Source organism: Paenarthrobacter sp. YJN-5 (assembly GCF_015040095.1).
In the GTDB taxonomy this organism is placed as follows: domain Bacteria; phylum Actinomycetota; class Actinomycetes; order Actinomycetales; family Micrococcaceae; genus Arthrobacter; species Arthrobacter ureafaciens.
In genome coordinates this window covers 4,060,126-4,172,061 of the sequence record NZ_CP053544.1, presented here as the reverse complement: position 1 = coordinate 4,172,061, position 111,936 = coordinate 4,060,126, and the positions used below count along the sequence as shown (strand labels likewise).

General features: G+C 63.2%; 108 protein-coding genes, 3 tRNA genes, 2 pseudogenes and 1 riboswitch (1 of these 114 only partly in view). Of the genes and pseudogenes, 51 read left to right on the top strand and 62 right to left on the bottom strand.

All coding sequences use genetic code 11. The features are described 5' to 3' along the window. Positions 1–424 precede the first annotated feature (424 nt). The gene (locus HMI59_RS19305; protein WP_193592229.1) at positions 425–1,423 is read left to right on the top strand and encodes a LacI family DNA-binding transcriptional regulator; all 999 of its coding nucleotides are present in this window, start codon (positions 425–427) and stop codon (positions 1,421–1,423) included. 31 nt (positions 1,424–1,454) lie between these two features. Here HMI59_RS19305 and HMI59_RS19300 read toward each other — a convergent pair whose 3' ends face one another. Beyond that, entirely contained in the window at positions 1,455–1,625 is a 171-nt protein-coding gene (locus HMI59_RS19300; protein ID WP_193592228.1) for a hypothetical protein, read from the bottom strand. 93 nt (positions 1,626–1,718) lie between these two features. Here HMI59_RS19300 and HMI59_RS19295 point away from each other — a divergent pair, with 93 nt between their 5' ends. The 4 genes from HMI59_RS19295 (at position 1,719) to HMI59_RS19280 (ending at position 5,386) form a co-directional block, all read left to right on the top strand. Beyond that, on the top strand, positions 1,719–2,540 hold the full coding sequence (locus HMI59_RS19295) for a hypothetical protein (protein ID WP_166186876.1): 822 nt from the start codon (positions 1,719–1,721) through the stop codon (positions 2,538–2,540). Continuing rightward, entirely contained in the window at positions 2,524–3,273 is a 750-nt protein-coding gene (locus tag HMI59_RS19290) for a LamB/YcsF family protein (RefSeq protein ID WP_193592227.1), read from the top strand. Before HMI59_RS19295 ends, HMI59_RS19290 begins: the two co-directional genes overlap by 17 nt. A 30-nt stretch (positions 3,274–3,303) precedes the next feature. After that, entirely contained in the window at positions 3,304–4,095 is a 792-nt protein-coding gene (locus tag HMI59_RS19285; RefSeq protein ID WP_193592226.1) for a biotin-dependent carboxyltransferase family protein, read from the top strand. Positions 4,096–4,294: 199 nt separating this feature from the next. Beyond that, positions 4,295–5,386, top strand: coding sequence for a Fic family protein (locus HMI59_RS19280; protein ID WP_227471454.1), 1,092 nt, complete (start codon positions 4,295–4,297; stop codon positions 5,384–5,386). A 22-nt stretch (positions 5,387–5,408) separates the two neighbouring features. Here HMI59_RS19280 and HMI59_RS19275 read toward each other — a convergent pair whose 3' ends face one another. Beyond that, the gene (locus HMI59_RS19275; protein ID WP_193592224.1) at positions 5,409–6,764 is read right to left on the bottom strand and encodes a DUF445 domain-containing protein; all 1,356 of its coding nucleotides are present in this window, start codon (positions 6,762–6,764) and stop codon (positions 5,409–5,411) included. Between the two features lie 49 nt (positions 6,765–6,813). On the opposite strand from HMI59_RS19275, the gene HMI59_RS19270 reads away from it, so the two are divergent. From HMI59_RS19270 to HMI59_RS19255, 4 genes are all read left to right on the top strand, one after another. Then, positions 6,814–7,704 (top strand): glycerophosphodiester phosphodiesterase family protein, encoded by an 891-nt coding sequence (locus HMI59_RS19270; RefSeq protein ID WP_021471161.1) that lies wholly within the window; start codon positions 6,814–6,816, stop codon positions 7,702–7,704. 105 nt (positions 7,705–7,809) lie between these two features. Further along, a complete protein-coding gene (locus tag HMI59_RS19265) occupies positions 7,810–8,193 on the top strand; it encodes a hypothetical protein (RefSeq protein ID WP_370583591.1) in 384 nt (127 codons plus the stop codon). After that, entirely contained in the window at positions 8,190–8,951 is a 762-nt protein-coding gene (locus HMI59_RS19260) for an AzlC family ABC transporter permease (protein ID WP_166186883.1), read from the top strand. Before HMI59_RS19265 ends, HMI59_RS19260 begins: the two co-directional genes overlap by 4 nt. Continuing rightward, positions 8,948–9,259, top strand: coding sequence for an AzlD domain-containing protein (locus tag HMI59_RS19255; protein WP_021471158.1), 312 nt, complete (start codon positions 8,948–8,950; stop codon positions 9,257–9,259). Before HMI59_RS19260 ends, HMI59_RS19255 begins: the two co-directional genes overlap by 4 nt. Before the next feature lie 38 nt (positions 9,260–9,297). On the opposite strand, the gene HMI59_RS19250 is transcribed toward HMI59_RS19255, so the two are convergent. Beyond that, positions 9,298–9,927, bottom strand: a complete 630-nt coding sequence (locus HMI59_RS19250) for a TetR/AcrR family transcriptional regulator (RefSeq protein WP_166186884.1) — start codon at positions 9,925–9,927, stop codon at positions 9,298–9,300. Between the two features lie 92 nt (positions 9,928–10,019). Here HMI59_RS19250 and HMI59_RS19245 point away from each other — a divergent pair, with 92 nt between their 5' ends. Next, positions 10,020–10,352: a thiamine-binding protein gene (locus tag HMI59_RS19245; protein ID WP_062094791.1), complete on the top strand. Its 333-nt coding sequence runs from the start codon at positions 10,020–10,022 to the stop codon at positions 10,350–10,352. A gap of 39 nt (positions 10,353–10,391) precedes the next feature. Next, positions 10,392–11,063 carry an O-methyltransferase gene (locus tag HMI59_RS19240; protein WP_193592222.1) on the top strand — a complete coding sequence of 224 codons (672 nt, stop codon included), beginning with the start codon at positions 10,392–10,394 and terminating at the stop codon, positions 11,061–11,063. Between the two features lie 4 nt (positions 11,064–11,067). Here the strand turns inward: HMI59_RS19240 and HMI59_RS19235 are convergent, their stop codons facing one another. Continuing rightward, positions 11,068–11,241, bottom strand: coding sequence for a hypothetical protein (locus HMI59_RS19235; RefSeq protein ID WP_193592221.1), 174 nt, complete (start codon positions 11,239–11,241; stop codon positions 11,068–11,070). A gap of 205 nt (positions 11,242–11,446) precedes the next feature. On the opposite strand from HMI59_RS19235, the gene HMI59_RS19230 reads away from it, so the two are divergent. After that, complete coding sequence (locus HMI59_RS19230) at positions 11,447–12,316, top strand: spermidine synthase (protein WP_193593831.1); 870 nt, start codon at positions 11,447–11,449, stop codon at positions 12,314–12,316. A gap of 49 nt (positions 12,317–12,365) precedes the next feature. Here the strand turns inward: HMI59_RS19230 and HMI59_RS19225 are convergent, their stop codons facing one another. Continuing rightward, positions 12,366–13,283, bottom strand: coding sequence for a LysR family transcriptional regulator (locus tag HMI59_RS19225; protein ID WP_193592220.1), 918 nt, complete (start codon positions 13,281–13,283; stop codon positions 12,366–12,368). Positions 13,284–13,428: 145 nt separating this feature from the next. Here HMI59_RS19225 and HMI59_RS19220 point away from each other — a divergent pair, with 145 nt between their 5' ends. Next, entirely contained in the window at positions 13,429–14,811 is a 1,383-nt protein-coding gene (locus HMI59_RS19220; RefSeq protein WP_193592219.1) for an MFS transporter, read from the top strand. A 4-nt stretch (positions 14,812–14,815) separates the two neighbouring features. Then, positions 14,816–15,565 carry a 3-hydroxybutyrate dehydrogenase gene (locus HMI59_RS19215; protein ID WP_166186889.1) on the top strand — a complete coding sequence of 250 codons (750 nt, stop codon included), beginning with the start codon at positions 14,816–14,818 and terminating at the stop codon, positions 15,563–15,565. A 102-nt stretch (positions 15,566–15,667) separates the two neighbouring features. Here HMI59_RS19215 and HMI59_RS19210 read toward each other — a convergent pair whose 3' ends face one another. After that, positions 15,668–17,107, bottom strand: a complete 1,440-nt coding sequence (locus HMI59_RS19210) for an amino acid permease (protein WP_193592218.1) — start codon at positions 17,105–17,107, stop codon at positions 15,668–15,670. A 265-nt stretch (positions 17,108–17,372) separates the two neighbouring features. On the opposite strand from HMI59_RS19210, the gene HMI59_RS19205 reads away from it, so the two are divergent. Beyond that, positions 17,373–18,173: an IclR family transcriptional regulator gene (locus tag HMI59_RS19205; protein ID WP_062094797.1), complete on the top strand. Its 801-nt coding sequence runs from the start codon at positions 17,373–17,375 to the stop codon at positions 18,171–18,173. A gap of 10 nt (positions 18,174–18,183) precedes the next feature. On the opposite strand, the gene HMI59_RS19200 is transcribed toward HMI59_RS19205, so the two are convergent. Continuing rightward, positions 18,184–18,615 carry an SRPBCC domain-containing protein gene (locus tag HMI59_RS19200; protein WP_166186891.1) on the bottom strand — a complete coding sequence of 144 codons (432 nt, stop codon included), beginning with the start codon at positions 18,613–18,615 and terminating at the stop codon, positions 18,184–18,186. 229 nt (positions 18,616–18,844) lie between these two features. Here HMI59_RS19200 and HMI59_RS19195 point away from each other — a divergent pair, with 229 nt between their 5' ends. The 3 genes from HMI59_RS19195 to HMI59_RS19185 all read left to right on the top strand — a co-directional run bounded on the left by HMI59_RS19195 (position 18,845) and on the right by HMI59_RS19185 (position 22,600). Further along, complete coding sequence (locus HMI59_RS19195) at positions 18,845–20,566, top strand: urocanate hydratase (RefSeq protein WP_193592217.1); 1,722 nt, start codon at positions 18,845–18,847, stop codon at positions 20,564–20,566. A gap of 4 nt (positions 20,567–20,570) precedes the next feature. Then, positions 20,571–22,163, top strand: coding sequence for a histidine ammonia-lyase (gene hutH / locus HMI59_RS19190; protein WP_193592216.1), 1,593 nt, complete (start codon positions 20,571–20,573; stop codon positions 22,161–22,163). Between the two features lie 188 nt (positions 22,164–22,351). Beyond that, complete coding sequence (locus HMI59_RS19185; protein ID WP_021471144.1) at positions 22,352–22,600, top strand: hypothetical protein; 249 nt, start codon at positions 22,352–22,354, stop codon at positions 22,598–22,600. A 68-nt stretch (positions 22,601–22,668) separates the two neighbouring features. Here the strand turns inward: HMI59_RS19185 and HMI59_RS19180 are convergent, their stop codons facing one another. The 7 genes from HMI59_RS19180 to HMI59_RS19150 form a co-directional block, all read right to left on the bottom strand. Next, a complete protein-coding gene (locus HMI59_RS19180; protein ID WP_166184854.1) occupies positions 22,669–23,739 on the bottom strand; it encodes an IS110 family transposase in 1,071 nt (356 codons plus the stop codon). Positions 23,740–24,195: 456 nt separating this feature from the next. After that, on the bottom strand, positions 24,196–24,417 hold the full coding sequence (locus HMI59_RS19175) for a hypothetical protein (protein ID WP_021471143.1): 222 nt from the start codon (positions 24,415–24,417) through the stop codon (positions 24,196–24,198). Between the two features lie 103 nt (positions 24,418–24,520). Beyond that, positions 24,521–29,443, bottom strand: a complete 4,923-nt coding sequence (locus HMI59_RS19170) for an NAD-glutamate dehydrogenase (protein WP_193592215.1) — start codon at positions 29,441–29,443, stop codon at positions 24,521–24,523. 184 nt (positions 29,444–29,627) lie between these two features. Continuing rightward, entirely contained in the window at positions 29,628–29,906 is a 279-nt protein-coding gene (locus tag HMI59_RS19165; RefSeq protein WP_193592214.1) for a putative quinol monooxygenase, read from the bottom strand. A 99-nt stretch (positions 29,907–30,005) separates the two neighbouring features. Then, complete coding sequence (locus tag HMI59_RS19160) at positions 30,006–30,515, bottom strand: hypothetical protein (protein WP_193592213.1); 510 nt, start codon at positions 30,513–30,515, stop codon at positions 30,006–30,008. 65 nt (positions 30,516–30,580) lie between these two features. Next, entirely contained in the window at positions 30,581–31,528 is a 948-nt protein-coding gene (gene hutG, locus HMI59_RS19155) for a formimidoylglutamase (protein ID WP_193592212.1), read from the bottom strand. Between the two features lie 75 nt (positions 31,529–31,603). Beyond that, entirely contained in the window at positions 31,604–33,046 is a 1,443-nt protein-coding gene (locus tag HMI59_RS19150) for an NCS2 family permease (protein ID WP_021471139.1), read from the bottom strand. A 113-nt stretch (positions 33,047–33,159) separates the two neighbouring features. On the opposite strand from HMI59_RS19150, the gene HMI59_RS19145 reads away from it, so the two are divergent. Beyond that, positions 33,160–33,798 (top strand): copper resistance CopC family protein, encoded by a 639-nt coding sequence (locus tag HMI59_RS19145; protein ID WP_193592211.1) that lies wholly within the window; start codon positions 33,160–33,162, stop codon positions 33,796–33,798. A gap of 179 nt (positions 33,799–33,977) precedes the next feature. Then, positions 33,978–34,140, top strand: a riboswitch (cyclic di-AMP (ydaO/yuaA leader). 3 nt (positions 34,141–34,143) lie between these two features. Then, the gene (locus HMI59_RS19140; RefSeq protein ID WP_166186900.1) at positions 34,144–34,932 is read left to right on the top strand and encodes an NlpC/P60 family protein; all 789 of its coding nucleotides are present in this window, start codon (positions 34,144–34,146) and stop codon (positions 34,930–34,932) included. 149 nt (positions 34,933–35,081) lie between these two features. Here the strand turns inward: HMI59_RS19140 and HMI59_RS19135 are convergent, their stop codons facing one another. Next, the gene (locus HMI59_RS19135) at positions 35,082–35,690 is read right to left on the bottom strand and encodes an FAD-dependent monooxygenase (RefSeq protein ID WP_021471136.1); all 609 of its coding nucleotides are present in this window, start codon (positions 35,688–35,690) and stop codon (positions 35,082–35,084) included. A 424-nt stretch (positions 35,691–36,114) separates the two neighbouring features. Between HMI59_RS19135 and HMI59_RS19130 the strand changes: the two genes are divergently transcribed. Both HMI59_RS19130 and HMI59_RS19125 read left to right on the top strand, forming a co-directional pair. After that, positions 36,115–37,152 (top strand): universal stress protein, encoded by a 1,038-nt coding sequence (locus tag HMI59_RS19130; protein WP_062094812.1) that lies wholly within the window; start codon positions 36,115–36,117, stop codon positions 37,150–37,152. Between the two features lie 21 nt (positions 37,153–37,173). Next, positions 37,174–40,023, top strand: coding sequence for a PEP/pyruvate-binding domain-containing protein (locus tag HMI59_RS19125; RefSeq protein WP_193592210.1), 2,850 nt, complete (start codon positions 37,174–37,176; stop codon positions 40,021–40,023). A 39-nt stretch (positions 40,024–40,062) separates the two neighbouring features. Here HMI59_RS19125 and HMI59_RS19120 read toward each other — a convergent pair whose 3' ends face one another. Both HMI59_RS19120 and HMI59_RS19115 read right to left on the bottom strand, forming a co-directional pair. Next, entirely contained in the window at positions 40,063–40,983 is a 921-nt protein-coding gene (locus tag HMI59_RS19120) for a cation diffusion facilitator family transporter (RefSeq protein ID WP_021471133.1), read from the bottom strand. Positions 40,984–40,993: 10 nt separating this feature from the next. After that, complete coding sequence (locus tag HMI59_RS19115; protein ID WP_166186903.1) at positions 40,994–41,443, bottom strand: metallopeptidase family protein; 450 nt, start codon at positions 41,441–41,443, stop codon at positions 40,994–40,996. A 127-nt stretch (positions 41,444–41,570) separates the two neighbouring features. Between HMI59_RS19115 and HMI59_RS19110 the strand changes: the two genes are divergently transcribed. After that, on the top strand, positions 41,571–42,641 hold the full coding sequence (locus HMI59_RS19110; protein WP_227471453.1) for a LacI family DNA-binding transcriptional regulator: 1,071 nt from the start codon (positions 41,571–41,573) through the stop codon (positions 42,639–42,641). After that, positions 42,638–43,561, top strand: coding sequence for a carbohydrate kinase (locus tag HMI59_RS19105; protein WP_193592209.1), 924 nt, complete (start codon positions 42,638–42,640; stop codon positions 43,559–43,561). The genes HMI59_RS19110 and HMI59_RS19105 overlap by 4 nt, the downstream gene beginning before the upstream one ends. Positions 43,562–43,575: 14 nt before the next feature. Here the strand turns inward: HMI59_RS19105 and HMI59_RS19100 are convergent, their stop codons facing one another. Then, positions 43,576–44,577: a DMT family transporter gene (locus HMI59_RS19100; protein ID WP_193592208.1), complete on the bottom strand. Its 1,002-nt coding sequence runs from the start codon at positions 44,575–44,577 to the stop codon at positions 43,576–43,578. Between the two features lie 233 nt (positions 44,578–44,810). On the opposite strand from HMI59_RS19100, the gene HMI59_RS19095 reads away from it, so the two are divergent. The 3 genes from HMI59_RS19095 (at position 44,811) to HMI59_RS19085 (ending at position 45,165) form a co-directional block, all read left to right on the top strand. Then, positions 44,811–44,883 (top strand) — tRNA-Glu (locus tag HMI59_RS19095). Positions 44,884–44,967: 84 nt separating this feature from the next. Further along, a tRNA-Asp gene (locus tag HMI59_RS19090) sits at positions 44,968–45,041 on the top strand. A 48-nt stretch (positions 45,042–45,089) separates the two neighbouring features. Beyond that, positions 45,090–45,165 (top strand) — tRNA-Phe (locus HMI59_RS19085). 189 nt (positions 45,166–45,354) lie between these two features. Here HMI59_RS19085 and HMI59_RS19080 read toward each other — a convergent pair. The 5 genes and pseudogenes from HMI59_RS19080 to HMI59_RS19060 all read right to left on the bottom strand — a co-directional run bounded on the left by HMI59_RS19080 (position 45,355) and on the right by HMI59_RS19060 (position 50,434). Then, a complete protein-coding gene (locus HMI59_RS19080; protein ID WP_193592207.1) occupies positions 45,355–46,515 on the bottom strand; it encodes an acyl-CoA dehydrogenase family protein in 1,161 nt (386 codons plus the stop codon). Further along, positions 46,512–47,705 (bottom strand): CaiB/BaiF CoA-transferase family protein, encoded by a 1,194-nt coding sequence (locus HMI59_RS19075; protein WP_227471452.1) that lies wholly within the window; start codon positions 47,703–47,705, stop codon positions 46,512–46,514. Before HMI59_RS19075 ends, HMI59_RS19080 begins: the two co-directional genes overlap by 4 nt. An 86-nt stretch (positions 47,706–47,791) precedes the next feature. Then, positions 47,792–48,520, bottom strand: coding sequence for a GntR family transcriptional regulator (locus HMI59_RS19070; protein WP_193592205.1), 729 nt, complete (start codon positions 48,518–48,520; stop codon positions 47,792–47,794). Positions 48,521–48,557: 37 nt separating this feature from the next. Beyond that, complete coding sequence (locus HMI59_RS19065; protein ID WP_193592204.1) at positions 48,558–49,502, bottom strand: carbohydrate ABC transporter permease; 945 nt, start codon at positions 49,500–49,502, stop codon at positions 48,558–48,560. Further along, a pseudogene (locus tag HMI59_RS19060) lies at positions 49,499–50,434 on the bottom strand (carbohydrate ABC transporter permease). Before HMI59_RS19060 ends, HMI59_RS19065 begins: the two are co-directional and overlap by 4 nt. A 454-nt stretch (positions 50,435–50,888) precedes the next feature. On the opposite strand from HMI59_RS19060, the gene HMI59_RS19055 reads away from it, so the two are divergent. Further along, complete coding sequence (locus HMI59_RS19055; RefSeq protein ID WP_166186915.1) at positions 50,889–51,602, top strand: MgtC/SapB family protein; 714 nt, start codon at positions 50,889–50,891, stop codon at positions 51,600–51,602. Positions 51,603–51,635: 33 nt separating this feature from the next. Then, positions 51,636–52,448 (top strand): glycerophosphodiester phosphodiesterase family protein, encoded by an 813-nt coding sequence (locus tag HMI59_RS19050; protein ID WP_166186910.1) that lies wholly within the window; start codon positions 51,636–51,638, stop codon positions 52,446–52,448. Between the two features lie 15 nt (positions 52,449–52,463). Here HMI59_RS19050 and HMI59_RS19045 read toward each other — a convergent pair whose 3' ends face one another. From HMI59_RS19045 to HMI59_RS25775, 3 genes are all read right to left on the bottom strand, one after another. Beyond that, complete coding sequence (locus HMI59_RS19045; protein WP_021471120.1) at positions 52,464–52,763, bottom strand: DUF4193 domain-containing protein; 300 nt, start codon at positions 52,761–52,763, stop codon at positions 52,464–52,466. Between the two features lie 221 nt (positions 52,764–52,984). Beyond that, positions 52,985–53,926, bottom strand: a complete 942-nt coding sequence (locus tag HMI59_RS19040) for a hypothetical protein (protein ID WP_227471451.1) — start codon at positions 53,924–53,926, stop codon at positions 52,985–52,987. Positions 53,927–53,936: 10 nt separating this feature from the next. After that, positions 53,937–54,617: a DUF6318 family protein gene (locus HMI59_RS25775; protein WP_227471450.1), complete on the bottom strand. Its 681-nt coding sequence runs from the start codon at positions 54,615–54,617 to the stop codon at positions 53,937–53,939. A gap of 176 nt (positions 54,618–54,793) precedes the next feature. Between HMI59_RS25775 and HMI59_RS19030 the strand changes: the two genes are divergently transcribed. From HMI59_RS19030 to HMI59_RS19000, 7 genes are all read left to right on the top strand, one after another. Beyond that, entirely contained in the window at positions 54,794–55,315 is a 522-nt protein-coding gene (locus HMI59_RS19030; protein WP_193592203.1) for a hypothetical protein, read from the top strand. A 143-nt stretch (positions 55,316–55,458) separates the two neighbouring features. Then, a complete protein-coding gene (locus tag HMI59_RS19025) occupies positions 55,459–55,884 on the top strand; it encodes an Asp23/Gls24 family envelope stress response protein (protein ID WP_052474348.1) in 426 nt (141 codons plus the stop codon). Beyond that, positions 55,881–56,072 (top strand): DUF2273 domain-containing protein, encoded by a 192-nt coding sequence (locus HMI59_RS19020; protein ID WP_021471114.1) that lies wholly within the window; start codon positions 55,881–55,883, stop codon positions 56,070–56,072. Before HMI59_RS19025 ends, HMI59_RS19020 begins: the two co-directional genes overlap by 4 nt. Next, a complete protein-coding gene (locus HMI59_RS19015) occupies positions 56,069–56,449 on the top strand; it encodes a hypothetical protein (protein WP_062094833.1) in 381 nt (126 codons plus the stop codon). The genes HMI59_RS19020 and HMI59_RS19015 overlap by 4 nt, the downstream gene beginning before the upstream one ends. Then, positions 56,446–57,093, top strand: a complete 648-nt coding sequence (locus HMI59_RS19010; RefSeq protein WP_193592202.1) for a DUF6286 domain-containing protein — start codon at positions 56,446–56,448, stop codon at positions 57,091–57,093. Before HMI59_RS19015 ends, HMI59_RS19010 begins: the two co-directional genes overlap by 4 nt. Then, positions 57,090–57,704 carry a hypothetical protein gene (locus HMI59_RS19005; RefSeq protein WP_166187813.1) on the top strand — a complete coding sequence of 205 codons (615 nt, stop codon included), beginning with the start codon at positions 57,090–57,092 and terminating at the stop codon, positions 57,702–57,704. The genes HMI59_RS19010 and HMI59_RS19005 overlap by 4 nt, the downstream gene beginning before the upstream one ends. A 94-nt stretch (positions 57,705–57,798) precedes the next feature. Next, positions 57,799–58,506, top strand: coding sequence for a DNA alkylation repair protein (locus HMI59_RS19000; RefSeq protein WP_193592201.1), 708 nt, complete (start codon positions 57,799–57,801; stop codon positions 58,504–58,506). Positions 58,507–58,533: 27 nt separating this feature from the next. Here the strand turns inward: HMI59_RS19000 and HMI59_RS18995 are convergent, their stop codons facing one another. Beyond that, on the bottom strand, positions 58,534–58,938 hold the full coding sequence (locus HMI59_RS18995) for a helix-turn-helix transcriptional regulator (RefSeq protein WP_031216108.1): 405 nt from the start codon (positions 58,936–58,938) through the stop codon (positions 58,534–58,536). A 256-nt stretch (positions 58,939–59,194) separates the two neighbouring features. Here HMI59_RS18995 and HMI59_RS18990 point away from each other — a divergent pair, with 256 nt between their 5' ends. The 5 genes from HMI59_RS18990 to HMI59_RS18970 all read left to right on the top strand — a co-directional run bounded on the left by HMI59_RS18990 (position 59,195) and on the right by HMI59_RS18970 (position 63,955). Beyond that, positions 59,195–60,490, top strand: coding sequence for an ABC transporter substrate-binding protein (locus tag HMI59_RS18990; protein ID WP_166187817.1), 1,296 nt, complete (start codon positions 59,195–59,197; stop codon positions 60,488–60,490). A gap of 84 nt (positions 60,491–60,574) precedes the next feature. Next, the gene (locus HMI59_RS18985; protein WP_370583529.1) at positions 60,575–61,594 is read left to right on the top strand and encodes a carbohydrate ABC transporter permease; all 1,020 of its coding nucleotides are present in this window, start codon (positions 60,575–60,577) and stop codon (positions 61,592–61,594) included. A 1-nt stretch (position 61,595) separates the two neighbouring features. Further along, entirely contained in the window at positions 61,596–62,480 is an 885-nt protein-coding gene (locus HMI59_RS18980; RefSeq protein WP_021471106.1) for a carbohydrate ABC transporter permease, read from the top strand. Then, entirely contained in the window at positions 62,477–62,752 is a 276-nt protein-coding gene (locus HMI59_RS18975) for a hypothetical protein (protein WP_205680089.1), read from the top strand. The genes HMI59_RS18980 and HMI59_RS18975 overlap by 4 nt, the downstream gene beginning before the upstream one ends. Positions 62,753–62,902: 150 nt before the next feature. Then, complete coding sequence (locus HMI59_RS18970) at positions 62,903–63,955, top strand: LacI family DNA-binding transcriptional regulator (protein WP_166187819.1); 1,053 nt, start codon at positions 62,903–62,905, stop codon at positions 63,953–63,955. A gap of 12 nt (positions 63,956–63,967) precedes the next feature. On the opposite strand, the gene HMI59_RS18965 is transcribed toward HMI59_RS18970, so the two are convergent. The 5 genes from HMI59_RS18965 to HMI59_RS18945 form a co-directional block, all read right to left on the bottom strand. Continuing rightward, positions 63,968–64,864 carry a hypothetical protein gene (locus HMI59_RS18965; RefSeq protein ID WP_193592200.1) on the bottom strand — a complete coding sequence of 299 codons (897 nt, stop codon included), beginning with the start codon at positions 64,862–64,864 and terminating at the stop codon, positions 63,968–63,970. Positions 64,865–64,896: 32 nt separating this feature from the next. After that, positions 64,897–65,703, bottom strand: a complete 807-nt coding sequence (locus tag HMI59_RS18960; RefSeq protein ID WP_031216106.1) for an exodeoxyribonuclease III — start codon at positions 65,701–65,703, stop codon at positions 64,897–64,899. An 82-nt stretch (positions 65,704–65,785) separates the two neighbouring features. Further along, the gene (locus HMI59_RS18955) at positions 65,786–66,352 is read right to left on the bottom strand and encodes an HdeD family acid-resistance protein (RefSeq protein WP_193592199.1); all 567 of its coding nucleotides are present in this window, start codon (positions 66,350–66,352) and stop codon (positions 65,786–65,788) included. Positions 66,353–66,406: 54 nt separating this feature from the next. After that, entirely contained in the window at positions 66,407–67,033 is a 627-nt protein-coding gene (locus HMI59_RS18950) for a response regulator transcription factor (RefSeq protein WP_069696073.1), read from the bottom strand. Continuing rightward, positions 67,030–68,343 (bottom strand): sensor histidine kinase, encoded by a 1,314-nt coding sequence (locus HMI59_RS18945; RefSeq protein ID WP_193592198.1) that lies wholly within the window; start codon positions 68,341–68,343, stop codon positions 67,030–67,032. The genes HMI59_RS18950 and HMI59_RS18945 overlap by 4 nt, the downstream gene beginning before the upstream one ends. A 186-nt stretch (positions 68,344–68,529) precedes the next feature. Here HMI59_RS18945 and HMI59_RS18940 point away from each other — a divergent pair, with 186 nt between their 5' ends. Continuing rightward, a complete protein-coding gene (locus tag HMI59_RS18940; RefSeq protein WP_193592197.1) occupies positions 68,530–69,126 on the top strand; it encodes a heme-binding protein in 597 nt (198 codons plus the stop codon). Between the two features lie 9 nt (positions 69,127–69,135). After that, on the top strand, positions 69,136–69,882 hold the full coding sequence (locus tag HMI59_RS18935; RefSeq protein ID WP_193592196.1) for an ankyrin repeat domain-containing protein: 747 nt from the start codon (positions 69,136–69,138) through the stop codon (positions 69,880–69,882). A 42-nt stretch (positions 69,883–69,924) separates the two neighbouring features. Here HMI59_RS18935 and HMI59_RS18930 read toward each other — a convergent pair whose 3' ends face one another. From HMI59_RS18930 to HMI59_RS18915, 4 genes are all read right to left on the bottom strand, one after another. Then, positions 69,925–71,163 (bottom strand): IS110 family transposase, encoded by a 1,239-nt coding sequence (locus HMI59_RS18930; RefSeq protein ID WP_166185223.1) that lies wholly within the window; start codon positions 71,161–71,163, stop codon positions 69,925–69,927. A gap of 345 nt (positions 71,164–71,508) precedes the next feature. After that, complete coding sequence (locus HMI59_RS18925; protein WP_193592195.1) at positions 71,509–72,738, bottom strand: acetyl-CoA acetyltransferase; 1,230 nt, start codon at positions 72,736–72,738, stop codon at positions 71,509–71,511. Beyond that, complete coding sequence (locus HMI59_RS18920; RefSeq protein WP_062094843.1) at positions 72,735–73,433, bottom strand: CoA transferase subunit B; 699 nt, start codon at positions 73,431–73,433, stop codon at positions 72,735–72,737. Before HMI59_RS18920 ends, HMI59_RS18925 begins: the two co-directional genes overlap by 4 nt. A gap of 32 nt (positions 73,434–73,465) precedes the next feature. Beyond that, positions 73,466–74,194: a CoA transferase subunit A gene (locus HMI59_RS18915; RefSeq protein ID WP_166187830.1), complete on the bottom strand. Its 729-nt coding sequence runs from the start codon at positions 74,192–74,194 to the stop codon at positions 73,466–73,468. A 215-nt stretch (positions 74,195–74,409) separates the two neighbouring features. On the opposite strand from HMI59_RS18915, the gene HMI59_RS18910 reads away from it, so the two are divergent. Continuing rightward, complete coding sequence (locus tag HMI59_RS18910; protein WP_193593827.1) at positions 74,410–75,162, top strand: IclR family transcriptional regulator; 753 nt, start codon at positions 74,410–74,412, stop codon at positions 75,160–75,162. A 93-nt stretch (positions 75,163–75,255) separates the two neighbouring features. Here HMI59_RS18910 and HMI59_RS18905 read toward each other — a convergent pair. Further along, positions 75,256–75,408 (bottom strand): annotated as a pseudogene (locus HMI59_RS18905) (GNAT family N-acetyltransferase); the annotation flags it as partial. Positions 75,409–75,714: 306 nt separating this feature from the next. Between HMI59_RS18905 and HMI59_RS18900 the strand changes: the two are divergent. Then, complete coding sequence (locus HMI59_RS18900) at positions 75,715–76,401, top strand: fasciclin domain-containing protein (RefSeq protein ID WP_062094849.1); 687 nt, start codon at positions 75,715–75,717, stop codon at positions 76,399–76,401. Between the two features lie 97 nt (positions 76,402–76,498). Here HMI59_RS18900 and HMI59_RS18895 read toward each other — a convergent pair whose 3' ends face one another. From HMI59_RS18895 to purU, 12 genes are all read right to left on the bottom strand, one after another. Continuing rightward, complete coding sequence (locus HMI59_RS18895) at positions 76,499–76,726, bottom strand: hypothetical protein (protein WP_193593853.1); 228 nt, start codon at positions 76,724–76,726, stop codon at positions 76,499–76,501. Between the two features lie 39 nt (positions 76,727–76,765). Then, positions 76,766–78,787 (bottom strand): BCCT family transporter, encoded by a 2,022-nt coding sequence (locus HMI59_RS18890; RefSeq protein ID WP_227471449.1) that lies wholly within the window; start codon positions 78,785–78,787, stop codon positions 76,766–76,768. A gap of 259 nt (positions 78,788–79,046) precedes the next feature. After that, complete coding sequence (locus tag HMI59_RS18885) at positions 79,047–79,853, bottom strand: IclR family transcriptional regulator (RefSeq protein WP_193592194.1); 807 nt, start codon at positions 79,851–79,853, stop codon at positions 79,047–79,049. 74 nt (positions 79,854–79,927) lie between these two features. After that, positions 79,928–80,809, bottom strand: a complete 882-nt coding sequence (gene fdhD / locus HMI59_RS18880) for a formate dehydrogenase accessory sulfurtransferase FdhD (RefSeq protein WP_193592193.1) — start codon at positions 80,807–80,809, stop codon at positions 79,928–79,930. Next, positions 80,797–82,146: a molybdopterin molybdotransferase MoeA gene (locus HMI59_RS18875; RefSeq protein ID WP_193592192.1), complete on the bottom strand. Its 1,350-nt coding sequence runs from the start codon at positions 82,144–82,146 to the stop codon at positions 80,797–80,799. Before HMI59_RS18875 ends, fdhD begins: the two co-directional genes overlap by 13 nt. A 169-nt stretch (positions 82,147–82,315) precedes the next feature. After that, on the bottom strand, positions 82,316–83,533 hold the full coding sequence (gene fdhA, locus HMI59_RS18870) for a formaldehyde dehydrogenase, glutathione-independent (protein ID WP_193592191.1): 1,218 nt from the start codon (positions 83,531–83,533) through the stop codon (positions 82,316–82,318). 138 nt (positions 83,534–83,671) lie between these two features. Then, the gene (locus HMI59_RS18865) at positions 83,672–83,767 is read right to left on the bottom strand and encodes a heme-binding protein (protein ID WP_201434129.1); all 96 of its coding nucleotides are present in this window, start codon (positions 83,765–83,767) and stop codon (positions 83,672–83,674) included. A gap of 165 nt (positions 83,768–83,932) precedes the next feature. Next, positions 83,933–86,254, bottom strand: a complete 2,322-nt coding sequence (locus HMI59_RS18860) for an FdhF/YdeP family oxidoreductase (protein WP_166186686.1) — start codon at positions 86,252–86,254, stop codon at positions 83,933–83,935. Positions 86,255–86,282: 28 nt separating this feature from the next. Then, positions 86,283–87,185, bottom strand: a complete 903-nt coding sequence (locus HMI59_RS18855; RefSeq protein WP_193592190.1) for a bifunctional 5,10-methylenetetrahydrofolate dehydrogenase/5,10-methenyltetrahydrofolate cyclohydrolase — start codon at positions 87,183–87,185, stop codon at positions 86,283–86,285. Next, entirely contained in the window at positions 87,182–87,808 is a 627-nt protein-coding gene (locus HMI59_RS18850) for a cyclodeaminase/cyclohydrolase family protein (protein ID WP_193592189.1), read from the bottom strand. Before HMI59_RS18850 ends, HMI59_RS18855 begins: the two co-directional genes overlap by 4 nt. A 108-nt stretch (positions 87,809–87,916) precedes the next feature. Next, positions 87,917–90,409, bottom strand: coding sequence for an FAD-dependent oxidoreductase (locus tag HMI59_RS18845; RefSeq protein WP_193592188.1), 2,493 nt, complete (start codon positions 90,407–90,409; stop codon positions 87,917–87,919). Between the two features lie 41 nt (positions 90,410–90,450). After that, positions 90,451–91,368 carry a formyltetrahydrofolate deformylase gene (gene purU, locus HMI59_RS18840; protein WP_069696062.1) on the bottom strand — a complete coding sequence of 306 codons (918 nt, stop codon included), beginning with the start codon at positions 91,366–91,368 and terminating at the stop codon, positions 90,451–90,453. A 133-nt stretch (positions 91,369–91,501) separates the two neighbouring features. Here purU and HMI59_RS18835 point away from each other — a divergent pair, with 133 nt between their 5' ends. Further along, positions 91,502–92,182, top strand: coding sequence for a GntR family transcriptional regulator (locus HMI59_RS18835; protein ID WP_166186690.1), 681 nt, complete (start codon positions 91,502–91,504; stop codon positions 92,180–92,182). Positions 92,183–92,360: 178 nt separating this feature from the next. Beyond that, positions 92,361–93,275, top strand: coding sequence for a pyridoxal 5'-phosphate synthase lyase subunit PdxS (gene pdxS, locus HMI59_RS18830; RefSeq protein ID WP_193592187.1), 915 nt, complete (start codon positions 92,361–92,363; stop codon positions 93,273–93,275). A gap of 90 nt (positions 93,276–93,365) precedes the next feature. Here pdxS and HMI59_RS18825 read toward each other — a convergent pair whose 3' ends face one another. The 5 genes from HMI59_RS18825 to HMI59_RS18805 form a co-directional block, all read right to left on the bottom strand. Next, positions 93,366–93,590, bottom strand: a complete 225-nt coding sequence (locus tag HMI59_RS18825) for a hypothetical protein (RefSeq protein WP_193592186.1) — start codon at positions 93,588–93,590, stop codon at positions 93,366–93,368. A 51-nt stretch (positions 93,591–93,641) separates the two neighbouring features. Beyond that, positions 93,642–94,463, bottom strand: coding sequence for a pyridoxal 5'-phosphate synthase lyase subunit PdxS (locus tag HMI59_RS18820; protein ID WP_227471448.1), 822 nt, complete (start codon positions 94,461–94,463; stop codon positions 93,642–93,644). A gap of 157 nt (positions 94,464–94,620) precedes the next feature. After that, complete coding sequence (locus HMI59_RS18815; RefSeq protein WP_193592185.1) at positions 94,621–96,096, bottom strand: amino acid permease; 1,476 nt, start codon at positions 96,094–96,096, stop codon at positions 94,621–94,623. Between the two features lie 94 nt (positions 96,097–96,190). Next, a complete protein-coding gene (locus HMI59_RS18810; protein ID WP_193592184.1) occupies positions 96,191–97,672 on the bottom strand; it encodes an aldehyde dehydrogenase family protein in 1,482 nt (493 codons plus the stop codon). Beyond that, positions 97,669–98,577, bottom strand: a complete 909-nt coding sequence (locus tag HMI59_RS18805) for an NAD(P)-dependent oxidoreductase (protein WP_193592183.1) — start codon at positions 98,575–98,577, stop codon at positions 97,669–97,671. The genes HMI59_RS18810 and HMI59_RS18805 overlap by 4 nt, the downstream gene beginning before the upstream one ends. Before the next feature lie 190 nt (positions 98,578–98,767). On the opposite strand from HMI59_RS18805, the gene HMI59_RS18800 reads away from it, so the two are divergent. Next, positions 98,768–100,021, top strand: a complete 1,254-nt coding sequence (locus HMI59_RS18800; RefSeq protein WP_193592182.1) for a CdaR family transcriptional regulator — start codon at positions 98,768–98,770, stop codon at positions 100,019–100,021. Positions 100,022–100,079: 58 nt separating this feature from the next. On the opposite strand, the gene HMI59_RS18795 is transcribed toward HMI59_RS18800, so the two are convergent. The 8 genes from HMI59_RS18795 to HMI59_RS18760 all read right to left on the bottom strand — a co-directional run bounded on the left by HMI59_RS18795 (position 100,080) and on the right by HMI59_RS18760 (position 108,199). Beyond that, positions 100,080–101,360, bottom strand: coding sequence for a selenocysteine synthase (locus HMI59_RS18795; protein WP_193592181.1), 1,281 nt, complete (start codon positions 101,358–101,360; stop codon positions 100,080–100,082). Positions 101,361–101,375: 15 nt separating this feature from the next. Further along, positions 101,376–102,098, bottom strand: a complete 723-nt coding sequence (locus tag HMI59_RS18790; RefSeq protein WP_166186061.1) for an ABC transporter ATP-binding protein — start codon at positions 102,096–102,098, stop codon at positions 101,376–101,378. Between the two features lies 1 nt (position 102,099). Then, on the bottom strand, positions 102,100–102,822 hold the full coding sequence (locus HMI59_RS18785; RefSeq protein ID WP_193592180.1) for an ABC transporter ATP-binding protein: 723 nt from the start codon (positions 102,820–102,822) through the stop codon (positions 102,100–102,102). Next, entirely contained in the window at positions 102,819–103,877 is a 1,059-nt protein-coding gene (locus tag HMI59_RS18780; RefSeq protein ID WP_193592179.1) for a branched-chain amino acid ABC transporter permease, read from the bottom strand. The genes HMI59_RS18785 and HMI59_RS18780 overlap by 4 nt, the downstream gene beginning before the upstream one ends. Positions 103,878–103,881: 4 nt before the next feature. Continuing rightward, the gene (locus HMI59_RS18775) at positions 103,882–104,775 is read right to left on the bottom strand and encodes a branched-chain amino acid ABC transporter permease (RefSeq protein ID WP_166186059.1); all 894 of its coding nucleotides are present in this window, start codon (positions 104,773–104,775) and stop codon (positions 103,882–103,884) included. A gap of 162 nt (positions 104,776–104,937) precedes the next feature. After that, the gene (locus HMI59_RS18770; RefSeq protein WP_193592178.1) at positions 104,938–105,903 is read right to left on the bottom strand and encodes an NAD(P)-dependent oxidoreductase; all 966 of its coding nucleotides are present in this window, start codon (positions 105,901–105,903) and stop codon (positions 104,938–104,940) included. After that, complete coding sequence (locus tag HMI59_RS18765; protein ID WP_166186057.1) at positions 105,900–107,060, bottom strand: branched-chain amino acid ABC transporter substrate-binding protein; 1,161 nt, start codon at positions 107,058–107,060, stop codon at positions 105,900–105,902. The genes HMI59_RS18770 and HMI59_RS18765 overlap by 4 nt, the downstream gene beginning before the upstream one ends. A 242-nt stretch (positions 107,061–107,302) precedes the next feature. Then, positions 107,303–108,199: a LysR family transcriptional regulator gene (locus HMI59_RS18760; RefSeq protein WP_193592177.1), complete on the bottom strand. Its 897-nt coding sequence runs from the start codon at positions 108,197–108,199 to the stop codon at positions 107,303–107,305. A gap of 288 nt (positions 108,200–108,487) precedes the next feature. Between HMI59_RS18760 and HMI59_RS18755 the strand changes: the two genes are divergently transcribed. The 3 genes in view from HMI59_RS18755 to HMI59_RS18745 are tightly spaced (each overlapping or abutting the next) and all read left to right on the top strand, a layout consistent with a single transcriptional unit that may run on beyond the window. After that, positions 108,488–109,534, top strand: coding sequence for a homoserine dehydrogenase (locus HMI59_RS18755; protein WP_193592176.1), 1,047 nt, complete (start codon positions 108,488–108,490; stop codon positions 109,532–109,534). Beyond that, positions 109,527–110,939: an aldehyde dehydrogenase family protein gene (locus tag HMI59_RS18750; RefSeq protein WP_227471447.1), complete on the top strand. Its 1,413-nt coding sequence runs from the start codon at positions 109,527–109,529 to the stop codon at positions 110,937–110,939. The genes HMI59_RS18755 and HMI59_RS18750 overlap by 8 nt, the downstream gene beginning before the upstream one ends. After that, on the top strand, positions 110,936–111,936 hold the 5' portion of the coding sequence (locus HMI59_RS18745; RefSeq protein ID WP_193592175.1) for an aspartate ammonia-lyase. Its footprint extends 379 nt past the window's final position; only the first 1,001 of its 1,380 coding nucleotides appear in the window; the start codon lies at positions 110,936–110,938; its stop codon lies off the right edge, out of view. Before HMI59_RS18750 ends, HMI59_RS18745 begins: the two co-directional genes overlap by 4 nt.

The following is a 111,936-nucleotide window of genomic DNA, read 5'->3' as shown; positions in this document are numbered from 1 at the left end:
AAGGCGACCCCTGGTCGTCTTGCCTTCGTTTTGCCCTGCGACCGGCCCGCCGCTCCCTCCTTCTAGTCCCGGCCGGGAAATACAGAATCCTGCCCCTCACGTGCCGTCCGGAGGCAGCGCCAAAATATTGCTCAGAACCCAGCGTCACGATCCCGCGGAGGTGCACACATAACCAGTGCCCTAGTCGTTGAACCGCGTGCTGCGCCGTCGCCCTTTTCGGCCCACGCCGCGCGATCAACGCTGAGTTAGCAGTGAGGGATGTGGCGGGTTCTGGGGCCCGCCCGGGGCGCCGTCACTGCGTATAACCGGGCTAGTGCGGTCGGTCGTCTGAGTCGCGGCCGGCCGCACGTCTATCCTCGAACGCAGACCTGCGGGTTGAGTCATAGATCGTTCTATAGACTGGCTCTCCGAGCAGAGGAGGGCCATGACCGGCAAGCGGCCAACGTTGATGGACGTCGCGGAAGCGGCGGGTGTCTCCCGCGCCCTCGTATCCATCGTCATGCGGGACGCCCCCGGCGCATCCGAAGCCACGCGACGCAAAGTCCAGGAAGCAGCCCGGCTGCTGGGCTACCGCCCGGATAGCCGCGCCCGCCTCCTGCGGAGCAGCCGTACCAGGCTCCTGGGGGTGACGTTTTCAACCTCGCACGCCTTCCACGCCGAAATCGTGGACGCGGCGTACGCGGCAGCGGCACAGCGGGGCTACGAGCTTGCCCTGAGTGCCGTCACCCGCGACCGGACGGAAACCCACGCAGTTGAGGCGCTTGTGGACTTGGGCTGCGAAGCCTTGATCCTGATCTCGCCCACCCTGGATGAACAGGAACTTGCCGGGTTTGCCGCGCGGCTTCCCGTGGTCAGCCTCCTCCGTGACGACGTAGGGGAGTCCCTCGACTCAGTCAGCAGTGACGACCGCGAGGGAATCCGCATCGCCCTGGGGCACCTCACCTCGCTGGGCCACACGCGAATCGCCCACGTCGACGGCGGCAGCATGGTGAGCGGTCCGCAGCGCCGGGAGGCCTACCTTGCCGAAATGGCCGGGCTGGGCCTGGAACCAAGGGTGATTCCGGGCGGTCCCACCGAAGAGGACGGAATACGGGCCGGACGCGAGCTGCAGGACAATCTGCCCACCGCCGTAGTCACCTTCAATGACCGCTGCGCACTGGGGGTCCTGGAAAGCCTCCGCGCATCCGGACTCCGCGTTCCGCAGGATGTTTCCGTGCTGGGCTATGACGACAGCCAGTTCGCCCGTTTGAGCTACATCCGGTTGTCCTCGATCAGCCAGGACGCGCCGCTCCTGGCGAGCGCCGCCGTCGACCGTGCCATCCAGCGCTTGGAAAGCACGACGCCGGCCGCCCACCTTGTCCGGATCCCTCACCTGGTGGTTCGCGGCACCACCGGGCCGGTGCCAGGCGGCGGGACCCGCTAGCGCCGTTGCCCCTGGTTGCGGGGCAGGTGGGCTAAGCCTCCGACGGCGGTGTCTCGCCGTCGTCTCCTGCCTCGCCGCCTTCAGCGGGGTCCTGGGTGTGTGCGCCTTCGTCCTCGGGCTTCCAGCCGTCGGGCTGTCCTTCGGCCGGTGCGTCGGTGTGGTGGCGGGGCTGCTGTTCTTCGGGCGTATCGGTCGGGTTCACGGCGGTGCTCCTTCGATCGGACCAAATCAGGCTCAAAAATTTATAAGTGTCCTTAGTATACGCCCGGGGTGGTGGGTGGCTTAGGCTGTGAAGATGCCAAAGCGATCCAATCCGGCGGTGCGAATCGCCCAGAAAACTGCCCACAATGCGGTGTTCGACGCCGAAGGCAACACCAAGCCCGGCGTGCACAACGTGCTGCTGAAAGCCGTCGAAGTGCAACGGCCCCTGGTCCTGGCCAACCTGCGGCGGATGCAGCGCCGGCACCCGAACGCCACGCCGGCGCAGCTTGCCGCGAAGCTGGAGCGCGACTACCTGACCGCCGTCTCCGGTGGGGGAGCAGGCGTAGGTGCCATCGCCGTCGTACCGGGCCTGGGAACCGCGGCGTCGCTGGGTCTTTCGGCGCTCGCGACCGTTGGATTCCTGGAGACCACGGCGCTGTACGCGTCCTCGCTGGCTGAGCTGCACGGTATTCGGCTGACCGATCCGGAACGCGCGCGGACCATGGTCATGGCCATCATGCTGGGCGAAGAAGGCACGTCGCTGCTGGGCGCGTTGAGCGGCCAGTCCCTCGGCCGGAGCAAGGGTGTGACCAATGCCTGGGGCACCACGCTGACCAAGAAGATTCCCGGCAGCGGGTTCGGCGTGATCCGGGACGCCATCCAGCGCGCGTTCCTCAAGAACCTCATCAAGCGGCAAGGCACGGCCTTCCTGGGCAGGGCCCTTCCGTTCGGCGTCGGCGCGGTGGTGGGCGGTGCCGGCAACCTCATGATGGGACGGGCAGTAGTCGCAACGGCCAAGGAAGCTTTCGGTGCCTTGCCGGACACCATCCCCGGAGAACTGCTGGCCAACCCCGAGGCGCGCGTCCTGGAGGACGTTCCTGTCATGGAAGGAGGCGCTCGTGGACCTCAACGCTGACGTTGGACAGTCATTCGGCTCGTGGTCGATGGGCGATGATGCTTCCATACTCCGGCTCGTCAGCAGCGCCAATGTGGCCTGCGGCTTCCACGCCGGAGATCCACTCACCATGCTGGACAGTTGCCGCGCGGCCTTCGACCTTGATGTCCGGGTCGGAGCGCATGTTGGCTACCCGGACCTGGCCGGGTTCGGCAGTCGTGCGCTGGACATGAGCTTCGACGAACTGTTCGGCGACGTGCTCTACCAGTTGGGTGCCCTGGACGGAGTGGCCCATGCCGTGGGCGCTTCCGTTGACTATGTCAGGCCGCACGGCGCCCTCTATGACCGGCTGGTCCGGGACGCAGAGCAAGCCGAGGCCGTGGTTGCCGCCGTTCATGCCTACGACCCCGGATTGCCGGTCCTGGGGCTGCCTGGCTCGGCGTGGCTGACCCTGGCGGAAGAAGCCGGACACCCCGTGTTCCGCGAAGCGTTCGTTGACCGTGCCTACAACCCGGACGGAACTTTGCTGCCCCGTTCGCAGGAGGGCGCCGTCCTGCAGAACTCCGACGATGCAGTGGCGCAGGCCGTCCGGCTGGCCACCCGCGGGGAAGTCGTCGCCCACGACGGCACCGTTGTGGCGGTCGAGGCTGATTCGCTGTGGATTCACGGCGATACGCCCGAAGCCTTGGAGATGGCCGCGGCAGTCCGCAAAGGCCTGGAACGGGCAGGTGTGGAGATCCAAGCGTTCGCCTAAACTGTGGTTCCCGGTTCAAAGGAGGCCCGAGTGAGCGCGATTGTGATGGACGCCGGTACGCAGGGTTTGGTGGTGTCCCCGGACCGGGCGCTGGACCGGGCCTCGTTGCAGCTGGCCAACGCATTGTTGGGCAATGCCGCCGAGGCGCCGGGACTTGAAATCCTTGTGGGGGGCCTGCGCCTGCGGTTCGTTACCGGCTCGGCCATCGCAGTTTCGGGTGCTGAGGGCATGGTCAGGCTCAACGGCTCGGAACTGCCCCAAAACAAGGCCCTGAGGGTGGCTCCAGGCGCGGTGGTGGAGTTCGGCAGGGCCCACTTCGGGATCCGATACTACCTCGCGATCCAAGGCGGCATCGTGCCGCAGCCCGACGTGCTCCGTACCGGGCGGACGTTGGCTTTCGGCCGGCCGCACGGCCAAGGTTTTCTCACCGTGGGACTGCCCGCGCGGCGGGCCCTGGACTCTGAACGCCCCGTAGTTGCCAGGGTTGCTCCCGGCCCGGATGCGCAGGATTACGACGCCGGAACCTGGCTTCGTCTGACAAAGGAACCGTGGATACTCTCGCCGGAGTCGGACCGGGTTGGGGCTCGGCTGGCCGGCCGGCCACTTTCCAGCGCCACGCCCGGCGACCATCAACCCGGCCCGCCCCGCTCCCGGCAGTTGGTGACAGGCTCGGTCCTCCTGCCGCCGTCGGGCTTTCCCGTGATCGCCCTCGCCGACCACCCGGCCATGAGCGCATCCCCGGTCATAGCCACGGTGCGTGACGAGGACCTCGACGCCCTCGGCCAAGCGCGGCCGGGGCAGATGGTGCATCTGCTGGGCTGAGAAAGCGGCGCCCGGATTTTCTCGTGAACGCGATAACGCTCGACTGTTATGACGATATTTTCTCATCGAGACCGGATATGAGAAAATACTGGGACAAGATTCGCAGAGGAGTCCTATGAACGCCTGGCCGCCCATCACTTTCGAAGAGTGCCCATGGTCAGCGGAGCCTGCCGCGGGAGTATCGCGTAGACAGCGGCTCATGGCACGCGGCCCTTACGAGGCCGCGATTCCGGCGAAGATCGCCGACGTCGATCCGCAGATCGATTCAAGGACTCAATCCCTGGTTGAGGCGGCTACTGTGGAGATGGTCCGCTTCGATGCGGAGCTCGGCCGTGATTCGGCGCCGTTTGCCGCGCTGTTGTTGCGCAGTGAGTCTGCCTCCAGCTCGGAAATCGAGAACCTTACAGCCGGCGCCCGAAAAGTCCTGTTGGCTCAGTTGGGTGACCGGTCCAGTGTCAACGCATCCCTCATTGCTTCCAACGTGAGCGCCATGCAGGCCGCCATTGGCCTGTCTGAGGATCTCAGCGTCGAAAACATCGGGACCATGCACCATGCATTGTTGGTATCTACCGACCAGGGCATAGCGGGGGAGTACCGGGACAGGCAAGTGTGGATCCGCGGGAACTCGCCTCATTCGGCCGAGTTTGTGCCGCCGCATCATGGGCGGGTCATGGACGCGATGAAGGATCTGGTGGCGTTCATGCGCCGCGACGATATCCCGGCCTTGACGCAGGCGGCACTGGCGCATGCCCAGTTCGAGACGATCCATCCGTTTGCCGACGGCAACGGGCGGACCGGCAGGGCAATCGTCAGCGCCTTGCTCCGGGCGAAGAACGTCACCGAACGCGTTACCATTCCCGTCTCATCCGGGCTTCTGACCAATACCCGTTTGTACTTCGAGGCCTTGGGCGCATACCGCGAAGGCAACGTCGCGCCGATCGTGGAACTGTTCGCGGAGTCAGCCATCCTCGCTGTGGATCATGGCCGGCTCCTGGCCGCAGACATTGAATCAGCCCTGCGGGACTACAGGGAGAGACTGGGGGCCACGCAGGAATCAGTGCGGAAGATCCTTGAACTCCTGCCCCGCGAGCCCGCAATCACTGCTGAGATGGCGGCCGACTCCACCGGGGTCTCAACGGCCACTGCGTACCGTGCGGTGCAGCGCCTTGAAGAGGTAGGCATCCTTAGCCCGGCCGGAAAAATTCGCGGCGTCAGGGTGTGGGTGGCCGCTGACATCATCGCAGCATTGGATGACTTCGCTGCCAGTGCCGGTCGTCGCTCGCGCCACTAGGAGGCTGGCCGAACCGCAGACGCTAGCCGAACAGCAGGTGCGCCACCGTGAAGATCAGCAAACCGGCCAAAGCTCCCACCACGGTGCCGTTGATCCGGATGTACTGAAGGTCCTTGCCTACCTGGAGCTCGATCTTCTGCGAGGTTTCCTCGGCATCCCACCGGGCCACGGTGTCCGAGATGACCCCGGCGATGTCCGAGCGGTACGTGTTCACCAGGTATCCGGCGGCGTCACCGATCCACGCGTTCACCTTGCCCGCCAGTTCGTCGTCATTGACCAGTCGCGAACCGAAGTCGCGGACGGCGCCCTTGAAGCGCTGGCTGAGTTCACTGTTCGGATCGTCGACGGCGGTGAGCAAGGCGGTCTTCACGGTTCCCCAGGTGCGGGAGGCAAGTTCGCGGACCTCGGGATCGCCGAGGATCTGTGCCTTGATGGCCTCGGCACGTTCGATCATGGCCGGATCATGCTGCAGGTCCTGTGCCAGGTCGGTGAGGTAGGAGTCGATGGACTGGCGGACCTGGTGGTTGGGGTCGTTCTGCACGGCGCGGACGAACTTCAACAGCTCCACATAGACCTTGTCTCCCACCATGCCGTCCACGAACGTGGGCACCCAGACCGGCGAGCGGTCCGAGACCAGCCGGTTCACCGTGTTGTGGTTGGCGTCCACCCAGTCGGCGGCACGGTCCACCAGGAGGTCCACCAGTTTGTGGTGGTGTCCGTCCGCGAAGATCCGTTCAGCCATCCGGCCCACGGGTGGTCCCCACGGCGGCGTCAGCAGGTGCTTGCGTACCAGTCCTTCGATGACGGCTTGGACGTCGTCGTCGTTGAGGACGGTGAAGGCGCCGCGGATCATGGCGCCGCCTTCCTTGGCCACGCGCTCCGCGCCGCCCGGGGCGGAAAGCCATGCTCCGGCCTTGCGGGCGATGTCGATGCTGACCAACTTGTCCTGCACAACCTCCTGGGAGAGGAAGTTGCTCTCCACGAAGTCGCTGAGGGATTCGCCGATCTGGTCCTTGCGCCGGGGAATGATGGCCGTGTGCGGAATCTTCAGCCCCATCGGATACCTGAACAAGGCCGTCACCGCGAACCAGTCAGCCAGTGCTCCCACCATGCCGCCCTCGGCCGCTGCGCGCACATACTCAAGCCACGGGTACTGCTTCTGCAGGGCAAAAGCGAACAGGAAGATCACGGCCATGACGATCAGCAGGGACAGCGCCAGCCGCTTCATCCGGCGCAGCGCGGCAGCTTTTTCCAGGTCGCCGGCGGAAAGCCCGACGACGGCGGATCGCGCCTTGCTTCGCCGGGCACCTTGCGCTTGGGTTGGCTGTGGCTGGTTGGTGACGTCTTCGGCGGGGATTTGTTCAGAGTTCACCTGCATTAGCCCAGACTAGCCCGGTGCGTGCAGCACTGTAGGTTACGGTGTCTGCATGAGCAGCGAATCCTTCGCCCCTGCGCGCCCCAAGGTCTATGCACATCGAGGGGCCAGCGCTACTTACGCCGAGCACACCAGGGCTGCGTATTTGAAAGCGATCGCGGACGGCGCCGACGGGGTTGAGTGCGATGTCCACCTCACCCGGGACCAGCATGTGGTGCTGCTCCACGACGCCACCCTGGACCGCACGTCCACAGGAACCGGACCGGTCTCGGAGCGGACACTGGAAGAGCTCCGTTCCCTTGACTTCTCCTCGTGGAAAGGTGCAAGGATCCCGGATGCTTACGGTGGCATAGCCGAGCAATTCCTGACGTTGCCCGAGCTGCTGGACATCCTCAGGGAAGCGGGACGCGAAATCGGCCTGGCCATTGAGCTGAAACACCCCAGTCCCTACCAACTCAAGCTTGAGGACCGCGTACTGGAACTTCTCGCCGGGGAGGGCTGGACAGCGGACGATTCCCGGCTGGACAACATCCACATCTCCTTCATGAGCTTTGATACGGACTCCATACAGCGCTTGTTGGAAACGGTCCCGCCGGAGCATGTGTGCCAACTGGTGGACAACTTCACGGTTCAAGAGATCCGTGAAGGGCTGGGATTGGGCCCGATCACCGCCGGAGCCGTGGCCAATGTCATGCGTGCCACCCAAGAGGAAGCTGAACGCGTCCTGAATGAGGGCGAGGTAGGCATAGCCGGTCCGGGAATCGACTACGTTCGCGAACATGCGCTCAACGTCCAGCGTTGGTTGGAAGCCGGCCGCATCTTCCGGGTATGGACCGTGGATTCGGAAAACGACGTAGCCCTGTGCCAAGGGCTCGGCATCCACGAGATCACCACCAACAACCCGGCCCGGGTCCTTGCCCAGCTCAGCGTCCCCAGTACGTAGCCGCAGCAGAGAAATTTTTGGCGGGCGTGCCAAGCGTTGTGATTGAGTGGTCTCATGTCGCATCGAAGGTTACCCAAGGCAATACATACGCTCTCGGCCATGGGTATGAGCGGTCTCCTGCTGGCCAGTGCCATGAAGCATTTCCGGGACCCTGCCTTCTATGCTCCCGTGGTTCCCGACTACCTTTGCCGCGAGGATGAGCCTGCAGCCGGACCGCGTGGGCCCTTGGCTGTTATGTCCCGCGAGGAATGGATCGCTTCCTCCGGCCTGCTCGAAGCAGCCGCCGCCGTCGGACTCCTGATCCCTGCCACCCGCAAAGTGGCCGCCGACGCCACCACAGCCATGTTGGTCGCATTCCTTGCCGGGCATATTGACGCGCTGCGCAGGGCCTACGGTCCGCGCGGGACGCAGAAGCAGCGACGGGTGCATACTCTGCGTCTGCCACCGCAAGTGCCGCTGATCGTGTGGTCCTGGAGCCTGCGGAAGTGAAGCTGAGGGACTCACCCGCCTTCAAGATCGCGGTCTCGCTGAGTATTGCCACGGGGCTGTACGGCATATCCTTCGGGGCTTTGTCCGTGGCTTCGGGGTTTGATTTCTGGCAAACCATGGCACTGAGTCTGTTGCTGTTCAGTGGCGGTTCGCAGTTTGCCTTCATTGGGGTGGTGGCCGGCGGCGGCTCAGGAGTCGCAGCGATGACGGCGAGTGCGCTGCTCGGCCTGCGTAACGGAATCTATGGCATGCAGATGAACGCGATGCTGCGCCCGGGCGGGTGGAAACGTTACGCCGCGGCCCATCTCACCATTGACGAGTCGACCGCGACGGCGTCGGGACAGTCGGATGCAGGCGAACAACGCCGAGGGTTCTGGACTGCCGGAATCGGAATATTCATTCTTTGGAATATCTTCACGGCCATAGGAGCCTTGGCCGGTGACGCCATGGGGGACCCCAAGCAGTGGGGCCTTGATGGTGCCGCGGTGGCTGCTTTCCTTGCCCTGCTGTGGCCGCGGCTGAAAGGCCGGGAACCGTGGGCCATCGCCGCCGCCTGCGCCTTGGCTACCGTCCTGGCCGTTCCCTTCGTTCCTTCGGGTGTGCCCATCCTCGTAGCAGCGGTGGTGGCGGGCGTTATTGGCTGGTTCAGCCATGCCCGGCTCGATGAAGGGTTGGAGCCGGACATCGACCCGTACGCCGCGGAGCACGGACACCGCGTTGGTGAGCATGGCGCCCACCATGAAGGAGGTACCAAATGAACCTCTGGGTGTGGATACTCATCGCTTGCGGACTGGCGTACCTGACCAAGCTGGTGGGCTACTTCGTTCCCGCCAAGCTGCTGCAAAGCCCGCGAATCATGCACATCGCCGGCACTATGACCATCGGCCTGCTGGCATCCCTCACCGTGGTCAATGCGGTGGCTTCCGGGCAGGGCCTGGTGCTCGATGCCCGCATCGGCGCCCTGGTGGCTGCCGCCGTCGCCCTCTGGCTCCGCGCGCCGTTCCTGGTGGTGGTGATTTCCGGTGCGGGGGCTGCTGCCCTGCTGCGGCTTCTCGGTTGGGGTTGACCCGAGGGCGGGATGATGGCCGGGCCGGATTCGTGCGGTTAGCCCCGCCCGCTGAACGAGAAGCCCGGAATGTCCGATTGCTCCGGAAGCGGCCTGGGCAGGCGTTCGGTCCGGATGGCGTCTTCCGCCAAAGCCACGGGGCGCTTCCATGCCTCGGAGCCGGGTTCCATGGTGTCCACGGCGCCGATGAGCATCGCCACCAGCCGGACCATGTCCTCAATGGTGATGTCGCGGCGAAGGGAGCCCTGGCCCTGGCCGCGCTCCAGCAGGGTGGCCATGGCTTCGATGAGCCCTTGCGTAATGCCGAGCAGGAGCCCGCGGCGGCCGGCGACGGCGCTGAGCAGGTTCGCGTCGTCGCTGGCAACCCGCATCAGCGCATCGATCAAGTTGAAAAGGCCTTCGGCGGCGTCCATGCCGTCCAAGCCGGCTTGGGCTACGGGGTCGACGTGCTGGCGCAGCTCCCTGGAAAGGGCGGACAACACCAGTTGTTCCTTGTCGGAGAAATTGCGGAACAGCGTGGCCGGACCAACCCCCGCGGTGGCGGCAATGGTCTGCAGGGGAACGTCGGGACCTTGTTCGCGGAAACATTGACGCGCCGCAGTGATGATCTTGTCCACATTGCGTGCCGCGTCAGCCCTGAGGGGCTTGCGTTCTGAGGGCTGTTCCATGCTGCCCAGACTAGCAACGCGGCACTGATCCCCAGTGGTTACGCGGGAGTAGGCCGTTAATATGACAAACCGGCACATGAAACACTGGTTTTATGTTGCTTGCATTCTCAGTCGCGCCTTCGGGCCAGCCCGCATCCGCCCCCGCCGGTGAGCCCTCGGCAGACGCATCGGTCCACGACGCCGTCGCGGCCGCCGTCAAGATCGTCCGTGAATCCGGATTGCCCAACCATACCGATTCCATGTTCACCACCATCGAGGGTGAGTGGGACGAGGTCTTCGACGTGGTCAAACGCGCCACGGAGGCAGTGGGCCGCTTCGGCAGCCGGGTCTCCCTGGTCATCAAGGCGGACATCCGCCCCGGCTACGAGGGTGAACTGACCGGCAAGGTGGAGCGCTTGGAGCAGGCTATTTCCAACGCGGAGTAGCACCTTCCGTCCCTGTGCCCCGGGTGCCAGACTGGGGCAATGATTGAACACGTAACCGAGCCCGGATGGGGTGACGTGGAGCGGTACTTGACCGACGTCGTCGTACATCCCGGTCCGTCTCATCAGCGCGCCCTGAAGTCTGCGACGGAAGCCGGCATGCCGCCCATCGAGGTTGCGCCGAATGCCGGAAAGCTGCTCAAGATGCTGGTGCAGCTCTCCGGTGCGCGGCGAGTTCTTGAGATCGGTACGCTGGCCGGCTTCAGCAGCATGTGGATGGCACAGGGACTTCCCGACGACGGCCAGTTGGTGACGTGCGAATACCTCCAGAAGCACGCTGACGTTGCGCGGGCGAACCTCGATGCCGCGGGACTCGGCCACAAGGTGGATATTCGGGTAGGGCGGGCCCTCGATACGCTTCCGACGCTGGTATCGGAGGAATCGTTCGACTTCGTGTTCATTGACGCGGACAAGGAGAACGATTCCAACTACCTCGATTGGGCCATCCGCCTTGGCCATCCTGGCACGGTGGTTGTGATCGACAACGTCATTTGGGATGGCGCCATCCTTGATCCGCAGCGCGACGTTGAGAACGCGCCGGGGATCGTGGCGGTACTGGAGATGCTCGGCCAGGATCCCCGGCTTGACGCTACCGCCATCCAAACGGTGGGTACCAAGGGCTGGGACGGCTTTGCCATGGCAAGGATCCTTTGAGGGTTTATGCGTCAGCGCGCGGAATGTGCGCGGACGATTCGCCCGGTTCGACGTCGACCGGCGCATCCTCCAGGAGGCTTGGCGGTTTGGGCACTCGGGCTATCAGCAAGCCCACTACCGTCAACCACGCGACGACCACGGAGAACACTTCTGCCCACATCGTCGCTTCCACTTCCATGAAGTGATCTTATGACCGATCCCGCCTAAATGGTAAGCAGCCTTAGTAATCGTTGCGGCGTTCAGCTGTCGGGTGATGTCAGCTACTAGTCTTGAAGCATGACTGAGGCGGTGCGGAACTAGTGGCCAGGGGAAATAAATCCGGCAGATTCGGAAAGGAGCCGAAGTCGGCCCGCTTCGGGCGTTCGACGGCGGCAGTCATCGAAGTGCCTGAGGGCACCCGGCCTGACGGTCCGGTAGCCGGCGTCTACTACATCGATACCGGGGACTGTGAACTGCTGCCGGATCCTGACAATTCAAACGGCTGGCTCCTGAAGATCAACGGGGTGCTGAGTTCGCACATAGACCTCGCTGATCCCTTGTTCCTGGACTTCGAGTACATGCGCTGGATTGCGGCGCTGGTGGAGTCCCGCTGGCCCCGTGCGTCCAGGCCCAAGTTGCGTGCCCTGCACTTGGGCGGCGGAGCGTGCTCCATGGCCCGGTACTTCAACGCGGCCTACCCTGAAGCCCGGCAAGTGGTGGTGGAGCTCGACGGAAAACTGGCTGAGTATGTGCGGGGTTGGTTCGATCTCCCCAAGGCGCCGCTCCTGCGGATCCGCGTGGGCGAAGCCCGGCAGGTGACCGAGTCGCTCACCCCTGACACGCGGGACCTGATCATCCGCGATGTGTTCGCCGGGGCCTTCACGCCCCGGGCCCTCACCACGCGGGAATTCAACGCCCACGCTGACGCGGTGCTGGCGCCTGACGGGCTGTATGTGGTGAACTCCGGAGATGCGCCGGACCTCAAGAACGCCCGGGCCGACGCAGCCACGATTGCGGATACCTTCGAGCACACGCTGATCATCGCCGACCCGCCCATGCTCAAGGGCCGGCGCTACGGCAACATGATCATGGCAGGCAGCCACGTCCCTTTCGGCGACGATCCCACACTGGCCCGCAAGCTCTTGGGCGGTGCAGTCCCCGCGCATATTTGGAACGACGCCCAAGTCCGTGCCTTCGCGGCCGGGACCCCCGTCCGGCACGACCCCACCCCCGTTCGGCACGACCCCACCCCCGAGCCCGACCCCACCCCCTGACTCCCCGCGAGATGGCAAATAATGGCAATGTTTCCTCGAATTATTGCCACTAACTGTCATCTCGGCGCTGGGGGGAACGGCCCAGCAGCTCTTCGTGCCGGTTCTCCGTCTCCTCCCGCAAAGCATGCACGACGGCGGCCACCGCGGGGCGGCGCATGGACTCCGGCCGCAGGACCATCCAGTAGGGGAGGAGCTCGGCAAAATCTGCGGGAAGCAATCGCACCAGGTCGGGGTGCCGGTCGGCCATGAAGCACGGCAGGAAGCCGATCCCTGCCCCTGCCCGGGTGGCTTCCACGTGGACGAACACGTTGGTGGAACTCAGGCCGTCACGCATTGCCGGGACCAGCCTGCGGGGAGCGTCGAGGTCATCCACTTGCAGCATTGAGTCCACGAAGTACACCAGCTGGTGCTGCGTCAGCTCTTCGACGCTGGCGGGTGTTCCATGGCTGGCCAGGTACGCCCGCGACGCGTACATCCCCAAGCGGTAATCGCCAAGCCTGGTCGCTTCCGCCCGGTGCACCTGCGGCGTTCCCACCACCACCTCGATGTCCAGGCCGGATCGCTGCTGCAGTGCCCGCCGGGTCACCGTAACGATCTCCACGCTCAACCCGGGGTGCTCCTCGCGCAGCCGCGCCACTGCAGGTGCCGCGATATAGGCGCTGAAGCCATCGGTTGCGGTCATGCGTACGACGCCGGCAATGGGGTCGGGCGCGCGGTCGTCGGGTCCCAGCGCACTGACGGCGGATTCGATCCGCTCGGCCACCTGAACGGCTTCGGCGCCGAGCTCCGTGACCTCCCAACCGCCGGCAGCCCGGGCAAGGACACGGCCACCGAGCGCCTTTTCCAGCGCCGCTATCCTGCGCGAGACCGTGGTGTGGTTCAGTCCCAAGGCCTGTGCCGCCGTCGTGAACTTTCCCGAACGCGAGACGGCCAGGAGGATGAGCAGATCATCCGGATTTGGATTCATATCTGCAATTTTGCACATAGCAAGTGCCTCTTTGGTCATTGAGGCGCGCCGAATGTGCAGCAATACTCAGTGGAGCATTTCGTGTTGTGGATCACAGCGCGAACCAAGATAGGGCACTGTCAAAGAGGACACTGAGGAGATGGATATGAGCGTAGAGCAACGCTCCACATCAACAGCCGGGAACAACGGCAAAGGATCCGGGCTGAAGAAGATCGTGGCCGCGTCCATGGTGGGCACGGTGGTGGAATGGTACGAGTTCTTCCTGTACGCCACAGCGGCCACCCTGGTTTTCGGCAAGTACTTCTTCCCCAGCACCGGCAACGAGCTTGACGGCATCATCCAGGCCTTCATCACCTACGCCGTGGGCTTCGTGGCCCGGCCCCTGGGCGGGATTATCTTTGGGCAGATCGGCGACAAACTCGGCCGCAAGCCCACGCTGCAGCTGACAATCGTGATCGTCGGCGTCTCCACGTTCCTCATGGGCTGCCTCCCCGGCTTCATGGACATCGGCTACTGGGCCCCCGCCATGCTGGTGGCGCTGCGCTTCATCCAGGGCTTCGCGCTGGGCGGCGAATGGGGTGGCGCCGTACTGCTCGTCGCTGAACACAGCCCCAACAACTCACGCGCCTTCTGGTCCTCATGGCCGCAAGCCGCAGTTCCCGTGGGCAACCTCCTGGCAACGATGGTCCTCTTCATCATGTCCACCACCCTTAGCAGCGAGGCGTTCCTGGGCTGGGGCTGGCGCGTAGCGTTCTGGCTCTCCGCCGTGATCGTGTTCGTTGGCTACTACATCCGCACCCACGTCAGCGAGGCACCCATCTTCCTCGAAGCCAAGGCGCAGGTGGAGGAGTCCAAGGCCATCAGCTACGGCGTCGGTGAAGTCATCCGCAAGTACCCGAAGGGCATCCTGCAGGCCATGGGACTGCGTTTTGCCGAGAACATCATGTACTACCTCGTAGTGAGCTTCGCGATCGTCTACCTCAAGAGCGTGCACAAGTACGACACTTCATCGCTCCTGCTGGCCCTGCTGATCGCCCACGTCATCCACTTCCTGGTCATCCCGCAGGTCGGGCGGCTGGTGGACTCGTGGGGACGCAAGCCCGTGTACCTCGTGGGTGCCATCACCGGAGCAGTATGGCCGTTCTTCGCCTTCCCCATGTTCGACACCAAGAACGCCGTGATCATCGTGCTCGCCGTGACAATCGGGCTCTGCCTGCACGCCTTCATGTACGCGGGGCAGCCGGCCATCATGTCCGAACTCTTCCCCACCCGCATGCGGTACTCCGGTGTTTCCCTCGGTTCGCAGGTGACGTCCATCTTCGCCGGCTCGCTGGCACCGTTGCTGGCAACCCAGTGGCTCAAGGACACCGGCTCCTGGCTGCCCACCGCCATCTACCTGGTGGTCGCCTGCGCCATCACCGCCGTCGCCGTCGTGTCCTTGAAGGAAACCAAGGGCATCGCACTTCAGGACGTGGATGCAGCGGACGCTGAGCGCCACGGACTGGCCACCGCTACTTCGAAGGGCTGATCTGATGGATAACACCTTGAATGGCCGCAAGGCCCTGGTGACCGGAGGCGCGAGCGGAATCGGGGCAGCCTGTGCGCGGGCACTCGCCGCCCGCGGGGCCAAAGTAGTAGTGGCCGACGTCGACGCCGCCGGGGCAGGGAAACTCGCCGACGAGCTGGGCGGCACCGCGTGGGAAATCGACTTGCTCGACACCGACGCGCTCGCCGCGCTCAGCATCGACTGCGACATCCTGGTCAACAACGCCGGGATCCAGAAGGTTGCGCCCATCGAGGAGTTCGACCCCGCAGAGTTCCGGCGAATTGTGGCCTTGATGCTGGAAGCGCCGTTCCTGCTGATCCGCGCAGCCCTGCCGCACATGTATGCCAACGGTTTCGGGCGGATCATCAACATCTCCTCGGTCCACGGGCTGCGGGCCTCGGCGTACAAGAGCGCCTACGTTTCGGCCAAGCACGGGCTCGAAGGGCTCAGCAAGGTCACTGCCCTGGAAGGCGGGGAGCGCGGGGTGACGTCCAACTGCATCAACCCCGGCTACGTCCGCACGCCCCTCGTGGAGCGGCAGATTGCCGACCAGGCGCGGCTCCACGGCATCCCCGAAGCCGAGGTGCTCGCCAAGGTGATGCTCACGGAGTCTGCAGTGAAGCGGTTGGTGGAGCCTTCCGAGGTGGCGTCCCTGGCGGCTTGGCTGGCCTCCGACGACGCCGGAATGGTCACCGGCGCGAGCTACACCATGGACGGCGGCTGGTCAGCGAGGTAACCCCCGCACCCCCGCCCTTCACTCCCCGCGAGGTGACAGTTAATGCCAATGTTCGCGTCGAACATTGGCATTAACTGTCACGTCGGCGCGGGGAAGATGGGTTCAGGCCGTCTCGTCGACCAACTCGGCCCGGCGGAGGCCACCACCGCGGACCCACAGCTTGTAGGCCACGAACAAAAGGCCCAGCCAGGTGGCGCCCACATAGAGGGCAACGCGGGTGTCCTCGAAGACACCAAGGATCACGATCACCATGGCCATGAAGGCGATGGTCAGGATCGAGGCGACCGGCCACAACGGGGAACCGAATTCCGACGCCGGCAAGCCCTTCCGCTTGATCTCACGCTTCATGGCCACGTGTGATGCCAGGATCATGACCCACACCCACACCGTGGCGAACGTGGCGATGGAAGCGATCACCACGAACACGTCCTCGGGAATCATGGCGTTCAGGACGACGCCCACCAGCAGGATGCCACCCATCATCACCACGGTCATCCAAGGAACGCCATGCCGGGAAATCTTGCCGAAGCTCTTGGGCGCGTGGCCCTGCTGGGCCAGGCCGAAGAGGATGCGTCCGGCTCCGAAGATGTCGCTGTTGATGGCGGACAATGCTGCCGTGATCACCACGGCGTTGAGGATATGGGGTGCGGCCGGAATGCCAAGTCCGTCGAAGATCTGGACGAAGGGGCTGCCGCTGCTGCCGATCTCGTTCCACGGGAAGATGCTCATCAGCACTCCGAGGGTGAGGACGTAGAAGAGCAGCACGCGGACGGGAACGGTGTTCACTGCCTTCGGGATGACCTTCTTGGGGTCGGCGGCCTCGCCCGCGGTAATGCCGATCGTTTCGATCCCGCCGAAGGCAAACATCACGACGGCGAACGCGGCCAGGAGGCCCTCGAAACCGTTCGGGAACAAACCGCCGTGCTCCACCAGGTTCCCCAACCCCGGTGCCACGCCTCCGCCGTCGTTCCCTGACTGGAAGCCGAAGGCGATGATGGCTGCGCCGCCAACAATCATGGCGATAATCGCCACAACCTTGATGAGCGAGAACCAGAACTCGAGCTCGCCGAAGACCTTCACGCTCAACAGGTTCAGGGCACCGAGGAAGAGAATGATCGCCAGGATCCAGATCCATCTATCCACCTGCGGGAACCAGAAGCCCATATAGATGCTGAAGGCCGTGACGTCGGCGATGGCAACGATGGCCATCTCGAAGACGTATGTCCATCCCGTCACGAAGCCTGCGAACGGTCCGAGGTACCGGCTGGCGTACTGGCCAAAGGAACCGGAGACCGGGTGCCGGACGGCCATTTCGCCCAGGGCCCGCATCACCATGAACACCGCGGCACCGCCGATGATGTAGGCGAGGAGGACGGCGGGTCCGGCTTTTTGGATGGCCGAGGCCGAACCGTAGAAGAGCCCGGTGCCGATGGCTGATCCGAGTGCCATGAAGCGGATATGGCGGACGTTGAGGCCACGGCTGAGTGCCGAACCTGCAGCTTGGAGGGCAGGGGTCTCCACAGCCAGCTTGGTTTGTTGCATGGTAAAACCTTCTCGTCTTTGGGAGGGGATCGCTATCCAGCAGATCACTTTTAGCCCGCTTGTGATCGGATTCACGGCGGTTTGCTGTCTTCGATCGCAGACACCTGGGTAAATGCGCACATAGTCTGGTATCCCGGACGCGTCCCGGTCCCCAATGCTGGCCACGATGCCCGGAAGGGGAGCATCCTTAAGTACGGGATACCGGACAAGCAGGAACTTTCACCTCCTGAAGGAACCCCCAAGAACACCCGAGCAATGAGGCAACATGACATCCACGCCACTGGCAACCGGAAAATCCAAGGTCCCGGCCGCAGAGAACACCTTGCGCATCCTCAAGCTGCTGGCTTCCCGCCGCGGACCCATGGCGGCGTCGAACATAGCCACCGCGCTCGGCCTGCCGCGTTCCAGCGTGTACCACCTTTTGGGTGTCATGGAGGCCAACGGCTTTGTGCTGCACCTCCACGAAGAACAGCGCTACGGGCTGGGGATCAGCGCCTTCGAGCTCAGCTCGGCCTACTCCCGGCAAGAGCCCTTGTCCCGGCTCGGACGGCCCATGTTGGCCTCCCTTGTTGACGCCATCGGCGAGAGTGCCCACCTTGCCGTCCTCCACGGCCGCGACGTGCTGTACATCGTTGAGGAACGCGCCAAGAACCGCCCCAGCCTGGTGACCGACGTCGGGGTCCGGTTGCCCAGCCACCTCACCGCCAGCGGGCGGGCCATCCTGGCTGCGCTGCCGAAATCGCAGGTTCGTGCCCTGTACCCGAACGCTGCCGCCTTCACTTCGCGGCACGAAGTGGAATTTCCCATCATGAAGTACTCGGCCCTGTCGTCGCATTTGGACCAGGTCAGGCAGCGGGGATATGCCACCGAAAACGGCGAAGTGACACCGGGTTTCGGGTCCATCGCGGCTGCTGTTACGGACCATTTGGGATGGCCGACGGCGGCAGTCGCCGTGACGTTCCTGGAAGACAAAGTGCCGGCGGAGCAATGGCCCGTACTCGCTGCCCGCATCCGTAAGGCGGCCGACGAGTTGTCCGTCCGCATCCACGGCCGTCCGGCCGGTTGAGCTGAGCTAGCTAGCTCCGTGTTTCGCGTTCCACGATCTCCCGGAACGCTTCCAGCTCGCCGCGGAAGCTCCCGCGGTACGAGCCCAGGGAAAACAGCCGACCAAAGATTCCCGCGATGAATCCCCGGGTCACGAACTCCTGGTTCAGCCGTGTGCCCGCACCTTCAGGCACGAATGTCACATCAGATTCACCCTTCAGGATCGCGTTTCCGAAGCGCGTCCGGAGGTGTTTGGGGCGCTCGACGGCAAGGACTTCGGTGGGGCTTGCCATCCGCCCGAACCACACGGTGTACCGGCTGCCGGGCTGATCAACCGGACCAACACGGTCTGTCACGCGGGTAACCCCTCCGATCCACTCCTTGAAGCGGTCCGCATCCGTCCAGGTGGCAAAGACCTGCTCCGGCGGCGCTGCGATGAAGGTCGAAACCTTGTAAGTTCCCATGCGTTCAGCATGCTCTTCTTCACCCCTGAATTCGAGATCCCCCGCACAACCCAACTGGCTCGCATTAGGGGTTGTTCTGAGCCCTCAAAACAACCACTAATGCGAGCTAGTTGGGTCTGTAATACCGGACAGCACCCATCCAAAAGCCGTTCCACGAGCGGAACGGAGGGGCTCTACTGGATACAGAAGATCTTTCAATCACAAAGTTCCACCGAGAGAAGGAGCCACCATGGCACCCGCCGATTTCACAACAGGAGCCCGCCCGGTCAAAGCCGCCCGCGGCACGGAGCTCACCGCCAAGTCCTGGCAGACCGAAGCACCGCTGCGCATGCTGATGAACAACCTCGACCCCGAGGTCGCCGAGCGTCCTGACGATCTGGTGGTTTACGGCGGCACCGGCCGGGCCGTCCGTTCCTGGGATGCCTTCGACGCCATCACCCGGACCCTGGAAACCATGGAGAAGGACGAGACCCTTCTGGTCCAGTCCGGCAAGCCGGTGGGCGTGTTCCGCACCAACGAATGGGCGCCGCGCGTGCTGCTGGCCAACTCCAACCTGGTGGGTGACTGGGCAACGTGGCCTGAGTTCCGCCGCCTCGAGGCCGAGGGCCTGACCATGTACGGGCAGATGACTGCCGGTTCATGGATCTACATCGGCACCCAGGGCATCCTGCAGGGCACGTACGAGACCTTTGCCGCCGTCGGACGCAAGCTCGCTGAAGAGGGCCGCGTGGCGGCCGGGGCCGAGTCCGAGGGGCCGCTGGCCGGGACGCTGACCCTGACCGGTGGTTGTGGTGGCATGGGCGGCGCCCAGCCGCTCGCCGTCACGCTGAACGACGGCGCGTGCCTGATCATCGACGTCGACGAGACCCGCCTGCGCCGCCGCGCCGGCAAGCGCTACCTCGACGAGGTGGAAACCGACCTGGACACCGCCATCGCCAAGGTGCTCAAGGCCAAGGAAGAACGCCGCGGCTGGTCCGTGGGCTATGTGGGCAACGCCGCCGAGGTGTTCCCGGAACTGCTCCGCCGCCACAAGGCAGGCGAACTGACGATCGACATCGTCACTGACCAGACCTCCGCCCACGATCCGCTGTCCTACCTGCCCGAGGGCATCACGGTGGAAGAGTGGCACACCGAGGCTGCAGCCGACCCGGAGGGCTTTACCAAGAAAGCCCAGGCCTCCATGGCCCGCCACGTACAGGCGATGGTGGAATTCCAGGACGCCGGGGCCGAGGTCTTCGACTACGGCAACTCCATCCGCGACGAAGCCCGCAAGGGTGGCTACAGCCGGGCGTTCGAGTTCCCCGGCTTCGTCCCGGCCTACATCCGGCCGCTGTTCTGCGAGGGCCTTGGCCCGTTCCGCTGGGTGGCGCTCTCCGGGGACCCGGAAGACATCCGCGTCACTGACGAGGCCATCAAGGAACTGTTCCCCGAGAACAAGCACCTGCACAAGTGGATCGACGCCGCCGCCGAGCGCGTGGAGTTCGAAGGCCTCCCGGCCCGCATCTGCTGGCTCGGCTACGGCGAGCGCCATAAGGCCGGCCTGCTCTTCAACAGGCTCGTGGCCGAAGGCAAGGTCAAGGCCCCGATCGTGATCGGCCGCGACCACCTGGACTCCGGCTCCGTCGCGTCTCCGTACCGTGAGACCGAGGCCATGAAGGACGGCTCGGACGCGATCGCCGACTGGCCGCTCCTGAACGCCCTCACCGCGGCGTCTTCGGGCGCCACCTGGGTATCCATCCACCACGGCGGCGGCGTGGGAATCGGTCGCTCCATCCACACCGGCCAGGTCTCCGTGGCCGACGGCACCGAACTTGCTGCGGCAAAGCTGACCGCACTCCTGACCAACGACCCCGGCATGGGCGTCATCCGCCACGCCGACGCAGGCTACGAACGCGCCATCGAGGTAGCCAAGGAACGCGGCGTCCGCATCCCCATGAATGAAGGTAAGTAATCCCATGACAACTATCGCGAACGAACAACTCACCGTCACCCTTGGCTCCAGCGGCGTGACCCCGGAAGACGTCGTCGCCGTCGCGCGCCACGGTGCCAAGGTGACCCTTTCCCCGGAAGCCCTGGACACGGTTAACAAAGTCCGTGCGCACATCGACGGGCTTGCCACCAGCGACGTGCCCGCCTACGGCATCTCCACGGGCTTCGGTGCTCTTGCCAACCGCCACATCCCCAACGACCTCCGCACCCAGTTGCAGAAGTCGCTGATCCGCAGCCACGCTGCCGGCATGGGGCCCGCGGTGGAGCGGGAAGTCATCCGCGGCATCATGTTCCTCCGCGCCAAGACCCTCGCTTCCGGGCGCACGGGCGTCCGTCCCGTGGTCCTGCAGACCATGGTGGATGTCCTCAATGCAGGCATCACGCCGGTGGTCCGCGAGTTCGGTTCGTTGGGCTGCTCCGGCGACCTCGCACCGCTGTCCCACTGTGCGCTGGTTCTCATGGGTGAGGGCGAAGCAACAGGGCCCGACGGCGAACTGTACGGCGCCGAGGGTAAGGCACCTGTTGCTGAGCTGCTCTCGCAGCACGGCATCGAGCCGGTCACGCTCGCCGAGAAGGAGGGCCTGGCCCTCGTCAACGGCACCGAGGGCATGCTGGGAATGCTGCTCATGGCCATCGCCGACCTCCGTGTCCTCCTGGCGACCGCCGATGTCACTGCGGCCCTCAGCGTGGAGGCACTCCTGGGCACTGACCAGGTGTTCCTGCCCGAGCTGCACGCAGCCCTGCGTCCCCACCCGGGCCAGGCTGCCAGCGCGGACAACATGCTCCGGGTGCTGTCCAACTCACCGATCGTGGCTTCCCACCGGATCAACGACACCAAGGTCCAGGACGCCTACTCGCTCCGTTGCGCACCTCAGGTTGCCGGCGCAGTCCGCGACACCGTGGACCATGCCGCCTTGGTGGCTTCGCGTGAGCTTGCCGCAGCGATCGACAACCCGGTGGTCCTTCCCGACGGTCGCGTGACGTCCAACGGCAACTTCCACGGCGCGCCCGTGGCCTACGTCCTGGACTTCCTTGCCATCGCCGTTGCTGACCTCAGTTCCATTGCCGAGCGACGCACGGACCGCATGCTGGATCCGGCCCGTTCCCACGGCCTCCCGGCATTCCTTGCCGCGGATCCGGGCGTGGATTCGGGCCTGATGATTGCCCAGTACACGCAGGCCGGCCTTGTTTCCGACAACAAGCGGCTCGCTGTTCCGGCGTCGGTGGACTCCATCCCGAGCTCCGCCATGCAGGAGGACCACGTCTCCATGGGCTGGCACGCGGCCCGGAAGCTGCGCAAGGCCGTGGAGAACCTCCGGCGGGTGCTCGCCGTCGAACTGGTCACCAGCGCTCGCGCCCTGGACATCCGGACGCAGCTCTCCGACGGCGAACTCACCCCGGGTCCGGCGGGTACCGCCGTGATCGGAGCGCTTCGCGAAGTGGTGCAGGGGCCGGGTACGGACCGGTTCCTGTCGCCCGAACTGGAAGCGGCTGACCGCCTGGTTGGCTCCGGTGCGGTCCGCGCGGCCGCCGAATCCGCCGTCGGGGTTTTGGCCTGACGTCGAATAAAACGCTCATTTGAGCGGCAAATTTGTCACGCCCCGGAAATTGTTCGCAACGCAACGTCCGGGGCGTGGCAAATGTAGTAATACTTATGGTGTACGTCACGTCCGGCGACAACGGTGTCCCGGGCTTGACGGTCAAGTGAATAACTAACAGAGAACATCCACAAAGGGGTAGAAGTTCAATGAAGGCACGGGGAGCAGTACTTTCCAGAAGAAGCGCACACGCGGCAACGGTTGCCGACTGGAGGCAGCTGAAGGTCGGGGAGCGGGTGGAAGTCATCAAGTACGCCCACGTGATCGCAGCCGGTCTGGTGGAAGAGGTCTCCCTGAGCGGCAACGTGTTGTGGCTCGAGCATTCGGGACCCGGCGTCACCGAAGAGGGCAAGGAACTCTTCATGAAGTCCGACGGCGTGATCCTCCGCCGCGCCTAGAGCAGCCGCCTTCACCCAAGCACCCAAGCACCCAACTGGGTCGCATTACTGCGACTCTTCTATGGTTGTCAACGGAACGATGGCATGGGGCTGTTGGCGTTGAGTGTGCGGTAGATCCGTCGGGCGAGGTAGCGTTTGACGCACCGGCGGATCTCCTTTTTGGTACGGCCTTCTGCTTCACGTTTTGCTGTGTAGTTGATGGTTTCCGGATCGAACGCCATCCTGCTCAGGGCAGCCATGTGGAGGGCTTTGTTCAGGGTCCGGTCGCCTCCGCGGTTGAGCCTGTGGCGGACGGTATTTCCGGATGAAGCGGGAATGGGGTTGGCCCCGGCCAGGGAGGCGAATGCAGCCTCGGAACGTACCCGGCCGCGATGGGACCATGCGGTGAGACAAATGGCTGCGGTGACTGGTCCGAAGCCGGGTTCTTGTAGCAGGGGCGCGGCTTCGCTGATCTCGACGAGTTCGGTGATCCGGTTGCCGTTGGTTTTGATGTCCGCGTCAAGGTCGTTGATGCGCTTGGCGAGCCTGACGGCTTCGGAGCGGGCCACCGACAGGGCAAGGGGTTCTTCACGGGCACGCCATCTGGAGATCTCCAGGATCTGGGTCCCGGTCAAGGGCTTACGGGCATCGGCACCCAAATCGTTGACCCGCAGCAGCGCGGTCAACGCGTTCACGGTCCTGGTCCGGTCGGTGGTCATTGACTGACGTGCACTGACCAGGACCCGCAGGGCTGCGCGGACCCCTTCGTTCAACCGTGGCCGGCGCAGCTTGTCCTCTTCCAGGGAAAGGACTGTTGAAGCGATCCGGTGCGCGTCCAACGGATCGGACTTACCGATCCCGCGACGTGTCTTGGCATCCATGCGGGCGGCTTCGGCGACCTGGTAGCCGGCAGCTGCGACAGCCCCGGCCAGCACCGCACCATAAGAAGCCGCGCCCTCGATCACCCACAAAGTGGCCGGATCGGCCCCGGTCAAGCGCGCTACCCAGGCAATGGCACGGTCGATCCCGGCCCCGGTGGCCGGGAAATCCCGGGTGTCGATCCGTTCGCCGCTTGGCGCGGCAAGGATGGAATACACATGTTTCCTGGCGTGGGTGTCGACGCCGACGACAAACGGGTGGGAATACGCAACGATAGTCATAGCGGTTCTGGCACTTTCCTCATTTCGCGGACATGGTCAGGGCCGTTACGGGCCGGTACCAGTCCGGGTAGAGGTCACTTCGGAACAGCACTGTGACGAGTCACGCCCCCGCGCCGGGGGCGGACAATCTTCTGATCAAGTCACCGAGGTGGGCCGGGCAGGTACCGGCCGCCCACCCCGCAGACGGACAAGTCGCACTAAAGGCACACCCAAGACAGGGGGCCAAGCGTTTTGTGAGTCACGACCGCGGGGTGGAACGACCTGCACCCACTCTGCCAGCCAATCCCAGACCAGCCACCCCAATCCTCACAGCGTTTTGAACGCTCAAAACGCGCACAATTGCGACCTGGATGGGTGCCGCTTAACCGACAAAACCGGGGCCTGTCCCTTCCGCGGGTAGTAGTGCGGAAGGGGCAGGCCCCGGTTGTGTTTCGCTGCGAGCTGCTGAAGAGCGGCTCAGGCAGCGAGGACTTCGTGGGTCTGACCGAAGGGAACGGATTCGTCCAGGGCCACGGTGTAGGTGCCGGGCTCGTGCCGGGTCACCAGGATGCCGCAGTTGGCGTCTGCAGCGGCGCTCTCAATGAGGGCATCCACGGCACGGTCAAGTCCGTCGTGGATTTCGTCTGCCTTCGAAAAGGACAGGCGAATCTCGCGTTCTACTGTCGTAGCAGTGGTCATTTGGGGGCCTCCTCTTACTTGTCGCATGCGAGGGCGACCCGACAATCATAAAACCTTCAAGCCAATTATTTGTAAGATGACTGGCAACCCTGTGATCCGTGTCTCATCTCCGGACCATTGCCCGGAGCAGTTTCACGGCCACCGACAGGGCTGCGATATCCATGGGTCCGGGCTTGATCGCCTCTTGGATGGTCTCCTGGATCCGCGTCAGTTGTTCGATGTTTCCGCGCTCCCAGTCCATGATCCGCTCCACGGGGTCATGGGCAGCAGCCGGGGAACGGGGTGTGTGGCGGACAACCGCCCGGGTCATGTCCGCCAGCACGAGGTACATGTCGTCCCGCAGGGCAGCACGCGCAAGGGATTCCCAGTGGGTGTCGCGGGGGAGCCGGGTGATGTGTTGCAGCAGACGGATGGCCGAGATCCGCTCGAACACGGCAAAGTACACCTCGGCAACGGCCTCTGCGGGTTCCTGAAGCTCTTCGGCAATCGCCGCGATGTCCAGCAGCCCGTAGCTGACCAGCAACTCGGAGGCACGGAGACCCAGTTGATGAGGCAGCCCCACGGCGTCCGAGTGGGCAAGAAGGTCCAGCGAAAAGCTTAAGTTGAATCCATGCAGGAAGCGCGTGAAATTTGACCGCATCAATGCCATCGGGCTTTCCAAGCGTGCAAACGCATCGGCGACGGGCTTGTCGCGGAAGTCGTGGGTGACGTACCAACGCACTGAACGGTCCAACAGGCGTCGCATGTCCAAGGCAACCGCCGCTCCATGCTCAGTGGGGATGTTCGCTGGAATCGCCGCTATTGCCTCTGTTACCGCATCAAAATCCCAGATCCGGCGCATGACGACGAATCCACGGGCCACTGCCGCAGCGGACACAGTGGTTTCCTCCATGGCCCTGAAGGCGAAGGAGATCCCGCCCATGTTGATCATGTCGTTGGCTACCACCGTGGCCACGATTTCCCGGCGGAGGGGATGGGTGGCAAGGTGCTCGCCGAACCTTTCGGAGAGCTGCTTGGGGAAGTAGGAATGGAGGGTTTGCGAGAACCAGGGATCATCTGCCAGTCCACCGTCGGTCAGTTCCCGGGCGAGCTCGATCTTGGCGTAGGCCGCCAGCACGGCCAGTTCCGGGGTGGTCAGGCCCTTGCCGGTGAGGACCCGGGCCCGCAGCTCTTCGTTGGACGGCAGGGATTCCAGTTTCCGGTCCATGTCCGTCACCGTTTCCAGCCAGTCCATGGTCCGTTCGAAGCTGGGGCTCCACTCCAAGGCCAGCTGTTTGTCGTTGACCAGGAGGGTGTTCTGGTGGTCGTTGGTTTTCAGGACGAGCCGCCCTACTTCGGTTTGGAGGTCCTGCAGGAACGCCGTGCGATCGGCCGCGGGCATCCTTCCGGCGGAGATCATGCGGTCCAGGAAGATCTTGATGTTCACCTCGTGGTCCGAGCATTCAACCCCGGCGGAATTGTCGATTGCATCCGTGTTCACCAGGATCCCGGCAAGGGCCGCTTCGATCCTGCCGCGCTGGGTCACGCCAAGGTTCCCGCCCTCGGCGATGATGTGCGTGCGGAGCTGCGTGGCGTCCACGCGGATAGCGTCGTTGGACTTGTCTCCCACGTCCGCGTTGGTTTCCGTGGAAGCCTTCACGTAGGTTCCGATCCCGCCGTTGTACAGGAGGTCCACGGGTGCCGTTAGTACGGCGCGCAGAAGCTCCGGCGGGGTCATCGCCGTCGTGTTCTCCTGCAGGCCCAAGGCCACGCGCACCTGTTCGCTGATCCGGATGGACTTTTCCGAGCGGGCGAACACGCCACCGCCGGGGCTCAGTTTGCTGGCATCGTAGTCCGCCCAGGACGAGCGGGGCAGTGTGAAGAGCCTCTCCCGTTCCGCGTAGGAAGCAAGTGGGTCAGGGTTGGGGTCCAGGAAGATGTGCCGGTGGTCGAACGCGGCCACCAGCTTGATGTGGTTGGACAGGAGCATGCCGTTGCCGAAGACGTCGCCGCTCATGTCCCCGATCCCCACCACGGTGAAGTCTTCTGCGCGGGAGTCGATCATCAGTTCACTGAAATGGTGGCGTACCGATTCCCAGGCGCCCCGGGCGGTGATGCCCATCTGTTTGTGGTCGTAGCCCACGGATCCGCCGGACGCGAAGGCATCACCCAGCCAGAAGCCGTACTCCGCTGCTATGGCGTTGGCGAGGTCGGAGAAGGCGGCCGTCCCCTTGTCGGCGGCAACCACGAGGTAGTAGTCGTCGCCGTCGTGCCTTACTACACGGGGCGGCGGCACGACGCGGCCGGCCGGTCCGCCGTCGGGATCCGGCACCAGGTTGTCCGTCACGTCCAGCAGGCCACGGATGAAAGTGCGGTAGCTTTCCTGGCCCTCGGCGAGCCACGCTGCCCGGTCTTCTGCCGGGTCCGGGAGCCGTTTGGGGAAGAACCCGCCCTTGGCGCCGGTAGGGACGATCACCGCATTCTTCACGGTCTGTGCCTTCACCAGTCCCAGGACTTCCGTACGGAAATCCTCCCGCCGGTCCGACCAGCGCAAACCTCCCCGCGCGATCGCTCCAAAGCGCAAGTGAACGCCCTCGACCCGTGGCGAGTACACCCAGATCTCAAACTTCGGCCGCGGTGCCGGCGCAGCAGGGATACCAGCGGGGCTGACCTTGAAACTGAGGCAGGGCCTGTCCAGGTAGAAGTTGGTCCGCAGGGTGGCCTCCACCAGGCTGGCCAGCGAACGTAACAGCCTGTCCGCATCAAGGACGGGGACGGCGTCGATGGCTTCGGCGAGCCTGGCCCGCGCTGCGTGGACGGCCTGTGTCCGGTGGCTCAGTTCACTGCTGCCCTCTTCAAACACATCCCGGTCTCCCGTGTGCGCACCCGGGTCCGGTTCGAACAGGTCAGCCGCGATCAGGTCCGGGTTGAATTTTGCTTCGAACAGCTCCAACAGCGCGCGGGTTGCCGCAGGGTTGGTCCGGAGGGTCTCCGCCATGAAGCTGTACGAATTGGCACTGCCCAATTGCCGCAAATACTTGGCATAGGCCCGCAGCACGGCAACATGCCGCCAACCCAGGCCCTCCCGAATGACCAACGCATCAAAGGCGTCCGACTCCGAGTCCCCGCGCATCGCCGCCTGGAACGCCACGGCGAGCAAATGACCTGTTGTGAGGGGATCCACGCCCCGCGGGTATTTCAAGCCCAGGTCGTAGAGGAAGAACTGCCGGCCATCGGCCCGCTGGACATCGAACGGGCGCTGGTCCAGCACTTGGAGACCCAGATTGTGGAACAACGGGAGGATCTGGGTGAGGCTCTTGGGCCGGGTCAGGTAAAGGCGCACGCGGGCGTCCTCAGCCAGGACTGCGGTGCCCGGACGGGTGTACACGGACAAGATGGGGTCCTGTTCGTCCTCGCCGGGAAGGAAACTTTCAAACCGCGCGATGTCCGCTACCGCGTCCTCCACTTCATAGTCCGCTTTGTAGCTGGCTGGAAAAGCAGCGGCCCACAGCCCGGAAAGCCGGCCGGCCTCCTCCCGCGGGTAGGCGGCCTGAAGCGCCTCGTCCAGACCTTGGGCCCAGGAACGCGTGGCGGCAATGATGCGCTGCTCCAGCGTGGCGGAATCGACGACGGCGGATGGCGTCTCGTGCGGGCCGGCGCCGGGTGGGGGTGTGCCGGCGTCTGCTTCGTGCGGGCCGGATCCTCCCTGCGCCCCCGGGAGCAGGATCCGGAAGAAGACCCTGGCCATTGCGGATTCGCCCAAGCGCAACTCGAACTCGATGTCATCCGAGCCGAACGCTTCACGCAGTTCCCTTTCGATGTTCAGGCGAACGGCTGTGTTGTAACGACGGCGCGGTAGGAACACCAAAGCAGTCATGAACCGGCCGAACGAATCGGGACGAAGGAACAGCCGGGTGCTGTGCAGCTCCTGCAAGCGGAGGATCTCCCGGGCGTGCAGGGCCAATTGCGATGCCTCTATGTGGAACAGCTCGTTCCGTGGGTAGGCGTCCATCACGGCCAGGAGTTCCTTGCCGTGATGCGATGGGGCCGGGTAGCCCAAAGTCCGCAACGCCTCGGACACGGTGTCCCGGATGACAGGGATGTCCAGCACCGGGTGGGCCGATGAGCTGGGAGAGAACAAACCCACAAAAGTGTGTTCCCGGGCGGCGGGCGTCCTTACCGTTACTTCGTCGAGGTAGGCATGGCGGAGGACCGTGGAACGTTTGGTGGACTTGGTGAGCGTCAGGAGTGGGCCCTGCACCGTGGTGGGACTGTTGGGGTCTCCGGGCTCGCGCAGAATCCCCAGACCGCCGCTCTGCCCGATTGATCCGCCGGAGCCGGCGGCGCGGGAGGTCGATCCGCCGGAGCCGCCGGACCGGTAGCCCAGGAAGACGAAGTTTCCCGCGTCCAACCACCGCAGCAGCTGCTGTGCTTCACGGGAATCCTTCGCTGCATCTTCGCCCGAGCCAGTGCCTGCTTCCAGTTCCGCGAGTGTCCGCTCCAAACCTGCGTGCATGGCGTCGGCATCTTCCGCGGCGGCCTGCACATCCTTCAACACGGCATGTATCCGGGCAATCAGGAGTTCGGTGCCGTCCTCGTCCGCCAAACGCGGGATGTCCAGCGCCAGCCACGCTTCGGTGCGGTCGCCGTCGTCGTGCGTTGCCGGGGAGGGCGCCACCCCGGTGGGCAATCCCGTGCGGTGCGGACCGCTGCGGATTCGGGTGAGCCGGTGCGTTGCAGGGTCCCGTTCGACGCGGAACACCGGATGGACCAGGAGCCGGATGGACGAGGTGTCCCGGGCGATCTCGGCCGTGACGGAGGGGAGAAGGTACGGCAGGTCATCCGCGACGATCGCCACCACGCTGGAATCGGTCTCGTGGAGGATGCCTACCAGGGCCTGCCCGGGCTCGCGGCGCTCGGCCAGTGTCCGATGGTAGCGGGCCCGCTCGAGGAGTGTCTCCGGAGTGTAATTGCGGACGTCGTCGTCCGATACGTGTTCGTAGTAGTCGGTCAGGAACCCATCGGCCGGCTCATTCCCGGGTGCCATGCTTTCATGATCGCCGCGGGATGGCAGTTAATGCCAGTGGCTAGAGGGGGTTTCTCTTGGACGTCGCAACAGGTCCGTCGTGGAACCCTCCTGCGGGCTCGAAGAGGAGCCATGTACGCGGAGCACTGGCTTACGGGCGCCACGGACCAAGACCGTATGCCGTACCAGTGATGCAGCGGACGGGCTATACGCCTTCGACCTCGTAGCGTCGCTCAATGTTTGCAGTTGCCCTGCCCCATTCGCTTTCAGCGACTCTTTGCTGGTGGGCACGAAACGATGCGGCGTCCTGGAACTTTTCATCGACCTGCCAGATCAGCGGGTTTTGGGTGGGGTTCACTTCGAAGGAAAGACATCCTGGCTCAGCGCGCGTCAGCTGGGTGTGCAGGGGTAGGTGCTGGACCACCACAGCGACTTGTTCCTGGTCCCTGCAAACCAGCTGGCCGGTGAGGATGACATTGCTCATGACTCATCCTTGCATCTGCGAACACAGCGTCGGGCATCAACGTGTTGGAGGATTCATCGCCGGGTCCTGCGAAAGAGGCCATGGCAGGCTTTCGCCGGACTACGTGACATTCGCCGCGCGCTGCCCCGTATGGAAGGTGCGCGGATGCACGGTCCTCCCACCCAGCTTCGCCACGCCTGCGCCAATCAGCAACGTGAGAATGGCCGCGGCGGCGTGGGTGTAGAGCATCAGGTCCGCCCCGTGGACGGCGCCACCACCAGACACTGCGGCAGGGAGATCCGCGGGGATCTGCCCCGTGCCGTGCAGGTGGTCCAGGGAACCGAGGCCGGGGAAGGAGCCACCAAGGGCATCGAAGCCGAAGAACAGCACTTGCTGCGCCGCCCCGGAAATGAGCAGCAGCAAGATGGGGCCGTGGATCCAGTGCGTGATCAGTTGGGCCGCTAAGGCAGACAAAGCCACGAATCCCAGCAGGATGGGGATGGCCGGGGCGCTTCCACCGGAAACAACGTGGGCGCCCAGGCCCAGGGCAACGGCCACCGGTCCGGCCACCCAGGTCCACTTATTCCGGACAGTGCCCTTACGCGGAACATCCACAGGAGTCGTGCTCATCGCCATCCTTCCCTCCACAAGGCTATGGGGATGATGTGCCCAGCAAAAGGGTTAGCCAAACACAGTTAGGCCAGCAGCGTGTTCACCAACCGAGCAGCCACCTTCGCGGTACGCCCATCAATGTCGAATTCAGGATTCAGTTCCGCCACATCAAGATGCACAAGCTTCCCGCTGGCGGCCACTTGTTTGCAGACGGCACTGATCACCGGGAGCGGCACTCCGTACGCGGCCGGAGCGCTGACGCCGGGCGCCACCGCTGCGGGCATCACGTCAAGGTCGATCGTCAAGTAAAGGACCTCGATGCCCGCCAGGAAATCCGCCACGAACGTCTCCACGGCCTCCGGCGCGCATGCCTCGTCCAACAAGTACTTCACGCCCAGCCGCTCCGCTGTGTCGAACAGGGTCCGCGTGTTGTTGGGTTCGGAAATACCGACGACGGCGTACTGCAGTTCGCGGCCAGCGGCGGCTTCCTCCTGGGCCATTTGGAGGAACGGCGTTCCCGAGCTCGGGACGGGCTCGTCGCGCAGGTCAAAGTGGGCGTCAAGGTTCAGTACACCCAGCCGTTTGCCGCGCAGGACTTCGGAGCCGGCCACCCCCAGGTAGCTGGCGAACGCGGTTTCGTGGCCCCCGCCAAGCACAACGGTGAGGTTGCCGGCGTCGAGCAGTCCGGAGATGGCACGTCCGGCGCGTGCCTGGCCGTCCTCCAGCTGGTCGCCCTCCACCACCACGTCACCGGCGTCGAACACCTCCCGGTCCAGGTGGAACGCCAGCGGACCAAGCGCCGCACGGATCGCGGCCGGAGCCGCGGCAGCACCTACCCGCCCCTTGTTGCGGCGAACCCCTGCGTCGCTGCAGAAGCCCAGTACGACGGCGGAGCGCACGCCGGCAGCGGCGGTCCCGGCAGCGTGGGGAGCCACAGCCTGCCACCACCGACGGTGCTCAGGGCCGTCGCCGTCGAAGCGGCCGGTCCATGCGGTGGGGGTGACGTCTACGGCGAGGGCGCTGGTTTCCATGGATTAAGCACACCGGACCCGGACTGCCAATGCCAGCAGTTCCGGGCCCGGAGTGTCTGAAATACCGGAATGGGGCTACTTCACCCCGAGCAGTTCCTCCACGGTGCCGATGCCGAAGAACAGCAGGAATGCCGCAGCCACAGCCCACATCAAGGGGTGTACCTCGCGGGCGCGGCCCTGGAACGTGCGGATCAGGACGTAGGAGATGAAGCCTGCGCCGAGGCCGTTGGCGATCGAGTAGGTGAACGGCATGAGGGCGATGGTCAGGAACGCCGGGATGCCGACGCCCCAGTCCTGCCAGTCGATCTTGCCCACCTGCGAAACCATCATGAAGCCCACCACAACAAGGGCGGGCGCAACGGCTTCGAAGGGAACCAGGTTGATCAACGGCGTAAAGAACATGGCCACCAGGAACAGGACACCGGTGACGATCGAGGCCAGGCCGGTCCGGGCGCCTTCGCCAATGCCGGCGCCGGATTCGACGAAGATCTGGTTGGAGGACACCGAAGCTCCGCCACCCACAATCGCGCCGAGCGCATCAACCTGGAGAACGCGGTCCACATTGGGGATGTTGCCGTGCTCATCCACGGTTCCGGCCTCATTGGCCAGGCCCACCATGGTGCCCATGGCGTCGAAGAAGATGCTGAGCAGGATCACGAAGGCCAGCAGGGCGGCACCGATGAAGCCAAGGTGTTCGAAGGCGCCAAAGGGGTTGGCCTTGCCGATCAGGGAGAGGTCCGGAGCGCCCCACTCGGACACCTTGGGGGCCACGAGCGACCAGCCGCGGGGGTTGATGGTGGTGCCGTCGTTGCTCGGTCCGATATGCAGGGTGAATTCAAGGATCGCAGCCAGCGCGGTGGAGACGATGATGCCGATCAGGATGGCACCGCGTACCTTGCGCACCACCAGCGCGATGGTGAGGACCAGGCCGACCGCGAACACCAGCGTCGGCCAGCCCAGGAGTTTGCCGTCCACGCCCAGGCCCAGCGGAACGGTGGTTCCGGCGGCGTCGGGAATGCGGCGCACGAAGCCGGCGTTGACCAGTCCGATCAGCGCAATGAAGAGGCCGATGCCCACCACGATCGCCGTCTTGAGCGCCTCGGGGACGGCCTTGAAGACGGCGGTCCGGAACCCGGTGAGGACGAGGATCAGCATGGTCAGGCCGGAGAGGACCACCAGGCCCATCATGTCCGGCCATGTCAGGCCCGGGTGCGAGGCAACGGTGACGGCCACGAACGCGTTGACGCCCAGGCCTGTGGCTACGGCAAAGGGATGCTTGGCCCAAGCACCCATGAGGATGGTCAGGATGCCTGCCACGAAGGCCGTGGTGGCGGCGACGGCCGTGAAGCCCAGCGATGCCCCGCTCGAGTCAGCCCCCGACAGGATGAGGGGGTTCAGGACCACGATGTAGCTCATGGCAAAGAAGGTCGCGAAGCCGCCACGGATTTCCCGCGAATACGTGGATCCACGTTCGGAGATCTTGAAGTAGCGGTCGATTGCAGAACCCTGTTTAAGCATGGATGTCTCCGGGGATCGTGTGAGTGTGCTCTCAAATCCTATGCCCGCCCGTGCGGGAGGGCCTGACGATTCGCCTAGTCTGTAAGGAAGCCAACATTAGGAGAAACCGCCCCATGCGCACCATCCGCCCGCTCCTGGCCGCCGTCGTGGCTGCCCTCGCCTTCGCCTCGGCGCTGCTTTTCGGCGCCGCCCCGGCATCGGCGCACGACGCCGCAGAATCCACGAGTCCGGCCAGCGGAGCCACGGTTGCGGAAGTTCCGGCATCGGTCTCCGTCACGTTCAATAACCGGCCGCTGGCTATTGGTTCGGGCATGTCGGTGACCGCGGGCGGGGAGAACTGGGCGGACGGCGCCGTGCAGATCATCGACAACCAGGCGGTCCAAAAACTGCGTCCCGGCGCTCCGGCGGGCCAGTACACGGTGGTTTGGCGCGTCGTCAGCTCCGATTCGCACCCCATCGAGGGCACCTTTACATTCACGGCAACAGCAGGAAGCACGACGTCGGAGGGCGCCACCGCGGTAGCCTCGCCGTCCGCGTCGGGCCAGGCAGGTTCGGGCACTGTTCCGAGTGCGGGAACCGCGGCCCCCGGAACCCCCGTCAGCGAACCGGCTCCGGACGCCTCCCAGCCGTTCCCGTGGAGCATCGTGGCGTTTGCTGCATTAGCTGTTGCGCTCGTTATTTTCCTGGCCGTTACAGCCCGTCGGAAATTGGCTGCTTCCAATGATGCCGAGGGCGATAAATCCGCGGAATGACGGGGTTTTCTACATACCTGCGAAAATCTCGAAACGGTTACTGCGACACGCTTGACGCCCACTTCTCGTTACTTAAATGTGACTTTGCCGTGATCATCGCGTACGGTAGTACCTGTGCCCGATCCGCATTCGGCGCACTTCCGGCCTGATTGCCTAGCTCTGCCGCAGGTCGGAATCCGTTCGCAGACATACCTACGGCAGAGACGGGGAACCCATTTTAGGCCGCCAATGAGCGCGCCTTGGGGTGAAGCCACGAAGCTTCCGCTGAACAGCGGTGGATAGTGGCCGGGTGACTCCCATCCGAATCCGACAGCTAACCTCGCAGGCATCGGGAGAGGCTTTTTCATGTCTTCACGCATTCTTCGCGGCCGTCGTAAGGCGGACAGCGTACGCCCCAATCCGTTCATCTCCATCTCCAAGGCAGTTGCCAGCAACGCTTCAGGCGCCGGCCGCCAGGCAGCCGTCATCGCTGCAGCTTCGGGTCTTGTCCTGACCGGTTCCATTGCTGCACACGCTGCCGAAACTCCGGCACAGGCTCCGGTCCAGCGGGACTCCAGCCCCGCCACGGTTGCTGAAACCGTTGCCGAAACCCCCAACAAGGTTGTCACTGCCGCAGCAACGGCCACCGTCAACTTCGAGCGTCCCGCTGTTGCTTCCGTAGCAGCACCGGTCATCGAGAAGCCGGCTCCGGTTGTTGAGGCTCCCAAGAAGGCCGCAGCCAAGGCTGCTGCAGCTCCTGCCGCTACCGCCACGGTTGCTGCTTCCGCACCTGCCGCTGCTGCTCCGGCAGCACCTGCCCCGGCACCCGCTGTTGGCGGCGTCAACGCAGCCATGGTTGCCTCGGCTTACGCCCAGATCGGTGTCATGCAGGACTGCACCGCCATGGTCGAAAAGGCCCTCGGCTCCGCAGGTATCCCGGTGGGCGACCTTGCCCCCATGCAGTTCATGAACTACGGCAAGGTAGTCAGCGATCCCCAGCCCGGTGACATGATCGTCCAGTCCGGCCACGTTGCCATCTACATCGGCAATGGCCAGGCCATCTCCGGTGGCATTAACGGTAACCAGACCGGCATCCACCCGATCAGCTGGCTGACCGCAACCGGCCCGCTCACGTACGTCCGCGCCGGCGCATAAGTTTCACGCTTCACAAAAAGGCCGGCACCCCGGAGGATTCGTCCTCCCGGGGTGCCGGTTTTTTGGTTTTAAGCTTTTTGGTTTAAGGGACCCTGCTTCAAGGGCCCTGTTTCAGGGCTGCCTTGGTGCCGCTGTCGGGCTTGCCGGGCTTAGGCGATCGCGAGGCCGGGCGCTGCTGGAAGTGCCACCTTCGAAGAGATGGCCTGCCCCACCGCCTTGGCCTGGCGGAGGACTTCCTTGGGGGTTGGCGTGATGAGTTCTCCCACTCCCACCAGATGCATGCCCACCGCGCGCATGGCGGCCACGAGGTTCTGACCAACGGCAATGCCAAGCTCGGCCAGCATTTTGCGCAACTGGCTCTGTGCGCAACGCGTCACCACGACGTGGTCGGCAAGGAGAATGCCGTGGGCTGTGTGGACGGCCCACTGCCGAGGGGATGCGAGGGGAGTTTCTGCGGCCGTGAGCAGGTCCAGCCGGACCGCCTTGGTGGTGTTGCGTACATCCAGGTGGTGGCTGGCCGCGTAGTTCCGCAGGTGGCGGAGGATCTGGTTCCGTTCCAGCATGGAAGCGGGATCGGCTACCTCGCACCGTTGCAGCATGCCGGTATGCACGGAAGGACCCGTCTGTGCCAGTGGGCCGAAGCCGTCCACCACGATCGAACCCACGCCGTAGCGGCTGAGTTCGCTGGCCACGGCGAGGCCTGAGAGTCCGGCTCCGATCACCACGGTGGTGGTTCGCTCCGTGGCGGAATCAGGCATGAGTGACACTGCGTGGTTCCTCCTTGACGTACGTGCCCAAAGGCAGGATTGGACGCTTCCGGTTCCCCCAAACGGTCGCAAATAAATGGCCGGTATGTGTTCTGGAACACTCTCACCGGCCATTCGGTGACTCGAACACTACAGAACTTTTGGGGCGTTGGGTAGCCTTCCTGACAGCGTGTTATTACTTCTTCCCGGGGCGTCCCGGGAGGGCCTTGAAACCGAGCCCGGACCGTTATGCAGATAGCGGAAAAGCCGCCTTGATTCGCTATAAGCAAACGAGAATAGTTGGCATTGGACGAGGAAGTCCCGTGGCTTCCACGATCACGGACATTAGCGCACAACGTGAGGTGTAACACCCCTACGTTGAACCTCTGGCAGAATGGCCGGAACATCAAGCAGCAGGTGGAGAGGCGGGCCCCAAATGGACCAGCACGGTAGTCACGTTGAACATCCCCGCGGCGGTGACGCGGAAGCAGTAGCACCGGGCGGCATCGTGGTTGGAGTGGACGGCTCCGAACACGGACAATGCGCTTTGGTGTGGGCAGCGCGTGAAGCCGAACGCCGGCAACTTCCCTTGCACATCGTGACCGCTTATTCAGTGCCGATCTTCGCCGCTTCAGGGTTGGACGGCGGATACGCAACGGTGGACGACTCGATGATCCGGGAAGGCGCCGAAGCGATCGCCAAACAGGCCATGGAGAAGGTTTCCGGCTACAACATCGACGTTGACGCCTCAGTGGAGAACGGGGATGCCGCCGGTGTCCTGCTGGATCTCTCCGCGGAAGCCGCCCTCCTGGTTTCGGGCAGCCGCGGACGCGGTGGATTCGTCGGCCGTCTGCTGGGCTCCGTCAGCAGCGCGCTGCCGGCCCACGCGAAGTGCCCCACAGTGACGGTGCCGTTGTACTGCGCCGACCGCCTGGGCCAGAGCACCGAGGACAAGCACATCAAGGCCGAACACGCGAAGGCCGGTCCCCGCACGGTGGAGAACATCGTTGTAGTTGGCGTTGACGGCTCCGAACAGGCGCGAGTGGCGGTCCTGGAGGCTGCTGAACAGGCAGAACGCATGGGCGCGAAGCTGCGGGTAGTCTGCGCTGTGCCTCAGTACAGCGGCTCACTGGCCTGGGTGCCGGCCCCCTTGGACAGGGATGCCCTGTTCGCGGATATCAAGGTTCAACTGGATGCCGGTGTTGCCTGGCTCCGCAGCCATTTCCCGCATCTCACGGTGGAAACACAGCTGACAGACGGCTCTCCCGTGGACGTCCTGGTGGAGGCCAGCAGGGGAGTGGAACTGGTGGTCCTGGGCACCCGTGGACGCGGCGGGTTCGCCGGAATGCTCCTCGGTTCAACCTCGGACGGCGTGCTGCACCACGCCAAGGGGCCGGTCATGGTGGTCCCGGACCGCGAGGACTCCAGGCTTGCGGACAGGCCCAAGTTCGGCCCCATGCTGGGCAACGACTAGGACCTGACGCTTCACGGCGGCATGGACGGTGAAGCGGCGGAAGGGCCGCAGCAGGGCGGGCAAACCGGGAAGGCTTCAACAGCCGGGTATGGTTTCATCCTTACGTTGGACCGGATTCGTTCAGGCATGCTGGCGGAGGTTGGCGGCAAGGCCGCCAACCTGGGTGAAATGTCCACCGCCGGTTTGCCGGTGCCCCCCGGATTTTGCCTGACGACGGCGGCCTACTGCCGGGCGCTTGACGGCGCAGCGTTGGGTGAGGTGCTGGCTGCCCTGGACGGGACCGACGTCGTTGATTACTCCCTTGATGCCCTCGCGGCCCGTGCCCGCTCGGTAGTGCTGGCTGCCGGTGTTCCTCCTGAGGTGGCCGAAGAAGTCCGCACGGCGTACAACAGGCTGGGCCCGGATGTCCCGGTTGCTGTCCGGTCCTCGGCCACGGCGGAAGACCTGCCTTTTGCGAGCTTTGCCGGCCAGCAGGACACTTTCCTGAATGTGGTTGGCGTGGATGCCGTGCTGGACGCAGTGAGCCGGTGCTGGGCTTCCCTGTGGACTGACCGGGCGGTGAGCTACAGGACTGCACACGGGATCCGGCATTCGACGGTGGCGCTCGCCGTTGTAGTGCAGCAGATGATCGACGCCGCCACCGCCGGCGTCATGTTCACGGCCAATCCGCTGACCGGGCGTCGGCAGGAGGCGGTCATCGACGCGAGTCCCGGCTTGGGCGAAGCAGTGGTCTCCGGCGCGGTGAATCCTGACCAGTACGTGGTGGATATCCGGAGCCGGCACATCCTGACGCGCACCATCGGTGACCGGAGAGTGGAGATCCGGCCCCTGCCCGATGGCGGGACAGAACGGATTGAACACTCCGGACAGCGTGGAAAGACCGGGCTTGATGCTGCGGCGATCGGGACTGACGGCGAAGTTTCGCGGGTGGAACCGTGCCTCACGGACCACCAGATCCGGGCGCTCGCGGCCCTGGGTGACCGGGTGGAGCAACACTACGCAGCTCCCCAGGACACCGAGTGGGCCATGGACCGGGACGGGAAGCTGTGGTTGACGCAGGCGCGGCCCATCACCACCCTGTACCCGCGACCAACGAGGACACCGTCTTCCGGGGGCGAGCATGCGTTCTTGAACTTCAGCCTGGCCCAGGGCCTCACCCGGCCCCTGACGCCCATGGGGCTGGCGGGAATCAGGCTGATCGCTTCTTGCGTCGCCCGCAGGGCCGGCTTTGACGTGCCGGACCCGCGCACGGGCCCTTCGCCGTACTACGAGGCTGGCCAGCGGATCTTCTTCGACATCACTTCAGTGCTTCGGAGCAGGGTGGGCAGGGCCCTTGCGCCCAGGATTTTCGACATCATGGAGGCCCGGTCCGCCGTTTTGATCCGGCGCCTCAGCGAAGACCCCCGGTTCGCCATGACCAACAGGACTCCTTTCAAGCTGATCCGTCATGTGGCTCCCGTTGCAGCGAGATACCGGGTGCCGGAGACGGTCCTTCGGGGTCTGTTCAGGCCCGCAGCGGCCATGAGGCACCTGGATAAGGTCAGCCAAGACTTGAAGGACGCCTTTGATCTTCCCGTCTCCGCCACGAGCCATCAGAGGTTGCAGCATGTGGAGCGAATCCTCGGAGAGCGGATATTTGCCACAGTTCCCCAGGTCCTGCCCCTTCCGGCACTTGGCTTTGCCCTGCTGGCACTGGTCCGAAAATTGCTGGGTCCCGAGGTTTCCTACGACGAACTTCAAACAGTTATTCGTGGCCTGCCCCATAACGTCACCACCGAGATGGACCTTGCGCTCTGGGAGCTGGCGAGCAAGATCGGACAGGACCCGGAGGCAGTAGAGTTCTTCGTTTCCCGTGGCGCCGCAGAACTGGCGGAGGCCTACAAGGCAGGTGGGCTTCCGGCACGTCCGCAGGCCGGTCTTGAGAGGTTCCTTGCCGAATACGGGGACCGGGCCGTCGCGGAGATAGACATCGGGATGCCGCGCTGGTCGGAGGAACCCACCCACATTCTTGGAGTTCTTGGGAACTACTTGCGGCTTGGGCAGGGCGGCGGTGCTCCCGGGGCCGGAGGTTCTCCACGGCAGCCGGAACCCACGCCGCAACCCGACCCGGCCCGGCAGTTTGAAAATGCCGCCACCGACGCCGAAGACCAGGTTGCACGCCTGGTGGCCCGTGGCAGGACCAAGAGCGCCCTCCACGCCGCGGTGATCCGTTTCGCCCTCGATCGCACGCGCCGCTACGCGGGCCTGCGGGAATTGCCCAAATACAACCTGGTCCTTGGTCTGGCCGAGGTGCGGAGGCACATGGTGCGGATCGGCCGGGAACTGGCAGAAGCAGGGCGTTTGGACGCGGCCGATGACGTCTTCTTCCTGGACTTCGAGGACGTGGAACTCGCCTTGGGCGGAACCAGCTTCCAGCCGGTGGTGGCGGAACGTCGCCAGGATTACGACCGTGAGCTGCAGCGCCGCCACATCCCGCGGATGCTGCTCTCGGACGGAACAGAACCCGAAGCCGTGGTCGATCCCGGAGTCAAAGAGTCAGCGGCCAACGCATCCGCGGGAGTACTCACCGGCAGTGCGGCGTCGACCGGGACAGTGACGGGGCTGGCGAGGGTGGTCATGGACCCGGTAGGAGCCCACCTGGAGCCCGGCGAAATCCTGGTGGCGCCTTCAACCGATCCGGGCTGGACGCCGCTCTTCCTGACGGCAGGAGGACTGGTCATGGAAATGGGCGGTCCCAATTCGCACGGGGCCGTGGTTGCGCGCGAGTACGGGATTCCCGCCGTCGTGGGCGTCCCCGATGCCACCGTGCGGATCGCAACCGGCCAGCGCATCACGGTAGACGGCGCCTCCGGAACGGTAACGCCCGCCTGAACAGGCACTTCAAAGCCCGGCACGGCACAACGACTGCAGCTACGCGTGCTGGTGGGATTCGTGCTCCGAGTGGCTCACCGGTTCAAGCTGGAAGGTGCAGTGCTCGGTGTCGAAATGACTCCCCAGGCAGGACCCCAGTTGGTCAAGGATGCTGTCCGCGCCGGCGGCGTTGAGAAGCTCGTCTTCCACCACCACGTGGGCCGAGAACACCGGCACCCCCGAGGTAATGGTCCAAATATGGATGTCGTGGGCCTCCACCACTCCGTCCACGGCCAGGATGTGCTCGCGGATCATGTTGACGTCCACTCCCTTGGGGGTGGCTTCAAGCAGCACGTCCACCACGTCGCGGAGGAGGTGCCAGGCGCGGGGGATGATCATGACCGCGATCAGCATGGAGGCGATGGGGTCCGCAGCGCTGAAGCCCGTGGTCATGATGACGACGGCGGCCACAATGACGGCGATCGAGCCGAGGAGGTCGCCCAGGACTTCCAGGTAGGCGCCGCGTACGTTGAGGCTTTCCTTCTGCGCGCCTTGGAGGATCAGCAGTGAGACGAGGTTGGCTGCGGCACCCAGGATTGCGGCCCACAGCATGATGTCGGTGTGGATCTCCGGGGTTTCGCCGAACCTGCGGATGGCCTCGATCATGATCACCACTGCGATGACAATCAGGACCAGGGCATTGGCCAGGGCGGCAAGCACCTCGGCCCGTTGGTAGCCGTAGGTGCGTTGATCGCTGGCGGGGCGCGTCGCGATCCAGGCCGCCATGAGCGCGATGAACACGCCGGCGGCATCGGAGAGCATGTGTCCGGCGTCGGCCAGCAGCGCAAGGGAACCGGAGATAATGGCGCCGACCACCTGGATACCCACCACGCCCAGGGTGATGGCCAGGACGGCTATGAGCCTCTTGCGATGCCTGCCGGTTGCAGTGAGTCCGTGCGAGTGGTTGTGGTCGTGCCCCATGCTTCTAAGGCTAGCCCCAGCCGAGTTCGTGCAGGCGGTCGTCGTCGATGCCGAAGTGGTGGGCGATCTCGTGTACCACCGTGATGGCCACTTCCTCGATGACTTCGTCGCGGGTGGTGCAGATGTCCAGGATGGGCTGGCGGAAGATGGTGATGCGGTCCGGGAGCGAACCCGCCTCCCACCACGAATCGCGTTCCGTCAGCGGGACGCCCTCGTAAAGGCCCAGCAGTATTGTGTCCGGGTCTTCGCCGGGGCGCGGAACGTAGGTGTCCTCAATGAAGACGGCCACGTTGTCCATGGCGCTGGCTGCCTTGGGCGGGATCATGTGAAGGGCATCTTCGACGGCGGCCTCGAACTCCTCCGGCGTCATCCGGAAGGGGGCGGCCCGGCCCCGCAACGGGGACGAAGGAAGGTCGCCGTCAGGGATGATAGGCAGGCCTGGAGGGAGATTTGCGGGCATGTTCCGACTGTAACGCCCGCGTGCGGCATTGACGCGGGCTGTGATGAGAGTTACTGTTTTCGAGGCCCGGTTATGCGTATAACTGAACCCCTGAATCAAGCCGGAGCCGCACGACAGACAGGCTTCCATGACCCGGCCCGGCACCAGCGGCAAGTCCGGCCCCACGATGCACCACGTGGCGGCCGCTGCGGGCGTTTCCCAAGCCACGGTATCGCTGGTCCTCAACGACGTGGGGGGAGCCAGGGTCTCGGAGGAAACCCGGCGGCGCGTCCATCAGGCCGCCAAGGAGCTGGGGTACCGCACCAACGCCCACGCGAAGGTTCTCCGCGAAGGCGTCGCTGAAATGATCGGTTTCGTGGGGGACCACGTGGCCACCGCACCTTTTGCCGGGAAGATCATCGAAGGCGCACAGGCCCGGGCATGGGAGGCCGGGATGTTGCTGCTCACGGTGAACACGGGCGGGGACCGCGGGCTGGAGGCGGCGTCCCTCGAAGCCATGCTCTCGCACAAAGTGGCCGGGGTGGTCTACGCCTCGATGTATCACCGGAAGGTGGATGTTCCGGACGTCCTGGGTGAGCTGCCCGCCGTCGTGCTTAACGCGCAGGACCGCAACGGCGCCTTCGCGAGCATCGCGCCGTCGGAGGTGCTCGGCGGGTACACCGCCACCCGGACCCTGATCCGGGCAGGCCACCGCAGGATCGGTTTCATCAACATCGGCGCGGTGGAGGACGGACTGCCTGCCGTCGTCGGGCGGCTTGAAGGCTACCGGAAGGCGCTCGCAGAGGCGGGTATTGCGTACGACGGCGGACTGCACCTCGCGGGGGACGGCGACGAAGCCGGCGGTTACCGGAGGACGCTTGAGCTGATGGCCGGGGAACGCCCGCCCACAGCGATTTTCTGCGGCAATGACCGCACGGCGTGGGGCGCCTACCAGGCGCTGGCGTCGAAAGGGCTGGCCGTTCCGGATGACGTGTCCGTGGTCGGCTTCGACAACCAGGAGTCACTCGCACCCCATCTGCGGCCCGGCCTGACTACCTTGGAACTGCCCTTCATTGACATGGGAAGGCGTGCCGTGGAGTTGATCCTTGCCGGTACGCCAACCCCGGGCCACACTGAATTGTTCGAATGTCCCCTTGTTGAACGTCATTCCGTGGCCGCACCTCCACACCTCCCCAACCAACGAACAGGAACCGCATGACCGCCACTCCCTCCCTCGCACCCGAGCCCCTCGACGTCGTCGTGGTGGGTGAGGCGCTGATCGACATCGTGCAGTCTCCGGATGGGCAGATCGAGTATCCGGGCGGTTCACCTGCCAATGTGGCCTACGGCCTGGGGCGCCTGGACATCAAAGCCGGCCTGTTGACGGCGATCGGGCGCGACGAGCGCGGTGACGCCATCACCGAACACCTCCAGAGCGCGGGGGTGGTTCTGCTTCCCGGTTCCAGGTCGTTGGGGAAGACGGCTACGGCTACGGCACAGATCGGCGACGACGGGTCCGCTGAGTACACCTTCGACATTGACTGGTCCTTGCCTCCCGTGGTACTCCCTTACGCGCCCAGGATCCTGCACACCGGTTCCATCGCCACGTTCCTGCAGCCGGGAGCGAGCGTCGTGCGCGGCATGCTTGAACAGGCGCAGGGCGGATGCATGGTCACCTACGACCCCAACATCCGCCGCGACCTCCTGGGCAGCCACCACGAGGCCCTCTCCCTCTTTGAAGAACTGGTGCCGTTGACCGACGTCGTCAAGATGAGTGAGGACGATGCCCGCTGGCTGTATCCGGGCAAGGACCTGGCGGAAACGGCCCGCCACCTGCTGTCCCTGGGGACCGTGCTGGCCGTGGTGACGCAGGGGGCGAACGGCTCGCTCATGGCCACGCGGGAGACCCAGCTGAATGTCCCGGCCATCCCGTCCACGGTGGCCGACACGATCGGAGCGGGGGATTCATACATGTCCGCGCTGATCCTGGGACTGCTCCTTCGGGGAAGCGATGGCCTGGCTCCGACAGTGCTGGAGAGGATCGGCACCACCGCTTCCATGGCGGCATCCATCACTGTGGGCCGCTCCGGGGCGAACCCGCCCACGCACCGGGAGCTGCTGGCCGGCATGGCCCGCTGACTTTTCGCTGAAACCTAACCTTTGGCTGCGCGCGTCCTCGACTTGGACGCGCGCAGTACTGTTGTGCGCTCCGCCTTGGGGGTCCTGCGGGTCAGCGCTACGCCGAGCAGGCACACCACGCCGCCCAGCAAACCCCAGATCGTGGGCACTTCCTGCAGGACCGCCCAGGAAATCAGGATGGTGGTTCCCGGGACGAGGTACGTCGTGGCGGCCATCTTTCCGGCAGGAATCAGGGACAGCGCGTAAGCCCACGTGGTGAAGGCAATCGCCGTCGGGAAAACGCCGAGGTAGACCAGGCCCAATGTGGCTGCCATCGGCGCCGACTGGATTTCGCTGATGAGCTGGCCCGTCCAGGGCAGGCAGCACACGGCGCCAACCATGATGCCGAACCAGGTGGCCTGCCCGGCGGTAAACGTTCGCAGGACGGGTTTCTGCAGGATGGCGCTGACAGACGCGAGCACAGCGGCCAGCAGGCACAACAATACGCCGGCCACGTCCGCCGTCGACCGTTGCCCGGAGCCCAGCGCGATCATCGCAACGCCGCCAAAGGCCACCGCGCTGCCGATCAGCAACCAGCGCGGAAAGCCTTCCTTCAGGATGAAGCCGGCCATGACCGCTACCAGGATCGGTGAGACGTTGATCAGCATGGCGCTGGTGCCGGCGTCGAGCATGTGCTCGGCGGCGTTCAAGGCCACGTTGTAGCCGGCGAACCACATCACCCCGTAGGCCGCGATCGGCAGCCACTGGCGGCCTTTCGGCCACACCTTCAGCGTCGGCAGCACCACCGGTCCAAGCACGACGGCGGCAACGGTCAAGCGTCCCAACGTCAAGGAGCCGGGGGAGAAGCTGGGGCCGACCGCCCGGATGCCGACGAAAGCCGAAGCCCACAGGACTACGGTGACCACGACGGCGGCTATGCCGGCTTTGCTGATGGTTGCCGTGGCGACCGGCGCGGGGATGCTGCGCTCCTGGTCGCCGGAGGGCTGGCCGGATCCGGCCGGGGTGGGGGTTGTCATAGGGCAAATCTAGCGCGGCATCCGTCCGTGGGGCTGGCGGATTTCGGACGCGTCAGGGCAAAAAACTGCCAATGTCCCGCGCGCTGTTTTTAGACGTGTCCGAGGTCACGCTCCTCTCGATTTTGGATTATCGCCATCCATGCTCTAAGGTTTTAGAGTCCAGTTCGGACGAGCGAGAGCGGAAAAGAACGCATAAAGCGTTGTCTTCTGCTGTGAGTTCGAATTGAGTTCAGGCCCCCATCGTCTAGCGGCCTAGGACACCGCCCTTTCACGGCGGCGGCACGGGTTCGAATCCCGTTGGGGGTACGCAAGGCAAGTGGTAAATCGGACTGAAAAAGTCTGGTAAGCTGGAAGCCTTGAAAAAAACGCGGTAGAGATACTGCAAAGCAAGGCCCTGTAGCGCAGTTGGTTAGCGCGCCGCCCTGTCACGGCGGAGGTCGCGGGTTCAAGTCCCGTCAGGGTCGCTCTGAGCGCCGGAAGCAATTCCGGTTCTCAAGGTGACATGTCACCTAGGCTCTGTAGCTCAGTTGGTAGAGCGTTCGACTGAAAATCGAAAGGTCACCGGATCGACGCCGGTCGGAGCCACCAGCTAAACCCCGCATTTCCAGTCGTCAGGACTTTGGAAATAGCGGGGTTTTTGCGTTGGGGAATTTCTTTGCCGTATTGGCCCTATGTCTTATGGTCTATGGCAGCGGCGGCCCCGGCCCTTTGTTCCGGTGGCCGGGCGCCGCCGTCGAGCATTTCCCTGTCAGTTGTCCGCCGGCAACCCGCAGCCTGTCAGCGGAAGGCGGGAATGCCGGTCAGCTTGTTGCCGAGAATGAGCGTATGGACTTCGTCGGTGCCCTCGTAGGTGCGGACCGACTCCAGGTTGTTCGCGTGCCGGAGCGGTGAGTAGTCCAGAGTGATGCCGTTGCCGCCCAGGATGGTTCGGGCCTCGCGGGCGATCTTGATGGCTTCGCGGCAATTGTTGAGCTTGCCCACGGAGATCTGGTCGATCTGCAGGGTTCCGGCGTCCTTCTTCCGGCCAAGGTGCAGCGCGAGCAGGAAGCCCTTGTTGATTTCCAGCGCCATGTCCACCAGCTTCTGCTGCGTGAGCTGGTAGCCCGCCAGGGGCTTGTCGAACTGCAAGCGCTCCTGTGAATAGGCCAGGGCGGCCTCGAAAGAATCACGGGCTGCGCCCATGGCACCCCAAATGATCCCGTAGCGTGCTTCGTTGAGGCAGCTGAAAGGACCCCTCAAGCCCACCACGTTCGGCAGCACCGCGGACTCGGGCAGGCGCACGTCCACCAGATCGATGTCGCATTGGATGGACGCGCGCATGGACAGCTTCGGCTCGATCGGCGTCGCGGTAAAGCCCGGGGTGGACGTGGGAACCACGAACCCCCTGATGCCTTCTTCGGTCTGGGCCCAGATAACAGCAACCTGGGCTACCGATGCCAGACCGATCCAGCGCTTGGAGCCGTTAAGGACCCAGTCGTTTCCGTCGCGACGCGCAAAGGTCTTCATGCCGCTGGGGTCGGAACCGGCGGTGGGCTCGGTCAGTCCGAAGCAGCCGATCGCTTCGCCCTTGGCCATGGCAGGCAGCCACTCCTGCTTCTGCTCTTCGGAACCGTGCTTGTAGATGGCACTCATGGCCAGCGAGCCCTGCACTGAGACGAAGGTCCGTAGGCCGGAGTCGCCGGCCTCGAGTTCGGCGCCTGCCAATCCGTAATCGACCGCGGAGCCCCCGGCGCAGCCGTAGCCCTGCAAATGCATTCCCAACAGACCCAGCCGACCCAGCTCCGGAACTATCTCCAGCGGGAAAGTGGCCGATTCGTACCATTGCGCAATGTTCGGCCTGATGTCCGCGTCCACGAAGGCGCGCACTCTGTCCCGCAGCTTCCGTTCTTCCGGGGTGAGCAGGGAATCGAAGTCAATCAGATCGCTGATGCTGTTCATGCGGAACCTCTCGTGTTCGGGGAAATGGAAGCGAAGGTGCTGCCTTGGTGTTCACCAAGGGTGGGCGGTGCCTGCCGGTACGTGGCGGGGGAAGCGGACAAGCGGATGGGATTGGCCAGTTGGACTGATGAGCGGCCGGTGATGGGGTCCGTGAAGTGAACGGAAGGTCCAAGGCCCAGGGAGTGGCCGAGCGCCAAAGCTTCGCCGATGTCATTGACTTTGCCGGCCGGTACCCCGGCTTCAAGAAGTTTGGCCTCCCAATGGGCGGCGGAATCAGTTTCCAGTGCCTGTTCGAGGATCCTCTTTAAGGGGACGCGTGATGCCACCCGAAGTTCATTGGTGCGGAAGCGGGGGTCCTCGGTCAGGATGTTCAACCCAAGGGCTTCAGTCAACGCACCGAACTGCCTGTTGTTGCCGACCGCGATGGCAAGCAGGCCGTCTCTGGTCCGGAAAGTTTCATAGGGGGCGATGCTTGGGTGTGCGTTGCCCATGCGGGCCGGGGAGTGCCCAGTAGCAAGCGTTGCTGTTCCCTGGTTGACCAAAGCGGCAAGAAGCGATGAGAGCAGATTGACGTGGACTTCCTGACCGTGGCCGGTGGTGTCACGAACGCGCAGTGCCATGAGGATGCCCGCCAAGGCGTTTTGGCCGGTGAGTACGTCAACCAGTGCGACGCCGGCTTTGGTCGGTTCCGTCTCGGGCGACCCGGTGATGCTCATCAGGCCGCCGAGCGCTTGGACGAGGAGGTCGTACCCGGGGAGTGCGGATCCGGCGCCCGTTCCAAACCCGGAGATGGAGCAGTACACCAGTTCGGGCCGCCCGGCGGACAAGGTCTGGTAGTCCAGCCCAAACTTGGCCATGACGCCCGGCCGGAAGTTCTCCACCACTACGTCGCATTCCGCAGTCAGTTCGCGGGCGTCAGCCAAGCCGGCGTCCGTATTAAGATCCACGACCACCGATCGCTTGTTCCGGTTGACACTGGCAAAGTACGTTCCCCGTCCGTGGTGGTCCACGGGCGGTACCCATGCCCGGGTGTCGTCACCGGCTGGGCTTTCGATCTTGATGACCTCGGCGCCAAAGTCTGCCAGCATCATGGTGCACAGGGGACCTGCCAAAACGCGGGAGAAATCGGCGATCCGGATTCCGGCCAGCGGTTGGCTCAGGGGGGACTCGGAGGAGCTGGGGGATGCCACTTTGCATCCTTTTGTTGTATGTTGCATGCTACTGAGGTTGCCTGCAACTGTAGGACACTTCCCGGAGGCTGTAAATACCCGTGGAGTCAGCGGGAGAATCTGGTGAGCTGCTCGAGCTGGGAGAGGTACTCGTCCGCTGACAGGCCAGGTGTCCGGGCACAGACCCCGCTGATCAGCAAGTGAGCGGTCCGGGTGACGTGGTCCCGTACGGCTCCGGCTGCTGCCCGGGGATCCCTGCGCTCCAACGCGGCCAGGATGTCCTTGCGGTCGTTGGCCAGGTCCTGGCTGCTTCGGGCCGACGGGATAGTGACCAGCCCATGGGCCAGCACCATATTGCGTAGTTCGCCGTCCAAGGCCAACAGGCGGGGGTTGCCCGCGAGTTCCATCAGGAACAGGTGAAAGTCCTTGTCAGCCTGCAAAGTTCCCGGCCCGTCCTCGCGGGCGGCAGCGTCAAGGATACGGCCGTGCAGGGTTCGGAAGTTGGCCAAATCTTCGTCAGTGGCCACCTCCGCCGCGCGGGCTGCCGCAGGCGGCTCGAGGATGATGCGGATTTGGAAGATCTGCACGATCTCATCCAAGGACATCTGAAGCACCCGCGCACCGCGGTTCTTCTCTATGCGGACGATTCCCTCTTTTTCGAGCAATTGAAGCGCTTCCCGGACCGGCGTTCGGGAGACTCCGAGCTTCTCCGCCAATCCGATTGCCGAGAAGTGTTCTTCCGGGCCCATCTCGCCGGAAGTGATGGCTGCACGCAGCATGTTGGTGACCTGAACCGTCAGGGATTGGCCATGGTCGATCTGTTGCATGCTACTCATGCAGGCATTCTACGGTCTGGTTTCTGCGGTGCAGAGATTACGACGTCGGCACCCGGCCGGGTGCCGACGTCGCCGTCGTCAGGACTTCAGCTTCGGTTTCACGTCCTTGTTGTAGATCGATTCCAAAGATGTTTTGAGTTCCGACATGGTGGTTTTCACGTCGGCCTTCTCGTTCATGATTTTGGTTGACCGAGCCGGCCATGAGCATGCCCCAGTTCTGGGTGCTTCCTTCGCTGTTGACGAGCTGCGTCAGTCCCACTGGCAGTGTCATCATGTCCGGGTGGTCAGTGACGATCAGCGGCCAGATGTACTCATTCCACTCGGCCACGATCGTGACCAGCGCGACCGTGGCGATGCTGGGCATCGAGACTGGAACCACGATCTTCCAGAGCTTGCGCCAATGCCCGGCCCCGTCGATTTCCGCAGACTCCAGAATGGCCGGTGGGAGTGTAAGGAAGTGCTGGCGCAGCAGGAATGTGCCAAAGGCTGTGCCCAGGGAGGGAACAATGATTCCCCAGTAAGTATTCAGTCCGCCCATGCCGGCGATCAGGACGTAGTTGGGTAGCACGGCCACCTGCGGCGGAACCATGAGGGCGACGAGGATCAGGAGGAAGATCACCCTCTTGAAGGGGAAGCGGATGAACACCAGCGCGTAGGCGGTGAAGATGGCCAGTACACACTTCACCGTTGAGCCGATTGCCGTCACGATCACGCTGTTGAGGAAGAACCTCGGAAAGGGAACGGTGGACGTGGCCTCCGCATAGTTCTGGAAGCTTGGCTCCTTCGGGAGGAGAGCCAGTTCGGTGGTGACAATTTCTCCCGGTGCCTTCAACGACGAAAGCATCATCCACAGGAGAGGAACGAATACCACAAGGGTGGCGAGGGCGAGTGGTACGTAACCAGTGGCAATCGTCCGGCCAAGGTTCCGCCAGGACAAAGGCTTTGCATCGGCTGGAAGGGGCTGAACGGGAGTAGTGCTCATGAGTAGTGAACCTTTCGTTCCACGAACCGGAGTTGCACGGCCGTCATGACCAGCAGACCTGCGAACAGGAGCACTGAAATGGCCGCAGAGTAGCCTGCCCGGTTATATGACCCGAAGGCTTGGAGATAGGAATCGAAGATGAGCGTGCTGGTGCCATTGCCCGATGGCGTCATGATCCGGATGATGTCGAACGCCTGAAGCGAGCTCAGCAGGGATGTAATCAGCAGGAAGAACGTAGTGGGAGAAAGCAGGGGCACCACGATCGTCCAGAACCGGCGCAGGCTCGAGGCCCCATCCAGGGCGGCCGCTTCCATCAGCTGGGGCGGGATGGACTGCAACCCGGCCAGGTAAACGACGGCGCAGTAGCCCAGGTTTTTCCAGACGTAAACGATGATGACCATCGTCAGCGCCAGCTTGGGGTCGTTGACCCACTGAGGACTCGACTGCCCCACGGAGCGGAGGAGCCAGGACAATGCTCCGTAGGTCGGATCGAAAATGAAGAGCCAAACCAATCCGACCCCGACGCCCGAAAGGACATAGGGGGCAAAGACAACTGCCCGGGCGAAGGTCCTGCCCTTCAGCTTTTAATTCAAGACGAGCACCACCACCAGGCCGAGCGCCATGGCGCCACCTACCGTCGAGGCGGTGAATACTGCCGTGGTTCCCAGGACGTTTGCGGCATCAGCCGATGAGAAGAACTCGACGTAGTTCGCAAACCCCACGTTTGTGGCGGTTGCTGCTCCCAGCGTCCAGTCCAGGGTGGAGTAATAGAAATTCGTGAGCAGGGGTCTGTACGTGAAGAGGAGGATCAGGGCTACGTTGGGTGCGGCGAACAGGATGAAGAACCATGCGTCCCGGCGTGTGCGTCTGTTCCACCGGCTGTTCCGCTTGAGGCCGGGCGGTTCTCCCCGTCCACCGGACGGGCTTCGCATGCCGGGGTTGATTGGCTCCCGGGCAGTCTCCGGACGATTGGTGCCTACAGCGCTCACCACAGACCTCTGACTTCTTAGTCATGTTGTCTGGGGGCAACGCTCATCGTGGCTGATCGGGTCTTTGGGCGGTTGACCTGACAATCTGCCTTACTTCTGCTGCAAACCTACCGGCAAGACTGTCCCAATGCAATAGCCCTGAAGTGCCGCTTGCGCGACTTGTGCTAACGTCCTTACAAATATCCTGCACTGCCCGATCGGGCAGCCCGAGCGAGAGTTCCAGACCTCCGCTCAGAATGGACCGGCCATGCCGGAAAGCTTGAGGACTTTGTTCATGGTCTTCGGTGTCCCCGCCCCAGGGATCCCGAGCTGACCATGGGCTGTTGGGGAGTCCCAAGCGCAGAACTGGAACTGGAGCAACGGCTTGATCTTTGATGGGGATACGCAATGGTGGCAGATGTGTGTGGCGCTCGCGGTGGCGTTGGTTCTATCCACGGCCATCGGGTTTGAACGCCAAAGCAAAAATAAATCGGCCGGAATGCGGACCCACGCAATGGTCGGCCTGGGTGCTGCCCTCTTCATGGTGGTCAGCAAATATGGTTTTAGCGATGTCTTGATGGCTGACCTTGTCAGGCTGGATCCGTCGAGGTTGGCGGCCCAGGTCGTTTCGGGCATCGGTTTCATCGGGGCCGGGCTCGTGTTCGTCCGGAGGAACCAAGTACGAGGTCTCACCACCGCGGCCTCGATTTGGATTACTGCCGCCGTGGGGACGTCGGCCGGCGCCGGATTGGCGCTTCCCGCGGTCTTCGTAACGGCCGCCCATTTCCTCATCGTTTATGCCTACCCGGTTCTATCGGCCAAGTTGCGCTCCGGACTCCCGCAGCAGTGGGTCCTCCGAGTGACTTACGACGACGGCGTTGGGGCTTTGCGGGACGTCCTCACCACGTGCACGGAGGAAGGGTTCCGCGTCCAGGGTTTTGCGACTATCAGGGCCTCCGACGAAACGAAACGCGTGGTGGAAAGACTAATGAAGCATGAGGACGCCTCGACCACCGGGTCCATTGAGATCGAACTGGAGATCGAAGGCGCCATGGCCGCGTCGAATGTCGTCAGCAGACTTTCGCAACTCGCAGCGGTCACCGAGGTGTCCATCGTCGATGACGCCGAGTAGCTGCAACCTTCAACCCACACAAGGAATCACTTCATGATAGAAATCCAGGGCCACAGGGGTGTCCTTGCAACGCAACACGGGAACACCTTGGCCAGCTTCGTCGAGGCGCTGACGCTTGGCGTCGACGCCATCGAAGTGGACATCTGGCTTACATCTGATCGCCAACTGGCACTCCGTCACGACGCCGTCGTCAATGGACGCGATATTCGTGATGGCCGGCTTCGGGAGGCTGTCGTGGAAGTGCTGCCCGATGCCGTGCATCGCATCGGCATTGAGGCAAGGACTCCCACGTTGGAAGAGCTCTTGGCCCTGATGCGTTTCGCAGGCGCGGACGACGTTGTCCTGGACATAGAGGTCAAAACCGATCGAGCGAAGGGGCGGGAATACAGCCATTCGATCGTGTGGTGGCTGGCCAGCATCCTGAGGGTCCACGAGTCCGGGCAGGCGCTTCGTGTGCGCAGCTTCGATCCCCTCGTCATCAAGGCCATGGGGGAGGAGATTCCCAGTGTTCCCAGGGTGGCGCTGTGCCGCGAGGCTGTGGGTCCGGACCCGGGCCTGTACCCGTCGGACACCTGCGCGCTGATCGAAGCTGCGCTTGCCGCTGGAGCAGAGGCGGTGGCCCCCGAGGTCAACCTCCTGGACGAAAAGCTCGTGGCTCGGGCGCACGCTGCGGGGCTGAAGGTGTACCCGTGGACTTTGGTCACGGAGGAGCAGATTGCCAACGCAGTCAGTCTGGGTGTGGACGGAGTATGCGTCAACGATGTTGCCTTGGCCCGGGCCACCTTCGCGGGCCTGGGGCAGGAGGTCCCTGTTCCCAGGCCCATAAGCCTGCCCATTCTGCGGTGATGTGAAGTCCGGTGGTTAGCCTTCACATTCCGTGCAGTAATACTGTCCGCCCTTTTCGCGTGCGATCTGCGACCGGTGGTGAACCAGGAAGCAGGAGGAACACGTGAATTCGTCCTCCTGAGGCGGAACGACGGCGACTACCAGCTCCTCGGCGATAAACTCACCTGCTGGTGTGCTTGAGTCCGGCTCATCGCTTTCTTCCACCTCAAGGACGGCAGTCATTGCTGTGGGGGCGCTTGCTGTCTGCAAGGCTTCCAGCGACTGTTCCTGGGCTTCTTTGACCTCCGGGCGAAGGTCGTCGTAATCCGTTGCCATGGCTGCGCTCCTTCACGAAGTATGGGTGAGCCGATGCGGCCCCGGTGTCCCATTGTAAGCATGCTTATGAATTGTGCAACCTCATTTGTCTCCTGGCTGTGCCGTTGCGACCTTCTTTGATGCCCGGGGGCGTGTTTTTCCGTCGAGTTGGGTGGGGTTTGCCGTCGATGTGGGTGGTGGCGGTGCGGCTGTTTTGTTTCTGGTGTCCGGGGTTGGTGGTTCTAGTTGGTGCCGGGGCAGCCCCAGGAGTGGGGGTTTTGTTCGCAGGTGTCGGCGACGAGTGCTGTTTCTGTTTTCCAGACGTGGATGGTTTGGGGTGTGGTGGTTAGGTTGAGGGTTCCGTTGATGGGTAGGGGTGGGCCGTTGTTGACGGTGTAGGTGCCGGTGTAGGTGGTGGTGAGTGTTGTGGGGTAGTTGCCGGTGGTGGTGTAGGTGTGGCTGGTTTGGGTGGTGGTGGTGAGTATTTCGGTGTCGGGGACGGGGTGGCCGGTGGCGGGTGTGGGGCCGAGGGTTTGGCCGTCGCCGTAGGTGTAGGTGTAGGTGGTGGGGGTGGCTGTGAGGTGGACGTTTTGTCCGAGGATGGTCAGGTTGAACGTTTGGGGTGTGGTGGTGGCGTAGAAGTTGGTGGGTGCCCCGGTGAGGGTGTTGGGGAAGGGCTGGGTTGTGAGGGTTCCGGGGTTGAGGGGTAGTTGGCGGAAGTCGGTGAGGATGCGGGCTGCGATGTCGTCGAGGATGTTGTGGGGTTCGGGGCCGTAGAGGCAGGTGGGGCCGGTGACGGGGATCCAGTCGGTCCAGCCGGGGTTGGTGATGGCTTTGGGGGCTTCTTTCCAGATCACGGGTGTGCCGGTGGCGCCGTTGGGTGATGGTGGGCAGGCGAGGGTGAGGCATCCGGGGTCCACGGTGTCTGGCCCGTCGGCGCGGCAGTGGGTATCGGCCATGTACTGGTTTGGGTCCTCGGATGCAGCAGCGGCTCCGTTTCCGCTGGACAACTGCGACGCCAACTGGCCGGTTTCAGGGTCAATAGTGAAATGGGCAGCTACCTCCACCCCACCGTTTCCACTGTTGTTGGAAGCCCAGATGTCATCTGCTTTTGCATGCGCACCTGATAACAGCAGGGAGCAGACCGCAAAGGCGGCGATGGCAGCAATCTGCTGCATAGCCATGCAGGACGATTTATGAAAGGAGGCCAAGGTCCACCGCGATCCATGCACCGTTGACGTGATTGGCAATCAGCACAAACGCGTCATTGCTCTTTTCGTCTGACTCTCTGCCTTTGGTTCCGTCTGCGTTGTAGTAGTCAATCGACTCTTGGATCACCTGCACCTTGGACCACTGGGTCCCACCCGACTCTTGCCATTGGACCTCGACGGAGGGAATGCTGATCCTGCCACCTACGAGCCAGCGGTTACGAACGTATCCGTCCTCGCCGGATTCCTTAAGCCGCATGCATAGCCTGCAGTCAGGTGTGAAGAGCGGAAGCCAGCCGGACATGTCGCCTGTTTCGTCCACGTACGAGAGTTGCGCGTACCAGTACTTAATAAACGCCTCCAGCCCCTCCCTCGAGTTCTCCTTCGCCAGCTCAGGCATGACGGGCACGGGTACGTTCTCGGCCTTGCCCTTCGCATCAGCTGGCTTGTAAACACCTGCGGAAGGAGCGCCAGCTGACCCGGACTCAGACGCTCCGGGCGCAGGCGCACCGGCCGCCGTAGCGCTGGAGGTGGGTTCCGCCGTCGTCGTGCTTGGCGGGGAGGGTGTGCCGCCTTGGCAGCCCGTCAGCAACAGTGCCGCGGCCAGGCCAAGGCCGGCGCCGCGAAGGCGGGCAGGGGTGAACGAATGGGTTGGGCGGTATGGCATGCAGAATCCCCCGGAAGCAGGTTGGCGTAGTGTCGGCCAGTCTAGGCAGCAGCCCCTGATGGAATCACGGCGAAATTTCCCATATGTGGATAACTCGGACTCTGTTCAGGGCGGTGCGTCGGGCGTAGTCTTGCCCTCGCCTGCTCGTCATCGCAATAGTCCAAACGGGGTGCATCATGGCCGGAACGAGCCGTTCAAGAAAGTCCACGCTGGCGGGGATTCTGGCGGCAGCGGCCATGGCGCTCGGGGCGTGCGCCATCCCCCTGCCCCTTCCGCAGGGAACTCCTGCGGCCGCGGAGTCTGCCGCGTCCAGTCCGGCGCCGGCGGCTGACCTGCCCTCTGCCGCGCCCTCTGCTGTGCCCTCTGCGGAGGCCAGTACTACGGGCCCCGGGGTGGACGGGAACTACGGCCAGTTCTCGTCGTTGTCCGAGGCATGCCTGGCAGTCAGCGCCACCATGCTCAGCGTGACGCTCCTGCCGTTGGCGGCACTCGCAGGTGGAAATCCCGAGGACTTGCAGAAGGCCCGGCAGGAATTGTCCCAATTGGAGGACAAGGTGCCCGGGGAATTGAAGCCGGCATTTGAAAAGCTGCGTGCCTACACAGAATCTGCAGGTAGTGATTTCAACAAATTCGGGGAGCCGGAATTCGAGGAGCTTTTGAAGCCGATCGAGCACTGGATGGACAAGAACTGCAAGTAGCGACGCCGCGCACATACTTCTCTCACAAAGCGTCGGGGACAGGCGCTAGGGTGGTATCCAAGAGAAGGGGAGTGCTCATGCCAGACCAGAGCGTGCCCGGTCAAAGCGTGCCGGAACACAACGTGCCCGATCACAACGTCCAGATGAATCCCGTGCCTGAAGGCGCCATCCCCGGTACGGGCCGCACCATCATCTCCGAGGCCGCCGTCGCCAAAGTGGCCGGCATCGCCGCCCGCGCGGTGCCGGGCGTGTACTCCTTGGGCTCAGGTCCCTCCCGTGCGCTCGGTGCCATCCGTGATGCCGTGGGCAGCTCGGACCACGCCGCCGGCGTCCGCGCCGAAGTGGGCGAAACCCAAGTGGCTGTGGACATCAACCTGGTGGCCCTCTACGGGCACCCGCTCCACGGCGTAGCCAACCAGGTACGCGCGGCTGTATACCGTGCGGTCGAGGAACTGGTGGGCCTGCAGGTCATAGAGGTCAACGTTGAAATCACGGACGTCTATATAGCCCCGCCACAAAAACCAACCACTGCCAAGGCGGTCACGGTGGATAAGGAGGTACTCCAATGAGCATGACAGTTGTGGGTATCGCTATAGGCGCTTTCGTAGCGTTCATGTCATTTCAGTTCGGATTCTGGGGATTTGTTATTTCGCTGCTGTTCATGGGCATTGGTGCCCTCCTGGGGCGCGCAGCTGACGGCAAGTTGGATCTCCGCAGCGTCCTCGATGCCATCACCGGCCGGCGCTCGTCCTCATGAGCGTGGCTGAGGCTGTGGAAACAACCACCAGCCTGGCCGGCCACAACCGGATCAGCACCCAGGCTCTGACATCGTTGGCGCAGGCGGCGGCCGCCGAGGCACTCGGCGTCCCCGCGTCGGACATCCGCGCTGATTGGGCGGACGACGACGGCCTGCTGGCTTTGTCCATCGTGGCACCGATCAGCGTTCCCGCCTTAAGCGAAGTTCTTCGCCAACCCCAGCGGGTCCAAGGGTTCGGCGGCTCCATCTGGGACCGGGCAGTCGCCGCCAAAGCGAGCATCCTGGACAGTGTCATGCGGCTCAGCGGCTCGCAGCTGAGCCGTGTGGACATCAGGATCAGCGGAGCCCACGTCACGGAAGGGGGCCGGGTCAAGTGACCCAGGATCAGGAAACGGAAGCGCCCACGCTGGCAAACCAACCTTCGGAAACACCGCCTGTAGCCGGTGAAGACGCAAGAATGAGCCAGATCCTGCGCAGGGAAACGCACTCATCGAGGGCCGGTGCGTCGGGAATCGCAGCCGTGCTGGTGATTCTGCTGTGTGTCTATGCGTTGCTGGAAGCGGGCGTTCGCGCAGTGGGTCAACCGCCGTGGCTCGTCGATCCCGGTACGGCAGCCGAACGCATCATCGCCCTTCCCGCCGGCATCTCTCCACTCCTCCTGGGCGCTGGCGGGGCAGTTGTCGCCATGGTGGGCCTGTACTTCTTCCTCCACGCAGTTCTTCCCGGCCGACGCGCCAGGCACCTGTTACGGGACCCGAGAATCGCCGTCGTCGTTGATGATGAGGTGCTGGCCTCCGCACTGGCACGCCGTGCGCGGCTGGCAGCGAACGTCACCCAGGAACAAGTGATGGTGGTGGTCTCGCAGCGTCTGGTGGTGGTTAATGTGCGTCCGACGTCGGGCAGCAGGGTCAGCGAGGAAGCCGTCCTTGCCGCTGTCCAAGCTGAGTTGGAAGAAATGTCTCCCGTGCCCATGCCTGCCGTCCGGGTCAACCTGGGCACCTCGGGGGTGATCGGCGCATGAACGGAACACCCCGGGCCCTGAACCGCATCCTGCTTTTAATTATTGGTGCGAAATTGTTGGCTATCGGCCTGCTCCTGGTGCTGTTGGCCACTGTTCCCGCGGTCGCCGAGTGGTGGCACGGCTGGGCCGGATCCGTGTGGGCCGGAACTGAGGACGCCTTCCGGCGGACGCGCTTCCCTGGCCGCGAGGAGAGCTGGCTCTGGATTGTCGCGGGCTTGGTGCTCGTTGTGGTGATCGTGGGGATGGTCGCCTGGCTTGCGCAGCAGGGCAAGGGACGGGCCAACCTGTTGGTAGCCGGCGACGACGACGACAGCCAGGTTGCAGGCGAAGTCCGGATCGGCGGTGGCGTGGCTGAGCAGGCACTCCGGGCCGCGTTGTCGGACCGGCCGGACCTTGCCGGGGCATCGGTTGCCACCTACGAGTACAAGGGGCAGCCGGGTCTGCGCATCCGGGTTCAACCGAGGCAAGGGGTTGCTCCGCACCTTCTGGCCGCGGAGATCTCGCAGATGGTTGAGGCGTTGGACCTTGTGATCGGCAAGAAGACGCCTGTCCTGGTCCACATGGTTTCCGGTGCACGCGCTAAGTTCACCAAGGCTGAGCGCGTGCGCTGAATCTTGCCCCGAGTTGCCCTAACCCACGTCGCCTGGGTGAAGCGTTACCGGGGCATTCCCTTAAGTTTGGCGGCTAGATAGACAGGAGGTTCCGATGGCTGTGAGTTCCGCTGGAACAGCGGGTAAAACCGTTCCCGACTCCCCGGTGTTGTCCGACGTCATGGCGGAGTTGGCTGCGCTGGAAGAACCGAGGCAACGCGAAGTCAATGAGAAACACGGCGACGACCACGGGGTCAATCTCAGCAAATTGCGGGCCGTTGCAAAGCGGCTGAAGACCCAACAGGATCTTGCCCGGGAGCTATGGGCTACCGGCGAGACCGCGGCCCGGTTGCTGGCATTGTTGATCTGCCGGCCGAAGGCTTTTGACCGCGGGGAACTGGACCGGATGCTGCGGGAATCCCGCACTCCCAAGGTGCAGGACTGGCTCGTGAACTATGTGGTGAAGAAGAGCCCGCACGCCGAGGACCTCCGCAGCGCCTGGTTCGATGACCCCGATCCTGTGGTGGCAAGTGCCGGGTGGGCGTTGACCTCCGAGCGCGTCGTCAAGGAGCCTGAAGGCCTTGATTTGGAGGGTCTCTTGGACATCATCGAGGCACGCATGAAAGGTGCTCCGGACCGGTTGCAGTGGGCCATGAACCAGTGCCTCGCCCAGATCGGCATCGAACACCCGGAGCATCGCGCCCGGGCCTTAGAGATCGGCGAACGCCTGGAGGTCCTGAAGGACTACCCGACTCCGCCCAACTGCACGTCGCCTTTTGCGCCCGTTTGGATCAACGAGATGGTGCGCCGCAAGTCGCTGTAGCCTCCGCGGAGAGCCACCCTTGCAGGGTCAGCCCCTGTTGCGTTGCATCATCCGGTACGTCAGTTCAGCCAGGAGTTCCTCGTCGGAGAGGTGCGAGGCCCGGGCGTTCGAGGCTGCCGGAACGGCCATCCGTGGGCTGGATGCCTGCCGGGAACCGTCAGTGGTCCGCATGTCGTCGGGAGTGATTTGGTCCGGCGCGAAGGTGGATTTGCCCTTGAGGACCTCCGAAACCGACCCGGCACGCCACCCCAGGGCGTTCTCCAGCTTGCGCTGATTGATCTCCTGGGTCCGGCGGGTGCCCGACTCCAGCGTCCTGACGGTCTTTATGGCAGTACCGGCCTGCTTGGCCAATTGCACCTGGCTTATCCCTTGGGCCAACCGCTCTTCCTTGATGAGTCGTCCGATGGTTTGCAGTGCTTCGAGTTCATCCACACTTCCCACTGTTCCATAGGCAACCATGGGCAATCAAATCGAGGGGCCGCTTCGATGCCTGGATCAAGGGCCGTCCGGGGTGCTAAATCACGCCCGGGAAGATACCAAAAAACTAAATAGGCAGGTTGCTTGGTATCAGTGTGATTAACTTAGGTGTAAGCGCTTGCATTCGATACGGGCACCTCGCTAGTGTGAGGCTCACCACATCAACCGCACCGCGGAAATCACCTGGTCCACTCACTGAGGAGTTCCCAGCATGAAATCGAAGAAGTACCTTCTTCCGGCAGCGATCGCCGGAGTCTTGGCTATGTCCCTCACTGCATGTGGCGGCGGGGGCGGGGGCGGAAGCACCAACGGCGGCGGCGGTGCAAGCGGCGACGCAGCCAACAACCTCGACGGCCGTGGGCCGATCACCTACGTACAAGGCAAGGACAACAGCAACGTTGTTCGGCCCCTGATCGAAAAGTGGAACGCCGAGCACCCGGACGAGAAAGTAACGTTCAAGGAGCAGTCGGACCAGGCTGACCAGCAGCACGATGATCTCGTCCAGAACTTCCAGGCAAAGAACGCGAACTACGACGTCATGAGCGTCGACCTGATCTGGGTAGCCGAATTTGCTGCCAAGGGTTGGCTGCAGCCGCTCAAGGACAAGACGGCTATCTCAACCGACGGCATGCTGGAGTCGACGGTCAAGAGCGCCACCTACAATGGCACGCTTTATGCAGCCCCGCAAAGCTCTGACGGCGGCATCCTCTACTACCGCGGCGACTTGGTGCCAAATGCGCCCAAGACGTGGGACGAGATGATGCAGATGTGCGACATCGCCAAGCAGAACAACATCGGTTGCTACGCCGGTCAGTTCCAGAAGTACGAGGGCCTTACGGTCAACGCCGCGGAGGCCATCAACTCTGCCGGCGGCAAGATCGTAGACGATTCCGGCAAGGCCGCAGTTAACTCCGCCGAGGCCAAGGCAGGCCTGAACAACCTGGTACAGGCTTACAAGGACGGCAACATCCCCACCGAGGCCATCACCTTCCAGGAAGAACAGGGACGCCAGGCATTCGAGGCCGGCAAGCTCCTCTTCCACCGCAACTGGCCGTACGTTTACAACCTGGCCAAGACTGATGGTTCCTCCACGGTGAAGGACACCTTCAAGATGGCTCCGCTTCCCGGCAAGGACGGCCCTGGCGCTTCCTCGCTGGGTGGCCACAACATTGCCATGAGCGTCTACTCCAAGAACAAGGCAACGGTTACTGACTTCATCAAGTTCATCACCAGCGAAGAGACCCAGCGGTTCTACGCCACCCAGGGTTCACTGGCCCCGGTGCTGACCAAGCTGTATGACGATCAGGAACTTGTCACCGCGCTGCCTTACCTGCCGGTGCTGAAGACGTCCATCGAGAACGCCGTGCCGCGTCCCGTAACGCCGTTCTACCCGGCCGTCACCAAGGCTGTCCAGGACAATGCTTACGCAGCACTCAAGGGTGAGAAGACCGTTGATTCGGCGATCTCCGACATGCAGGCGGCAATCGAGTCGGCCGGAGCCAAGTAACCACCCGGGCCCACGTCCGGCCGTTCGCCCTCCAGGCGGACGGCCGGACTCGGCTACGGCCTTCTCCCTGACAGGAGTCTTGCCATGTCAACAGAATTGCAAAAACAGCAGTCGACGGCGGATGCCGGCCACAAGATGCCAGGGCGCGAAAGCGCCGACCGTAAGCAGGTGACCCAGGGTCGCTGGGCGTACACGCTGCTGGCACCCTCGCTGGTACTGCTGGCAATCGTCATCATCTACCCGGTTATCAACGCCATCATCATGTCCTTCCAGAAGGACTCGGGACTTGATCCGGCAACGGGTTTCTTCTCCGAAGGCGGCCCCGCCGGCTTCGACAACTACGTACACTGGCTGGCCCAGCAATGCACCGCCCCCGGCGGCGGCGCGGTGGCATGTCCTCCGGGAACCCTGGGTTCGCAGTTCTGGGACGCCATGGGCACCACGTTCTTCTTCACCGTAGTTACGGTGGCTTTTGAAACGGTCCTCGGCTTCTGGATGGCCATCATCATGGCCCGTGCTTTCCGTGGCCGGAGCATCATCCGCGCAGCCGTCCTGGTTCCGTGGGCCATCCCCACGGCAGTGACGGCCAAGCTGTGGTTCTTCATCTTCGCTTTTGAGGGCATTGCCAACAAACTCTTCGGCACCCAGATCCTGTGGACCGGTTCGGAATGGCCTGCCAAGTGGGCGATCGTCATTTCGGATGTTTGGAAGACCACTCCCTTCATGGCGCTGTTGATCCTCGCCGGCCTGCAACTGATCCCGGACGAGGTCTACGAGGCAGCGAAGGTGGATGGCGCGTCCACGTGGCAGCGTTTCCGCCTCATCACGCTTCCGCTGGTCAAGCCCGCACTGATGGTGGCGATCCTCTTCCGAGTGCTGGACGCCCTCCGCATGTACGACCTCCCGGCCATCATGACCCAAGGCGCCAACGGCACCACCACACTCTCCATCCTGGTAGTGCAACAAATCCGGCAAGGGTTCAATTCGGCCGCGGCGCTATCGACCATCACGTTCATAGTCATCTTCATCGTCGCCTTCATCTTCGTCAGATTCCTGGGGGCAAACGCGGTCGATGCCGCTTCTTCGTCCGGAAAGGCAAAGTGACATGGCCACAGCCACAGCTTCAAGGACTTCCACTGCTCCTGCAGAGCGGCCGAAGCGCCCGTTCAACTGGGGATCGTTCCGCACCTACATCAGCGCAATCGTCATCCTGATCTGGTGCCTGGCACCCTTCTATTGGATGATCGTCACGGCGTTCCGCGACGTTGGGTTCACTTTTGACACAACGCCGTTCTTCACGCACTTCACGTGGGATAACTTCGCTACGGTGTTTGACGAGAGCCTCGGCAACCACTTCGGCAAGAACCTGCTCAACAGCCTCTTTGTTGGTGCTGTCACCACGCTGATCGCCTTGATCGTCGGCGTCTTCGCAGCCTATGCGTTGGCACGCCTGAACTTCCGGTTCAAGTTCGTGGTGCTCGGCTTCATCCTGGGTGCCTCGATGTTCCCGGGTGTTGCTTTGGTGACCCCGCTGTTCCAGCTCTTCACGAACATTGGCTGGATGGGCACCTACCAGGCGCTGATCATCCCGAACATCTCCTTCGTGCTTCCGCTGACGGTCTACACGCTGACCTCGTTCTTCCGTGAAATGCCGTGGGAGCTCGAAGAAGCGGCCCGGATCGACGGTTGCACCCAAGGGCAGGCATTCCGCAAGGTGATCCTGCCGCTCGCGGCCCCGGCCACGTTCACCACCGCAATCCTGGCTTTCATCTCCGCATGGAACGAGTTCCTGATCGCCAGCCAGCTGTCCAACGATGACACCAGGACGGTTACGGTGGCCATTGCCTACTTCGCAGGTTCCCAGCCACAACAGGAGCCGTACACCGCGATCATGGCAGCCGGCACCATCGTCACCATTCCTTTGGTCATCCTGGTGCTAGTGTTCCAACGCAAGATCGTCGCCGGTCTGACGGCAGGTGCAGTGAAGTGAGCAGCTCAGCAAGCCGACGCCAGCAAGCCGCCGCAGCCCGGAAGGTCGATCCCCACACAAAGCGCGTGCGCTCCGGGGAGGACTTCGACATCATCATCGGACTGCTTGGCTTCTGGGCGCTGGTTCTCCTGGCAGTCACCATTTATATGGAAGTCACGGCCCAGCCCGCTTTGGGTTGGGCCTTGGGCCTCCTGGCCACGGTACTCGCGCTGTGGGGCATGATCAGGCTCCGCCGCAAACTCCCTGAAAGGACTTCGCGTCGCCTCAGCTGAGGCCCCCGCAACAAGGCGGCACCTCAACTTAACAGCGGGTCGAAACAATCCCTGCGCGAAATGAAGAAGGGCTCCCGGGACAGATAGGCTTTAACGCGCCGTTCGGGAAGGAGCCCTCGGCCTTCGGCATGCACCTTTGAGGGGGCTAAAGTGGCAAAGACTAACGAACGGTCCCAGCGTGGCGGTCATACAGGGGTCAGCATCGAGGATGTCGCGGCGGCCGCGGGGGTCTCGACGGCGACCGTTTCCCGGGCCGTCCGGGGGCTGCCGCGCGTATCTCCGGCAACACGCGAAAAGATCCTGGATGTCGCGGCTTCCCTGGGATACGTGGCATCGTCCTCGGCGTCAGGCCTGGCTACCGGGCGGACCCGCACCATCGGTGTGCTGGCGCCGTTCGTGAGCCGCTGGTTCTTCTCGAAAGCGATCGAGGGGGCGGACAGGGAATTGCATTCCAGGAAGTACAACCTCTCCCTGTTCAACCTCGGCGGCCACGGCAGCAACCGCGAACGGCTGTTCAGTTCCACCATGGTCTACAAACAGATCGACGCCCTGCTGGTGCTCTGCATGGCGCTGAGCGAGGACGAACAGGAGCACCTCCATAAGCTCGATATCCCGCTGGTGGTGGTGGGTGGCCACGTTGAGAACTGCCCCTATATAGGGATCAACGATTACGACGCCGCCTCCACCGCCGTGCGGCATCTTCTGGGCCTGGGGCACAAGGACATCGCCCTGCTCCACGGCGACGACGAGACGGACTTGAACTTCGATGTTCCCCGGGTGCGGATCCGGGCCTTTCAGGAAGTGATGTCCGACGCCGGACTGGAGGTCCGCCCCGAATGGGACCAGTGGGGTGACTTCACAGTGGCCAGTGGGCAACAGGCGTTCACCCGCCTGTGGAATCAGCCCGGCCGCAAGCCGACGGCGATCTTCTGCTCCTCGGACGAGATGGCCATGGGCGTAATTTTCGAGGCGTACCGGCACGGCGTCCGGGTTCCGCAGGACCTCTCCGTGATCGGCATCGACGACCACGACTTTTCTGCTTCACTCGGGCTGACGACGGTGGGCCAGAGACCGGACAACCAGGCCGAACTGGGCACCAAGATGCTCTTGGACGAGCTGAACGGCCATCACGGCGCTGTCCGATCGCAGGTTGCTCCGCACGAACTGATCATCAGGGAGACCACGGCCCCGCCTTGCCGCTGACCGCGCGGGAAACTACGAAGCCCGTGCCAGTTGCCTGATGGGGATCCACCGCGAGGCAAGACGACGGTAGGCCGCAGCCGCTCCCGTCATGTCCCCTTCCGCGAGGCACTCGATCCCCAGGCGAACATCCATAGGTGACTCGTCGGGATAGACCTTGTCTGCCACGGCACCGTAATCCAGTTCAACCATGGATTGGACGTGGAACAGCTCCAGCCATTCGGTCAACTGGGTGAGATCGTCCAGCATGTCCAGGTCCGGGGCAGCGAGAGCCAGGTGGGCCACCGCGAAACGTGCCCGTTCCAGCGCCTCAGCCAGGGGAGTCCACACCCTGACGGTCTGGATATGGCCATCGGACTCCACCACTTCCTTGCGGTCCGATTCGGCGAACAGGGAGAACCAGCTGAAGGGGATGCCCCACGTGGAAGCCCGCGTGTGCACCCGTTTAGCATCGTCGCCTGCGTTGATGCGGTCGATCCGCTGCTGGTGTTTGTCCCGCTGGGAAACCGGGATGAGGAGATCAGCCAGCGGTCCGTGAACGCCGTCCATCAAGGCATTCGCTGCCAAACCGGCCCGAATCACCAGCTGGCTGGGGCAGTAAAGGAGGCGTCCGGCGTCGTGCGCTGCTTCCTCCTGTCCCGGACCGGGGGCGGCATGCCGCCCGCCCGGAACCCGCGTCATACGCACGAGGTCCGTTCGGCCGGTAGGGAAGGGGTCGCCTCCGGAACGCGTGATGCGTCCCAGGGACGCCTGCAGCTCCGCATTCTCGACGGCGGCCCTGGAACCTATGCGGTCACCGTCGGCGACGAGTTGGCGTTGCTGTTCAGGCGGAAATGCCTCGAGGGGTTCGTAGATGCGGAGGGAGGAAGAGAAGGGCAGGCCAGCCTGGCCTCGGTACAGCTTTCCACCCATGTCGCCAGCCCCTTTCTTGTCCGGTTCGGTGCCTAGTCTGCGAGTTCCACGATCACGGGTGCGTGGTCCGAGGCGCCCTTGCCCTTGCGCTCTTCACGATCAATGGAGGCGCCTGTGACGCGGGCGGCCAACGGCGCCGAGGCGAGGCAGAAGTCGATCCGCATGCCTTCCTTCTTGGGGAAGCGCAGCTGGGTGTAGTCCCAGTAGGTGTAGACGCCCGGGCCGGGGGTGTAGGGGCGGACGACGTCGGTGAAGCCTGCGGTCTCGAAGGCGTGGAACGCTGCCCGCTCCGGTTCGCTGACGTGGGTGAAGTTGTTGTCGCGGAAGAGTTGGATGTCCCACACGTCCTCGTCGAAGGGCGCGATGTTCCAGTCGCCCATGAGGGCGATCTGGGCGTTCGGATCAGCCTGGACCCATTCAGCGGCCTGTCCGCGGAGGACCTCGAGCCACTTGATCTTGTAAGGCATGTGTTCGTCGTCCAGGGAGCGGCCGTTGGGGACGTACAGGCTCCAGATACGCATGCCGGCACAGGTAGCTGCGATGGCACGGGCTTCCTGGGCCGGATCCTTGCCGGCCTTGCCGAAAGCCGGCTGGTCCACGAAGGTCCGCTCGACGTCTTCCAGGCCGACGCGCGAGGCGATGGCGACGCCGTTCCACTGGTTAACGCCGAAGTGCGCCACCTCGTAGCCCATGCGTTCGAACAGCTCCCACGGGAAGTTGTCATCCTTGCATTTGGTTTCCTGGATGGCCAGGACATCGCAGTCGCTGCGCTCAAGCCAGGCTTCAACGCGGTCGGCGCGGGCGCGGAGGGAGTTCACGTTCCAGGTAGCTATCTTCACAGCCACTAACTTACCGAACTTGGCGCAGAGTGCATCCCCAACCGGAGGATTGCTGCTGCGGGGACGCTGCGGCGGGCGGAGGTCAGTGCGCGTAGACCAGGGGGCTGGTGGAGCCCCGGCGCATTTTGAAACCGCAGACAATCAAGAGCAGTCCGGCAACCACTGCGAAGGCGGCCAACATGCCCACCATGCCCAGGAAACCGAGACCAGGATTGACCAGTACCAGCAGGCCGAAGAGGGCAGTGACCACCCCGGTCAGCAACCACACGGGCCAGCCGTTCACGGAGTTCCTCGCGGCGAAGGCCAGGACAATCTCGGACAGTCCAAGGACCAAAGCCCACAGCCCGATCAGCACTCCGAGCGCAGCGGCGGTCATACCCGGCCACGCCAACGCCACAATGCCTGCGGCGATGGAAATGAAGCCGCCCACCATGGTCCAGCGGGAATGGCGCGACGGATCGTAGAAGTAGTGCGCGATGTTGGTGAGGCCGTCCGTGATGGCGAAAATTGCGAACACGAAAATAAGCGCGAACACCGTAGCCACCGGCAGCGCAGCCACCAGAAGGCCAAACAGCACGGCAAGGACTCCCCGGAACAGCAAAGCCGTACCGGAATGCTTGAACATCTTGCGACCAACGGCCTCCGACATAGCGTCAGTTTAATCCCGGCTCAACGCAGGAGGTATAGGGAGAAGCCGGGAATTTCAGCGCATTCCTTCCCGGCGTATGGCCGTGGCGATGGCTGCCGCCCGTGTGTCCACTCCGAGCTTGGCGTAAATGTGCGCCAAGTGGGTCTTGACGGTGGCCTCGGAGATGAAGAGGCGCTTGCCGAGATCGCGGTTGCTGAGTCCCTGGGTGAGGAGGCTGAGCAGCTCGGCTTCCCGCGGCGTGAGGACTTCATCGGGGTTGCGGAGCTGCTGGAAGAGCCGCGATGCCACCGGAGCGCTCATGACGCTCTTGCCCAGGACCGCGCCGCGCACCGCGGAGAAAATTTCGTCCGGTGCTGCGTCCTTGAGCAAATAGCCCATTGCGCCGGCGTCCACGGACCTGACGATGTCGGCATCGGAATCGTAGGTGGTGAAGACGATGATCGCCTGCCGGGGGCGGCGTTCGCGCAACTGCTTGATGGCCTCGATGCCGTCCATGCCCGGCCCCATCGCGAGGTCCATCAACACAACGTCGGGAGAATACTCTGCCGCGGCAATAAGCGCTTCCTCGCCGGAAGCGGCTTCGGCGACGACGGCGATGTCCGGTTGGGTGCCCAGCAGCGCCTTGAGCCCGCTCCGGACCACGGTGTGATCGTCCACGAGGAGCACGGAGATGGTGGTCATGGCGATCCCTTTGTGTCGGAGTTGGAACCGATGCCGGAGTTGGAGCCGGATCTGGAACCCGTGGCGGATCCGGTGCCGGATCCGGTCAGCGGCAACTGCGCGGCGATGATGGTGCCTTCGCCGGGACTGCTTTCCACGGACAATTCTCCGCCCAGCCGGTGCACGCGCTGCCGCATGGCCCGCAAGCCGTACCCTCCGGCCGCCGACGGGGAAGGTACCGCTGCGGGATCAAAGCCGCGACCGTCGTCGTACACGTCCAGGGTGACCGCGTCCGGCAAGAAGCCCAGTGTGACGCTCGCGTTCCGCGCGCCGGCGTGGAGCTTGATGTTCGCTGCCGCGCTCTGGGTGACGCGCAACAGGGTGTGCCGGACCTCCGGCGGGACGGGGCGGGGGTCCCCGGTGACGTGCACGGCAATCGACTCCACATACTGCCGGGCCGCATGCTCCAGCGCTTCCGCCAAGGGGCCAGTCTCGAGGCCGGGCGCCGACAGTTCATGGACCAGGCTGCGCGTATCGGCAAGATTTTGGCGCAAGAGGTCCGTGGCTTTGAACAGATCGTCCCTGGCCGATGCCTCGGGCCAGGATCGTTGCGCGGCCTCAAGGAGGAGCAAACTGCTCGCCAGCCCTTGGGTCACGGTGTCATGGATTTCGCGGGAAACCCGTTCCCGCTCGGCAGCAATCCCCGCGGCGCGCTCACTGGCTGCCAGTTGTTCCTGCGCCTGCGAGACATCAGCCAGGAGCCGGCGTTGCAGGGCGGCATCGCGTTCGATCTTGTCGTAAATAAGCGTGAGGAGCGCAGCGGCGGCCAGCGGACCCAGAACCATGGCGACGTCGGTCCAGTCACTCATCCGGAAAAGCCCGACGGCGGTGGCGGCCGCGGTCACGCCGCCCGCCACATAAGCGGACCAGCCGCTGAGGGCGCTCCTGCCGAGGAAGAAGATCGCGAAGGAACACCAGGCGAAGCTGGGAGCGACCACGACGAGCACTGCCCAGGCTGCGATCAAAGCCACGGTCCACGGGAGCCACGGTGTGGGTTGCGTCCCCGGACGACGGGCGGCCGGGCGGTAAGCGGCCGGGCGGTAAGCGCCAGATCGGCGGGCGAGGAGTGCCGTGGCTGCGTAGAGGACGCAGACCGCACCCGCCAGAGCCATGGTCCATAGGTTGTCCGCGGCGGAGTGGCGCATGACGTAGCGGACCCCCGAGGCCACCATGAGCACAGCGAACCCGCAATGCACCACAACATCGATGCGGCCATCCCCCTGAAGTGGGGCCGGAGGCGTGGTGTCGGGCTTGGGATAGGCGGGTTTCATGGGAGTTCCTGGTGTGTTGAGGGCGCTCTTTCCATGCTAGATCCCGCGCCCCCGCTGGTCTCTCCACCTTTTGGCTGATACGGGCGCCCAAAAGGCTGAGCGTGCGAGCGGCGGCCAGCCGATGTGGGCGGCGGTTGACCCCGGGAAACATGGAGGGGTACCCATATGGCCGACCTGAGGAGAACCATGAAGAAGTCGAACAAGATGATCGCCGCTGCTGCTGCCGGAGCGTTGCTGCTCACCGGCGGTGTCACCGCTGTGGCCAACGCCGTCGCCCCTGCTGCGCCGGCGAACGGCGTCCCCGGTGCGCCGGCGAACGTGGCCGCGAAAGTGCCGGCCGATGTCCAGCCTGCCCCGGAGAATGTGGTCGCACAGAACCGCATCACCGTGGGCGCTTCGGGCAAGGCAGTCACTGCGGCGCTCGCCAAATGCCAGGCGGACAAACTGCCGTTCGTGACCGTGGCCTTGGTGGACCGCTTCGGGACCGTCCAAGCCCTCCTCCGCGGTGACAACGCCGCCGAGCACACCATCGAAGCAGCCAAGCAGAAGGCCTACACGGCCGCTGCGTTCGGTGCGCCCACCAGTGAACTGGCCAAGCGCGTCAACGGCAACGGTCCGTCCATCGCAGACCTTCCCGGCACCCTCTTCCTGGCCGGGGGTGTGCCGCTCAAGGTGAACGGAGCCTCGGTGGCGGGCATCGGCGTCGGGGGCGCTCCCGACGGCGCCCTCGACGAAGCCTGCGCAACCGCCGGAGCCGATGCGCTGGCCGCGACCGCGAAGTAGCCTCGGAGCATGAGTGCGTGGAGCGGGCGCGGCCGGGCTGGTGGAACCGTGCCGCTGACGACCGTGCTGATTGCCGTGCTGATTGCCGTGCTCGTCGCCGGCTGCGCCCCGACTGCGCCACCTGAACCGACAAGCCCGACGGCGACCGCCTCGCCGACTGCCTCCCAAGCAGCCCCCGCCCAGGCCGGGCCGTCGAGCGCAAGTGCGGGTCCGGCGTCGTCGGCTCCTGCCCCGGCGAAACCACCAACCCTGTCCGCGGAGGCACAGATGGAAACCGACCGGCAGCTGATCCTAGCCGCGAAAGCAAACGATCCCGTCCGGGTTCGCGAGCTGATCGCTGCCGGCGGCAACGTGAACGCCAAGGACGCAATCCAGGACTCGGCATTCCTGTATGCCGGCGCGGAAGGGTTCAACGAGGTCCTGCAGCTGACCTTGGAAGCCGGAGCCGATGTCCGCAGCACCAACCGGTATGGCGGAACGGCGCTGATCCCCGCCAGCGAGCACGGGCATACGGAGACGGTGCGGATCCTGATCGCCGCGGGCGTTCCGGTGAACCACGTGAACAACCTGGGCTGGACTGCCATGCAGGAAGCGGTCCTGCTCAATAACGGCGGGCCGGGGCAACAGGACGTCGTGCGGCAACTCCTTGAGGCCGGAGCAGACCCGGACATCCGGGACCGGGAGGGCCGGACTGCCCTGCAAAACGCGGAGCGGCTGGGGTTCAAGGAGATCGCTGAGCTGATCCGGAACCGCTGAGCTGATCCGGAACCGCCCGACTAATACGAAAGTAGTGGTGGGTTAGGCGGCGGTGACCGGGGTGATGGTGACGTCGTAGCCGAGGTTGTTGAGTTGTTTTATGGCGCGGTTCTTGGCTTTGGTCGGGTTGATGCGGGTGTAGTGGTCGGCGCCGGGGTCGTTGTAGATTTCTCCGGTGCTGAGCATGTGCCAGGCTGCGGTGAGGATCGAATGTTCGACGGCGACGAGGGCTTTGTTGCGTCCGGCGCGGGTTGTGATGCGCCGGTATTTCGCGGCGAGGTAGGTGTTTTTGGATCGTGTGGCGGACATGGCCGCGGTGCCGAGCGCTGCTTTGAGGTATTTGTTCCCGGGCATGATGTGGCTGGATTTGATGTGTCCGGCGGATTCGTTGGCGCTGGGACAGACCCCTGCCCAGGACGCGAGCCGGCCCGGGGTTTGGAAGACTGCCATGTCCGCCCCGGTTTCGGCGATGATCACTTCGGCGACGCGGTGGGAGACTCCGGGGATGGTGGCCAGGGCTTCCCTGGCGTCACGAAAGGGTTCCATCGCCTCCTCGATCCGTGTCGTGAGGGTATCGATGGTTCGGGTGTGGGCGTCGATCTGGTCCAGGTGCAGCCTGGCCATGAAGGCATGGTGTGGTTTGAACCGGCCGGTCAGGGCGTCGACGAGGGCCGGGATTTTCGAACGCAGCATTCCGCGGGCCATTCCGGCCAGGACTTCGGGGTTCCGTTCACCGTTGATGAGGGCTTCGAGCATGTCCCGGGAGGAGACTCCGGTCAGGTCCGAAACGACGGAGGAAAGTTTGATTCCGGAGCTTTCAAGGAACTTCTCCAACCTGAGGATCTCCCGGGCCCGGTCGCGGGTCGCGATGGCGCGCGCCCGGGTCAGGTCCCGTAGCTCGCGGATGGGTTCGGGCGGCACGAACGAGGCCCGCAGGAGCCCGTGCGCGGCCAGTTGGGCCAGCCAGGCGGCGTCGGAGACATCGGTTTTGCGTCCAGGGATGTTCCGGGCAGCTTTGGCGTTGACGAGCATCACGGGCAGGGTTTCTTCGAGCAGGTAGAAGAACGGTTTCCAGTAGTCGCTGGTCGCTTCCATCACCACCACGGTGACATGTTCGCGTTCGAGGAACTCCCGCAGTTCCAAGATCTGATGCGTGGTCGCGCCCCAGGTCGTGACCTTTGAGGTGTAGGTCCCGGCCCTGGCGCCTGGGATCCGCACGCAGACCTTCGCGTCGCGTTTGGAGATATCCATCCCCGCGGCCCGTTCATTAACGATGTCCATCTTCTTCCCTCCAACACTGTTTGACGGTGATGACAGTGTCTGTCTCGGGGAGGACTGGGAATATTCAGGAATCTAATACTCGTGCTCAAGGGCAACAATCCACGGTTCCCGTGGAGGTCCTCCACACCACGCTGGGTCACGGACTCGCGGCACCAAGTTGGGTCGGCGTTCACCGAGACGGACAGCCCAATGATCTACCCGGAAGGCCAGAGTCCGCCAGAGCCCTGGCGAGCCACCCCGTACACTTTCCCGGCCCCACGGCGCGCCAGCGGCGCTCACACGCTGGGTCGCAGTAGAGCGCATTTTGGACGTCCAGAACGCGCTCTGCTGCGACTTACTTGGGTGCTACAGCGCCTCGAGGATGCTCACGTAATTGGCGATGCCGACGCCGCCCATGTTCTGGACTGCGCCGCGACGGGCATTGGCCAGCTGCATGTCCCCGGCGGTGCCACTGAGCTGCATGGCAGCGATGACGTGCTGCGATACACCGGTGGCACCCACCGGATGTCCCTTCGCCTTCAGGCCACCGGACACGTTGACCGGCAGCTTGCCGTCCTTGTACACCCAGCCTTCCTTGATGGCCCGGGCACCCTGGCCGCGGGGGACCAGTCCCATGGCTTCGTACATGATGAGCTCGGCGATGGTGAAGCAGTCGTGGACCTCGGCGAAGTCCAGGTCATCCACCCCGGCTCCTGCCATGGTGAATGCCCGCTCCCAAGAGACGCGCGTTGCCTCGAACTCGGTGGGGTCGCGCCTCTCTGCGGGGAAGAAGTCGTTGGCATGCCCGAAACCGGCAAGGCGAACGGCTGCGGTTGCGCCGTTGGTTTCCCTGGTGGAAAGTACGACGGCGGCGGCACCGTCGGAGACGGGCGAACAGTCAGTGCGGCGCAAGGGATCGGCCACCATCGGGTTCTTGTCCGAGATGGTCCGGCAGAACTCCACGCCGAAGTCGCGATGCATCTGGGCGTATGGATTGCTCATGCCGTTGTGGTGGTTCTTGGCGGAGATGGAACCGAGCACATCGCCCAGGCCATTCTCGAAGCCCGGACCGGCGATGCCTGAACCTGCCGTACCCGCGCCGTACCGCTTGTCGTAGTGCTTGGCCACCTCCGCGAACAGGCCGGTGAATCCCGTAGTGGACGGTTTTCCCGCCATCTCGTACGAGGCGCCCAGGAGCGCGGCCCCCACGACGTCTGCGCCGGCGTCGGTCATCTTCTCCGCGCCGATCACCAGCACATTCCTTGCCGTCCCGGCGAGCAACGCCTTGACGCCCTGTTGGAACGCGGCCGAACCGGAGGCGCACGCGTTCTCCGTCCGGGTGGCGGGGACGTTGGCGAGATCTGCCGAGAGTTGAAGCGCGAGGGACGACGTGAACCCCAGGGACTGCATGCCTGAGTTGAACTGGCCCAGGTAGATCTCGTCGATATCCTTGGGCTCAAGTCCGGAGTTCGCGATGGCTTCACCGGCCACCTGGACGATCAACGTTTCGAGCGTCTGGTCCGTGAGCTTGCCAAACTTGCTGTGGCCCCACCCCGTGAGCAGGATGTCCTTGCCAAACTGGTCTTTGAGGCTCATGCCGTAGCTCCTTCGAGGGTCTCTTCAACAGCGGTGTCCATAAGCGCCACAGCGAACTCTGCCTCGGTCTTCCCGCGGATCTCTTCCACAGTGACGCCCGGGGCGAGGCGGGTCAGCACAAGGCGCGTGCCGCCGTCGTGCGTCTCATCCGGCTCAATGTCGAAGACGGCAAGGTCCGTGATGATCCTGTCCACGCAGTTCAAACCCGTGAGGGGAAGCGTGCATTCGCGGACGATCTTGGCTGAACCGTCCTTGGCGTTGTGTTCGGTCAGGACCACGACCCGGGGTGTTCCGGCGACGAGGTCCATGGCACCGCCCATGCCCTTGACCATCTTTCCGGGGATGGTCCAGTTGGCGAGGTCGCCGCTGCCGGACACCTGCATGGCGCCCAGGATCGCAACCTTCACATGCCCGCCGCGGATCATGCCGAACGAGGTGGCGGAATCGAAAATGCTGCCGCCGGGATTGATGGTGACAGTCTGCTTGCCGGCGTTGATGAGGTCGGCGTCCTCCTCGCCTTCGTAAGGGAACGGGCCCATGCCAAGCAGGCCGTTTTCGCTCTGGAGGACCACCCGAACGCCGTCCGGGAGGTTGTTGGCTACCAGTGTGGGGATGCCGATGCCGAGGTTGACGTAGTCGCCGTCGTTGAGTTCTTCGGCCGCGATGGCGGCCATCTGGTCACGTGTCCATGCCATGGTGTGTGCTCCTTTTCTGCTTGGACGGCCGCTTAGACGGCCGCCGGGACGGCCGGGGCTTCGAGCCGCTGACGGACCGTGCGCTGCTCAATGTCCTTGATCCTGTTGCTTGCCTGGACCAGCCTCTGGACGTAGACGCCCGGGGTCACGATGTGGTTCGGATCGAGTTCGCCCAAGGGCACGATCACCTCCGCCTCGGCGACCGTCACCTTGCCTGCCGTGGCCACCACCGGGTTGAAGTTCCGGGCGGTGTAGCGGTAAATGAGGTTGCCGTCGGTATCTGCGGTGTGGGCGTGGACCAGGCTGACATCGGCGGTGATGGCGCGCTCGCGGACGTAAGTAACGCCGTCGAACTCTTCATGGGGCTTGCCTTCGGCAACCAAGGTGCCCACACCGGTCCGGGTGTAGAAGGCGGGGATACCGGCGCCACCGGCGCGCAGGCGTTCGGCCAGCGTGCCCTGCGGAGTGAACTCGACCTCGAGCTTTCCGGCAAGGTACTGCTCGGCGAAGAGTTTGTTCTCGCCGACGTAGGAAGCGATGACCTTGCGGACCTGGCCGGCCTCGATGAGGACGCCCAATCCCTTGCCATCAATGCCCATGTTGTTGGACACAATGGTGAGGTCCTTGGCGCCTGAATCGCGGAGGGCCTCGATAAGGTCCGCCGGGATGCCGCTGAGGCCAAAGCCGCCGACGGCGATTGTCATGCCGTCCGTCAAAAGGTCCTGCAGCGCTTGGGGCGCGTCGGGATGGATCTTGGACATTCCGGACTCCTCTTTGAGTGGGTGATCCACTTTGTGGACGTTAGTGTTGTGGCTTCCGAGCCTAGGAGCGGTGCCTTCGTGTGGCAATAGCCGGAAGCTTGGGCGCCTCACGCTGTGGACGCTAGACTGAAAGCTGTCCATAATGTGGACGAAATCTCAAGGAGAGTCCATTGGCCGCACACACCGTTCCCGCCGTTCCCGTTCAGGGTGCCCAGGTGGTTGGCAGGGTCGCTGCCCTGTTGAGGCTCGTCGGCCGCAAGCCGGAAGGCATGTCCTTGGCAGGGCTGGTCCGCGAGTCCGGACTGACCCGGCCAACTGCGTACAGGCTGCTGACGTCACTGGCCGCGGAGGGCTTGGTGGAACACGAGGAAGCCACCGGAAAATGGGTCCTGGGACCTGAAGTTTTCCTGCTTGGGTCCGTGGCCGCTGCCCGGTTTCCCATGGAGGACATTGCACGGCCGTCCCTGCGGCGGCTCGCGGCGGAAACCGGGGAGAGTGCGTTCTTCTCCATAAGACGCGGCAACGAGACGGTGTGCGTCCTGCGGGAGGAAGGTTCCTTCCCCGTTCGGTCATTCGTTTTGCATGAAGGCGTGCGGTTCCCGCTGGGGGTGGCCTCGGCCGGGACGGCGATCATGGCATTCCTGCCGGAGGAGGAACAGAACGTGCTGCTCACGGACTGGGAAGCGCACGCCGGCGACTTTGCGGCCGGACATCCTGCCGGGGTGGTTCGGGAGAACCTGGAGAAGACCCGGCTGGCTGGTTACTCGGTAAACCCGGGGCTGGTCCTTGAGGGGAGCTGGGGGATGGGGGCCGCTGTGTTCGATCCCCAGGGACGTCCGGCGTGGGCGCTTTCCCTGACCGGAATCGAACCCCGGTTCAGGGGCGACCGCCAGGAGTTCCTGGGCAAGCTCCTGCTCGAGGAAGCTCACCGGATGACGTCACGGTTGCAGCGCTCCGCCCCCAACTAGGTCGCATTAGTGCGCGTTTTGGACGCTCAGAACGCGCAGTGCTGCGACCTACTTGGGGAGGCGGGGTAGGTGGGGGTGAGCGGGACGGGGTTGTTAGGCGGAATCGAGGTTCAAGCGCATCAGGACCCTCGGGAAGCCGTTAAGGACGGACGTGGTTTCAGCGACCTTCGTGAAACCCGCCTTCTCGAAAAGCCTTCGTGTGCCGACGTACGCCATGGTGAGGTCCACTTTGCTGCCCCTGTTGTCCCGTCGTCGAACACCGTGGCGGGCCGCACTTCGATTGACATCAGCCCATCCTGTCACCGGCATGGGCGTTTAGCCATAGTCGTGCTGGATGTGGGGGAGGGCGCCGGGCCCGGACCTGACGTGGGAAAACAGGTGAAAGAAAGTAACCTTTGAAATTTTTTCAATCCGCACCCATCCACCCGGACATCACCTCCGAATAGCTGATGAGACACAAACAAAACCGGAAGAGCGGAAGCGACGCCGGACCGCCCGTGTCCCACACCCGAATGGACCCAGCACCAGGTTCCTCAGAGCAAGGAGAATGACATGTTGTCCACCAAGCGCCCCGCCCTCGCCTTCGTTGGCCTCACCGCAGCCGCCCTCATGGGACTGACGGCCTGTGGTGGTTCGAGCACCTCCAGCTCCCCCTCGTCCTCCGCGGCCCCGGAGACCTCTTCCATGGCACCGTCGCCATCAGCGTCCGCCAGCGAATCGATGGGTTCCAGCGCAGCCATGGATCCCGCCAGCAACCTGGTCGGACCAGGTTGCGCCGGCTACGCCGCCCAGGTTCCCGACGGCGCAGGTTCGGTTGCGGGAATGGCGCAGGATCCCGTTGCCGTGGCCGCCTCCAACAACCCGCTGCTCAAGACCCTGACCGCCGCGGTATCCGGCAAGTTGAACCCCAAGGTGGATCTCGTTTCCACGCTGAACGGCAGCGAGTTCACGGTCTTTGCTCCCGTTGACGACGCGTTCGCCAAGATTGACCCCGCTACGATCGAAACGCTCAAGACCGACGATGCCCTGCTGAGCAAGATCCTCACCTACCACGTAGTCCCCGGACAGCTGACCCCGGACCAGGTAGTGGGAACCCACAAGACCGTCCAGGGCGGCGAAGTGACGGTGGGTGGCAGCAAGGACGCCCTGACCGTCAATGACGCCAACGTCATTTGCGGTGGCGTGCAGACTGCCAATGCCACGGTCTACCTGATCGACTCCGTGCTGATGCCCAAGTAAACCCCTCCACGAACGAACAGGGCGGGTGCCGGAATTCCGGCACCCGCCCTGTTGCTGTCTCTATGTTGGCCCCGGGTTTATGTCCCGGGGCAACGGCCTACCTTCCCAGGTCGCTGTCCACGTAGGAACCTGGCCGTGAGTGTTCCGAGCCGCACGGGCACCCGCCGCTGAGCTCGATGCGCACCGTCACGGGGTTGGCTGAATCAACGGTGAACGATACCTGGTCCTTGGAATCCTTGATGACGTGGAGGGTGCTGTGCGCCGGGGAAGCGCCGGAGGCCGCGGAGGCGCCTGAAGCCACGGAGGCCAGGGAGGTTGAGGTCATGGTGTGACACCTTACTGCTGGTAGTTGGGGGAGTGTTCGCTACTTGTCTTCAGGAGACCGCGGCGTGCTGTCAACGGTTGGGATGCTGCCGGTAGGCGTACCGCCGGGACAGTCCGAATCCGGGCAGGTCTCCGCGCATTCGTGCTTGGTGACGAGGTCGAACTGGACACCGCGGTGCTGTTCGACGCCGGTGCGGATGGCCCGCTCCACCACGGAGGTTGCGAGCCGACGCCGGAGCGACAGGGGATCGCGCCTGAGGTCCTTGGCGAGCGCGAAGCAAAGCAACAGCATGACCAGGATGAACGGCAGGGCGGCCACGATGGTGACCCTTTGGAGGCCGGACAAGGCTTCCGAGGGTTCATCACCGCCGGCAAGCAACATGACAGCTGCTACTGCACCGGTGAGGGTTCCCCAGAAGATCACTACTCCGCGCCGCGGGTGTTCGGCACCGTTGGAGCTGAGGGATCCCATGACGATCGAAGCCGCGTCGGCGCCGGTGACGAAGAAGATCGCCACCAGGACCATGGCCAGCGCGATGACGCCCACAGTGAGCCACTCGGGCATGCCCAGGTTCTTGACCAGATCGAAAAGGGCGCCGTCGAAGTTGATGGAGGGGGCGCCGTCGACCATTGTCACCAAGCCGGGAGTCCCCGCCTTGTCTGCTTCCTGCTGGACGTGGAAGGCAGCGCCGCCGAAGATGCAGAACCAGATGACGCTGACGATGCTCGGTACCAGCAGGACGCCGGTGACGAACTGGCGGATGGTACGGCCACGGCTGATGCGGGCGATGAACAGGCCGACGAAGGGCGTCCAGGAGATCCACCAGGCCCAGTAGAAGATGGTCCAGCTGGTCATCCAGCTGCGCAGGGCGTCATCTCCCACTGCTTCGGTCCGGGAGGACATCTCGGCCAGGTCGCGGGCGTAGTCGCCTACGGCGGACGGGATGAGGTTGAGGATGAAGAGCGTGGGGCCGGCAACGAACACGATCACGGCCAGGACAACGGCCAGGACCATGTTGATGTTGGACAACCACTGGATGCCGCGGCTGATGCCGGACACGGCCGAGGCCACGAAGCAGAATGTCAGGATGGCAACGATGACTACCAGGACGGGGGTGCCGACTTCGCCCATCCAACCGTTGGATGTCAGGCCGCTGCCGATCTGGAGGGCACCGAGGCCGAGGGAAGCTGCCGTGCCGAAGAGCGTGGCAAAGATGGCCAGGATGTTGATGAACTTCCCGAGGGGTCCCTCCACCATCCGGATGCCGAACAGCGAGGTGAAGGCCGCGGAGACCAGTTGCTTCCGGCCAAGGCGGTACGTGCCATAGGCCATGGCGATGCCGACTACTGCGTACATCGCCCAAGGGTGGAGCGTCCAGTGGAAAATCGAGGTGGCCATGGCGGTCTGGATGGCATCGGGCGTACGGCCATCCACAGTGCCGGGCGGAGGCGAGATGTAGTGGAACAGCGGCTCGGCAACTCCGTAGAACATGAGCCCGATGCCCATGCCGGCTGCGAACATCATCGCTACCCAGGAGATGGTGCGGAACTCGGGCTTTTCGCCATCCTTGCCCAGCGGGATGTTGCCGAACTTGCCCAAGGCAAGCCACAGCACGAAGATCACGAAAAGCGAGGCGAGAACCATGAACAGCCATCCCGTGTACTCCATGACCCAGTTGAGGGCTCCCTTGGAGGTTTCGGAGAGGCTGTCCCTGCCAACAAATCCCCAGACCACGAAGGCGACGGCGATGGCGCCTGTGATTCCGAAGGTGACTTTGTCGAGGGTAAGTTTGCGGTTCCGGCGGGCTGAGACGGCCTGCTCGGTCTTGGCGTTGCGAAGTTCCTCCAGGATCTGTTCGTACTCTTCAGAGTCGGGGAGGGTTTCTGCCGTGCCTTCCTCGGGGTCGAGGACTGCGGGGTTTGATTCATCGGGGGAGACGCTGATGACTTCATCAAGCGTTTCCCTGGTGGAGGGCTCCTTGTCAGCCGGAGTTTCAGCCGGCGTATTGTCTGCCGGTAACTCTTCTGGTGTCAGGGATTTTGTGTCACTGCTTATAGCCATGAGCGGGTCCTTTGCTCGGCGAGTCATGGGCTTGCGTTTCTACGAGGCCCGGTTGTGGGACCGATTCCGGATAACGGGGCGGATTGCTACCGGACTGGGGCCGGTGAGCGTTCCGCAAGAATCAACAACATTCGCGTTATGCAACAGAGTGCGCCCCGTCACACCCGAAAGTCAAGCACTTTCGCTTCTTTGACGCACATTGATATACCAGTTGGCTTTGAGCTGGAGTTATGCAAAAAGGCGTTACGGACGGCCGGAATTACTGGTGTCGGTAGCCCATCTTGGCGCTGATGGCGAGGCCTGCCTCGCGGAGCCCCTCGATGAGGCCGGGCTGGTCTTCGGGAGCGAAACGGAATGCGGGGCCGGAGATGCTGACGGCCGCAATGACGGTCCCCACATGGTTGAAGACAGGCACGGCAATAGCGGTGAGGCCAATCTCGAATTCCTCATGCACTATCGCGTAGCCCTGGCGTGCAACATCGTGGAGTTGCTTCTCAAGCTCTCCACGATTGGTCACCGTCCGGGGCGTGCGGGCAGGCAGGCCCACTGCCTTGAAGACCTGGGTTCGCTCGTCCGCGGTCAACGCAGCCAGGAGCACCTTCCCGCTGGACGTGGCATGGAGGGGCGTGAGGCTGCCAACCCAGTCGTAGGTGGCCAGGGTGGAAGGACCCATGGCCTGGTCCACGTTGACGGCGTAGTTGGAACGCAGCACGGCAAGATTGACGGTTTCCTTGTACTCACCGGCGAGGGCTTCCAGGACTTCGCGGGCCTCGTGCACCACGCTCAGCCTGCCGGGAATGGAGGAGGCCAGGCGCAGGATGCCGAACCCGAGCTGGTACTTGCCACGTTCGCTGTTCTGGCGGACCAGCTCCCGGGTGACCAGTGAACCCACCAGCCGCGACACCGTGGACTTGTGCACGCCCATTTCCTCGGCGATCTCGCTGACGCCGGCATCGCCCTTGCGGGCGAGGATCTCCAGGATCTGGAGCGCGCGGTCCACTGACTGGACGCCTCCGCTTTGGGTCTCTGCGTCATTGTCGATGTCCGGGTTGCTGCGTGCGGCCATGGTCACATCCTAGACTGGCCCGTCACGGGGCCGGCGTTGGGGCCCGTCCCGGGGCCGGTCCCGGGTCCAGGGGATCAGGGACTCACGGTGGCCTCCTCAAGGCCCGTGCGGACCGGGAGGCCCACCCGTTCCCTGCCGGCGTACACGTTGAGGCTGCGTCCCCGGCTGAAGCCCACCAGGGTCAGTCCCGTTTCGACCGCGAGTTCCACTGCGAGGCTGGACGGGGCGCTGACCGCTGACAGGACGGGGATCCCCGCGAGGGCGGCCTTCTGGACGAGCTCAAACGACGCCCGCCCGGAGACCTGCAGGACCAGGCCGGACAACGGCAGCAGGCCCTGCCTGAGCGCCCAGCCCACCACTTTGTCCACCGCGTTATGACGGCCCACGTCTTCACGCAGGCACAACAGTTCCGGCCGGGAGCCGTCCACCTTGAAAAGACCAGCGGCGTGGACTCCGCCGGTCCTGTCAAAGACGGCCTGCGCGTCCCGCAGCCGTTCGGGCAGTTCGGCCAGCACGTCCACAGGCACTTGGAGGGCGTCCTGCGATGCGTCGAAATGGATGGTCTTCCGGACAGCTTCAATGGAATCAGTGCCACAGATGCCGCAGGAGCTGGAGGTGTAGACGTGCCTCATGGTGTCCGGCAAGGGAACGTCCGGCCGGAGCTGTGCTTCCACCACGTTGAAGGTTTGGACGCCGTCCCGTTCGCCCGCGCAGAAGCGCAGGGACACGAGTTCGGCTTGGTGGCGGATAATGCCTTCAGACACCAGGAACCCCGCCACGAGGTCGAAGTCGTCGCCCGGAGTCCTCATGGTCACGGAAAATGACGTGCCGCCCAAACGGATTTCCAGCGGCTCTTCGGCGGCCAGCACGTCTTCCTTGAACCGGATGGGGTGCTCGGCACCGGTCCCGTCCAGTTGGAAACGGTGGATCTTCCGGCGTTGCGTCATGCGTGCCATGGGGCGTGCCTTTGTTCGTTGGTGACAGGCCTGTCCGTGAACTGCGGTGGTTGGACCCACGGCAGTGGCATGACCTGCACAGCGTGGCCGGCCTCGACCCCCTGGGGCGGCACCGCCATGATTCCGTCTGCCCATGCGAGGCCACGCATCATGCCGGGGCCGGTGTGGGAGGCCGGGATGGCCAAGCCGTGGACAAAAGTGCAGGGGACAAGCCGGGTCCTGCCGGAATCCGGCTCGAAATCCGCGCCGGAGGTCATGATCACGGTGTCGGGCGGCTGCCGGTTGCCGAGGGTGGCCAGCAACGGTTCGCCGATGGTGATGAGGGCAACCATGGCCGCCAGCGGATTCCCCGGCAGTCCGATGATGAAGCGGCCATCCGGGAGCGCGGCCAGCACGGCGGGGTGGCCGGGCCGCATGGCGATCCCGTCAAGCAGCAGGCGCCCACCCAAGGCCTCAACCACAGTGCGGAAATGATCGGTCCCGGACTTGCCGGTGCCGCCTGTGGTGATGATGACATCCGCCGGTTGGCCGCTGCCTGCACCCGCCGCGCTGCCCGTATCGCCCAGGGCAGCACCGCCCAGGGCGGCCAGCCACTCTTCATAGGAGTCGCCGATCCTGCGCTGCCCGGACGGAACGCCGCCAAGCCGCGAAATGACGGCGGCAAGCTGCGGCCCGAACGTATCGCGCACCTGTCCCGGCGCGGGCTCACCCGAAGTGACCACTTCCGAACCCGTCAGTACGACGGCGACCAGCGGCTTGCGCTGCACAGCCACCTCGTCGTGGCCTGCTACGGCGGCGAGTGCAATGTGGGCGGGGTTCAAAAGGGTTCCCGCGGGAATGAGGACATCACCGGCGGCTGCTTCCTCACCAGCCGGACGGATGTGGCGGCCGGGAGATACCTCGCCCGGTTTCGCTTCGGGAATGAGGAGGAGATTCCGGGCGCCCCGGGCGTCCCCGGCCAGCATTCCGCTTTCCTTCCGGAGGATGGACGTTGCGCCCTCGGGGACAACGCCACCCGTGGCAATGGTGCTTGCCTCGCCCGGGAAAAGCCGGGTGCCGCGCTCAACCAGGGTGCCGCGCTCAACCAGAGCCCAGGGGCCGGAGCCGCTGACCGCCCACCCGTCCATGGCCGAGGACGCATAATGCGGAATGTCCTGGCGGGCCCTCACCTCCAAAGCCAGGGCACTTCCGATGGCCTCTGCAAGCGGTACCAAAGCAGCTCCGAGGGGACGGGCACAGTCAAAGGCCGCCTGGCGCGCTTCGGGCCACGTAGCTCCGTGGTTCTTTTCGCAGGACCCGTTGGCTGTAGAAACGTCGGAGACTTCCCGGACAAGCATGGATCTCCATCTCCTGGGTTGGATCAAGGGCGGTGCCTGACGACTCCCTGAAAGTCGTTGCCTGACAACTGCCAAAACCGTTAAAAAATGCCTTAAAAACGGACGCCGGGGGCGGCCGGCCTTCCCGTTGTGCCGTGCCGCCCCCGGTATCCGGGCTGACGTACTGGTGCTAGGCCTTCACGTAGCCGTTGGGGTTCAGTACGAACTTTGTTGCTGCACCGGCGTCGAATTCGGCGTAGCCGCGGGGTGCGTCTTCGAGCGGGATGGCCTTGGCGTTGACTGCCTTGGCGATCTGTACCTTGTCATGCAGGATGGCCATCATGAGCTGGCGGTTGTACTTCATGACCGGGCACTGGCCCGTGGTGAAGGACAGGGACTTGGCCCAACCGGTGCCCAGGGACAAGGACAGGGAGCCGTGCTTGGCTGCCTCGTCGATTCCGCCGGGATCGCCGGTGACGTACAGGCCCGGGATGCCGAGCGCGCCACCGGCCGTAGTAATGTCCATGAGCGAGTTCAGCACCGTGGCGGGTGCCTCGTGCGAGGCGTCCTTGCCGTGTCCGCGGGCCTCGAAGCCCACGGCGTCAATGCCGGAATCGACTTCAGGAACGCCCAGAATTTGCTCGATCTGGTCCTTGGGATCGCCTTGGGAGACGTTGACGGTTTCGCACCCGAAGGAGCGCGCCTGCGCCAGGCGATCTTCGTTCATGTCGCCCACAATCACGACGGCGGCACCGAGCAGTTGGGCGCCGACGGCAGCAGCGATGCCCACCGGACCGGCACCTGCAACGTACACGGTGGAGCCAACGCCCACGCCCGCGGTGACGGCACCGTGGAAGCCGGTGGGGAAGATGTCCGAGAGCATGGTGAGGTCCATGATCTTTTCAAGGGCCTGGTCACGGTCCGGGAAGCGCAGCAGGTTCCAGTCCGCGTAGGGGACCAGGACGTATTCTGCCTGGCCTCCCACCCAGCCGCCCATGTCCACGTAGCCGTAGGCGCTGCCGGGGCGGTCCGGGTTGACGTTGAGGCAGATGCCGGTTTTCCGTTCCTTGCAGTTCCGGCAACGGCCACAGGAAATGTTGAACGGCACCGAGACGATGTCGCCCACCTTGATGAACTCGACGTCGGGTCCCACTTCAACCACTTCACCGGTGATTTCATGGCCCAGCACCAGGTTCTTCGGCGCCGTGGTGCGGCCACGGACCATGTGCTGGTCCGATCCGCAGATGTTGGTGGTCACGGTGCGCAGGATGACGCCGTGGGGCACCTTCCTGCCGACGTTGGCCGGGTTGACGCCCGGTCCGTCCTTGAGTTCGAACGTCGGGTACTCGGTGTCGATGATTTCAACGACGCCGGGTTCCTTGTAGGCGACTGCTCTGTTTCCTGACATGAACACTCCTTGGACAGTTGGTGTTGCGGGAACTATGGGGTCCAACTGCCCGAAAGCGATGCTTCGATGAGGAATACCTCCCCAGGTTTCAGGCCACCGAAGCACCGTTCACGGGCAATTGGACTACTACAGGGCCGGCTAGGCGACGCCTTGGAGTTCGACGGCAGCGCCGGCAGAAGCTACCGTGTGGTCGTTTTCCACAGTGCTGCCGCTGACGCCGATTGCGCCGATCACTAAACGGCCTCAGCGTGGGCTTGGGTGATATCAGACAATGCTTCTCCTTTGATTCATGTCTGGTGGCACGGGCGAGGTACGGAAAGTCCAGTGATATCTTTCGTCTAATCCAAAAGATATATCAGTCACATACTATGACAGTGGTCACAGCATGTACAGCTTTTCCTAACTCCTTTCGAGCCTGATGATGACCGATTTTGACGTGGGGGTGCCGCTGGTGTCGGCCACCGAGTCCAAGGGAACCAGAACGTTGGTTTCCGGGTAGTAAGCGGCGGCGCAACCCTTGGGCGTTGAGTAGGAAACGATGCGGAAGTTCTCCGCGAGTCGATCGACCCCGTCGAACTCGGAAATCAGGTTCACCATGTCCCCGTCCGCGAAGCCGAGTTCCCGGATGTCGGCTTCGTTGATGAGGACCACCCGGCGGCCGCCGTGGATGCCCCGGTAGCGGTCGTCCTTGCCGTAGATGGTGGTGTTGTACTGGTCATGCGAGCGGAGGGTCTGCAGGACCAGGCGGCCGGCCGGAATCTTGATGTATTCCAACTCGTTTCCCGTGAAGTGGGCCTTGCCCGAGGCAGTATCGAACTTCCTGGCATCGCGGGGCGGGTGCGGGAGCACGAAGCCGCCGGGGTGCTGGATGCGGTCCTCGAAGTTCTCGAAGCCGTCAATCACGCCTTCGATGTGCTTCCGGATCAGGGTGTAGTCGTCCCTCATGGAGAGCCAGGCCGCACGGGGTGCTCCCGGCAGCGGGTGGCCTTGGGCATCGGTGAACAGGCGGTGCGCAAGGTTGCAGACGATCGCCACTTCGGAGTGCAGGTGCTCGCTGGCGGGCTTCAGCCGTCCACGGGAGGCATGCACTGCGCTCATGGAATCTTCCACTGTGACCCGCTGGTCGCCCGTCACCTGCGTGTCCTTCTCCGTCCGGCCCAGCGTAGGCAGGATGAGTGCGCGGCGCCCGGTGGACAGGTGGGAGTGGTTCAGCTTGGTGGAGATCTGGACGGTCAACGCCGTGTTGGCCAGCGCGTCCTCTGTTACCTGTGAGTCCGGGGCTGCGCGGACGAAGTTACCTCCCATGCCCATGAAGAACCGGACCTTGCCATCGCGCATGGCCCTGATGGCAGCGACGGTGTCGTAACCGTGAGCGCGTGGGGAAAGGAACTCGAACTCATGGTCCAGGCGGTCGTGGAACTTCTCCGGCATCTTCTCGAAAATGCCCATGGTCCGGTCACCTTGGACGTTCGAGTGCCCTCGAACGGGGCAAACGCCGGCGCCCGGCTTGCCGATGTTGCCTTGGAGCAGCAGGACGTTCACCACGTCCCGCAGGGTGGGCACGGAGTGCTTGTGCTGTGTCAGCCCCATGGCCCAGCAAACGATCGTGGCGTTGGAGGCGAGGAGCCGTTCGCCGGTGGCCCGGATCTGCTCCAGGGTCAGGCCGGTCGCTTCGACGATGTCGTCCCACTCAACCTTCTCGAGGTAGCGCAGGTATTCGTCGATGCCCACCGTGTAGTTGTTGATGAAATCGTGGTCCAGCACGGTGTCCAGGCCGGGAGTTGCGCGGCCTCCCGCTTCGGCTTCGAGGAGGTATTTGCCGAGCCCCTGGAAGAGGGCCTGATCGCCGCCCGCGCGGATCTGCAGGAAGTCGTCGGTGAGCTTGGTGCCGGTAACGACGCCCTTGACGTGCTGCGGGTTTTCAAAGTGCAGCAACCCGGCTTCGGGAAGCGGGTTGACGGAGACAATGATCGCTCCGTTCTTCTTGGCCTTTTCCAGCGCGCTGAGCATGCGCGGGTGGTTGGTGCCCGGGTTCTGGCCCGCGACGAAGATCAGCGACGCTGTTTCCAGGTCGGCGAGGCTCACGGAGCCCTTGCCGATGCCGATTGTCTCCACGAGGGCCGAGCCGGACGATTCGTGGCACATGTTGGAACAGTCCGGCAGGTTGTTGGTGCCCAGGCCGCGGACCAGGAGCTGGTAGACGAACGCCGCTTCGTTGGACGTCCGGCCCGAGGTGTAAAACACCGCCTGGTCCGGGTTGTCCATGCCGCGGAGTTCCTCGGCCATCAGGTCGTAGGCGTCGTCCCAGCTGATGGGCTTGTAATGGGTGGCGCCTTCTTCCAGGACCATGGGGTGGGTCAGGCGTCCCTGTTGTCCCAGCCAGTAGTCGTCGCGGGTCTTCAGCTCAGCTACGGAGTACTTGGCGAAGAATTCGGGCGTGACCCTGCGCCGGGTGGCTTCCTCGGCCACTGCCTTGGCCCCGTTTTCGCAAAACTCCGCCGCGTTGCGCTTCTCGTGTTCCGGCCAGGCGCATCCCATGCAGTCGAAACCATCCAGCTGGTTCACGGCCATCAGCGTCTGCGCGCTGCGGATCGGTCCCATCTGCTCGAACGAGATCTTCAAGGCATTGGCAACGGCCGGGATACCCACGGCCTTGGTCTTGGGTTTGGTGACGGTCAGCTTCGACTCGTCGATGTTTTCACGGGGGGCTTTGGAAGCCATGTGATCTTCCCTCCAGATCAGGAAATGGTCAGGCGGCGCCGGCAGGTACAGGCTCGACGGCGGGTACGGTGCCGCCGGTAACACGTGCCTGCCGACGGGCGGCTTCGGTGGTGTGCAGCAGCAACAATGCCGTGGTCACCGAGCCTACGCCACCCGGAACAGGCGTCAAGGCCGCTGCGACGCCGCTGACGCTCGCCTCGTCCACATCGCCCACCAGGGAACCGTCGGGCAGGACATTCGTGCCGACGTCCACCACCACGGTCTTTTCCGTCACGTGGCTGCCGGTCAGCAGTCCGGTGCGGCCGGCGGCCACTACCACGACGTCGGCGGGCCGCGTGAACGGCTCCAGCGCACCTGAGCGGGAGTGGCAGACGGTGACGGTGGCATCCTTGGCGAGCAGCAGCAGCGACAGCGGCTTGCCCACCACGGCGGAACGTCCGACGACGACCACGTTGCGTCCCGCCGTCGGAACCTCGAAGTGGTCCAGAAGCTCGACGACGGCCCGCGCTGTGGCGGGCGCGAAGGCCGGCTGCCCCACGGCCAGGCGACCGAGGCTCAGGGGGTTGGCGCCGTCGATGTCCTTTTCGGGGGCGATGAGCCCGACCAGGCTGTCCGCGCGGACACCCGAAGGCAGGGGAGTCTGGAGGATGATGCCATGCACCGAGGCCTCCGCGCTGAGGTCACGGAGCACGGCGGCCAGGACCTGTTCGGTGGCGTCGTGGCCGAGGTCCACGATCCGGCAGTCGATCCCTCCACGTTCCGCGGCGCGTTCGATCGACCGGACGTACCAGTGGGTTGATTCGTCGTCGGTAGCGACCACGACGGCCACCGTGGGACGGACTCCCTGGTTATCCAGGGCGTGGGCCTCTTCCTGGGCGCGTTGCCGGATAAGGCCTGCAAGCCCCTTGCCGGACAGCACTTCTGCACTCATGCGAGGATCCTTTCGCGGACGCGGCGGGACAGGGTGTCAGCGGCGAGGACCACCTTCTCTTCCAGCCCGTCGGTCTGCCCGGCAAGGCGGGTCCGGGTGGCATCGTCCTTGATGGCCACAAGGTTGATGTCGATGTTGATGCGTGCGGTGGTGGCAGCCGCCCGGGCTGCGTCGGCGGCAGCGGCGACGTCGCTGATGACGTTCGGGTTGGCCGCTTCGAAAAGTTCAGTGGCGAGGTCCACGATCTCGCCGGCAAGCTTGATGAGCTGGGCGGGCGTTTGCGCGGCCTGGACCAGGGCAGCATCGATCGCCGCTTTCTTCGCGGTCTTGAGCTCCGGGGTATCGGAAGGAAGCTTGTAGGAGTCGATGACCCCTTGGAAGGCGTGTTCGTCGGCATCGGCCAGCCGGAGCGCTTCGGTGCGGTGGTGATCGGCGCTGCTGGTGATACGTGCAACCAGTCCTGCATGCTCCGCGTACTTCTCACCCGTGGTGTAACGGGCGACCATGGCCACCAGTGCGGCACCTTGGGCAGCATGCAACGCCGCAGCCGCTCCGCCGCCTGGTGTGGGTTGGCGGGCGGCGAGCCTGGCCAAATAATCGTTGACTGTTTCTGAGCTGATCATGTGTCTTCCTGGGCTGGAGAAAGATGGGGGACAGACAGCGGCCCGGACCCGGTTGCGAGGGATAGGGTCCGGGCCGCGTGTCTTGGAAGCCGCGGGTGCGGCGGGGGACTAGCCCCGGAGCCGGCTCATGGTGGGGTCGTACAGCGGATCCTCGGTGACGGTGGCCTGGATGCGGCGGCCGAAGTACTCGATCTCCACCGAATCACCCAAGGACACTGCGGACGGGAGGTACGCATACGCGATCGGCTTGCGAACCGTGTAGCCGAACGCCGCGCTGGTGACGTAACCCACCGGCTGGTTCTTGTAGAACACCGGTTCCTTGCCCAGCACCAGGCTGCGGCCGTCGTCGACCGTCAAGCAGCGCAGGCGGCGGGCGGAGCTTTCCTCGCTGCGGCCCTCCAATGCTGCCTTCCCGACGAAGTTCTCCTTGGCCATCTTGACCGCGAAGCCGAGGCCGGCCTCGAAGGGGTCGTGCTCCGTGGTCATGTCAGTGCCCCACGAACGGTAACCCTTCTCGAGGCGCAGCGAGCTGAAGGCGGCGCGGCCCGCGGCGATGACGCCGAACGGCTGGCCGGCCTTCCACAGCGCATCCCACAGGCGCTGGCCGTTGTCCGCGCTCGTGTAGAGCTCCCAACCGAGTTCGCCAACGTAGGACAGTCGCATCGCCGTGACGGGAACGCCACCGATCACCACGTCCTTGGTGCGGAAGTAGCGCAGGCCGTCGTTGGAGAAGTCGTCGCTGCTGATGGTGCTGACCAGGTCGCGGGCCAGCGGACCCCACAGGCCGATGCAGCAAGTGCCGCCGGTGGTGTCGCGGACCTGCACCCAGTCGCCCGCGCCGCCGTTCTCCGTCTGATGGCGGGCAGCACGCTCAAAGTAGGCGGTGTCGATGTTGCCGTTGGCGCCCAGCTGGAAGGTGTTCTCATCAAGGCGTGCAACGGTGATGTCGCTTCGGATTCCGCCGGCGTGGTCCAGCAGGAGGGTGTAGGTAACTGCTCCGGGCTTCTTGGCGAGATCGCCGGTAGTGAGTTCCTGGAGCAGCTTAAGGGCGCCGGGGCCGGAAACTTCCAAGCGCTTGAGCGGCGTCATGTCGTACATGGCCACTGCCGTACGGGTCTTCCAGGCTTCAGCAGCCGCGATCGGGGAGCTGAACATTCCGGACCAGGCGTCGCGGGCCGGCGGCTGCCACTCGTCCGGCATTTCCTTCAGCAGTTCGGCATTGGCCTCGAACCAATAAGGACGCTCCCAGCCGGCGCCTTCCAGGAAGTAGCCGCCCAACTGCTTGTGGCGGGCGTGGAAAGGGCTGACGCGGAGGTTGCGCGGAGAAAGCTTGGGCTGGAGCGGGTGCAGGACATCGTAGATCTCCACGAAGTTCTGCTGCGAGGTTTCGCTGACGTACTCGGGGGTGAGCTGGACTTCCTCGAAGCGGTGGATGTCGCAGTCGCCCAGGTCGATCTGCGACTTGCCGTCAACCAGGACCTCGGCAACGGCGCGGGCGATGCCTGCGGAGTGGGTGACCCACACGGCCTCAGCCACGTAGAAGCCGTCCAGTTCCTTGGACTCGCCCACCAGGGAACCGCCGTCAGGGGTGAAGGAGAAGATGCCGTTGAAGCCGTCTTCGATTTCGCTTTCACGCAGGGCCGGAAGGATCTGCTTGGTGGCTTCCCACGCCGGCAGGAAGTCCTCAAGGGTGAAGTCGAGGCGGGAAGGCATGTTGTGTTCGCTGATGCTGGAGGGCTCGTACTTGCCGAGTTCATCCAGGTCCACGGGCATGGGCTTGTGTGCGTAGGAACCGATGCCGTAGCGCTCGCCGTGCTCGCGGTAGTAGAGGTCCTGGTCCTGATGACGGAGGATCGGCAGCTGTGCACCGTTGGGCAGTTCGTTCTTGCCCTTCTGGGCGGGAACCGGGGTGGTCTTGACGTACTGGTGGGCCAGGGGGAGCAGCGGAACTGCCATGCCGATCATCTCGCCGATCTTGGCGCCCCAGAAGCCTGCGCAGGAGACGACGATGTCGGCCGGGATCACGCCGTCGGCGGTCTGGACGCCGGTGACGCGGTGGCCGGACTGTTCAATGCCGGTCACTTCCGTGTTGCCGAGGTACTTCACGCCGGCAGCTTCGGTGCGCTTGATGAGCAGCTGGACGGCACGGGCGGCCAAGGCGAGGCCATCGGAGGGAACATGGAGGCCGCCCAGGATGTCGTCCTGGTTGATCAGCGGGTAGAGCTCCTTGCATTCCTCGGGGGAGAGGATGCGGCCCTCAATGCCCCAGGACTGCGCGTAGCCAAGCTTGCGCTTGAGGTCGGCAAGACGGGTTTCCGTGGTGGCTACTTCAAGGCCGCCTACCTGGTTGAAGCAGCTCTGGCCATCTTCGGTCAGGGACAGCAGCTTCTCCACCGTGTACTTGGCGAAGAGTGCCATGCTCTTTGACGGGTTGGTCTGGAAGACCAGGCCCGGAGCATGCGAGGTGGAGCCTCCGGGCATGTTGAGCGGACCCTGGTCCAGGACCGTGATGTTGTTCCAGCCGCGTTGGACTAGTTCGTCGGCGAGGTTGGTGCCGACGATGCCGGCTCCGATGATGACAATGCGGGGCGTCGATGCCATGAAAGTTTTCTCCTGCTGTAATTCGGGCGTGGGCGGGCTGGTTAGCGGAAGACGACCGTGCTGGTCCGGTCCAGAAGCACGCGGTGTTCGCAGTGCCAGCGGACGGCGCGGGAAAGTGCGAGCGCTTCCGCGTCCTGGCCCACGGTGGAAAGTGCCGTGGGGCCGTAGCTGTGGTCCACCCGGATGACTTCCTGCTCGATGATCGGGCCCTCGTCCAGGTCCGCGGTGACGTAGTGTGCCGTAGCGCCTACCTGCTTCACGCCACGATCGTAGGCCTGGTGGTAGGGGCGTGCACCCTTGAAGCCGGGGAGGAAGGAGTGGTGGATGTTGATCGCGCGGCCTTCCAGCTTGCGGCACAAGTCATCTGACAGGACCTGCATGTAGCGGGCAAGGACCACGAGGTCAGCCTCGTATTCCTCCACCAGTTCCAGCAGCCGCGCCTCGGCCTCGGCCTTGGTGTCCGGGGTGACCGGAACGTGGATGAAGGGCAGGCCGGCTGCCTCCGCCATGGCACGGTGGGTCTCGTGGTTGGAAACAACAGCCACCAGCTCGCCGCCGAGGCTGCCTCCGCGCCAACGGAAGATGAGGTCGTTCAGGCAGTGGCCGAACTTGGAGACCATCACCAGGACGCGCTGTTTGGTCTGGTCATGGAAGCTGAACTTCATGTCGAAGCGCTCTGCGATGGAGCGGAACTCTTCTTCAAGCTGCTCCGGTGAGTAGCTCTGCGGGCCGGAGAACGCAGTGCGCAGGTGCAGCGTCTGGCGAAGGCTGTCATCGAACTGCTGGTGCTCTTCGATGTTGAAGCCGCGCTCGAACAGGAACGTGGTGACCGCATGCACGATTCCGGGCTGTTCGACGCACGACAGTGTGAGTACGAACTTCTGCGCTTGCTCGTCCTTGAGCTGCCCGCGTTCCGCCGGAAGGGTGCTGAGGTGAGAGTCTGAAGCCACGAGGGTCATATGTCCTCCTTAGGTAATTCCCTAGATATATTCCTGAATTACGTACTGATATATTAGGATTGGATTCAGCGTATACTGGACCTTGGAACGAGGTCAATAGGTTTTTTCGGAACTGTGGAAGGAGCTCGGCACTGTGGCAATTCAAACCTTGGCGACTGTAGAAGACGCAGGCAGGAAGTCGCTTGCGGACATCGCTTACGAAAGCGTGCGCGACCGCCTCCTGACGCTGGACATCAAGCCGGGCGACCTCCTCAATGATGACCAGCTGGCCAAGGAGCTCGGCATCGGGCGCACGCCGGTGCGCGAGGCCCTGAAGCGGCTGGAGCTTGATCGCCTGGTGGTGACGTACCCGCGACGCGGCACTTTCGCCACCCGGGTGGAGGTCACTGACCTTGCGTTCATTTCCGAGATCCGGGTGCAGTTGGAGCCGGTCGCCGCAGCGCGGGCGGCCCGCGTGGCTACCCCGGCGAGCAGGGACTACCTGCGCCAAGTTGTCCGGGAAGTTGAAGCCTTCGACATCAAGGCCGCCTCCGTGGTGGAGACCTTGAAGCTGGATGCCCGCGTGCACCAGGGCATCTACGCTGCAGCAGCCAATCCGCACCTGGAAGACGTCCTGATCCGCTACGACAACCTGGCCACGCGGATTTGGTGCATGGTGCTGGACCGGCTGCCCAACCTTGAGCGGCACGTGCATGAGCACGTGGATCTACTGCAGGCAGTGATCGACGGCGACGAGCACAAGGCGGCAGAGTTGGCGCGGACGCACGTGAGTGAATTCGAGCAGGCGGTGCGTGAGGCGTTGTTTGCAGCCTGACGTGAACGGGTTGTCCGCCCGGCCGCAAAGCGCCTTGTTGACGCGTGCGATTTCCTCCTTGCATACTTGGGGCCTAGCTAATATATCTCTCGGATATCACACGACGTCGGCGCTCTGCCGGTGAGTGGATACCGGCGCCTGCGTAGGCATGCAGGCTTCATTCCCCTTGGAGTATCGCGTGAACATAAGACCGCTCCCTTTCGACAACATTCCCCTGACCGGCACAGGCCGCGTTAAGCGGGGTATGGCTGAGATGCTCAAGGGCGGCGTCATCATGGATGTCGTTAACGTCGAGCAGGCCCGTATTGCCGAGGACGCCGGCGCCGTCGCCGTGATGGCCCCTGAGCGTGTTCCTGCCGATATCCGCGCCCAGGGCGGCGTGTCCCGTATGTCCGATCCGGACATGATCGATCAAATCATTGCCGCGGTGTCCATCCCCGTGATGGCCAAGGCCCGCATCGGCCACTTCGTCGAAGCCCAGGTCCTGCAGTCCCTCGGAGTGGATTACATTGACGAGTCCGAGGTCCTGACCCCGGCCGATTACATCAACCACATCGACAAGTGGAACTTCACCGTCCCGTTCGTGTGCGGTGCCACCAACCTGGGTGAGGCGCTGCGCCGGATCAACGAGGGCGCGGCGATGATCCGTTCCAAGGGCGAGGCCGGCACGGGGGATGTTTCCAACGCGACCGGTCACATGCGCAAGATCCGCGCCGAAATCGCGAAGCTCTCCTCCCTGCCCGAGGACGAACTGTACGTTGCTGCGAAGGAACTGCAGGCCCCGTACGAGCTGGTCAAGGAAGTTGCTGCCACGGGCAAGCTTCCGGTGGTGCTGTTCACCGCCGGCGGTATCGCGACCCCGGCTGATGCCGCGATGATGATGCAGCTCGGCGCCGACGGCGTGTTCGTCGGTTCCGGTATCTTCAAGTCCGGCAACCCCGCCCAGCGCGCAGCCGCCGTCGTCAAAGCCACTGCCTATTACGACGATCCCGATGTGATCGCGAAAGTCTCCCGCGGCCTCGGCGAGGCGATGGTCGGCATCAACGTCGACGAAATCCCCGAACCCCACCGCCTGGCCGAACGCGGCTGGTAAAGCAGCGGCCGCCCGAGGTGATATCGAGGCAGCGTTCATGAGCCAGGTGGAGAATAGCCGGGTCCGGCTGAGTAGCTGTTTGGGTGATGCTCATATGCTGGCGTCACGTTCGTAGGTGGTGCCGTAAGGTACGTTCTCATTGACAGCAACCGTGAAGATTGTGGGACTGTGCCGAGTAACCATGACGCCCATCCAACCGAGGGACTCTGCGCCGGCGCGGGCTTGTCGGACAGCCTCGTTTAGTTCGTCGTCTTTCCGGTCGCCATCCTTCACCGTTACATGGAAGTAGCGTCCGGGGTCTACAACTGTGATCATTTCTTCTTAATTCTTTCTAGCTTCGACTGGAAGGATTTCAATCAGCCCTGTTCAGCGGAGGGTATGGGCCACGTCGCGGGAGATCTTTGCAATGACGTCCGGCTCGTCATGGAAAGTGACTGCATTGGCGAGTGCAGCGACCCGTTCCCCGGGATCGCGGAGCTTGAATATAGCGGGTCCGACGAGGACGCCATCGGCGCCGAGTTGCATCATCAACGCGGCGTCGGCGGGGTTTTCGGTGCTCTCGGCGAACAGTGCCACTGGGAGTTTGCCGGCAAGGCCAACTTCCTTGGCCAGTTCGTAGGGGATACCCAGATTATTCGCCATCTCCCTCAGTTGGTCTCCGGACAGGGCTGAGAGTGCATCGATCTCTGCGCGAAGCTGGCGGATGCCGCCTGTTGCACCAGTTTGTTCGCTTCGACATCGGATCATGGCGGCACCTTCGTTGATTCGGCGCAACACATCACCAAGGCTCGCGGCACTGGCCATAAAGGGGACCGTGGAGTGCCTTTTGTCGCTTTGCCTCACCGCAGTGGTTGAAGTCTTGTGTTCTGACCCGTCGATGTAGTCCACAACCAAGGACTGAAGCATCGTTGCGTGGGCGGAATGGCCGAGGTATGTGCGGGCTGCCACAGGTATGGAGACAACAGACTTGATGTGATTTATCACCTCCAGGTCGGATCTCCCAGGCTGACCTGCCGAATTTCGAAGAGCGTCCGGAACGTGTTCAAACGCCATGACTGCCACAGCGCCGGCATCCTCAGCGATCCGTGCCTGATCTGCGGTAGAAACGGTCACAATGACGCCACCGGTGAGCATTCCCGCTATCCCGCGCCTGTCGCCCGGTTTGGCTGCAAGTTCAATAGCTTGCACGTCTTCCTCTCAATTCTGGTGGGTGCTCACCAGGTGTTTAGCTCGCTCGATACGAGGTGGCCGGTTCACGGCAGCGCCCGCCCCGATAGAGCCGGAACTGGCAGCGGTTCAGGGTTTGCCCCTGAACCGCTGCCACGCGTCCGTCGCCGGTTGGGAATTAGCTCCGTGGCGTCTTTACCAGCAGCTCTTCACGGCTTTGAGGGGGCGTAGGAGCAACCTCGTTGAGAATTGAATGCCGTGGGTTGAACTTCTTCGATAAGTAGTAGCCCCCAATAAGAGCGGCTGCCCAGAATGGCAAGGCATAGAGTGCTACTCGTGAACTGTCGTCGAATGCCATCAGGACGACGACCCCGGCGAGGAATGTAAGGGCTATCGGGCCTAGAACCTTGGCCGCAGGGAGCTTGAACCCGGAAGGAGGCAATTCGCCTCTGTTGACCTTCCTACGGTAAACCATGTGTGTCACCAGGATGATGCCCCAGGTCCACAAGGCAGCCAAGGAACAGAGGGCAAGCAGATACTGGAAGGCCTGCTCCGGCACGACAGCGTTGAGAATAACACCCAGGAGCATGACGCCCCCTGATGCCAGAACGCTGGCCGCCGGTACATGATTGCGGTTCGTTGAAGCGAAGACCGCCGGTGCGACGCCGTCAGTGGCCAGCCGTTTGAGCAGCCGGGCGTTGGAGAACAATCCTGAGCTGCATGCCGACAGTGCAGAGGTGAGGACCACGAAGTTCATCAGACCTGCTGCTGCAGGAATTCCGATTTGTTCCAAGGCCTGCACAAAGGGACTCTGGTTACCGCTGAACTTGTTCCACTCCACAACGGACATAAGGATCACCAATGAACCCACGTAGAAGAGGATGATTCGGAGTGGCACGCTGTTGATGGCTTTGGGCACGACGACCCGTCGGTTGCGGGTTTCGGACGCGGCCATACCGAGGAGCTCTGCCCCTTGGTATGAGAATACGGCGATCTGAATTGCGAAGAGGATCCCGATGATCCCGAACGGAGCGAAACCACCTAGTGTCCCGGGTACTTCCACATTGACCAGGTTCCCGAACGATGCTGTCTGGCCGGCGGGACCGATTCCGAACAGGATGACGGCGAGACCACCGAGGATCAAACCAACGATCGCGATGATCTTAATGGAAGCAAACCAAAATTCTGCTTCTCCGAAGGCACCGACGTGAAGCAGATTGAGCAGCACGAGGCAGACAACGGCGACCAGCGCAGTTACCCACTGTGGCACGTCAGGGAACCAGAATTGAACGAAGATGCCCGCCGCAGTGATCTCGGACATGCCGATCAGGGTCCACGTGATCCAATTCCCCCAACCGGTGATGAACCCGAAAGCCGGCCCCAGGAATTCACGAGCGTATTCAGTGAAGCTGCCGGTGACAGGGCGGTAGATGAGAAGTTCTCCCAGAGCGCGCATGATGATGAAGATGACCGCGCCCACGACGGCGTAGACGAGAATCAGGGCCGGGCCGGCAACAGCGATACCCGCGCCGGATCCCAGGAAAAGACCGACACCGATGGAGCCGCCAACAGCGAGCATTCGAAGGTGGCGCGAGGATAGTCCAAGGGCGAGCCCATCCTCGGTGAGTTCTGTGCTCTTAGGTTTACTGGCCATTCTAGGTCCTTACTGAGCCAATGTTTGCTTAGGATACGGGAGTGCCCGGGGGATGCTTTGCTACCCCCGGGCACCAGGATGGTCGAACGGAATGTCAGATAGCTATGGTGATGTTCTTGACATTGGTGAAGCTCTCCAACGCCCCTTCGATGGAGTACTCACGCCCGAGGCCGCTCTGTTTGTTTCCGCCGTAGGACATGCCCGGGAGCTGACCGCCACCCCTGTTGATCTGAACCCATCCCACTTCAAGACGGTTGGCTGTGCGTATGGCAGTGGAGATGTCCTTTGAGAACACATAGCCGGCCAGGCCATAGTGGCTGTTGTTGGCAGCTTCGATCACTTCATCTTCGTTGTCCCAGGGGATTACGACCAAGACGGGACCGAAGACTTCTTCGCGCGTGACCGCCCAGTCTTCGCCCGCACCGGAAATCACGGTGGGAGCTACGAAGTATCCGTCGCCGTCTACGGGCCGTTCGATGCCTCCGGTCACAAGGCGGCCACCTTGATCGAGCGCACCGTTGATGTAACGGATCACGGTGTCATACTGCTTGCCGCTGACAATGGCACCCATGTCGGACGCCTCATCGAGGGGATCGCCGATCTTGAGTTTGGCCAGTTCGGCGGTGAGCTTTTCGAGGAAGGAGTCGAAGATGTCGCGGTGAAGGTAAAGCCTGGATCCCGCGGTGCACGACTGTCCTTGGCGGGTGAATCGCATTGCTGCGATGACGCCCTGAACAGCAGAGAGGTCGTCAGAGTCGGGAAATACGATGGCCGGGGACTTTCCGCCGAGTTCCAAAGTGACCGGAACAACGCGGTCGGCCGCAGCTGCGAGGATCTCCTTGCCGACCCCGGTTGAGCCGGTAAAGGTGAGCTTGGCAATTTTCGGGTGCCGGCACATTGGCCCACCAACGTCCTGACCCGTACCTGTCAACACATTAAGAACACCCGCAGGAAGAATGTCGTTGGCAAGCTCGGCAAGCTTAAGAACGCCCAGGGGCGCGAGTTCCGCAGTTTTGAGAACCAAGGTGTTACCGGTGATCAAAGCCATGGCAATCTTCATGGTCGAAAGGATCACGGGGGCGTTCCACGGAACAATGCCTCCAACAACGCCCAGCGGCTCCCTTACGGTGTAGCTGAGCAGATTCTCGCCGAAAGGGAAGGTCTCGCCTTTCTGCTGGAAGGCGGCCTCTCCATAGAACCTGAAGACGTCTGCGCTGGAGGCTACCTCGCCGCGTGCCTGGGTACGGAGCGCGTTGCCGGTTTCCGACGCGACGAGCCGGGCGATCTCTTCTTGATGTTCGGCGATCTTGTCCCCGATGGCCATCAGCAGCCGTCCGCGCTCTCGCGGCGGCAGCACACCCCAGGACTTGAAAGCTTCGGCCGCTGCATCGACGGCGCGGTTGACATCCGACTCGCCGGATTCCGGAATGTAGGCGATTGTGGTCCGCCGCGCAGGATTTTCCACAGGCAGCCACTGGCCGTTGTCGGAGGGACCCCAGACCCCGCCGATCAGCTGGTGAACCTGAGGAGCGGAGCCGGTCTCGATGAGAATTTGTTCGCTATTGATGACGGTCATGACTGGGTTCCTTTTGACTGGAGGCGGATGCCGGAGAAGTCCTCGTAGAATTCGACGACGCTGGTGAAGTCTTTGGCACCGCGGCCGTCGCGGTTTCCAATGCGGTAGATGTCTCCCACGATGTTCGAAACCGGGGTGGGTAGGTTGGCCTTTACCGCAGATTCAAGAAAAAGTTTGATGTCTTTGAGCATGAAGTCGAGGGCAAAGCTTGTCGCCCGCTCCTCGGTGAAGAGTGTGCGCGGGAAGTAGCTGGTCAACATAAAGCTGGCCGCGGAGCTCTTGGTGAGCACGTCTACGGCAGTGTCCAGGTCCACGCCGGCTTTGACGGTGGCGGAAAGGCCTTCGCCCAGAGCAAGAATGGTGGCCGCCGAAATGACGTTGTTGGCCAGTTTGATGACCTGGCCTGATCCACTGGGACCGACATGGAAAATATTGCCTGCGAACGCCTCAATGAGGGGCCGAACCTTGGCGACAGTGTCGGTTTCACCGCCAATCATGACGCTCAACGTCCCTGCGTCTGCGCCCTGAACGCCGCCGCTGACGGGCGCATCCAAGTATGAGAAACCGCCGGCGCTGGCGGCTGCGGCCAGATCACGGGCTGTTTCCGGGTCGATGGTGCTGTGGTCAACAATGATGGCGCCCTGAGATGCTCCTTCAAGGACGCCGTCTTCGTCGGCTACCACCGTGCGGACAATTTGTGGCGTTGGCAGGCTGAGGAAGATGACGGAGGCACCCTTGGCTGCTTCTGCCGGAGATTCGGCCGGCCTCGCTCCTTGTTCAGCAAGGGCTGCTACAGCTTCCTTGTTTACGTCAAAAACGGCAACGTCGTGGCCTGCCTTCAGCAGGTGGGGAACCACCCGGCCGCCAATATTGCCCAGGCCTACGAAGCCCAAAACTTGAGTCATTTATTTCTTTCCCATCGGCTGTTCCACGGCTTATGACGTGGTTCACATTGCGAATAAATCAACAATAGGAAGGAACCCAAGGGGGGTTCTACGGACCGGTGTTGAGACTTTCGACGGGATTTCTGCTACATATGTAGCATGGTTGCTTCGGGCAGCCAGGTTGGTAGTGAGCGGTGTCAGGAGCAGGGCTATGTTGGACCAGAGCAGGCTCGATCGGGTGGTAGACGAGGTAGCGCGGATAACGGGGCGCAACGTCACCTTGGATGACGTCTTCTCAAAGGTCCTGGCCTACAACACGAGCTTCCCGACTACAGACCGTGCACGGATGGAAGCTGTGCTGATGAAATCAGTTTCCGCCGAGGCGCGGGTGTGGGAAGCCGAGGGTGATCTTGCCTCGAGGACGAGGCCATTCATTCTTCCGGCAAGGCCCGAGGTCGGCTTCTTGGCCCGGGTGTGCATTCCATTGGTCCACCGGGGGCTGAAGACCGGCTATCTCTGGGTAGCCACAAGTGATCCCAACGACCCCCCGGAACCAATCCTCGAAGTCGTCTTGGCACTGGGGGACCGCATTGAGAAGTTTTCCTCTGCAGTCCGGGAAGCGATCGAACCCGCTACCCAGGAGTCCGTGGCGAGGGAAAGGGCCTTGCTCGCTGCCCTACGGGAACCAGGCCGACACGAAGAACTGTGGCTGAGCGACTTCTTGGAGGACGGCCCGGCCCAAGTAGCGGTTCTGACCCATCCCACTCTGTACCGGCGGCGCGGGGCTCCAGCTATCGATGAGCGGGCCACACTTCTGCGCCACGCGATGTCGGAGGCTCTGCGGGCTGTTTCGGGCAGGGTCGTCTGGGCTCCAGCGGGTAACTGCGTTGTGGCGCTGTTTGGACCTGAGATCGGCAGGGTTGATGTCTCTTCAGTCATGCGCCGCTTCAGCCGTGTCGTATCGCTGCATAGCGTTCCGGGGCATGAGGGATCCCTGGATCCGGCAGAGATGGGCATGGCCGGGAGGGCAGGGAACGTGATGGAACTGGGAATCCGGTTCAGGGAGGCTTTAGTGGCCTTGCAGGCGCGCACCGTGGACCCGGCATTACCGGAGGTGTCGACGTATGAGTCGGTGGGTATCTACCAGTTCCTGTCCCAGCTGGACCAAAAGGCCAAGTCGAGCCGTCTGTCGGCGATTGAGGCGTCGGCGAAAGGCCAGGATCAATTGGAGCTGTTGGAGCGGCTATACGATTCGGACAAACCGCGAAACGAACTGGCTGCAGATCTGCACATCCACCGCACCAGTCTCTACCATCGCTTGCGCAGCATAGGAAAGATTATCGATGATGACCCGCTGTCGAGCCACGTCAGGCTGGACTTGCACGTCGCGTTGAAGGCGCAGCGTTGGGCTCGGCGTCCCAGGTTATTTTCGTGGGACACCGAGCCCGCTGATCTGCAGCTTTGATGGGAGGCAGTGAGGTCATTCATCACTCCGCTCCCGGCCGGCGGAACCGCTTTCGCTCTTAGCCGAGGATCATCGCTTCCAATGCCTGGGGGCGATGCAGGTTTTCGGCAACCCAAGTGAAGGCATCGTCGAATGCCTTGGCGAGTGCCTCTGCGCCGCCTGCCGCTTCCAAGCAGCCAGCAGTAGGTTTTAGGCGAAGGGAGACCCGGGCGCCAGGCTGGCCGTGGGAGTTAACCGTTACGATTCCGCGGCCAAGGACGTGCAGCCCGACAGCGGCTGTCACCTCAGACGGACTCACTCGGTGAGGGTTGCTGCCGCCGCAGCGGTCCAAGACCAGCTCCATCGCATCTTCTTCAGTAATTTTTGGTCCCAGGGTTCCGGGCTGAACATACTTTGGCCCGAAAAGCGCGATGAGTTCAGCGCCTAAGGTCCTGCCGTCCCGGGCGTCCTGGAGGAGCTGATCGGAGGTGAACGACTCCAAAGCCCGAAGCATGGCCACGATCATCGGCCCTCGGGCGTCGGTTCCTGACTCTGCGGCCCATACTGACAGCTCAGCGATGAGGGACGGGGCACCTCCGACGAGGGCACAGCGGGGACCGCCGAGTCCGACCTTGTCCCCGTTGGTGACGGCCACGTCGACCCCGGTTTGCAGGCTTCGCTGCTGCCCGTGGAATATGGGTCGAATCCTTGCGCCGTACGCGTCATCAAGTAGAGTCAGGCAGCCCGCGTCGCGCAGCGTACTGGCCACAGCCCGAATCTCGCTGTCGGAAAGCTCTTCCATACTGGAAGTCACTGACGTGATGATGGCACATTCGGGGTGGTGTTGGCGAAGGAACTCCGGCGTCAGATTCGCCGGGGTCACCTCGATGACCCGGGATCCAGAGGCTGCAGCACCGAAGTGGATCGAAGAATGCCCGTGTCCCCCCTCGGGGACGACCGAAAGAACCGGTCCCGAACGGCCATAGAGCATAATCCAGGCGACGATGACTGCAGCCGTCCTGGAGTACATCACGAAACCATGCTCACTGCCGCCCCCGAGGTGCTCCAGGGCCAATTCCTGTAACCTTCCAGCCGCAACTCCCGGGGCGATCCATTCGTTGCAGAGTGCTATGTCATCTGGATGCACCGGAAAATTGCCGGCGTTGCCGGTCAGGATGGCGAAGCTGTCTGGACCTTTCGCCCTGATAATCGCTTGGGTTCGGTCCCAGGCATGGGCCATGCGCTTAGCATCATCCAGCGAGGTTGCGAGGATGTTGCCCCTTGCATATCCGACCGTGATGTCGATGGGGTTGCCGAATCGGTCGTAACGGGTCTCGAGAGCGGCAGCGATGTTGTTCATGATGTCCTGTCGAAATTAATGTGTGTCGGTTCCGAGGTAGGCCGCCTCAATGGCCGAAGTATTCAGCGACTTGGAGTCGCCGGATTCAACGACGAGCCCGGATTCGAGGAGGTATCCGCGGGAAGCCAAGTCCAGTGCGGCCTGGGCGTTTTGCTCAACAACCAGAAGGGTCAGTGACGTTTCGGCCACGACCTTTTCCAAAGTGCTGAAGATGGTGCCGACAATGATGGGTGCCAGACCCATGGATGGCTCGTCGAGGAGCATGATCTTGGGCTTGGAGAGCAGCGCCCGGCCAATTGCCAGCATCTGTTGCTCACCACCACTGAGGGTACCTGCGATCTGTGTCCGCCGCTCGGACAGCCGGGGGAACAGTTCGAGCACCATGTCGAGTTCCGAGCCTGAGAGCTTGCCCTTCTGGTGGATGAATGCTCCCAGGCGCAAGTTGTCCTCTACAGTCAACCTGTGAAAGATCTCCCGGCCTTCAGCAACATGGGCGATACCATGTCGGAGGACCTTGTGGGATTTCTGGCCGGCAACGTTGACGCCGTCGATCACCACTGAACCGCTTTTCGGCTTGATCATGCCGCTGATCGCTCGAAGTAGGGTCGTCTTTCCAGCGCCGTTGGCACCGAGAACAGCGACTACTTCTCCGGCGTTCACTTCCATGCTGACGCCGTGCAAAGCCTCGATGTTCCCGTAGCCCGCCACCAGCTGGTCTATCTTCAAAAGGGGGGACATGTCAGGCCTTTCCAAGATATGCCCGGATTACTTCGGGGTTGGAACGAATTTCGGCCGGGGTGCCGGAAGCGATTTTCTTGCCAAAATCCAGAACGATGATTTCGTCGCATACTTTCGAGACCAGGCCGACGTCGTGCTCTACCAAGACAAGGAGCAGGCGCTTGCCCAAACGGACGATCAATTCGCCCAGCGCTTCCCGATCGTCTGCGTGCATGCCGGCTGCTGGTTCGTCCAACAGCACAACGCTGGGGTCGGCGGCCAGACAACGCGCGATTTCAACCTGGCGTTGAGTTGCGTAGGTAAGTTGGGATGGCAAGAGGTTCACAGATTTGGTGAGCCCGAGTTCCTCAAGAGCCGAGTGTGCGGCGTTCTTGGCAGCCGCACCGCGAACCATTGTGGAACGTGTGTTCAGCGCCCCAACAGCTACGTTCTCCAGAACAGTCAATTCCGGGAAAAGTTTGATGTTCTGGAAGGTGCGGCGAATTCCGAGCCGTGCCACCTGTTCGGTTCGCGCTCGAGTGATGTTGTGGCCATTGAACGTGACCGTGCCCTTGCGCTTGGCCGTTGGCACCAGCCCGGTAATGCTGTTGAACAGAGTGCTCTTCCCGGCGCCGTTGGGGCCAATGACACCGGTGACGCCTGTCGTCATTTCGAAACTGATGTCAGTAAGGGCGGTCACCCCTCCAAACTGGATCGAAAGTGAGTCAACTGTGAGGGTTGTCATCGTGTGTCCTCCTTGACGAGGTCAGCCGGCTGCGGTGCCGAGTTGGGGTCCGGGTCTGCCGGCACGGCGGACGGTCGGTCAGGACGCTTGAAGCGGTGGGCGTTCTCCCGAATCACCACTGCAGCAACAAGCAGTGGTCCGAAGACGAGCATCCGGTACTCCTGGAACTCGCGAAGGGCCTCTGGAAGGGCGATGATGACGGCGGCGGCGATGATGACGGGCCAGATTCTCCGGCTCAGACCGGCCAGAACGACGATTGCCAGGACCATGAATGACTGATCGACCACAAACGAGTCAGGGGATACGCTGCCCTGAACCCTTGCGAAGATTGATCCGGAAACTCCTGCGAAGAGGGCCCCGATCCCGAATGCCATGAGGTACATCCGCAGCGGCTTGATCCCGCTGGCTTTGGCCGCAAGTTCGTCATCGCGCAGGGCAGTCCAGGACAATCCGATCCTGCTCTTGAAAAGGAAAGTGGCGGTGACGGAAGCAAGTACCAGGACGACCCAGGCAAGGTAGTAGTACTGGGTGAGGTCATAGCCGAACTTGATGCCAAAAATATTCGGTGGATCGATTGCCTGGATCCCGGAGGGGCCGCCTGTGAGATCAGTGAGGTTGTTAAGGCTGATTCGGACAATTTCACCGAAGCCGAGGGTAACAATGGCCAGATAGTCGCCCCGGAGCCTCAGGGTGGGGTAGCCAATGATGATGGCGAAAATACAGGCAGCGACGGCCGAGAGGCCGGTTACGACGAAAAAGTCGAGATGCAATCCCAAACGGGGGCTGGAAAGCAGCGCTGTCGTGTAGGCACCCACACCCCAGAAAGCGATGTAACCAAGGTCAAGCAGGCCGGCTTGGGCCACGACGATGTTCAGGCCCAGAGCCAGAATGGCGAAAAGCAATACGCGTAGCAATACGTCGATGATGTACTGGTTGGTGACGACAGCGGGGGCCAGCGCCAGAATTACCAGCACTGCAATCATGACGACGATGCTGATCAGTTGATTCCTGCCGGTGAATGCCCGCCGGAGTGCTGCAGGTTGAGCTGTTTTCATGGAGCTACACCTTTACGACCGAACGACGGCCGAACAGGCCTTCGGGTTTGATGAGAAGTACGATGACGAGTGCACCAAAGACGAGGGCGTCACCCCATGCGCTGGAGATGTAGCCGGCTCCCATCGCCTCAATGACGCCAATTGCAAGACCGCCGATGAGAGAGCCGGGAATGTTCCCGATGCCGCCGATGACGGCGGCGGCGAAGGCTTTGAGTCCAATCAAGAAGCCCATGACCGGTGTTGCCACTCCGATGTAGCTGCCGACGAGCACGCCCGCTATGCCCGATAGGGCCCCGGCGAGTGCGAACGTAATGATGATGACCCTCTCCGGGTTGACGCCCATGAGGCTGGCCGCTGAAGGTCGTTCGGCCGTGGCCCGCATGGCAAGGCCGCTACCCGTTCGCGAAATGAAGAAGTACAGAGCGCCCATGCAAGCCAAAGCGATGGCGACAACGATGATCTGCTTGACTGATACGATCACCGGGCCGAGGGTGAGCTGACCTTCCGGGAAGAGCGCCGGGTAGGCGCGTGGCTGTTTGCCGAATATCAGGCCGGCGGCGTTCTCTATGAGGATGTATAGGCCAATACCACTAATGAGTGGCATGAGCCGCTTAGAGCCGCGAATGGATCGGTAACCGATCCGGTCGATACCGATGTTCACGAGGGCTCCGAGCGCAGCGGCAGCGAGCACTGCTGCACCGATAGCGAGGAGCTTGTTTTCCGTGCCTACACTCGCCACGGCGAGCAGTCCGGCGTAGGAGCCGAGCATGTAAACGCCGCCTTGGGCGAAGGCAATAAGCTGAAGTACGCCGAAGATGAGGGTAAATCCCATGGCAACAATCGCGTAGACGCTTCCCAGCGTCAGCCCGTTGATGAGTTGTTGGAGAAACTCTGACATTGTTTTGCTTCCTGTAGGCGCACATGTGGTCAAACACTGCGTGCGTCCGGTGCGGGGAGATTTCCGTAGTACCTCGCGTGGAGTGGTCTATCACTACGGGCTAGGGTTCGGCTCCTGGAACAACTGGTGTGGTCTGTCCGGGAGCCGAACCATCGTGTTTGGTTACTCGGCTGAGGGAGTCTCGTCGAATTTCAGCCGAACGCCTGCCGTCTGTTCGTAGACTTCCACAACGTGGCAGGAGTCACGGCTGCCCAGCCCCTGGCCCTGGGCCAAACGGAATACTTGCCTGACGGCGCCGCTGAGGAACATGGGAACCTCAGTTTTGTTTGCGGCACTCAGGAAGAGGTCCAGATCCTTGACCATGAAGTCGAGGGAGAAACCGGTTGGTCGTTCTTCCGAGAAGACGACCCGCGGGAAATACGAGCTGAGGATGTGTGATTCCGCAGACCCCGAGGTAAGCACGTCGTACATTGTTTTGGTGTCCAGACCCGCTCGTCGACCCATCACCATGACTTCGGAGGCGGCTACGGTGTTAATGGCTGAAATCATGTTGTTGCAAAGTTTGACCAACTGACCGGTACCGGACGCGCCCACGTGGGTGATGGCCGATCCAAGGTGTTCAAGAAGCGGGTGGATCCGGGTGAAATCTTCTGTGGAGCCGCCGGCCATGATCGCCAGGGTACCGTTTTCGGCTCCCTGAACGCCTCGACTGACGGGGGCGTCGAGGAAACCGATGTCACTCAGGGCGAGGGCATCGCGAACAGATACTGCAGTAGCTGGATCGATGGTGCTCAGGTCCGCGGCGACGGCACCGGGCTTGGCGCCTTCGAGGACCCCGTCCTTGCCAAGATAGACGGCTTCGACAATGGCAGGGTTCGGCAAACTGCTGAGAATGAAGTCGGCCTCGGCGACGGCGTCGGCAGGAGAGCTTGCAGCCCGGGCGCCGGCTTCCTCCAAGGACTGCAGCGCTGCCGGGTTGGTATCGAATACGGCTACCTTGTATCCCGCGTCGACAAGACGGGCAGCCATTCGGCGGCCCATATTGCCGAGACCGATGAACGCTACTTTTGCTGACCCGGTGGTGTTCTGCACCGGGTTAGTGCCGTTATTCTCTGTGATGTTGCTCATTCTGCTGCTCCTACGAATTCCCATTTGCCGGATTTCACGCCGGTAATGCCCACCTGGGGCTCTTGCATGTCACCGTTCTGGTCGAAGGAGATCTTTCCTCCCACACCGGTGAAGTCTGTTTTGGAGACGGCGTCCATCAACGCCGCCCGGTCAGTGCCGCCGCCTATCGATTTCCAAGCGTTGATAATCACAGTCGCCGTGTCGTACGACTGGGATGCTGCACTGTTGGGTGCCGTGCCGTAGGCCTTGGTGTACGCCTCTACGAAGCTCGATGCGCTGGGGTTCTTGGTAGGGTCCAGGCCGAGGGAGGCAATGTGTACCCCTTCGGCTGCTTCAGCTCCGGCGATGGTAATGAAGTCGGGGCTGTCCAAAGCGTCGGTACCGAAAAGCTCACCCTTGTATCCCAGCTCCCGGGCTTGCTTGGCGATAAGACCAGCATCGTTGTAGAAGGCCGACAAATAGATCAGGTCCGGCTTTTCGGAAAGCAACCCCGTCAGGGCACCTCGGAAATCACCTTGGTTTGCTGTGATGTGGATGCTGTCAACGGAGCTGAGGCCGGCCTGCTTTGCCTGATCGATGAACTGCTTGGCGGTGTCTGCGGTCGATGCATCGTTGGCGTCAATCGTCGCCACGGTTTTTACGTTGGGTCGGTTTGCCGTAATCCACTTGACGGAGCCCACCGTAGCGTCGGAATTCTTCGCGGTGACGCGGAAGAAATTCTTGAAGCCCTTGGTAGTCAGTGTGTCGTTGGAAGCGGTAGGGACAATCTGGGTCAGTCCGCATCCGTTGTAAACGGGCTGCGCATTCAGGGTGATCGAGCTGGCGTAGTTGGCCACTGCCGCGATCGTGCTGTTGTTGCCGCAGAATTTTCGCGCCAACGATGCCCCAACCGAGGGGGACGATTGATCGTCCTGGACGTCCAGGGTCAGCTTGCCTGGGAGGTCACCTTTTGCGTTGGCCTCATCGATGGCTAATTTTACGGCATTAATCATTGGTGCCGCCAGGGGAGCGTCAGGGCCGCTCACGGGCATCGCGAGCCCGATGGTGGCATCTTTCGACCCACTTGAGCCGGAGGAAGAACCGCCGCACGCCGTCAACAGTGTCAGCGCTGCCACGGCTGCCGTCGCTGCGACAGCAGCTTTGGAGTATTTGATCACGATCGCACCTTCATGAATTCTTAATCGGTGAATCCTGGCCGGATGGCCTAGTACGAACAAGGTAGGAACACGCGGTGCCCGGCGTCTATCAGGATTCCTTGAACGGATCGTTAAGAGAAACTGAAAGTATCCGTGTAATGCGCCTCACTCTGATGATTTTGTTGAGTTTACGGCTGTCTCGCCGGAGCGCATTCACGGATGGGAACGGACTTGTTACGTGTCCGCGTAACGACTGGCCTGCGTTACCTGATGTATATGGGGAGCGACTTCTCTTTTAGCTCCGCCGCGACCGCGCCCACCAAGGGGGAATCCTGGGCGGAGGCCCTATAGGCAAGCATCACCTTGCGGCTTTGAAGGGGGTCCAAGGACCTCGCTACGAACTTGAACGCCTTACTGAGGGTGTGCCGTCGGCTAAGAATCGTCACCCCAAGGCCTGCCTCCACCATGGCCAGGACAACCGCGAGATTGCTGCAATTCGCGACGATTCTTGGCTCGAACCCCGCTGCGCGGCAGAGCTTGCGGACGTGTATTTCAAAAACAGATTGCCGGACGTCCATGATCCAGGCTGTGCTGCTGAACAGCGATAGGTTGACTGGTCCTTGGGGGAGGTCGTCGTAGTCCGGGGGGAGACAGAGGACCAGTTCGTCTTCGTAGAGCACAGTAGTAACCATCTCCTCCGTCGGCACGGGATGGAGGTCGTCGATCACGGCCAGGTCGATGCGTCCTGCCCGCAGTTCGGCCATGCTCTGGAACGGTTCCATGTCAGAGACCGTGACCCGCAGCTCTGGAAAGCTGAGCGAGAGGGCGGTAAGTGCTTTGGGAAGTATGGTGCTCGCGAAACTAGGGAATGCGCTGAGCGCCACAACGCCGGCGACGTCGGTTCTGAAGCGCCTCATGCTGGTTTGGGCTGCTTCTGCAGCTGAAGCAATTTGCTTCGCATGGCGAACCAGTACCAGTCCGGCTTCAGTGAGTTGCACGCGGCGCCCCGCGCGAACGAACAAACGCACCCCGGCTTCCTTCTCCAGAATGGACAGCTGCTGACTGACGGCGGAAGTCGTCATGAACATCACCTCGGCCACAGCCGTCATCGTTCCCTCGGCCTCGAGGGTCGAGAGAATCTGTAGTCGTCTGAGGTCCATTCAACGTCCTTCTGCCTTACATCTGACTCTTGAATAAAGCTTAAGGGTCTGAACGCCAATGGACAGTATGTACCGAGCGTTGGCGGAAGGACTCCAGAACCCTTGGGGGCAGTCCGCCGGGGTTAGCCATGGGAGTGGCTTGCCGCAGAGGCCTGTTGACCGTTTGGCTCACGGGAACGTCCGTTTTTGGTCTTTTTGACATGCCTTCTGAGCCAAACGTTCATGGCACACTGACGTCGTTGGGACAGAAAGTGGAAGAACACAATTCACCACTTTTAGGGAGACCAAGTGAAGACGTACAATCTGGCCCTCATCGGTTTCGGCGGGGTCAACCGCGCTCTTGCCCAACTCATCGTCGACGACCCCTCACGGTTTGCAGCTCTGGGGTTTGAGCTTCGCGTCGTGGCCATCACGGATCTTGGCCTTGGGTCCTTGGTACAAGGGGACGGAATCAATCTCACCGAAGTTCTGTCCATGCCACGCGGTTCGTCTTTCGAAGGGCTGGCCGGTGGTTCATCGGATCCGCGCAACGAGCAGGTCATTAAAGACAGCCCGGCGGACATTATTGTTGAAGCCACCTTTACCAGCCCGGTTGATGGCGAACCCGCTGTTTCCCACGTTCGCTGGGCACTTGGTGCCGGCAAGCACGTGGTCACCACCAACAAGGGACCTGTTGCTTTGTTCGGTAAGGAACTCACCGATCTCGCTCGCCGGAACGGCGTCACCTTCGAATACGAAGGCGCTGTGATGAGCGGAACGCCCGTGATCCGGCTGGCCAGGAAATTGTTGGGTGGACTGGAGCTGTCGGCGGTACAGGGAATCCTGAACGGTACCAGCAACTACGTACTCGGACGTATGGAGGACGGCCTGACTCTTGACAAGGCAATCGCAGAAGCACAGGCGCTGGGGTATGCCGAGGCTGATCCGACAGCGGACATCGGCGGGTCCGATGTCCGGCTCAAGGTCGCCATTCTGGCCAATGAGCTGCTGGGGGCAAATCTGCAACCCACTGAGGTCGAAACCACCGGAATCCAGGGAATCTCCAGTGATGATGTTGCCGACGCTTTGGCCCACGGCAAACACTGGAAACTCATTGGGGAGGCCCGCCGTGATTCGGACGGGGGAGTCTCCGCTTCCGTTCGACCGGTCGCATTGGCAGCGGACCACCCCTTGGCCGGCATCGCGGGTGCAACCAATGCGGTGTCGTTCACGACCGATCTTTTGGGCGCTTACACCGTATCCGGCCCAGGTGCCGGTCGGGTTGAAACAGCGTACGCATTGATCTCTGACATCATTGCCGTCGACCAGTTTGAAAAGGTGGCCAACCGTGTCTGAGGCCGCAACAATCATTGGAATTTCGTCACCGACCGATGACCTCATCATCCGAAACAAGTTTGACGGCTCCGTTCTTGGCCGTTTGCGACAGTCAACCGAGAAGGACATTCAGTCGGTGATCTCTCAGGCGGCCGCAGCAGCTACTGCAGCTGCCCGGATGCCGCGCCACGAACGGGGAAACATTCTCGACACCGCCGCTGAGCTTCTCCGTCAACGAAGCAGCCAGGCTGCGGAACTGATTGTGGCGGAGGCCGGGAAGACCATACGGCAGGCCCGCAAGGAAGTGTCCCGGGCCATCAACACGCTAAAGCTTTCAGCAGCTGAAACGCGCAGGAATGTCGGGGAAGTCATCCCCTTCGATTCGTTCGCCGGTTCGGAGAACCGTCACGGCTGGTTCACCCGTGAGCCTCTTGGCCTGATCGCTGCCGTAACACCGTTCAACGATGCGTTGAATCTGGTAGCGCACAAATTGGGTCCCGCAATAGCGGGCGGAAACACGGTCATTCTCAAGCCCTCCCAGCTGACGCCGCTCACCGCAATATTCCTGGTGGACCTGTTGCGCGAGGCCGGACTTCCGGAGGACTTCATCATTGTGGTTGTCGGTGACAGGAAAGTCACGCAGGCCATCATTCAGTCAAGGCTTGTGCGCATGGTCTCCTTTACAGGAGGGTTCCGGACGGGTGAGGCCATCGCAGCCAACGCCGGCATCAAGCGGCTGTCCATGGAACTGGGTGGAAATGCACCCGTCATCGTTTTTGATGACGCGGATATCCCGTCGGCTGTGGAAGCGTGCGTCTCGGGCGCTTTTTGGGCGGCAGGCCAAAACTGCATCGGAGCCCAGCGCATCCTGGTCGAAAGGTCAAAGTTCAATGAATTCCGCGACGCATTTGTTGCCCTCACGCAGGGGCTGAAGACGGGCGATCCCCGGGACGAAGCCACAGACGTTGGGCCGATGATCAGTGAGAGTGCGGCTGCGGAGGCCCGCCGCAAGGTTGTCGCAGCGGTCGCCGAAGGAGGGACCTTGCTGACGGGCGGAGAACTGGAGGGTTCTGTTCTCACACCTGCAGTACTGACAGGTGTTCCCCGCAGCTGCGAGGCGTGGACGGAAGAACTGTTTGCGCCCATTGTCCTGGTGGAACCGTTCGACACCGATGAGGAAGCGATCCGTCTGGCTAATGACAGTGATTACGCGCTCCAAGCGGGCGTGTTTACAGCCAGCCTTTCCCGCGCAATGGAGACCGCACGGGCAATCGACGCCGGCGGGGTTATGATCAATGACTCCTCAGACTATCGTCTGGATGCTATGCCGTTCGGAGGTTCGAAGTACGGCAGCATGGGCCGCGAAGGGGTCCGGTTTGCGTACGAGGAAATGACCCAACCCAAGGTTGTGGCGATCACCTCATGACAGACAACGTTCGCATCGAGCGGGACAGCCTCGGGCGTCTTGCTGTTCCTGCTACGGCGTTGTGGGGCATTCACACCGAACGGGCCCTGCAGAACTTCCCCATCAGCGGCATTCCGCTGGGTACGCACCGACCTTTGATCCTTGCCCTCGCACACGTCAAGAAGGCGGCAGCCCTGACCAACCGGGAACTGGGGCTGATCCCTGGTGACGTGGGTCAGGCAATAGTTTCCGCCTGCGACATCGTCGCTTCCGGCGAGGTAGATGACGCCTTTCCGATCGACGTCATCCAAGGCGGCGCCGGTACGTCGACGAACATGAACGCCAATGAGGTGATAGCAAACTTGGCGCTCCGTATTATGGGTCATCCCCTCGGAACGTACACGATTGTCGATCCGATCGGTCACGTCAACAAGTGCCAGTCAACTAATGACGTCTACCCCACCGCAATACGACTTGCGCTGATCTATGGACTGGAAGGGCTCCTCGACAACCTGGCAGGTCTGACGGATGCGCTGCTGGCAAAGGGCGAGGCCTTCGCAGCAATCCCGAAGATTGGACGAACCCAACTTCAGGATGCGGTTCCCATGACGCTGGGCCAGGAGTTCGCCGCCTTCGGGGTAACACTCAAGGAGGACCAGGGGCGCTTAAAGGAGGCGGCGTCTTTGCTGACCGAATGCAGCCTCGGGGCGACAGCTATCGGTACCGGAATCACCGCAGACCCTGCCTATCTCATGCGCATCGTCGTAAAGCTGGCGCAGGTTACAGGCCTACCGCTACGTCGTGCCGATGACCTGGTTGAAGCAACGTGGGATACCGGCGCGTTCATGACGTTTTCGGGTGCGCTGAAGCGGACCGCAGTCAAGCTTTCGAAGATCAGCAGCGACCTCAGGCTGCTCTCCAGCGGGCCTCAGTCGGGCCTGGGCGAGATCTTGCTTCCTCCGCGCCAGGCAGGGTCCTCAATCATGCCCGGCAAAGTGAATCCGGTCATTCCCGAGGT

Coding starts and splice junctions, on each gene's coding strand:
- HMI59_RS18810 (WP_193592184.1), bottom strand. CDS start 97,672: ATGACCGTCATCAATAGCGAACAAATTCTCATCGAGACCGGCTCCGCT.
- purU (WP_069696062.1), bottom strand. CDS start 91,368: ATGACCCTCGTGGCTTCAGACTCTCACCTCAGCACCCTTCCGGCGGAA.
- HMI59_RS19250 (WP_166186884.1), bottom strand. CDS start 9,927: ATGGAACAGCCCTCAGAACGCAAGCCCCTCAGGGCTGACGCGGCACGC.
- HMI59_RS19220 (WP_193592219.1), top strand. CDS start 13,429: ATGAGCGTAGAGCAACGCTCCACATCAACAGCCGGGAACAACGGCAAA.
- HMI59_RS18985 (WP_370583529.1), top strand. CDS start 60,575: ATGTCAACAGAATTGCAAAAACAGCAGTCGACGGCGGATGCCGGCCAC.
- HMI59_RS18920 (WP_062094843.1), bottom strand. CDS start 73,433: ATGGCATGGACACGTGACCAGATGGCCGCCATCGCGGCCGAAGAACTC.
- HMI59_RS19225 (WP_193592220.1), bottom strand. CDS start 13,283: ATGAATCCAAATCCGGATGATCTGCTCATCCTCCTGGCCGTCTCGCGT.
- HMI59_RS19125 (WP_193592210.1), top strand. CDS start 37,174: ATGGACGGTGAAGCGGCGGAAGGGCCGCAGCAGGGCGGGCAAACCGGG.
- HMI59_RS18890 (WP_227471449.1), bottom strand. CDS start 78,787: ATGGCTATAAGCAGTGACACAAAATCCCTGACACCAGAAGAGTTACCG.
- HMI59_RS19070 (WP_193592205.1), bottom strand. CDS start 48,520: ATGAGTAGCATGCAACAGATCGACCATGGCCAATCCCTGACGGTTCAG.
- HMI59_RS18785 (WP_193592180.1), bottom strand. CDS start 102,822: ATGACAACCCTCACAGTTGACTCACTTTCGATCCAGTTTGGAGGGGTG.
- HMI59_RS18980 (WP_021471106.1), top strand. CDS start 61,596: ATGGCCACAGCCACAGCTTCAAGGACTTCCACTGCTCCTGCAGAGCGG.
- HMI59_RS18955 (WP_193592199.1), bottom strand. CDS start 66,352: ATGTCGGAGGCCGTTGGTCGCAAGATGTTCAAGCATTCCGGTACGGCT.
- HMI59_RS19000 (WP_193592201.1), top strand. CDS start 57,799: ATGGCTGTGAGTTCCGCTGGAACAGCGGGTAAAACCGTTCCCGACTCC.
- HMI59_RS18930 (WP_166185223.1), bottom strand. CDS start 71,163: ATGGACATCGTTAATGAACGGGCCGCGGGGATGGATATCTCCAAACGC.
- HMI59_RS19160 (WP_193592213.1), bottom strand. CDS start 30,515: ATGAGCACGACTCCTGTGGATGTTCCGCGTAAGGGCACTGTCCGGAAT.
- HMI59_RS19110 (WP_227471453.1), top strand. CDS start 41,571: ATGACCCGGCCCGGCACCAGCGGCAAGTCCGGCCCCACGATGCACCAC.
- HMI59_RS19080 (WP_193592207.1), bottom strand. CDS start 46,515: ATGAACAGCATCAGCGATCTGATTGACTTCGATTCCCTGCTCACCCCG.
- HMI59_RS19215 (WP_166186889.1), top strand. CDS start 14,816: ATGGATAACACCTTGAATGGCCGCAAGGCCCTGGTGACCGGAGGCGCG.
- HMI59_RS18780 (WP_193592179.1), bottom strand. CDS start 103,877: ATGAAAACAGCTCAACCTGCAGCACTCCGGCGGGCATTCACCGGCAGG.
- HMI59_RS19305 (WP_193592229.1), top strand. CDS start 425: ATGACCGGCAAGCGGCCAACGTTGATGGACGTCGCGGAAGCGGCGGGT.
- HMI59_RS19270 (WP_021471161.1), top strand. CDS start 6,814: ATGAGCAGCGAATCCTTCGCCCCTGCGCGCCCCAAGGTCTATGCACAT.
- HMI59_RS18990 (WP_166187817.1), top strand. CDS start 59,195: ATGAAATCGAAGAAGTACCTTCTTCCGGCAGCGATCGCCGGAGTCTTG.
- HMI59_RS18855 (WP_193592190.1), bottom strand. CDS start 87,185: ATGAGTGCAGAAGTGCTGTCCGGCAAGGGGCTTGCAGGCCTTATCCGG.
- HMI59_RS18850 (WP_193592189.1), bottom strand. CDS start 87,808: ATGATCAGCTCAGAAACAGTCAACGATTATTTGGCCAGGCTCGCCGCC.
- HMI59_RS19115 (WP_166186903.1), bottom strand. CDS start 41,443: ATGCCCGCAAATCTCCCTCCAGGCCTGCCTATCATCCCTGACGGCGAC.
- HMI59_RS19045 (WP_021471120.1), bottom strand. CDS start 52,763: ATGGCAACGGATTACGACGACCTTCGCCCGGAGGTCAAAGAAGCCCAG.
- HMI59_RS19295 (WP_166186876.1), top strand. CDS start 1,719: ATGCCAAAGCGATCCAATCCGGCGGTGCGAATCGCCCAGAAAACTGCC.
- HMI59_RS18935 (WP_193592196.1), top strand. CDS start 69,136: ATGAGTGCGTGGAGCGGGCGCGGCCGGGCTGGTGGAACCGTGCCGCTG.
- HMI59_RS19210 (WP_193592218.1), bottom strand. CDS start 17,107: ATGCAACAAACCAAGCTGGCTGTGGAGACCCCTGCCCTCCAAGCTGCA.
- HMI59_RS19020 (WP_021471114.1), top strand. CDS start 55,881: ATGAGCATGACAGTTGTGGGTATCGCTATAGGCGCTTTCGTAGCGTTC.
- HMI59_RS18800 (WP_193592182.1), top strand. CDS start 98,768: ATGTTGGACCAGAGCAGGCTCGATCGGGTGGTAGACGAGGTAGCGCGG.
- HMI59_RS19265 (WP_370583591.1), top strand. CDS start 7,810: ATGAGCGGTCTCCTGCTGGCCAGTGCCATGAAGCATTTCCGGGACCCT.
- fdhA (WP_193592191.1), bottom strand. CDS start 83,533: ATGTCAGGAAACAGAGCAGTCGCCTACAAGGAACCCGGCGTCGTTGAA.
- HMI59_RS19055 (WP_166186915.1), top strand. CDS start 50,889: ATGTGTGTGGCGCTCGCGGTGGCGTTGGTTCTATCCACGGCCATCGGG.
- HMI59_RS19255 (WP_021471158.1), top strand. CDS start 8,948: ATGAACCTCTGGGTGTGGATACTCATCGCTTGCGGACTGGCGTACCTG.
- HMI59_RS18760 (WP_193592177.1), bottom strand. CDS start 108,199: ATGGACCTCAGACGACTACAGATTCTCTCGACCCTCGAGGCCGAGGGA.
- HMI59_RS19120 (WP_021471133.1), bottom strand. CDS start 40,983: ATGGGGCACGACCACAACCACTCGCACGGACTCACTGCAACCGGCAGG.
- fdhD (WP_193592193.1), bottom strand. CDS start 80,809: ATGGCACGCATGACGCAACGCCGGAAGATCCACCGTTTCCAACTGGAC.
- HMI59_RS18790 (WP_166186061.1), bottom strand. CDS start 102,098: ATGTCCCCCCTTTTGAAGATAGACCAGCTGGTGGCGGGCTACGGGAAC.
- HMI59_RS19235 (WP_193592221.1), bottom strand. CDS start 11,241: ATGGAAGTGGAAGCGACGATGTGGGCAGAAGTGTTCTCCGTGGTCGTC.
- HMI59_RS19175 (WP_021471143.1), bottom strand. CDS start 24,417: ATGACCACTGCTACGACAGTAGAACGCGAGATTCGCCTGTCCTTTTCG.
- HMI59_RS18945 (WP_193592198.1), bottom strand. CDS start 68,343: ATGAAACCCGCCTATCCCAAGCCCGACACCACGCCTCCGGCCCCACTT.
- HMI59_RS19245 (WP_062094791.1), top strand. CDS start 10,020: ATGTTGCTTGCATTCTCAGTCGCGCCTTCGGGCCAGCCCGCATCCGCC.
- HMI59_RS19130 (WP_062094812.1), top strand. CDS start 36,115: ATGGACCAGCACGGTAGTCACGTTGAACATCCCCGCGGCGGTGACGCG.
- HMI59_RS19030 (WP_193592203.1), top strand. CDS start 54,794: ATGGCCGGAACGAGCCGTTCAAGAAAGTCCACGCTGGCGGGGATTCTG.
- HMI59_RS18795 (WP_193592181.1), bottom strand. CDS start 101,360: ATGAACAACATCGCTGCCGCTCTCGAGACCCGTTACGACCGATTCGGC.
- HMI59_RS18925 (WP_193592195.1), bottom strand. CDS start 72,738: ATGAGCCTCAAAGACCAGTTTGGCAAGGACATCCTGCTCACGGGGTGG.
- HMI59_RS18815 (WP_193592185.1), bottom strand. CDS start 96,096: ATGGCCAGTAAACCTAAGAGCACAGAACTCACCGAGGATGGGCTCGCC.
- HMI59_RS19015 (WP_062094833.1), top strand. CDS start 56,069: ATGAGCGTGGCTGAGGCTGTGGAAACAACCACCAGCCTGGCCGGCCAC.
- HMI59_RS18915 (WP_166187830.1), bottom strand. CDS start 74,194: ATGTCCAAGATCCATCCCGACGCGCCCCAAGCGCTGCAGGACCTTTTG.
- HMI59_RS18825 (WP_193592186.1), bottom strand. CDS start 93,590: ATGATCACAGTTGTAGACCCCGGACGCTACTTCCATGTAACGGTGAAG.
- HMI59_RS19180 (WP_166184854.1), bottom strand. CDS start 23,739: ATGACTATCGTTGCGTATTCCCACCCGTTTGTCGTCGGCGTCGACACC.
- HMI59_RS18775 (WP_166186059.1), bottom strand. CDS start 104,775: ATGTCAGAGTTTCTCCAACAACTCATCAACGGGCTGACGCTGGGAAGC.
- HMI59_RS19240 (WP_193592222.1), top strand. CDS start 10,392: ATGATTGAACACGTAACCGAGCCCGGATGGGGTGACGTGGAGCGGTAC.
- HMI59_RS19050 (WP_166186910.1), top strand. CDS start 51,636: ATGATAGAAATCCAGGGCCACAGGGGTGTCCTTGCAACGCAACACGGG.
- HMI59_RS19040 (WP_227471451.1), bottom strand. CDS start 53,926: ATGGCTATGCAGCAGATTGCTGCCATCGCCGCCTTTGCGGTCTGCTCC.
- HMI59_RS18940 (WP_193592197.1), top strand. CDS start 68,530: ATGAAGAAGTCGAACAAGATGATCGCCGCTGCTGCTGCCGGAGCGTTG.
- HMI59_RS19140 (WP_166186900.1), top strand. CDS start 34,144: ATGTCTTCACGCATTCTTCGCGGCCGTCGTAAGGCGGACAGCGTACGC.
- HMI59_RS19135 (WP_021471136.1), bottom strand. CDS start 35,690: ATGCCTGATTCCGCCACGGAGCGAACCACCACCGTGGTGATCGGAGCC.
- HMI59_RS19275 (WP_193592224.1), bottom strand. CDS start 6,764: ATGCAGGTGAACTCTGAACAAATCCCCGCCGAAGACGTCACCAACCAG.
- HMI59_RS19195 (WP_193592217.1), top strand. CDS start 18,845: ATGGCACCCGCCGATTTCACAACAGGAGCCCGCCCGGTCAAAGCCGCC.
- HMI59_RS19170 (WP_193592215.1), bottom strand. CDS start 29,443: ATGGCACCCGGGAATGAGCCGGCCGATGGGTTCCTGACCGACTACTAC.
- HMI59_RS19025 (WP_052474348.1), top strand. CDS start 55,459: ATGAATCCCGTGCCTGAAGGCGCCATCCCCGGTACGGGCCGCACCATC.
- HMI59_RS18965 (WP_193592200.1), bottom strand. CDS start 64,864: ATGGGTGGAAAGCTGTACCGAGGCCAGGCTGGCCTGCCCTTCTCTTCC.
- HMI59_RS18860 (WP_166186686.1), bottom strand. CDS start 86,254: ATGGCTTCCAAAGCCCCCCGTGAAAACATCGACGAGTCGAAGCTGACC.
- HMI59_RS19280 (WP_227471454.1), top strand. CDS start 4,295: ATGGCACGCGGCCCTTACGAGGCCGCGATTCCGGCGAAGATCGCCGAC.
- HMI59_RS18895 (WP_193593853.1), bottom strand. CDS start 76,726: ATGACCTCAACCTCCCTGGCCTCCGTGGCTTCAGGCGCCTCCGCGGCC.
- HMI59_RS25775 (WP_227471450.1), bottom strand. CDS start 54,617: ATGCCATACCGCCCAACCCATTCGTTCACCCCTGCCCGCCTTCGCGGC.
- HMI59_RS19100 (WP_193592208.1), bottom strand. CDS start 44,577: ATGACAACCCCCACCCCGGCCGGATCCGGCCAGCCCTCCGGCGACCAG.
- HMI59_RS19150 (WP_021471139.1), bottom strand. CDS start 33,046: ATGCTTAAACAGGGTTCTGCAATCGACCGCTACTTCAAGATCTCCGAA.
- HMI59_RS18770 (WP_193592178.1), bottom strand. CDS start 105,903: ATGAGCAACATCACAGAGAATAACGGCACTAACCCGGTGCAGAACACC.
- hutG (WP_193592212.1), bottom strand. CDS start 31,528: ATGGAAACCAGCGCCCTCGCCGTAGACGTCACCCCCACCGCATGGACC.
- HMI59_RS19200 (WP_166186891.1), bottom strand. CDS start 18,615: ATGGGAACTTACAAGGTTTCGACCTTCATCGCAGCGCCGCCGGAGCAG.
- HMI59_RS19185 (WP_021471144.1), top strand. CDS start 22,352: ATGAAGGCACGGGGAGCAGTACTTTCCAGAAGAAGCGCACACGCGGCA.
- HMI59_RS19165 (WP_193592214.1), bottom strand. CDS start 29,906: ATGAGCAATGTCATCCTCACCGGCCAGCTGGTTTGCAGGGACCAGGAA.
- HMI59_RS19005 (WP_166187813.1), top strand. CDS start 57,090: ATGAACGGAACACCCCGGGCCCTGAACCGCATCCTGCTTTTAATTATT.
- HMI59_RS18845 (WP_193592188.1), bottom strand. CDS start 90,409: ATGGCATCGACGCCCCGCATTGTCATCATCGGAGCCGGCATCGTCGGC.
- hutH (WP_193592216.1), top strand. CDS start 20,571: ATGACAACTATCGCGAACGAACAACTCACCGTCACCCTTGGCTCCAGC.
- HMI59_RS18805 (WP_193592183.1), bottom strand. CDS start 98,577: ATGACTCAAGTTTTGGGCTTCGTAGGCCTGGGCAATATTGGCGGCCGG.
- HMI59_RS19145 (WP_193592211.1), top strand. CDS start 33,160: ATGCGCACCATCCGCCCGCTCCTGGCCGCCGTCGTGGCTGCCCTCGCC.
- HMI59_RS19105 (WP_193592209.1), top strand. CDS start 42,638: ATGACCGCCACTCCCTCCCTCGCACCCGAGCCCCTCGACGTCGTCGTG.
- HMI59_RS19065 (WP_193592204.1), bottom strand. CDS start 49,502: ATGAGCACTACTCCCGTTCAGCCCCTTCCAGCCGATGCAAAGCCTTTG.
- HMI59_RS19205 (WP_062094797.1), top strand. CDS start 17,373: ATGACATCCACGCCACTGGCAACCGGAAAATCCAAGGTCCCGGCCGCA.
- HMI59_RS18900 (WP_062094849.1), top strand. CDS start 75,715: ATGTTGTCCACCAAGCGCCCCGCCCTCGCCTTCGTTGGCCTCACCGCA.
- HMI59_RS18875 (WP_193592192.1), bottom strand. CDS start 82,146: ATGCTTGTCCGGGAAGTCTCCGACGTTTCTACAGCCAACGGGTCCTGC.
- HMI59_RS18950 (WP_069696073.1), bottom strand. CDS start 67,033: ATGACCACCATCTCCGTGCTCCTCGTGGACGATCACACCGTGGTCCGG.
- HMI59_RS18885 (WP_193592194.1), bottom strand. CDS start 79,853: ATGGCCGCACGCAGCAACCCGGACATCGACAATGACGCAGAGACCCAA.